This is a genomic window from Erwinia aphidicola, from assembly GCF_024169515.1.
In the GTDB taxonomy this organism is placed as follows: Bacteria; Pseudomonadota; Gammaproteobacteria; order Enterobacterales; family Enterobacteriaceae; genus Erwinia; species Erwinia aphidicola.
On sequence record NZ_JAMKCQ010000001.1, the window covers coordinates 4640950 to 4737076 of the forward strand.

Consider the following 96127-nt stretch of genomic DNA (forward strand, 5'->3'; position numbering starts at 1 on the left):
GATAAAGAGATCGGCGCCAGCGCCCAATAACTGTCGAGGTGAAGATGAATGCTCAAAACCGCCGCCTCGACGGGGCTTTACTGCTGGGCGCACTGGCAATTCTGCTGCTGCCCTGGTACAGCCTCGAAGCCGGATTCTTCGACTTCGGCTGGCTGACCACGCTGTGGCAGGAGGGCGAAAGCGCTCCGGCGCTGTGGCAAATCGCGCTATTCGGCCGCCCGTGGCTGGCCGTGGCTGTGTTGATGCTGGTGCTGTGCGCGCTGGGCCGCCTGCTGCACATCGGCACGCTGCGCTCGGGCGTGCTGCTGGGGGCCAGCGCGGCCGGCGTGCTGTTCCTGCTGTTTGAGGGTCACGCCATCGGCTACAGCGGCTGGAACTGGCAGTGGAGCGAGCAGCTCTTCGGCGCGCTGAGCGACGGCCAGCCGGCGTTTGGCGCCGGGGCGATCCTGCTGCTGACCACTTTCCTGCTGCTGTTCTCCTTTGCGCTGGCCGAGCGCGGCGTGCTAAAGGGCGATGCCTTTGTTGTTGCGGCCATTGTGCTGCTGGTGGCGCTGGTCACTACCTTCGTGCTCTACCCGGTGCTGAGCATGTTTGTCGCCTCGGTACAGGATATAGACGGCTCGTTTAAACCCGACGGCATGATCGCTAATATTCAGGATCCGGCGATCTGGAGCCTGGGCTGCCTGAGCGGCGGCAGCTGCGGCACCGCATGGCGCACGCTGTGGCTGGCGCTGATGACCGCCAGCGGATCCACGCTGCTGGGGCTGGCGTTTGCGCTGGCCGCGACGCGCACGCCGCTGCCGTTCAAAAAGGGGCTGCGCCTGCTGACCGTGCTGCCGATCATCACGCCGCCGTTTGTGATTGGCCTGGCGCTGATGCTGCTGTTTGGCCGCGCCGGGGTGGTTACCGAGCTGCTCTCCTCGCTGTTCGGCATTGAACCCGGCCGCTGGCTGTATGGCCTGACCGGGATCTGGATTGCGCAGGTGCTTTCGTTTACGCCTATCGCCTTCCTGGTGCTGATCGGCGTGGTCGAGGGCGTCAGCCCGTCGCTGGAGGAAGCGTCGCAGACCCTGCGCGCTAACCGCTGGCGCACCTTCCGCTCGGTATCGCTACCGCTGATGGCGCCGGGGCTGGCAAACGCATTTCTCATCAGCTTTATCGAGAGCATGGCGGACTTCGGCAACCCAATGGTGCTGGGCGGCAGTCACGGCGTACTGTCGACGGAGATCTTCTTCTCGGTGGTCGGCGCGCAGAATGACCCGAGCCGCGCGGCGGTGCTGGCGATTATCCTGCTGTGCTTCACCCTCAGCGCCTTTATTCTGCAGCGCCTGTGGCTGGCGGGGAAAAACTTCGCCACCGTCACCGGCAAAGGCGATTCCGGCCAGCACTGCGGGCTGCCGCGCGCGCTGCGCTACGGGGTTTATGCGCTGGTGATCCCGTGGGGCCTGTTCACGCTGGTGGTCTACGGCATGATTTTGATTGGCGGCTTTGTGCAGTCGTGGGGGCTGGACAGCAGCCTGACGCTGGCGCACTACGCCCGTGCCTTCGGCTTCCACTGGAATGAAGGGCAGATTGTCTGGACCGGCGTGGCGTGGAACTCGTTCTGGACTACGATGGAAATTTCGCTGATTGCCGCCCCGCTTACGGCAATAGTTGGCCTGCTGACCGCGTGGCTGATCGTGCGGCAGAAGTTTGCCGGGCGCCAGACCTTCGAGTTTATGCTGATGCTGAGCTTTGCCATTCCCGGCACGGTGATCGGGGTCAGCTACATCATGGCCTACAACCTGCCGCCGCTGGAGATCACCGGCACGGCACTGATCCTCGTCGCCTGCTTTGTGTTCCGCAATATGCCGGTTGGCGTGCGCGGCGGGATTGCCGCCATGAGCCAGCTGGACCGCAGCCTGGATGAAGCCTCCCTCACGCTCGGTGCCAGCAGCTTCCGCACCCTGCGTAAGGTGATCCTGCCGCTGCTGAAGCCGGCGATCAGCGCCGCGCTGGTGTATGCCTTTGTGCGTGCTATCACCTCGATCAGCGCGGTGATCTTCCTCGTCAGCGCCCAGTACAACATGGCCACCTCCTATATTGTCGGGCTGGTGGAAAATGGGGAATACGGCGTGGCTATCGCTTACTCCTCGGTGCTTATCGTGGTGATGCTGGCGGTGATCCTCACCTTCCAGCTGCTGGTCGGTGAACGCCGCCTGCGCCGCACTAATCGCGTGGCCACGGCGCCTGTCGCCGCGGTTCCAACCACTTTATCTCAGGAGAGTGCCGTATGACCGCCATCAAAACCGGTTCCGTGGTGTTTGAAAACGTCAGTAAACAGTTCGCCGGCTTTACCGCCCTGCCCGACCTGTCGCTCACCGTCGAGCCGGGTACGCTGGTGACGCTGCTCGGCCCCAGCGGCTGCGGCAAAACCACTACCCTGCGTCTGCTGGCCGGGCTGGAGCACCCGACGTCCGGGCGCATCCTGATCGGCGGCAAGGACGTCACCCATCTGCCCGCCAACGAGCGCGATGTGGCGATGGTGTTTCAGTCCTACGCGCTGTTCCCGCATATGAATGCGCTGGATAACGTGATGTACGGCCTCAGCGCCAGCGGCTTGAGTCGTAAGGAGGCGCAGGACCGGGCGCGTGAAGGGCTGAAGCTGGTCGGGCTGGAGACCATGGGCCAGCGCCTGCCTGCCGAACTCTCGGGCGGGCAGCAGCAGCGTATTGCCGTGGCGCGCGCGCTGGTGCTGGAGCCGCAGGTGCTGCTGCTTGACGAGCCGTTATCTAACCTGGATGAACGCCTGCGCCGCCGCGTGCGCACTGAGATCCGCGATCTGCAGCAGCGCCTCGGCTTTACCGCCGTGTACGTCACGCACGATCAGGAGGAAGCGCTGGCGGTCTCCGATAAGATAATTGTCATGAAAGAGGGGCATATTGCCCAGCAGGGCGCACCGCAGGCGCTGTACCACTCCCCTGCCTCGGTGTTTATCGCCGATTTTATGGGCGAGGCAAATATCCTGCCCTGCGCCGTAGAGCGGGTGGAAGGCGGCGAAGCGCTGATCGTTCTCGGCAGTCGCACTTACCGCGTGCCCGGCATGCAGGCGCGACCAGGGGCAGCACAGCTGTCGGTGCGGCCAAAGTTTATTACGCTGCACGCCGACCAGCCCGGTGCGCTGAACGGGGAAGTGACCCACAGCACCTGGCTGGGCGATCACATCGAATATGAAGTGCAGACCGAGCTTGGCGCGCTGTTTGTTATCGATGTGCAGATGGAGCGCCAGCTGGCGCCCGCCACAGCGGTATCCGTAGATTTTAAACCTCAGGGGCTGGCGCTGATTGCGCAGTGATCCCGCTTTAATAAGGAATGACCATGAGTGACGAGATTTTGCAGCGCCTGGCGCTGGCCGAGCAGGTCGCGCGCCAGGCCGGCGTAAAAGCGCTGGACTATTTTAACCGCCGCGACAGCCTGGTGATTGAAACCAAGCGCGATGCGCAGGACGTGGTGTCGATTGCCGACCGCGAGGTGGAGCTGCTGATCCGCGAGCAGACCGCAGAGCGCTTCCCGCAGGACGGATTCCTCGGCGAGGAGTATGGCCTGCTGCCGGGCAGCTCCGGCTACAGCTGGGTGGTGGACCCGATTGACGGCACCAGCCCGTTCGTTAATGGCATGCCGAACTGGTGCGTATCGGTGGCGGTGATCTATCAGGGCGAGCCGGTAATCGGCGTAATTATGGCACCGTGCCAGCAGGAGTGCTTTGTCTCGGCACGCGGCCAGGGCGCGACCCTGAACGGCAAGCCGCTGAAGGTCGACCCGGCGCGCACCATGCAGAATCACGTCACCGGCTTTGGCGCTAACAGCTACGTTACGCCGCAGCGCGTCGGCGAGATTGTCGCTGCCATTACCGCCGTCGGCGGCAACTTCTTCCGCAACGGTTCCGGCGCGATGATGCTGGCCTATGTCGCAGCCGGGCGCCTGGTCGGCTATTACGAACCCCATATGCACGCCTGGGACTGCCTGGCGGGCTACTGCCTGGTGAGCGAGGCGGGCGGCTGGGTACATCCGTTTAACACCGACGGCGAAAACCTGCTGCGCGGCGGCCCTGTGCTGGCAGTAGCACCCGGCGCCAGAGAGGATTTACTGCGCATCGCCCAGCTTTGATCCTCACTGCGGGCGGACCAGAAACAGCGGTCCGCCCCTACATCACGTTCTCGCCACCTCAATGCATTTACCGTAAATCCATTTACGGTAAAAGAAAGGCCACCGTTCTCCACTATATTGATCTGCGTCCGTACACTATGCAGCATTAAATAAAACAATTGTCTCACTCTGCTTCTTTTTCAACGTGAATGTTAATAAGGACGTGATCATGTCTGACGTATTAAGACGCACTAAAATTGTTGCCACCCTGGGGCCGGCAACCGACCGCGATAACAACTTAGAAAAAATCATCAGGGCCGGGGCGAATGTGGTCCGGCTTAACTTCTCCCACGGCAGCGCCGCCGACCATATTGCCCGGGCGCAGCGCGTGCGCGACGTGGCGCAGCGTCTTGGCCGCCAGGTGGCGATCCTCGGCGATTTGCAGGGGCCGAAAATCCGCGTATCGACCTTTAAGGAGGGCAAAGCGCTGCTGACGGTCGGCGAGCCGTTTATTCTGGATGCCTGGCTGGAAAAGGGGCTGGGTGACAATCAGCGCGTTGGCATTGATTATAAAGCGCTGCCGGAGGATGTGGTGCCGGGCGATATTCTGCTGCTCGACGATGGCCGCATCCAGCTGCGCGTGATGAGCATTGCCGGGGCCGCCATCCACACCGTTGTCACGGTGGGCGGCGTGCTGTCGAATAATAAAGGCGTCAACAAGCTCGGCGGCGGGCTGTCTGCGGAGGCGCTAACCGAAAAAGATAAGGCGGATATTGTGACCGCCGCCGCGATGAACGTCGACTATCTTGCCGTCTCCTTCCCGCGCAGCGGTGAAGACCTGCGCTACGCGCGCAGGCTGGCGCAGGAAGCGGGCTGCCGCGCGCTGATTGTGGCAAAGGTTGAGCGCGCAGAAGTGGTAGCCACGCCGGAGAGCATGGACGACATGATCCTCGCCTCCGACGTGATTATGGTGGCGCGTGGCGATCTCGGCGTTGAGATTGGCGATGCTGCGCTGGTGGCGGTGCAAAAGCGCCTGATTGCCCGCTCGCGCCAGCTCAACCGCGTGGTGATCACCGCCACGCAGATGATGGAGTCGATGATCACCAATCCGCTGCCGACCCGCGCCGAAGTGATGGACGTGGCAAATGCGGTACTTGACGGCACCGATGCGGTGATGCTCTCTGCCGAAACCGCCGCCGGCAGCTTCCCGGCAGAAGCGGTCGCCGCCATGCACGGCGTCTGCCTGGGGGCGGAACGCGTGCCGAGCGTCACGGTGTCGAAGCATCGCCTTGAGGTGCAGTTCGATAACATTGAAGAGATGACGGCGATGTCGGCAATGTATGCCGCCAACCATCTGACCGGGGTAAAAGCGGTGATCGCCATGACCGAATCCGGGCGCACCGCGCGCATGATGTCGCGCATTACCTCACGCCTGCCGATTTTCGCCCTCTCCCGCCATCAGTCCACGCTTAACCTCACCACGCTGTACCGCGGGGTGACGCCGGTGCTGTTTAACGGCCATGCGGAGGGCGTGGAGTCGGCGCAGGATGCGATCGCGCTGCTGCGGGAAGCGGGTTATCTCAGTTCGGGGGATCTGGTGGTGCTGTCGCAGGGGGACAGCGTGGGGCTGATTGGCAGCGCGAATACCTGCCGGATTTGTATCGTCGATTAGCGCAAAATAAGGGGCGACCGGAAAAGAGCGTCTTCAATACGAATGGCGCAAATCCGCGGCACGGGTCGACCGGAAAAGAGGGTCTTCAATACGAATGGCGCAAATCCGCGGCACGGGTCGACCGGAAAAGAGGGTCGACCCCTACGGTTTTTAGTAGTGGCTGACCCTCTTTTTCGGTCAGCCAGCCACATCCCGCTTACTTCAGACGGTACGCCACCACGGCATCACCCTCTTTGGTGCCCAGCGAACCGTGACCACCGGCCGCAATCACCACGTACTGCTTGTTGTCGCTGCCCATATAGGTAGAAGGCGTCGCCTGCCCACCCGCTGGCAGCTCGGTCTGCCACAGCAGCTCGCCGCTGTTAATGTCATAGGCGCGGAAGAAGTTATCCGCCGTTGCGCCATGGAACACCACATCACCCGCCGTGGTTAACGGACCACCGTGCGCCACCATCCCCATCGGGAAACCGATTGGGAAACGGCCCGGCAGGAACGAGGTTTTCAGATTTTTAGTGGTACCTACGCGGCGCATCCACTCGGTTTTACCGGTAGACAGGTCAACGCCCACCATACGGCCCCACGGTGGCGCGATGCACGGGATCCCCAGGCTGGAGGAGAGCTGCTGAATATGAATGGCATAATCGCCGTCAAAGTTCTCATTCCAGTACGGCGTGCCGTCCTTGGTGAACAGGCGCTGTTTAGCATTTTCCGCGTTACGTTTGATCAGGTTGTACTTATAGGCCAGGCGTACCGGCGAAGCGATCAGGATCTGGCGCTCAGGGTCAACCGCCACCGAGCCCCAGTTAAACACCCCGATATTGCCTGGGAAGACAATCGAACCGCCTTCGGTCGCTGGCGTCCACGGGTTGCCGTCGTAGCGCAGGGATTTAAAGTCGATGCGGCAGGCCATCTGGTCGAACGGCGTGATGCCCCACATTGATTTTTCGCTCAGCGGCTGCGGAATAAAGTTCAGCGCGGAGACCGGCTGCGTTGGCGAATACTTCTCGCCAGCAATACCTTTAGTAGAAACGTCTTTCTGATTGATCGGATACACCGCCTCACCGGTCAGACGATTAAGCACAAACAGGTTGCCGGTTTTGGTCGGCAGGATCACCACCGGCTGTTTCTTGCCCTGGTAATCAATATCCAGCAGCGACGGCTGTGATGGATTATCGCGGTCCCAAAGGTCATGCTTCGATGACTGGAAACGCCATTTAAAGGCACCGGTTTTCAGATCCAGCGCCACCAGCGTGTCGCGGAACTTCTCGGTGTTGCTGTCGGCATTACGCTCAATCCCCACTTCATCCGGGGAGGCATTACCAAATGGAACGTACACCAGGCCATTTTTCAGGTCAGCGCTCAGCGTGGCCCATGCTACCGGCGTATCCTGCGGATAGGTGGCGTCAGCCGCAATCGGCTGAGTGTTTTCCGGGTTAGCCGGATCAAAGTTCCACACCAGGCGACCGGAAGTGGCATCGTAAGCGCGGATCACGCCAGACGGATTACCGCTGTTGAAGCCGTTATCCATCACCGACCCCCCGACAATCACCAGATTGCCGGCTACCAGCGGTGCCGCAGTCTGCATCAGCGCATGCGGGCGCACGGTACCCATATTGGCATGCAGATCGACCACGCCGTTGTTGCCGAAGTCGGCACACAGTTTACCGGTATCGGCATCCAGCGCGATCAGTTTGGCATCGTTGCTGGCGTTAAAGATACGCTTGCGGCAGATAGCTGGGCTGGCCGCGCCGGTGTCTGCCTGGGCCTGCTGGCCGCCGTCGTAATAGCTCACGCCGCGACAGGTCTGGTGCTGTTGCAGGTAAGAAGCCTCTTTCTTCGGCTGATATTTCCATTTCAGCGCCCCGGTTTCCGGGTTCAGCGCGTGAATTTCATTGTGCGGCGTACAGAAATAGACGCTGTTGTTAACCTTCAGCGGGGTCGCTTCAAAGGTGTATTCGGAAGCATCATCGCTGGCGCGCAGATCGCCGGTATGATAAGTCCAGGCCACCTGCAGGTTGCTGACGTTATCGCGGGTGATCTGCTTGAGGTCGGAGAAGCGCAGGCCATTGCTGGTCCCGCCGTAGGCTGACCAGTCACTGCCTGCCACCTCGGTACTGCTGCCCTGACGCTGGGTGGTGATGGTGCCCGCTTTCGGATACGGGTCATAGAACATCATCCCCACTACCAGCGCGATAATCAGCACCAGGGTGGTACCGAGGAACGGATGGAAGCGGCGTTTTTCAGCTTTATACAGCGGGCGAACCACCCACGGCATCACCAGCCAAAGGCCGATCACACCAATGATATCCCCCCGTGGGATCCACTGCCATTTGTCGAAGCCGACTTCATAAATTGACCACGCGACCACCAGCCACATCAGCACGGCATAGATGGAAAGCGCAATTTTTTTGTTCATAAACAGTGTGATAGCGGTAGCCAACAGGCCAACCCCGATAATCACATAGAATGGCGACCCTCCCAGCATCAGGAGTTGGGCGCCCATGTACAGCATAGCGATTGCAATGACCGCGATGACAATACCGGTGAGTTTGTTAAGCATTGGTATCCCTTAGTGTTAATCAACGTAATTATTTTCTGACAAATAATTACATGCACTATACATTAAATTAACTAAAAAAATCTGATAAAAACCCAAACGGATTTTAGATCGCAGGAATAACCACCGCCGTCAGAACAAAAAAAAGCCCCGCACTAAGCGGGGCGTGTTCAGCAGTGAAGCCAGCGGTTAACGCACGATCAAGCCGAGCAGGATCCCGACCGCGCCGAAGTCGGAGTCGCTGAAGGTGGTGTTCGCCAGGCCAATGCTGCCCAGTACCGGCAGCAGGAACACCGGAATAAAGGTGATCAGCAGGCCGTTGGTGAACGCACCGAGGATGGCGCCGCGACGCCCGCCCGTTGCATTACCGAATACTCCGGCGGCCGCGCCGACGAAGAAGTGCGGCACCACGCCTGGAATAATTACCGTCATGTTCAGCGCATACAGCAGAAACATGCCCAGCACCCCGGCCACAAAGCTGCTGAGAAAGCCAACCAGTACTGCGTTCGGCGCATACGGGAACACCACCGGGCAGTCGAGCGCCGGTTTGGCGTTCGGCACCAGCTTGTCGGAAATCCCTTTAAACGCCGGAACGATCTCTGCAATCACCATACGTACGCCCTGCAGCACGATATAAACCCCGGCGGCAAAGGTGATCGACTGCATTAGCGAGAACATAAACCAGTTTTTGCCACCCGCGTTCATCTCTTTCACCGTTGACGGACCGGCCACCAGGCAGGTGAAGATAAAGATGAAGAACATGGTAAAGGCAATCGCCACCGGCGTGTCGCGCAGGAACAGCAGGCTTTTCGGCACTTCCATATCTTCGGTCGACTTCTCTTTATTGCCGAACTTGCTGCCGATCCATGCAGAGAGCAGCTGAGAGATCGCCGAGAAGTGACCGAACGCCACATCATCCGAACCGGTTACCTTTTTCATGTACGGGTGAATGATGGCCGGGAAGAACACCATCGACACGCCGACCACCAGCGAACCGACGGCGATCAGGGTGGCCCCCTTCATGCCCGCCGTAGCCAGAATCACCGCCACCATCATCGACATAAACAGCGTGTGGTGGCCGGTCAGGAAGATGTATTTCCACGGCGTAAAGCGCGCAATCGCAATGTTAATCACCATGGCGAAGAACATGATCATCGCCATTTCCGTGCCGAAGCTCTTCTGCGCTACCGCCACGATCGCTTCGTTATTCGGCACCACGCCCGGGATCCCGAAGGCATGATGGAAGATAGCGGCGAAGTCGCCGAGCGAGGAGACAATCAGCCCGGCGCCCGCACCGAGGATCAGGAAGCCCATCACGGTTTTCACCGTGCCTTTGATCACTTCGGTCGCCGGCTTTTTCTGCGCCACCAGACCGATCAGTGCAATCAGCCCCACCAGGATGGAGGGCTCAGACAGCACGTCGCTCATTAAAAAACGGAAAAATTCCATTTCTGGCTCCCTGTTATAATGCGCCGAGTTCGGTCAGCGCCGCTGCGATACGCTCTTTCATCGCCACTTTGTCCACCATGTTTTTCAGGGAGACAATTTTGCCGCCAACCTGCTGAGCGACTAATTGCTCGGCAATATCGGAGGTGCCGACGAAGATATCGCTCTGGGTGCCTTTGGCTGAGCCAAGATCGACATGGTCAACGTCAGCGTTGACACCCAGATCTTTCACAATGCTTTTGATGCTCATTTCCATCATCAGGCTGGTGCCCAGGCCGTTGCCACATACCACGGTGATTTTCATTTTGTGTCCTCTGGTGTTTATCAATAACGCGAAATAATGGATAAAATCTCTTCAACCGTCGTCGCAGCCATCAGTGACGCGGTATCTTCAGGGGTATCAAACAGCTGTGCCAGCGCGGTAATAATACCGATATGGCTGTTGCTGTCGGTCGCGGCCAGCACAATCAGCAGGTGCACCGGGTCGTTACCGTCTGAGTCAAAGTTCACCCCCTGCTGCACCACGGTCAGGCTGACTCCCATTTTGTGGGCGCCGTCTTCCGGGCGTGCATGAGGCATAGCGATACCGGGGCCAACCACGTAATATGGGCCGATGGCTTCGTGCGAGCGGAAAATGGCGTCTACGTAGCGCGCTTCCACCGTGCCGTTATCAAGCAGCGGCTGGCAGGAAAGCGTGACGGCGTGACGCCAGTCGGTGCAGGCGGGAACAATCTGGACAACATCAGCGGTCAGTAATTCTTTCAGCATTTCAGGTCACCTCTCTCTCATCGCCCGAGCAGAGTAGTGCCAGTAACGCTGGAATAATGTGACGAATATCTAAAAAGATAACGCTAACTGTTATAACTATCACTAAATGTGATCGGCTTATCATCCGCCGAAGAATAAGTTGTTGCCTGAAGGTTGGCGCGGCACACTGCGCGCATGTTTAAAGTTACGAAAGGGTCAGGCACGCCTGACCCTACATGTTCTGCGTAGGGGCGAGGCACGCCTGACCCTACATGTTCTGCGTAGGGGCGAGGCATGCCTCGCCCGGATTAAGAAGGGAGAAACCAGGATGCGAAAGCGGCGAAGTAGCGGTCGCGTGACACTGCAGGATGTGGCCGACTATGTCGGCGTCGGCGCGATGACGGTGTCGCGCGTCATGCGCACGCCGGAGCTGGTTTCTGAAAAGGTGCGCAGCAAAGTTGAGCAAGCCGCACGCGCACTGGGTTATGAAGCCAACCCCGACGCCAGCGACATCGCCAGCAGCAGCGCCAGCCGCGTCACCTTGCAGGACGTGGCGCGCCACGCCGGTATCGGCCCGATGACGGTCTCCCGCGCGCTGCGTGACCCTTCTCTGGTCTCTGACGCCTCGCTCAAAAAGGTGCAGCAGGCGGTCACAGAGCTGGGCTACGTACCGAACCTTGCCGCCGCCTCGCTGGCCTCCAGCACCCTGCATACCGTCGCCGTGCTCTACCCCTTTCAGCACGATCGCGCCAGTACGCGCTTTATTCAGGCGCTGCAACAGACGCTGAGCAAACAGCCTTTCCAGTTAATCATGGCCTGCCACGAGTATCATCAGTACGGCGAAACGCCGCTGGTGGAGAAGCTGCTGCAGCACCGCCCTTCCGCGCTGGTGCTGTTCGGCGCGCAGCTGGCGAGGAAAACCGCCGATCTGATTGAGTCCAGCGAACTGGTGACCGCCAACGTCTGCGGCGCCGAGCGCTTTAACGCCGATATCACGCTGGATATTGCGATAAGCGATGCCGCCGAACGCTTGACCCTCCACCTGCTGGATAAAGGCTATCGCCGCATCGCTTTTATCGGCGCGCAGACCGACAACCGCCTGCACAAGCAGCAGCTTAACGGCTGGCACAAGGCGATGCTGGCGCACTATCAGAACGCGGACCTGATGATCACCGTGCCGGACGCACCGAGCCTGCAGTTTGGCCGCTACGCCCTCGGCCAGCTGCTACAGAATCAGCCGGACCTCGATGCGATTATCTGCAGCCATGAAGAGATTGCTTTTGGCGTGCTGGCCGAGTGCCAGCGCCGGTTGCTGAAGGTGCCGTACGACCTGGCGGTCGCCTGCCTGGACGGCTCCAGCAACTGTGACCACACATTTCCGGCGCTGACGTCGATGCGCCTCAATTATGAAAAACTTGGCCAGCAGGTCGGCGAGCGGCTAATGGCGATGCTGGATGACGCCCCGCAGCCGCTGGCCGAGCAGGCGAAGTTTACCCTCGAGCCTGGCGCCAGCAGCTGAAGGATTACTCCAGCTTTTCGTGGCTGATGACAAAAAGCCGGTGTGGATGATAATCGCGGTCTTCCCCCCAGCCATATTGCGCCCAGTGGTCGTAAAAATCGTCCCAGTTGGGGATAACACGCAGGGGGCGATCGTCGAAACTGCCGTCAGACAGGTAGACATGGTATTCAGGCTGCGCCAGAGCCCAGGCAATCATCCCCTCCCAGAAGCGGCGGCCATCGCCGGTATGCTCGCTGTCGGAAACCACGATGGAATAGCGCTGAAGAAAATAGCGGAAAAAGCGCCGGGCGAGACCATGAACCGCCTCTTCGTGCTGAGGCAACACGCTGCGCCACACCATAATCTGCGTACAGCTGCGCCGCGAAGGGACGATAGTGTCCAGCAGCAGTAGCTTGACGGCATAGACGGTTTCCGGCTCCGCGCCTTCTTTAATCAGGCGATACTGATCTTCACGCGATGATTGCAGCAGGCGATACCCCGGCGGCACCGCGTAGTCAGGCAGGTCAAAATCATGCGACCCGCCATCGATAAATGCCTGGGTATGCTGGGTATTCTTCCCTGTTGATGTCCGGCTGAGTTTGTCATCGAACTCCGCCGACGGAATAAGTAGTGGCATCCCTGTCTCCCTCACTGATTTCTGCATCCTTTCCCCTCCTGTGGCATAAAAAACGTTGCGCAGGCGGGCCTCTATTTCCAACCTAAGCCCTGCTGCTACTTTTAGCAATTATGCTTTTTTTTTATACAGCGCGCCTCACAAATTTCCGGCCAGAAGAGAAAAAAGTTCACTGGTAATAGCCGTTTATCACCATCTTCAGTTAGTCTGTTTGCCATGGTGCAAACGATCCAAGGAGATATTATGACTCAACCCGTAGCGCGATCCCTGACGGTTAACGAGGCGCTGGACGCCCTGGATAGCCAGTACAACGCGGCGGTCGATGCCCTGCGTGATGCCATTACCGCATTTATCGCTAACGGCGCCCTGCCGGATGCGGCACGCCGTGCCGCCGGTCTGTTTGTCTACCCGCAGCTGCGCGTCAGCTGGAACGGCGTTGCCCCCTCGCAGCGCCTGACCCGCGCCTTTGGCCGCTTTACCCGAGCCGGCTGCTACAGCACCACCATTACCCGCCCGGCCCTGCTGCGCCACTATCTCAGTGAACAGCTGTCGATGCTGACCAGCGAATATCAGGTCACCATTGAAGTGCTGCCATCGCAGCAGGAGATCCCCTTCCCGTATGTCATTGACGGTTCCGGGCTGGCGCTGGATCGCAGCATGAGCGCCGGGATCGCCCAGCACTTCCCGACCACCGAGCTGTCACAGATTGGCGATGAGAATGCCGACGGCCTGCTGCCACCGGGGGAAACTTTCCCGCTGTCGCACTTCGATGCGCTGCGCACCGACTTTTCGCTGGCCCGCCTGCGCCACTACACCGGCACCCCAGTGGAAGACTTTCAGCCCTACGTGCTGTTTACCAACTACACGCGCTACGTTGATGAGTTCGTGACGTGGGCCTGCGCGCAGATAGCCGACCCGGCCTCGCCGTACGTGGCCCTCTCCTGCGCGGGCGGCACCACGCTGACCCACGACACGCCGCACCCGGAGCAGACCATCTCCGATCTGGCATGGAAAAAACATCAGATGCCCGCCTGGCACCTGATTGCTGAAGACGGCCAGGGCATTACGCTGGTCAATATCGGCGTTGGCCCGTCAAATGCTAAAACCATTTGCGACCATCTGGCGGTGATGCGCCCGCACGCCTGGCTGATGATTGGCCACTGCGGCGGCCTGCGTGAGAGCCAGACCATTGGCGATTACGTGCTGGCGCACGCCTATCTGCGCGATGACCACGTGCTGGACGCGGTGCTGCCGCCGGATATCCCGATCCCGAGCATTGCCGAAGTGCAGCGCGCGCTGTACGACGCGACCAAGCAGGTCAGCAACATGCCGGGCGAAGAGGTGAAACAGCGCCTGCGTACCGGAACGGTAGTCACTACCGACGACCGTAACTGGGAGCTGCGCTACTCCGCTTCCGCGCTGCGCTTTAACCTCAGCCGCGCGGTGGCGGTAGATATGGAGAGCGCCACCATTGCCGCACAGGGTTACCGCTTCCGCGTTCCTTACGGCACGCTGCTGTGCGTCTCCGACAAACCTCTGCACGGCGAGATCAAGCTGCCGGGCCAGGCGAATCGCTTCTACGAAGGGGCGATTTCCGAGCATTTGCAGATTGGCATCCGCGCGATTGATCTGCTGCGCGCCGAGGGCGACCGCCTGCACTCGCGCAAGCTGCGCACCTTTAACGAGCCGCCGTTCCGTTAAGCCTGCTGTGACACCTGTCGCTGTTACAGGTGTCACATTTCCTTCTTGTGTCACTCCCTCTCCCCTCTGCAGAAACAGAAATAAACAAATAGAATCAGTAAATTACCAAAAAAGCACTTTATGGCACGCTTTTCGCACTATGTCGCCCTGAGTTCCTGCACCGGCCGCTGACTGCGGCGATGGACAGGTTTTCTTGTTCCACTCTCAAGGGAAATATGATGAAAGCAGCACGTTGGTATAAAGCGCACGATATCCGCATTGACGACATCGAGGAGCCGCAGGTATCCGCAGGCAAAGTCAAAATCAAAGTGGCGTGGACTGGGATCTGCGGTAGCGATCTGCATGAGTACCTCGCCGGCCCCATTTTCGTCCCGGTCGATAAGCCGCACAAAATCAGCCATGACATCGCCCCGATTGTGATGGGCCACGAGTTCTCCGGCGAAGTGGTCGAGGTGGGCGCAGGCGTCAGCAAATTTAAAGCAGGTGACCGCGTGGTGGTGGAACCGATCCTCGCCTGCCGCGAGTGCGAGGCCTGCCGCGAAGGCAAATATAACCTGTGCGGCGACCTTGGCTTCCACGGTTTATCCGGCGGCGGCGGTGGTTTCTCCTCTTTTACGATGGTTGACGAGCATATGGTGCACCGCATGCCGGATGGCCTCTCTTACGAGCAGGGTGCGCTGGTCGAGCCTGCCGCCGTGGCGCTACATGCGGTGCGCATGAGCAAGCTGAAAGCCGGGGATAAAGCGGCGGTATTCGGCGCGGGCCCGATTGGCCTGCTGGTGATTGAAGCGCTGCGCGCGGCGGGTGCTTCTGAGATTTACGTGGTGGAGCTGTCGCCGCAGCGCGCTGAGAAGGCGCTTGAGCTGGGCGCCAACGTAGTGATTGACCCGAGCAAGCAGGACGCAGTTGCCACCATCCGCGACCTGAGTAAAGGCGGCGTAGACGTGTCGTTCGAAGTGACCGGGGTGCCGGTAGTGCTGAAACAGTGTATCGACGCCACCCGCTACGAGGGCGAAACCATTATTGTCTCTATCTGGGAGGGCGAAGCCTCATTCCATCCCAACAGGGTGGTGCTGGCCGAACGCAACGTGAAGGGTATTATTGCCTACCGCCATATTTTCCCGGCGGTGATGGAGCTGATGACCCAGGGCTACTTCCAGGCCGATAAGCTGGTAACTAAGCGCATTGAGCTGAACGATCTGGTGACCGAAGGTTTTGAGGCACTGGTGAAAGAGAAGAATCAGGTAAAAATCCTGGTGCGCCCGCCGCAGTAACCGCTGCTATAGGGTCGACCTCTGCGGTCCCCCCCAGACATTGATCTGAATATTATCGCGGGATGACAGGTGCACGGTTTCAGGAGGGGGGCTGAGCTCAGACCGGTTTGCGGACGTTTAGCGATGGAAGTTATTTCTGGAGATAACTCAGGCTCTACCTTTGTCGCCACTTCCATCGATAACAGCCTGAACTTTTAAGTAACCAATTGATAATCCGCCGGGGCCTGCTGCATTTCTTTGCTACTTTCATTTAATCAGATTTTAAAAAGATGAAGAGGCCGCAGGATCATTATGAGTAAGAAAAATCATCGTACAGTGCCTGGGGTACATCCATATGACGGGCCCGCAGGCGGCTGGGGAGCACTCAAGGCCACCGCCATTGCCGTTAAAAACCAGATGGATACCTTCAAAGCGCCGCCCACTTTGATGCGCACAAACCAGCCAGAAGGCTTTGACTGCCCCGGCTGTGCCTGGCCGGATAAGGACCATGGTTCAACCTTCCAGTTTTGTGAGAACGGCGCCAAGGCCGTCACCTGGGAAGCCACCACCAAACGCGTGACGCCGGCATTTCTTGCAGAAAATACCGTGACCTCCCTGCTGAAGCGAACAGACTTCGAGCTTGAGGGATATGGCCGGTTAACCACGCCACTGCGATACGATGCAGCAAGCGATACCTTTAAAGAAGTGAGCTGGGACGAAGCATTCAGCCACATCGCCAAAGGTCTGGCAGCGCTGCAGCCCGACGAAGTCGAGTTTTATACCTCCGGCCGGGCATCAAACGAAGCTGCCTACCTGTTTCAGCTGTTCGCTCGCGAGTATGGAACCAACAATTTTCCTGACTGTTCAAACATGTGTCACGAAGCGACAAGCGTAGGCTTGCCGCAGTCGATAGGTATCGGTAAAGGCACTGTCTCACTGGACGACTTTGATAGCGCAGAGCTCATTCTCTCTATGGGCCACAATCCGGGGACCAACCACCCGCGTATGATGGGGACGTTGCACGAGCTGGCGCGCCGCAAAGTCCCCATTATCGTCTTTAACCCAATGCGTGAACGCGCGCTTGAGCGTTTCGCCGATCCGCAGAATGTCATGGAGATGGCCACTTACGGCTCGACTGACATCGCCTCAACTTACTATCTGGTGCGCGCCGGAGGCGACTCGGCTGCGCTAAAGGGCATCGCTAAAGCGGTACTTGAAATTGAGGCCGAAACAGGCGCGGCGCTGGATCATGATTTTATCAACGAGCACACCGAAGGTTTCGAGCGCTTTGCAACGGACATTCATGCCACTTCGTGGCATTCAATTGAGCATGACTCCGGTCTGAAGCAAGCGGAACTTCGCAGCGTGGCAGAAGCCTATGTCAAATCGAAAGCCACCATCCTGACCTACGGCATGGGCATCACCCAGCACAACCGCGGAACGGACAACGTACGCCTGCTGGTTAATCTGTTGCTGATGCGCGGCAATATCGGTAAACCCGGTGCTGGCGTTTGTCCGCTGCGAGGTCACTCTAACGTCCAGGGCAACCGCACCGTAGGGATCACTGAAAAGCCCGGCGCTGATTTCCTCAGCAAGCTGCAGAACGTATTCGGATTTACTCCGCCCGCTCAGCACGGTCACGATGCGGTGCAGGCGATGCAAGCCATGGTAGAGAAAAGAGCTAAGGCACTGATTTGCCTTGGCGGTAACTTTGCGGTGGCGTTACCCGATCCTGATGTCTCCTTTGCGGCGATGCGTGAACTTGAGCTCAGCGTCCACATCGCCACCAAACTTAACCGGACACATCTTCTGACCGGGAAAGAGACGTTGCTGCTGCCTTGCCTCGGACGCACTGAACTTGACGAGCAATCCGGTATCCGGCAGTCGGTCACCGTTGAAGACTCGATGTCGATGGTGCACGCCTCCTCCGGTAAGCTCAAGCCTGCATCGCCACTGCTGCGCTCTGAACCTGCGATAGTCGCCGGGATGGCGAAAGCTTCCTTGCCGGATACACGGGTTAACTGGAGTGAACTGGTTGCCGATTATGACCTCATCCGGGAGCTGATCGAAAAAACCATATCCGGTTTTGACAACTATAACGCGCGTATTCGTCATCCCGGCGGTTTCCAGATGCCGCTTCCACCGAGAGAGCGCATCTGGCCCACTCAATCAGGAAAAGCGGTGTTTTCAGTCTACCAGGGCACTCATGAGGATTTATCCGTTGAGGGTGAGGACGTGCTGCGGCTCATTACATTGCGCAGTCACGATCAGTACAACACCACAATCTACGCTTTAGACGACCGCTATCGTGGCGTATTTGGCCGCCGCGATGTGCTATTTATGTGCGATTATGACCTTGAGCGTCTGGGCCTGGAACATGGTGATGTCGTCGATCTTGAGTCAGCGGTACCGGGCTACCACATGCGCCTCGAATCCATGACGGTAGTGCGTTACGCTATTTCACCGGGGTCGATTGGCGCCTACTACCCTGAAGCTAACGTACTTATTCCGCTCAACTATATCGACAAGGAAAGCGGCACACCATCCTATAAATCTGCGCCTGTTCGCATCACTCTCAGGTCGCACGAAATAGCTAAAACGCCAGTGGGTTGAATCGTCGGGATAATAGATGCGGCAGGCGAATTGTCTGCCGCATATTCAACTTATGGCGTTGACCGCATTTCAATTTTAAAACGGGGCGTAAAATCGAATAAAAAAGACGGCTGAAGCGTTTACACGATACTCACTCTGAGGATTATCAATATGACTCGTTTCATGCATGCCATCGCCCTGGGCTTTTTGTTCCATCCGCTTTGCTTATACGCCAGCCCGGTCAGCTACCGTATCGACACTCAAAACACGACAATTTCCCTCTCATGGCATGCATTTGGCAGTGTCTCTGAAGCCAGCATGGGAAAGGTGACGGGAGGAATTACCCTGGATGCAGGAGATGAAAGGGCGGACCGTATCGACGTGACCATTCCGGCCGCGACCCTTGAGGCTTCCAATAGCCTGTTAACTTATCAGATGAAAAGCCGTCCCTTTTTTGATGCAGAGCGCTATCCGAACATCTCTTTCACCAGCAGTCGCCTTGTGGCACTGGGAAACGGACATTTTCGCTTGTTTGGCAAGCTGAAAATCAAGAACGTCACGCGCCCGGTGATCCTTGATGCCTCACTGGATGGGAAAAAGGCGGTATCCTCCAGTACTGAGATCCTTGTTATGCATGCTTCAACAGCGATTTCGCGTTCAGCATTCAATATGGACAGCTTTGCCGCACTGGTGGATGACACGGTAACAATTAATATTGAAATTCAGGCCCGTCCGTATCAAAGCGCATAGTGACAAAACTGCCCATACAAGATATTTGAACGGGCGGCGATGAGCGAGAAGCGCAGTTGCTTTTGTAGCCGACCGAACCCTAAGCTAAACAGACCGACTGACGTGGCGGCCGCCGTCACAGGGGTCATCGCCCCCCCTTATTCGGTGATCGGATGCCGTAACGCTGCATGCGGCGATAGAGCGTCATGCGGCTGATGCCCAGCTGGCGGGCCACCGCACTGTGGTTCCAGCGGGCGGCGTGCAGCTGCTGCATCAGCAACTGCGCCTGCGGCGGCAGGTCCGTGGCTTCCTGCGGGTCAGGCTGCGTGCGGGGATCGTCAGCGTGGGCCTTCAGGGTTTCCGGCAGATCGTCAACCTCAATCCGCCCGCCGTCACACACTGCGGCGCCGTAGTCGAGGGCGTTACGCAGCTCGCGCAGGTTGCCGGGCCAGGCGTGCTGATGCAGCCGTGTGCGCGCCTGCGGCGTCAGTTCAGCCCTGCCCGCCAGCAGTCGGGCGACCAGCCAGTCGAGATCGCTGCGCGCGCGCAGCGGCGGCAGCGAGATGCGTGCGCCCTGCAGGCGATAAAACAGGTCGGCGCGGAAACGCCCCTGCTCCACCAGCTTATCGAGCGCGTGATGCGAGGCGGAGATCACGCGGATATCGACGGGCAGCGGGCGGGTGGCGCCAACCGGCAGCACCTCCTGCTCGGCCAGCACGCGCAGCAGCCGCGTCTGCATCTCCAGCGGCATATCACCGATCTCGTCGAGGAACAGCGTCCCCCCGTCAGCCTCCTGCACCAGCCCGCGCTTTGCCTTGCTGCCCGCGCCGGAAAAGCTGCCCGGCAGGTGGCCGAACAGCTCGCTCTCAATCAGCGTCGGCGCGATGGCGGCGCAGTTAACCGCAATAAATGGCCGTGTCCGGCGCGCGCTGGCCTGATGAAACGCACGGGCAAAAACCTCTTTGCCGCAGCCGGTTTCGCCCTGTACCACCAGGTGCAGCGGCGCATTCAGCAGCCGTGCCGCCCGCTGCAGCTGCTGCTGTAGCGCCGCATCACCACCGCTCAGCGCTGCCAGGGGTTGCGGCAGTGCCAGCGGTGCGGTCATCACTCGCCGCGGCGGGCGCCGCGCCGGTTGCACGGCGGTCACATAGAGCCGCTCGCCGCTGTTGATCCGCTCCAGCGTACCCTGCCGCCCGTTAGCGCTGGCCAGCCAGTCCGGCAGGCTGTCGATGGCGGTATTAAACAGCTGTTCAATCGGCATCCCGATTAGCGTGCTGCGGCTGTGCGGCGACGGCGCCGGAATCCCCAGCTCGTGCTCCAGCATGCGCTGCGCACGATGGTTATGCCCGACCAGGCGCCCGCTGGCGTCAAAGGCGATCAGGAAATCCGGGCTAACCTCAACAAACGACGACGACGGGCTGAGCTTCAGCACCCAGTCGCTGCGGTGGCGGTGCTCAAACCAGGCGTTTTCAATCTGATGGGCGGAGAGTCTGGCGATCTGTAGCGCCAGCTGCTGGCTGGATTTCGACTGCGGCGAGGTCAGCGCGGAGATATCGAGAATGGCATTCAGCTGCCCCTGCGGGTCAAACAGCGGCACCGCGCTGCAGGTCAGCGGAATGTGGGTGGCGTCGAAGTGGTCCGCCTGATGTACGGTCAACGCTTTGCCAGTCGCCAGCGCGGTGCCCACCGCGCAGGTGCCCGCCCAGGCTTCTGACCACTGCGCCCCGAGGAACAACCCGGCGCGTCGCAGGCTGATTTCAGACCCGGCATCGCCCAGATAGTCAACCGTCACGCCGCTGGCATCGTTCAGCAGCACCACGTATCCGGCCGGAGCGATCTGCTGATACAGCACGCCCAGCCCGTGATGGGCAATGCGGCGGAACTCTTCAAGATTTTCGCGATGCTCACGCAGTTCGTTATACGGCAGAATGCGCGCTTCCTGCATGCGGCTCGGATCCAGGCCGTGACACTCGACGCAGCGCTGCCAGGAGTCGCGAATGGTCTGGTCATGCAGGCGGAGACGTTGTCCCTGCGCGCCCGGACGGAGGCTCTCCATAACGGTGGCAATATGTTCGCGCTGGTTCTGATTCACAACTCACCCTCCTGTGGAAATGACGACGCTCTGACGGCGACAACAGGATACGCCTGTCGGCGATAAGTTGCAGAAAATCACTCAGATTAATCAGCGCCTGAACGCTTTATCAGCAGCGCAAAGCCGGTAACGATCTGCCAGCTGGTAATGGGGTAAACCGAGGCGCGCTCAATAATGCCGATGGGGAACAGCGCGGAGGGGATAGCCAGCATGCTGAGCAGGCCAAAACCACCGAGCAGCAAGCTGAAATAGCCGAATGGCTGAAACCGCTTGTTCACCAGGCACCACGCCCCCACCGCGATCAAACAGAGATTGCCGCCGCCAATCGCCATCACCGCGCCCGTTTGATGCAGGGTAATGCCGCTGGCGATGCCGCCGCTGTGAAACAGGGCAATCAGCACGCCGCCCGCGCCGTGGATGCCTGCCAGCAGCAGCGCCCAGCGGTTTTTAATGAGCGGAAAAAGCAGGACACAACCGCAGAAAAACAGCACTCCTTCGGCGGCGAATCCGCTGTTCATGACGTTATGCAGCGGGGAGCAGATCAGCGATCCGCACTGGGGAATACCGAGGTCGCTGATATAGTTAAATTGATAGCGGTAGGGGGGATGCTGCCACGCCAGCGCGCTGATGCGCTCCGCCAGCAGATAGAGCAGCCCGCCCAGCGCCAGGCAGGCGGCGCCGATCCGGTTCCATCGCGTGAGTTTTTGCATAGTGCTCCTTATCGATCGCCCTGGGGGGGCAAGAGATAAAACGGGCCAGGCATGCCTGGCCCCTGCGGAATGATGCAAGCTAACCCGTGCGCTTACCAGCGGTAATCGACGGAAGCAACAAAGGTGCGGCCACAGCCATACAAACAAGCATAGGCGTTAGCGCAGGATGCGACATAGTGCTCGGTGGTGAGGTTCTGCGCGTTGAACTGCAGGCTGGTGCCTATCAGCGCCGGCGTCACCGACGTAGCGTACGCGGTCAGCCGTGGTTTACAGTGGTGGAGCCTGCACGCTGACTGACCGCAGGCAGGTTTTCTTTATGCTGCGTAGAGCAGCTGCGCACCGCCACGACCATCACCAGGGCAGCAATAATCAACGCTGCGCACAGCAGCGGGAAGGAGAAGGATTTTTTCATCTTGGCCATTTCATCGTAAATGAATCTTATTATCATACAATTAATGGCGGGCGAATTAAACGCTTAAGGCCGCAGGGATATTGACGCGGGATAAATCGGGCCGGGCGCACCCGGCCATTCTCTTACACTTTCATCCAGCGCCCTTCGGCAGCGGAGATGGCGATAGCTTCCAGCACTTTTGATACCTGCAACCCTTCGGCAAAGTCCGGCCACATGCGATCGTTAGCGGCGATGCCGTTGATCAGATCGCGTACTTCAACGGTTTTCTGGTCGTTAAAGCCGATGCCGTGCCCGGCAGAGATGCAGAATGCCGCATAGTCCGGATGTGCCGGGCCGGTGAGGATGGTCTTAAAGCCCTGCCGCCCTGCCGGTTCATCATGAATATACAGCTCCAGCTCTGCCATGCGCTCCTGAGTGTAACGAATGCTGCCTTTGGTGCCGGTAACCACATAGGTCAGGCCCATTTTGCTGCCGCAGGCGATGCGTGAGGTTTCAATCACGCCGTGCGCGCCGTTGGCAAAACGCAGCAGCGCGCTGGCCTGATCTTCATTTTCCACATTACGCAGCTGCGTCAGATTTTTCGGGTCCGGGCGCTGTTTGATTACCGTCATCATATCACCGCTCACTTCATCGATATTGCCGACGAGGAAGTGCGCCATATTGACGATATGCGCCGCCAGGTCGCCGAGCGCGCCCAGCCCCGCCAGCGCTTTCTGGCAGTGCCAGTCGAGCGGCGTGTTCGGGTTTGCCAGATAATCTTCATTATGGGTGCCGTAGAAGTGCACCACTTCGCCGATCTCACCGCGCTCAATAATTTCACGCGCCAGCTGGCTGGTCGGATTTTTCATGTAGTTGAAGCCGACCAGCGTTTTCACCCCGGCTTTTTGCGCGGCGCGCACCATCTCTTCGGCGTCCGCCACATCCAGCGCCAGCGGCTTTTCAGAATAGACATGCTTGCCGTGACGGATCGCTTCCAGCGCCATCTCTTTATGCAGGAAGTTCGGGGCGCAGATATCCACCACGTCGATATTTTCATCCGCCACCAGCTCGCGCCAGTCCCCGGTGGAGCGGCTGAAACCCAGCGTTGCGGCCTGGGCGGCGGCCAGCTCTGGATTGACCTCTGCCAGCATCTCGCGCACCAGTTCACCCTTGAGGTTAAATACCGTCGGCGCCTGCGAATAGGCAATGGCATGGCAGCGCCCGATATAGCCGGTACCGATCAATCCAATTCTGACTTTTTGCATGGTGGGTCCTTGTGCAGGGTAAAAATGGAACAAACGTACAATTCAAGTGGAATTTATATTCCATTAACGGGCTTCACAATATGAAAATGAAACAAACGTGATCGCGCTGACGAAAAAGAGTGCAACGCCGCTGCAACGCCAGCCAGAAGTTGCAGCGAGCAGCGCAAATGCGGGATATTTGCCGAAAAAAGCGACAACCCCCACATAAAATGCTGATTTATTCAGCAGTCGACCCAAAAGCGTGAAATCAGCCTTTGACTTCACCCGCCCTGCTGGATATGATGCGCCCCGTTCCAACAATTCCTCTGTAGTTCAGTCGGTAGAACGGCGGACTGTTAATCCGTATGTCACTGGTTCGAGTCCAGTCAGAGGAGCCATATTTGAGAAGCCCGCTCAGGGAAACCTGAGCGGGCTTTTTGCTTTTACAGTTTTGTTTTTGTCGCAATGGAGTCCATCATTCCTCTTCCTCCACACTGCGTACGGCGCCACGAGAGGCACTGGTGGTCAGTGCCGCATACGCGCGCAATGCTGCCGATACGCGACGTTTGCGCAGAACGGGTTTCCAGGCTGCTTTGCCACGAGCCAGCATTTTCTGCCGACGCTGGTCAAGCTCGTGCTCAGCCAACTTAAGTTGGATAACGCGACGCGGGATATCAATTTCAATCAGGTCGCCATCTTCAATCAGGGCGATATTGCCGCCCTCAGCAGCTTCAGGCGAAACATGCCCGATTGATAAACCCGAAGAGCCACCGGAAAAACGGCCGTCTGTGAGCAGCGCACAGCTTTTGTTAAGCCCTTTTGACTTCAGATAGCTGGTTGGGTAGAGCATCTCCTGCATGCCTGGCCCGCCGCGCGGGCCTTCATAGCGAACCACCACAACGTCCCCCGCCTGCACTGTGCCCGAGAGAATCCCGTCCACTGCCTCATCCTGCCCCTCAAATACCCTGGCGGTGCCGGTAAAACATAACATCCCGGCATATACGCTGGCGGTTTTAACGATGCATCCCTCCGCAGCAATGTTGCCGGACAAAACGGCAAGACCGCCATCGCGGGTGAAGGCATGGTCAGCATGACGGATACATCCATCCTGGCGGTTGGTATCAAGAGCGGGATAGTAGTTATTCTGGCTAAAAGCGACGGTAGTGCGCACACCGCCTGGTGCAGCACGATAGAATTGCCTGACGCTTTCAGAGAGGGTGGTTTTGATATCCCATTCCATCAGAGTCTGCTTAAGGGTAGGCGTGTGAACGGTAGGAATATCAGTATGTATCAGCCCCGCCCGGTTTAGTTCCGCCATAATCGCCATCACGCCACCTGCACGATGCACATCTTCCATATGCACATTCTCAACTGCAGGCGCGACCTTACACAGCACCGGTACTTTGCGTGATAGCCTGTCTATATCTGCCATAGTAAAATTCACACCGCCTTCCCAGGCGGCAGCCAGCAGATGCAGTACGGTGTTCGTGGATCCCCCCATTGCGATATCCAGCGTCATAGCATTTTCAAACGCTTTAATACTGGCAATTGAACGCGGTAGTATGCTGGCATCATGCTGTTCATAGTACCGATGGCACATTTCAACAATTTTCTTACCTGAATCAATAAACAACGATTTACGCAGGGCATGCGTCGCCAGCAGGGATCCGTTGCCTGGCAAGGCCAGTCCCATAGCTTCAGTCAGACAATTCATCGAGTTGGCGGTAAACATTCCCGAACAGGATCCGCAGGTTGGGCAAGCAACATTTTCAACTGCGTTAACTTCCTCATCCGACATACTATCGTCACCAGCCACCACCATCGCATCGATCAGGTCAAAAGCCCGGTTTTCACCGCGCAGGGTCAACTTTCCGGACTCCATCGGCCCCCCTGAAACGAAAATCACTGGGATATTAATTCTGAGCGCCGCCATTAACATACCGGGGGTAATTTTGTCGCAATTTGAAATGCATACCATGGCATCAGCGCAGTGAGCATTCACCATGTACTCCACGCTATCCGCTATCAGGTCGCGTGAGGGCAGGCTGTAAAGCATGCCGCCATGACCCATTGCAATACCGTCATCAACCGCAATGGTGTTGAACTCTTTGGCCACACCACCTGCGGCTTCGATCTCCCTCGCCACAAGTTGACCAAGATCTTTAAGATGAACATGTCCGGGAACAAACTGAGTAAAAGAGTTGACCACCGCAATGATGGGCTTGTTGAAGTCATTATCGGTCATACCTGTTGCACGCCAGAGGCTTCTGGCACCTGCCATATTACGACCGTGAGTAGATGTACGTGAACGATACATTTCAAGATACTCTGAAGAATTAAGTTGCTTTATATTAAGTTCGACAAGCAGTAAGGTGAAATATATTATGCGCTAGCCATTAAGTCGCCAGGGATATTAGACATGGACATCAGAAGGTTGAAACATTTTGTTACCCTCGCCGAAACACTTCACTTTGGCAAGGCGGCAGAAAAACTGAATATGACGCAACCCCCCTTAAGTCAGTCGATAATGGTGCTGGAAAAAGAGTTAGGGGGTGCCCTTTTCATCAGAACCAAAAGAAACGTCAGCCTGACATCCTTTGGTGAACAGTGGCTGATTCATGTGAAGGATGCACTGTCCGGTGTAAATTCATTATCTGAAATTGCCGACAGGTTAAAAAATGGCGAGTCAGGCCGGTTAGACCTCTCTTTTATCAGCGTCGTTGACTATAGTATTTTACCTGATCTGGTAAGAAATTTCCGGCAGAGTTATCCGGAAGTTGAACTCAGATTGACGGAAGCCACCAGCGACATTCAATTAATGGCGATTTTAGATGAAAAAATGGATGCCGGAATTATCATTGCCCCTCTGAATGGCACACTCCCTGCCGTATTAAATTATCAAAAAATCCTCTCAGAACCCTTAATTGCGGCCATCCCTTCTTTATGGTTAAACGACAAAAACCTGCGTATCATAGATAATAAAATTTGCCCAAGCTCTATAATTAATTCACCATTAATTCTCTTTCCGCAGCAGCTGGCACCAGGCTTTCACGCTTTAGTAACCAGATTTTATGCTTTCTATGGTGCCAAACCAGATATTATTCAGCATGCCATCCAGATGCAGACAATTATTAGTCTGGTTGCCTCTGGAATGGGAATGGCGTTAGTCCCGTTATCGTTACGTCATTTAGCCCGTACTGGGGTAGTTTATCTTGAGCTTCTCTCATCGCCACCGGAGCTGGAAGTCGGCATTGTATGGCACAAAAAAAACAGCTCTCCAATGATTATCAATCTGATTGAAATGGCTTTGGCGACTCATGAAAAAAGATCACAATAGCCGGTTTCAGTAACCCCCTGACCAGCAGGGTAAACCCTAAGGCACACAGCGCTTAGTAACCCACGCCTTTCGTCGCTTAATGTTGCCAGCAGAAATCTCACTCTACATTTCCGAGGATCTCCATGTCTGCACTGTTTACCCCGTTCAAACTAAAAGACGTCACGCTGCGTAACCGCATTGCCGTGCCGCCGATGTGCCAGTATAGCGCCGAAGAGGGCCTGACGAATGAGTGGCACCAGGTTCACTACCCGACGCTGGCGCGCGGCGGTGCCGGGCTGGTCATTGTTGAAGCCACGGCGGTGTCGCCGGAAGGCCGTATCACCCCGGGCTGTACCGGGCTGTGGAACGACCAGCAGGCGCAAGGCATGGCTAAAATCGCCGCGTCGATCAAAGCCGCAGGCGCGGTGCCAGGCATTCAGATCGGCCACGCCGGGCGCAAGGCCAGCGCTAACCGCCCGTGGGAAGGTGACGACCATATCGCCGCCGGGGACAGCCGCAGCTGGGAAACCATCGCGCCGTCAGCCGTGGCGTTTGGCCATCATCTGCCGCAGGTACCAAAAGCGATGACCCTCGACGATATCACCCGGGTTAAAAGTGACTTTGTCGCCGCCGCCCGCCGCGCGCGCGATGCCGGTTTTGAGTGGCTGGAACTGCACTTCGCCCACGGCTATCTGGCACAGAGCTTCTTCTCGGTGCATGCCAACCAGCGCAGTGACCAGTACGGTGGCGATTTCGCCGGGCGCAGCCGCTTCCTGCTGGAGACGCTGGCGGCGGTGCGTGAAGTGTGGCCGGAGAACCTGCCGCTGACCGCGCGCTTTGGCGTGATTGAATTTGACGGGCGCGACGAGCAGACGCTGAGCGAGTCGATTGAGCTGACCCGACTGATGAAACAGGGTGGGCTGGATATGCTGAACGTCAGCGTCGGCTTCTCGATTGCTGAAACCGAGATCCCATGGGGACCGGGCTTCCTGGCCCCATTCGCCGAACGTGTGCGCCGCGAAGCCGGGCTGCCGGTCGCCTCTTCGTGGGGTGTGGAAGCGGCAGAAGTGGCGGAGCGCGTGATTGCCGAACAGCAGATGGACCTGGTGATGATTGGCCGTGCGCATCTGGCTAACCCGCACTATCCGTATGCGCTGGCGAAGAAACTCAACGTTGAGCGCCCTTCCTGGGTGCTGCCGGCGCCGTATGCGCACTGGCTGGAACGTTATCGTTTAGCGGATTAACTAGCCGGCAAACGGGCTGACCGAAAAAGAGGGTCAGCCCCTACCCCAAAATGGTGCCGTAGGGGGCGACCCTTTTCTCCGGTCGCCCCGTGCCAATGGTTTGCACCGGCCGGACTGAAGACCTTTTTTTCGGTCTTAACTACGCTCAATCTTCTTTGCAGCGTCATCCAGCGCATCAATAATCGCGTACAGCGCATCCTGAGAAATCCCCTCCTGCGACAGGCGCACGTTAAGCGCGCTCTTCATATTGTGGATTGCACGCTCCACGTCCGGCAGGCTGCGGTTATTCACCAGCACCGCCATCGAAGAGAGCCGCCGCACGATGACCTCCAGTGCCGCCTGCTCCTGCTGTAACAGTTCAGACCCTTTGTCGATCAGCCGGTACGCTTTACGCGTGGCCTGCGCATCCAGCACCGCGATGCACTCCATCTCCTCCAGCAGGGTGAGATTGGGGTAGATAATGCCGGGGCTGGGCGTGTATTCGCCCTTTGACAGCGCCTCTATCGCCTTGATCAGCTCGTAGCCGTGCGCCGGATTGAGGCTGAGAAAATGCAGCACCAGCAGGCGAATATCGGCGGCATCGAGCATCTTCTCACGGCGTTTGCGGCGGCCCTGCCCGGGCTCCGCAGCGGGAAACGGCACGCGCATGCTATTTCTGATGCCAGTAGGCCACGGCGCGCACAAAGGTGGCATCGCAGCCGCGCTGGTTAATGAAATAGTCACTGAGCGACTTCACGAAATCGGCTTCCCCGGTCAGCCAGATAAAGTACTCCTCCGGCGGCAGCACCAGTTGGTCAAGCTGCGCCACCAGCGCGTCAAGATGCGCTTTATCCATGCAGCCGTGCCCGAACCAGCTGGCATCGATACCGTTCAGGGGATCGAGATATACCCTGCCCTGTGCTTCATCCGCATAGGCAAACAGCTTCAGGCGCTTCGCCCTGACGCTGGCCTGGCGGCGCTTAAAGGCGGGCAGGCCGCTTTCGTCACAGACATAGAGCTGGAAGGCATAATCATCCGGCACCACCAGCGACCCGCGCGGGCCGCCGATCGCCAGCGGATCGCCGATTTTAGCCTGTTCAGCCCAGTCGCTGGCCACGCCGCCGTCGTGGATGAAGAAGTCGATGGTCAGGGTATTTTTCTCCCCGTCGAAGAACAGCGGCGTGTAGTCGCGCGACACCGGGCGCGCCCCCTCTTTCCACACCACGCCATCCTCCGTCACCTCGGGGAGGCTCAGCACGCCGCTGGCATCAGGGAAAAACACTTTGATATGGTCGTCGAAGCCCGGCGAGGTAAAGCCGCTCAGGTCGGCGCCGCCAAAGTCGATACGCCAGAAGCTGTCGGCCACTTTGGTTTTGCCGGTGACGGTCAGCTGGCGGAAACGCAGTTCGTTACGCACGCGCTGTGGCGCACGCGAGTTTTTGCTCTGTTCGGTCACGAAGATTCTCCTGGCTTAATTTTAGTAATGATTCTCATTTGCGAGATAAAATATATCTATGATATATCTTGAATGCAAGCCAGCAAGCTATCCCTGGCCGGGTAAAATGTGGCAGTCTGTGCTTATTCCTTCGGCGCCTTTACCAGCGGGCGGTATTTCCACAGCCATTTACCGCTGTCCAGCCGGCGATAGAAGCAGGAGCCGCGGATCATCCAGTCCAGCACCATACCTAACCAGATCCCCACCACGCCAAAACCGAGCACAATCCCCAGCAGGTAACCGGCCACGATGCGTCCACCCCACATGCTGAGCAGCGACACCCACATGGTGTAACGCGCATCGCGCGCGCCTTTTAATCCGGCGGGCAATACCCATGAAGCCGCCCAGAACGGCATAAACGCGGCGTTGAGCCACACCAGCATTTTCACCACGTGGATCACCTCTTCATCACGCGTGTAGAACTGTGCCAGCAGCCCGGCAAACGGCACCGTCAGCAGCGCCAGCGCGCACAGCCCAATGGTCGACAGCCAGAATATATAGCGCAGCAGGCGCTCCGGCTGGCCCAGCTGGCCCCGGCCAAGGCGGGTGCCGACGATAATAGTGGAAGCGGAACCCAGCGCGTTACCCGGCAGGTTAATCAGGGAGACGATAGAAAATGCGATAAAGTTACCGGCGATAACATCGGTGCCCATCCCGGCGACGAACACCTGGGTCAGCAGCTTGCCGCCGTTAAACAGCACGGACTCGATACTGGCCGGGACGCCAATACCGAGCACTTCGCGCAGGATGTTGAGATTGAGCCGGGTGAAGTAGCTTTTCAGGGAGATTTTCAACGCCGGGACGAAGCCAATCACCAGCACGTAAATCACGGCAGCGGCCCCGATATAGCGTGAAATGGTCAGCCCGAGTCCCGCCCCGACAAACCCCAGACCGTGCCAGGAGAAGCAGCCGTAGATCAGCACGCTGCTGATAACAATGTTGAGGATGTTCATGCCGCCGTTGATCAGCATCGGGATTTTGGTATTCCCGGCGCCGCGCAGCGCGCCGCAGCCGATCAGCGCGATAGCCGCCGCCGGGTAACTCCATGCGGTCGTTTGCAGATAGGAGAGCGCCAGCGCTTTCACCTGCGGCTCCGCTTTGCCTGCAATCAGGTCGATGATCTGCGGGCCGATAAACTCAATCGCCAGCGCCAGCAGCACGGCGAACCCCGTCATAATAATCAGCGACTGGCGCGCCGCGGCAACTGCCCTCTCCCGGTTCAGCTTGCCGAGGCTAAAAGCCACCACCACGGTGGTCCCGAGATCGATGGCGGCAAAAAATGAGATCACCACGATATTGAAGCTGTCCGCCAGCCCGACTCCGGCCATCGCTTCCGACCCGAGCCAGCTGACCAGGAAAGTACTCAGCACCCCCATCAGCAGAACGCAGAGGTTTTCAAAGAAGATCGGCACGGCCAGCGGGGTGATTTCTCGCCAGAAGAGTATCCGCAGGGAACGGCGTTTCGGATACCACGCACTGTGCTGGATAGCCTGCAGCAGTGAAGTTCTGAAGTTTAGCAAGAGTATTCCAGTTTATTACCAGAGGAGGGGGTCACAGTTATCATGGTAAAGGGACAGGGTTTCTGCAAAGTCTTTTTATGTATCAAAGTGCAGCAAAAAAAAAGGGCCTCCATTACAGATGCCCTTTACCACTCAGACCAGCGGTCGCTGCAGCAGCTTTTCAAGGATCGTGAGCGGCGCATTCTGTGGATTTCTCATTCCGGCCACCGGCAGGAAAAAGGTCTGCTCCATCATAAACTGCCCGCTCATCGCCGCATGTGGCGTTTGATCGGCGAAGCAGATCCAGCTACTGCCCGCCGGCAGTTCCAGTGCCACCTGCGGGCCATGCTCCTGATAGCGCAGGTCAGCTTTCATTGCATCGTGCAGCTGCAGCATCAGATGATCGTAATGGGTACGGTAGGATTTGGTGATGCCAAAACGCTGCTGCAGCCAGCTGCCGAGCGGCGAGTACCCTTTCAGGCGTGAGATAAAACGCTGCGCTAATACCGGGAAAGGTTCCCCCACCCGCCAGCGGCGGCTTTCACCGTGGGGATGGATATTGGAGAAGATGCGCAAAATACGCTCGCCGTGATTAGGCCGCGACGGGAATGCATCGACGTGCAGTCGGCTGTCGTCCTTGCGCCACGAAGTGGCATCGCGCCACGCGGCAATCGGGTGCAGGCGCAGGGTGTTGGCCGGGGAGTGTAACCACGCGCGATAATCAGGCAGTATGCCGTCGATCAACCGCAGAGAGTGCTGGTAGTGACGCACCATCAGCGCTTTAACCTGCGGTAGTTTGCTGTCGTCGGCCACACCGTTAACCCGATCTGTCTGCGGATTAAAGCTGATGTTTTTGCGCTTCGCATCGACCAGCTGCGGCGTTAACAGCATCTGTTCTTCGGCTGTCAGAGTGAAAGCCAGCTGGGGCAGAAACAGCACTTTACCCTGCTCCAGCGCATCAATAGCGCTGGTATCCACCACTGACTCATCCCAACGCGTGTTGGGCAGTGTTCGAATCACCAGCTCCTGAGATAAAGATTGTTCAGACATTTGATATCCTTATTGCATGCCACAAGGGGAACTTCTATCCGGCCATTATAGGGAGACGATGGATTTTTGATTAAACCCCGACTAAACGATCCAGCCCCGGAACCGCCTGCGGTAAAGCGAAAGATGCGCGCGCGATTTGTTGCTACACTGCGCCATCAAAAACAGGAGTGACCTATGAAACCCCGTTCCGTGACGCTGGAAGATGTCGCCCGTGCCGCTGGCGTCTCGTATCAAACCGTCTCCAGAGTGCTGAACCATTCGCAGCAGGTCTCCGGAAAGACCCGCCAGCGGGTTGAGGCAGCGATGCAGGCGCTTAACTATGTGCCAAACCGGGTGGCACAGCAGCTGGCGGGCAAGAATACGCGCACGCTCGGCCTCGCCACCAGCGACCTCGCGCTGCTGGCTCCGGCGCAGATTGCCTCCGCCATTCAGCAGCGCGCCAGCCAGCTGGACTACCACCTGGTGATAGCGATGGCGGGCAGCGGCGGCGCACGCCAGGCGGTCAGCGACCTGCTGGCACAGCGCGTCGACGCGCTGATAATCAATATTCCGCTTGATGCCTCTGCCGCCAGCCAGATTGAGCAGATGGCGGGATCCCTGCCCTGCATCTTTCTGGATGTGGCGGAGGATGCCGCGGTGGCGATATGCAGCTTCAGCGCACAGACTGGCGCACGCCAGGGGGCCGAGCATCTTTTGCAGCTGGGGCATCGGCGAATCGCGTTATTGAACGGGCCGGCGGACTCGGTGGCGGCGCAGGCGCGCAGCAAGGCGTGGCTGGCGGTGCTGAGGGAACGGGATCTGGCGCCCACACAGCAGCTAAGCGGCGACTGGAGCGCAGAGTCCGGCTACCGGGCGGTGATGCAGCTGGAGGGTCAGGCACGCCCTACGGCGCTGTTAGTGGCTAACGATCAGATGGCACTCGGTGCGATGCAGGCGCTGCACCAGCTTGGCGTGGCGGTACCTGCGCAGATGTCGGTGGTGGGCTATGATGATACCGCCGACAGCGCCTGGTATCAGCCGCCGCTGACCACGGTGCGCCAGGATATGCGCCAGCTAGGTGAATGCAGCGTGAACTCGCTGGTGGCTAAGCTGGAAAACCCCGCTGCCGGTGAGGCGCTGACGCCTTTTGCCACCACGCTGGTGGTGCGCGCCAGCACCCGTCAGGCTCCGGAACAGCAGGCATAAAAAAGCCGGACAGATTGCCCGGCCTTTATCATGCTGGCGTTCGCCGTTACGCTTTCGGCTCGCCCATCGCTTTCAGCTTCTTCGACAGATCGCGACGCTCTTTAGAGAGGTCGGCATTTTTGATGATGTAATCATCCACGCGATCTTCGTAATCGCTGCGCATGCTGGAGATAATCTCCTGGATAGCTTCCACGCTCATGCCGGGTTTAATGTACTCACCCAGGTTGTCGAGCAGCAGAACACGCTTCTGGTTATCACGGATTTTCTTTTCGTTGTCGTGAATTTCACGTTGCAGCTTGTTCTTACGACGAAACATACGCACGAACTCCAGTACGTCCTGAAATGATTGCTTTGCATTTTCCATGAAGACACCTTTCATTTGGGCCTGCTTACACAGGCATCATTGTCGTAGCCATCAGATTAGCGGCGCGCCGCTGGCGATGGCAATTTTAAACTTGCAGAATCGGATTGGGCCTATCTTACCCTGAAGCGACCCGCCTCGCAGTAAGTTGTTGCTGGATCATTCTATTTTCGCAGCGCCAGGCGAATAAGTTCCGATAACCGCTCCAGCTGCCGGACCATCTCCAGACTGAGCCAGACGTAGCCGTGAATGGGGGTTTCCACCAGTTCGTCACTGTCAGACTCGGCGATCAGCTGGCGCAGTTCCCGCGTAATCTCCACCAGTTCTTCACTGTTGGCTCCAATCTTGTCGGTATTCCCCTCCACGATAGCCTGCGACAGCGCCCGCAGCGTATTTTCGGTCATCTGCTGGGTGCGGCGCAGCGCCGGGGCGTTCAGCATAATCAGGTGGCTCTGGCGCGACGCCCACCAGGCATTGAGCTGCAGCTCCAGCGTGCAGACCAGATTGCGGTTCAGCGTCTGTATCCCTTCAAATACCGAGCGCGGCGTGCGCGTCTCTTTACTGGAAGGCTCGATCAGCGCGCGCATCTTAATCACATTACTGAGCAGGCGCTGTAACGGGCGCGTCAGGCGCGGTTTTTCAACCAGGTTGGGAGAGAAACCGGCGTGATAAACCCGCGCGGTTTCCAGCAGCAGATCGGACAGCTGAATGCGCCAGTGGGTGTAGGCTTTTTGCGGCCAGATGCTGGTGAACAGCAGCGCCAGCAGCGAGCCGAGGATCACATCACCGCCGCGCCACAGGGCGGTGGTCATATCCCCCGGGATCCCGCCGCAGATCACCGCCAGGGTGATGCCAATCAGCAGCGCCATATAGGGCTGTTTGCCCAGCGTCAGAAAGCCGCTGATAAACATGATCGCCGCGCACCACAGCAGCATGCCCGGCAGCGAGATCAGCTCCAGCCTGAGCGCGATCAGCCCGGAGATAGAGCCATACAGGGTGCCGCCAATGCGCTGCAGCGCGCGCGGGAAGACATTGCCCCAGAAGGATATCGGCCCCATCACCACCACCAGCGTGATCAGCGGCCAGCTGCCCTCGGGGATCTCCATCAGCCTGACCAGCAGGAAGGTAAGCACGAAAGCCAGCGCGATACGCACGCCGTGCACTGTGCGGTAATTACGATATACGTTGAACTGCAGGGCCGAAATCGGCTTGTCCGGTCGCAAAACAGGCTCCGAAAGATGGGGGTCTCTGCGCGCCATGATACCTGAAGTCGGGGTCGGGAAAAGGCGTAGAGCGACGCTTTTCAGATGTTTTTTCACTCATTTATGGCGAGTTAACGGCAGAAAACATTGAATTTACCGGGGAGATACAGCCCGTTAATAATCCATTACCTTGCCGATGAATTTATTAACTTTTAAATAACATGGCCGCAGGAAGGCGGCCATGGAAAAATCAGCCTTACAGCTTGCGCTTGATATAGTCTGAAATGCGCGTGATAACGCCTGCCTCTTCTATCGGCTGCAGCGCCACCAGCGGGTAGCTGGCCAGCTGCTTATCGCCCTCAACCAGTTGAATAGTGCCGACCTGCTCGTGCAGCTTAATCGGTGCTTCCAGATCCTTGCGGTCGATGACGTACTTGGCTTTGACCTTCTGCACTGCATCGCGTGGCAGGGTAAGATAGACGTCATTTTCACTGCCCAGAGAAATGCGGTGCGGGTTGCCGTACCAGACATTTTCATGGCCAATCTCTTTGCCCGCGTGGAACAGCTGGACGGTATCGAAATTGCTCTGGCCCCAGATCAGCAGTTTGCGCGCCTGCTCTTCACGCCCTTTCGGGCTTTTACCCCCCATCACCACGGCAATAAGGCGGCGCTGACCGTCCACGCTGGAGGCAATGATATTAAAGCCGGCGCTTTCGGTGTGGCCGGTCTTCAGCCCGTCGACGTGCAGGGTTTTGTCCCACAGCAGGCCGTTGCGGTTCTGCTGGGTAATGCCGTTCCAGGTGAGCGACTTCTCGCTGTACATTTGGTAGAAGTCCGGCTCGCCGCTGATGATCGCCCGTGACAGCTTCGCCAGGTCGCGCGCGGTGGTGAACTGGCCCGGTGCATCAAGCCCGTGAACGGTTTCAAAGTGGGTATTAGCCAGGCCAAGCTTTTCAACATACTGATTCATCATGGTGACAAAGTTTGCCTCGCTGCCCGCCACATAATCGGCGAGCGCCACGCAGGCATCATTACCTGAATCGATAATCACACCGCGGCTTAAATCGCGCACCGAGACCTTCTCCCCCGGCTTAAGGAACATCAGCGAAGAACCTTTAAATACCGGGTTGCCTGCTCCCCAGGCATCCTGCCCGACGGTGACCATGTCATCACGGCTAATCCGCTTTTTATCAATAGCGCGGTCAACCACATAGCCGGTCATCAGCTTGGTCAGGCTGGCCGGATTGCGGCGCTCATCCGGGTTGCCGGAGGTGAGGATCTGCCCGGTAGTGGCATCCATCAGTACCCAGGAAGCGGCATCAATCGCCGGGGCAGTCATTGGGAACGCCAGTGCGTCAACGCCCGGGTTGTTTTCGGCATGGGCTACGGTACTCAGGGCCATAACCACGGTTAAACTTGCAAGCTGACGCTTTTTCAACACTCAATCCTCAATACGGTAACAGATAAAAAATTGCGCATGTTGTACGGGATCCTTTGGCATTTTGTGCGAATAAATTGCAAGAAAATATGAATAAATCAGCCGATTAGCTGATGGAGCTGCACCTGGTGTGGCGCTGAAATTTTTCCACAGGGAAATGCCCTCTTCTGGATATCGCCACTGCCGCGGCCTGATGTAGTTTTACGTCGACACTTTAATGACAGGAGCGTGATTAAAAATGAAGTTAATACCCTTTGCCTTACTTGCACTTTGCCTGAACGGCTGTGCCGATAGCGCAGACCCCCTTGATAGCCGCCAGGGCGCGGTCATTTGTCAGGGTTTCGGCTGTAACACCCCGCCCGGTAAACACTCATCCTCATCAGCTACCCACAAGCCAACCCGGGATGAAAAAATTCGCGCGCGCCAGGGGCTGCCGCCGGACTTTGGCAGCGATGAAAGTCGGGTCTCATTTCCGATAAAATTTTAACCGGGTCGGGCATCTGCTGCGCAAAAAGTGCCGGGGCGTCTAAACTTAAGCTGCTCTACTCACCTACTAACAGGAGTTATAGACATGGGACTGCTTGATTTCGTTAAAGAGGCCGGGAGCAAAGTTATTGAGGCCTTCTCCGGCAATGCACACGCGCAGGCGACTGCAATTGAAGATGACCTGAAAAAATCGGGGATCCCCGGTGCTGATAAGGTCAAGGTTGAGGTCAATGGTGACAAGGTCGTGGTTACCGGTGATGGCCTGACGCAGGAGGAGAAAGAGAAGATCATTGTCGCCGCCGGCAACGTGAAGGGTATCGGCAGCGTAGATGACAAGATTACCGTCACCTCGGTAGCCGTTGAGGCCAGATTCTATACCGTTGTTTCCGGTGATACCCTGAGTGCCATCGCTAAAAAAGAGTATGGCAACGCCAACGACTACAACAAAATTTTCGAAGCCAACAAGCCGATGCTGAGCCATCCGGACAAGATCTACCCGGGCCAGAAACTGCGCATACCGCAGTAATCCTGCGCCTGACCTTACCTGACCGGCGAAATGCCGGTTTTTTTTCGTCTGACACCGCTGCTGCGACGCTTCAGCCTGTAGGGGATATGGTTTACCATAAGGCATATCACTAAAACGCATCGCTCAGGAGAGAGCTCAGGATGAAGGTAGAGGGATTTTCCCGCCCGACTCAATGCTGCGTTTTCAGGAAGTTAATTATTAAGTGGACCGCCATAACATCATGAAAAACGCCACCAGCCAGCCCACCTTCCTTTTTCACGATTACGAAACCTTTGGTAAAAGTCCGTCGCTGGACCGCCACTTAAAATCCCTAACATGGAGTAAATCACCCCCCCTAAAATTACAAAATATTTTTTAGTCATCACCAACACTTATCAACCAGAGGATAATAAAATAACAACTACAGCCCTCTATCAATAATATAAAAGAAAAAATAAGTAGATATTTAAAACCAGTATAGAACAAAAGAAATTTATTAATTAAATGAATGGTATTGAGTAATGAAATTCAAACCATTCAGTCACAACGGATAACATCTTATTTCCAAAACCATTTTTTTGTGGGAAAGGTATGGTAAAACAGTTATAATAGGATATCTCCGAAAACACAATAAGTCAGATAAAACCACCTGGATTTAAGTAATGAATATAGATAAAAATAAAATAAATTACCTTGAAGGATTACGTGGACTCAGTTGCATGGTGGTTTTATTTGACCACTGTGTAAATCAGTTTTATCCTTCACTTAGACTTACAAACCAAAGTGGATTTACCGGAACTGTAAAAGACATTATTGCATGGTCCCCTCTTAACATAATTTACAGTGGCCTTATTTCCGTATTTATTTTCTTTATACTAAGCGGATTCGTTCTGTCCCACAAATATCATCTTACCAGAAACTTCAAAGACATAATAAATGCATCTAGGAAAAGATACTTCCGTTTACTAATACCAGTTTTTTTCTCACTTATATTTTTTTGGATTTGCAAGGAAATAATTGAAATTCTTTTCAAAAAGGAAAACAACATTTCTTTCTTTCAAATAATAAAATCCTCATTTTTCGATATATTCTTTACTGGCGAAAATATCATAAACGGTCCATTATGGACTATGCATGCAGAACTAGTAGGTTCCTTCATCGTATTTGGAATATTAGCCGTAAGCCATGAGATGAGATTTAGATGGTTAGTATACCTCACTGCATTGATTTACACATTCAATACTTTTTACTTTCTCTTTATATTAGGTGCTTTACTATCTGATCTTTATACATCTCAATATCACTCATGGATAAAATTTTTAAATAAAAAAACAATAAACACCCCCCTACTAATACTCTCACTTTTATTTGTCTCCTACCCAACAATAAGACCAGGCGTAGAGATAGGTGGTATCTACACCTACTTAACATTCCCAGCAGACTTTAGCATTCATACCTTCTGGCATATTATCGGCGTAAGCATTATTTTTTTAGTTATTTTAAACACTCCTTCACTGCAAAAAATATTCAATCATAATCTGTCACTTTTTTTAGGTAAATTATCCTTTTCTGCTTATGTCTTACACTTCCCGATTTTATTAGTAGTGAGAGAGTTCAATATAAAATTCAATTCTGCATCATTAACTCTACTTGTTAACTCAATAATTGTATTTTCGTTGACACTGATAATTTCAATTGCATTTGAAAAATACATTGACAAGAATGCCGTGATAATATCAAACAAAATAGCCAAGAATGCATAAATATGGTTTAAAGCAATAATTTTATCTAGGCCAGGGTAATATTACTGTTTAACTCTGGCAATGTTCTCAACCAACCAGACAGAACTTAATTCTCAGTCTAAACTTAAGTTGCTGTACTCACCTACTAACAGGAGTTTTAGACATGGGACTGCTTGATTTCGTTAAAGAGGAGAGCAAAATTTTGAGGCCTTCTCCGGCAATGAACACGCGCAGGCGACTGCGATTAAAGATAACCTGAAAAAATCGGGCATCCCGGGCGCAGACAAAGTTAAAGTCGAGGTCAATGGCGACAAAGTGGTCGTCGCTGGCGACGGGCTGACGCAGGAGGAGAAAGAGAAGATCATGGTCGCCGCAGGCATTGTGAAGGGTATCAGTAGCGTGGATGACAAGATTATCGTCACCTCGGTAGCCGTTGAGGCTAAGTTCTTTACCGCTGTCTCCGGTGATACCCCGGGTGCTATCGCGAGGAAAAAGTATGGCAACGCCAACGACTACAACAAAATTTTCGAAGCCAACAATCCGATGCAGAGCCATCCGGACAAGATCTATCCGGGCCAGAAGTTGCGTATACCTCAGTAATCCTTGGCCTGAGCGTACCTGATCGGCTAAATGCCGGATTTTTTCGTCTGTAATCATGCCGCGAAGTTTCAGAATCAGAGGGATACGCTTTATCAACAAGGATATGATTACAACGCAATGCTCAAGGTAGTTCATCACAGAAACTTTGAATGATTCTTCGCCTTCAGATAGTTAGTCATTCAATAGACCGTAATAACAACACTAAAGTGCCTTAAACAAATCAATCTTCCTCTTACTTGATAAATTCACTTCGATCGGACAGGCAATAATAGAGTGAAAAATTATTTTTACGCAGTTTTTTGTACTGTTTAGGTATACAGCCTAACGCATTAGGTAAGTAGCGTGATAAGCATATTTATCCAGAATAAAGGCTATGAAAGAAACTTTAATGACTTCGCGCAATATAGCACTGTTAAACTATTTATTGTGGTGATATTATATTGAAATAATTTATGAATGGCGTATGACGCATGATGGCACAATACTTGATAATTCTTTCACTCTCATTTATTTTTCTGAGCACACTATATTTCATAGCTGAAAAAAGTGGACTTAAAAACGATTTAAAAAAAACCTCAAAATTTAAAACCATTGACGGATTAAGAGGTCTGGCAGCAATTTTAGTTGTCTTCCATCATTCAATCCTGGCAAATATAAATGCAATTAGTGGAAACTGGAATTTTTCTAATGAAAAATTTATAAGCGAAAATGAACACCTCCAAAGTTTTTATCATAACGCTGGACCAGTTGGAGTTATTTTATTCTTTATGATAACTGGATTTTTATTCTCTAATAAACTAATCACCAGTAAAGGCAACATTAGTTACACCGACTTCTACAAAAAGAGAATACTTAGGATTGCTCCTCTTTACTATTTCAGCGTGCTTGTTATATTTATCATATCTATGTCTATGCCCATCAATACACCTTCAGATTTTTTGGATGGGGTCAAGAAATTTTTCGGATGGTTAAGTTTTTACTTCATTGGATATGAAGGGTTTACAACTAATTATCCATATAGTAGGTTAAATGCAGGAGTTTTTTGGACGTTGGCGGTAGAATGGAAATTCTATTTTTTAATCCCTTTTTTAGGTCTCTTTGCAGGCTCACTGAGAAATGTAATAATATTTTCCACCTCAGCCGCCTTAACTATTATCACCTTAAACAATGCCGGCTTGATAATAAATACGGATAGCGCAATTATACTATCTTTTTTATTTGGTTCACTTTCCTCTATAATACAAAACAGCCAACTAAACCTTAAACTTCTAACTCTCAAACCTTTATCTATTTTAACTATAGCTTGTATAACCTACGCTTTATTATCCCCACCGGAGGTCTATAATAATTTAACCGTAAGCGTTATAGGCGTTGCATTTATTATCATTAGTGGTGGGAACAGCATTTTAGGGTTATTAACATCAAAGCCACTCAAGGCTGCTGGGGTTATAAGTTATAGCATTTACCTGCTTCACGGAATAACACTTAACGTCTGCAACTTTTTCCTTGCAAAAAACATTAGTTACCTTTCAATTACTGCCATTTCATTAATAATCATACCTTTAATATGTACAGCCACCTATTTATACATTGAGAAGCCTTTTATATCAAAAAATTAGCCTTTATTAGCCAGTTCAGAAATAAGTTCTGGCAATTTAAAAATTAAGTCAGCACACATAATAGAAAACAACTTCTCTTTCAATAAAAATTAATTATTCTACTTTTTCGTTAAAACTTCGCAATTACCGTTTCACTAATAATTAAATTTTCTATAAAAATTGGTTTTGCAAAGAAGTAAAATTTTAGTCCATACAACGCATGCAACCCCCATGTCGATTCCTTCGAATCCTCAACTCTAGCTGTCTAACATCGGCCAGTGCTTTCTCCATCCCGAAAATGAAAGATAATTGCGCCCTGAATGATATGTGAATGCCAAACCCATTGCGATATGCCCCTTCAGGACTTGCCGATTATGGTTTACCATGAGTGGAGATAAGTTTAGCGTAGCTAAGCGTCATGATAATTTTCTGTGCGCATGGCTATAGAGGTTTTGTATCATTTTGGTAAGAAATGCTCCTCTTACTAAGCAAAACGTACTGATTCAGAAGTGAAAAGAGAAAATAGTGAAAGACAAAGCTAATCAACCCACCTTCCTCTTCCACGACTACGAGACCTTCGGTAAAAGTCCGTCGCTGGACCGCCCTGCGCAGTTTGCCGGCATCCGTACCGATATGGACTTCAACATCATCGGCGAGCCGGAGGTGTTTTACTGCCAGCCTGCGGATGACTATCTGCCGCAGCCGGAAGCGGTGATGATCACCGGGATTACCCCGCAGATTGCCCGTGCCCGCGGGGTGCCGGAAGTGGAGTTCACCCGCCGCATTCATCAGCTGTTCAGCGAGCCGAACACCTGCATAGTGGGCTACAACAACGTGCGTTTTGACGACGAAGTCAGCCGTAACCTGTTTTATCGCAACTTTTACGACCCCTACGCCTGGAGCTGGCAGCACGGTAACAGCCGCTGGGATCTGCTGGACGTGATGCGCGCCTGCTATGCCCTGCGCCCGGACGGGATTGCGTGGCCGGAAAATGATGATGGCTTCCCCAGCTTCCGCCTTGAGCACCTGACCAAAGCCAACGGCGTGGCGCATGAAAACGCTCACGATGCGATGTCGGACGTGTATGCCACCATTGCCATGGCGAAGCTGGTCAAAGAGAAGCAGCCGCGGCTGTATGACTTCCTGTTCAGCCATCGCAATAAGCAGAAGATAACCGCGCTGGTCGATATTCCGCAGATGAAACCGCTGGTGCATATCTCCGGCATGTTTGGCGCGGCGCGCGGCAATACCAGCTGGATCGCCCCGCTCGCCTGGCACCCGGATAACCGTAACGCGCTGATTACCTGCGATCTCGGCGGTGATATGTCGCCGCTGCTGGAGCTGGACGCCGACGCGCTGCGCGAACGCCTGTATACCCGCCGCGACGAGCTGGGGGATGCCTCCCCGGTACCGCTCAAGCTGGTACATATTAATAAATGCCCGGTGGTCGCCCCGGCGAATACCCTGCGCCCTGAAGATGCCGAGCGCATCGGCATTGACCGCCAGCGCTGCCTGGATAATCTCGCCCTGCTGCGTCAGCATCCGGAGGTGCGCGAAAAAGTGGTGGCGCTGTTTGCGGAAGCCGAACCCTTTACCCCGTCGGAGGATGTCGATGCGCAGATCTATAACGGCTTCTTCAGCGATGCCGATCGCAACGCGATGAATATACTTCGCCAGACTGCCGCGGAAAATCTGCCGGCGCTGGATCTGAGCTTTAACGATGCGCGTATTGATAAGCTGCTGTTCCGCTACCGCGCGCGCAACTTCTTCGGCACGCTGGATGACGCCGAGCAGAAGCGCTGGCTGCAGCACCGCCGTGAGATGCTGAACCCTGAGCGGGTGCAAAGCTATGTGCAGGAGCTGGAGATGCTGTTTAATCAGTACGAAGGGGAGCAGGAGAAGCTGGATCAGCTGAAGGCGTTGTTTGAGTATGCGCGGGAGTTGGTGTCCTGATATCACAAGGGCTGACCGAAAAAGAGGGTCAGCCCCTACAAAATAGTTCGAGTATGCGCGGGAATTAGCGTTCTGATATCACAAGGGCTGACCGAAAAGAGGGTCAGCCCCTACAAAAATGGCTGTGAATCACCCGCAGGGGGCGACCATGTGTACCGGTCGCCCCCTGCGGGAATTACAGCCCTTCTTCGCTCCACTGCGGCACCGGGTTACGGAAGCTGCGGGTGACGAACGCCAGGTAGATCAGGCCGATTGCGGCCCACACCAGCCCCAGCACCATCGAGCTCTCTTCCAGGTTCGCCCACAGAGCGCCTACGGTCAGTGCGCCCAGCAGCGGCAGGATCAGGAACTTGAAGTTGTCCTTCAGGGTCTTGTTGCGCTTCTCGCGGATCCAGAACTGCGAGATCACCGACAGGTTAACGAAGGTAAACGCCACCAGCGCACCGAAGTTAATCAGCGCCGTAGCGGTCACCAGGTCGAAGGTGATCGACGACAGGGCAATCGCACCAACCAGCAGCACGTTCAGCGCCGGGGTGCGCCACTTCGGATGGATATAGCCGAAGAAACGCTCCGGGAACACGCCGTCACGACCCATCACGTACATCAGACGCGACACGCCCGCATGGGCAGCCATACCGGATGCCAGCACGGTAACGCAGGAGAAGATCAGGATACCGAACTGGAAGGCTTTGCCCGCCACGTATAGCATTATTTCCGGCTGCGACGCGTCCGGATCTTTAAAGCGCGAGATATCCGGGAAGTACAGCTGCAGGAAATAGGAGACCACGACAAAGATCACCCCACCAATAAGGGCGGTGAGGAAAATCGCTTTCGGGATCACGCGCTCTGCGTCTTTGGTCTCTTCCGACAGTGAGCTGATACCGTCAAAGCCGAGGAACGAGAAGCAGAGTATTGTCGCCCCGGTGATCATCGGCACTACGTGAGCATTCTCCGACCAGAAGGGTTTGCTGCTGACCAGCGTTCCGGCACCTTCGCCGTGCGCCACGCCATACACTACCATCCCCATGATCACCACCATCACCGCCACCTGCAGCACCACGATCACGCTGTTAAAGTTGGCTACGGTTTTGATGCCTTTGAGGTTGGAGAGCGTCATAAAGCCCACCAGCAGTACCACAAAGATCCACGAAGGAATGCCGGGAACCAAAGCTTCCCAGTAAATTTTCGCCAGCAGAATGTTGATCATCGGCATAAACAGATAATCAAGCAGCGAAGACCAGCCGACCATAAAGCCGACGTGCGGGCTGATGGCTTTCTGCGCATAGGTATAGGCCGAACCCGCAGACGGGAAACGGCGCACCAGCTGGCCGTAGCTCAGCGCGGTAAACAGAATAGCAATCAGCGCGAATGCGTATGCGGTCGCGACGTGGCCGTCAGTCAGGCCGGAAACAATGCCGAAAGTATCGAACAGTGTCATCGGCTGCATATAAGCCAGACCCATCATAACAACAGGCAGTAACGTCAGCGTTTTTTTCAGATGTGCACGCGGCTGTGCGGCTGGAGTAGCGGTACTATGCGACATGGTTCAGCCTCCCCATAGCGTCAACCTTTCTGGGTTGAACCACAGGGAAACTTCGCATTATGCGAGAGCTTTTCGAAAGAGGATTCATGGAACGACAGGCAGGCGTGAAGGTGTAACCTGCTGTGGCGCCGTAGTCATCGCGCTGGCGGATCCCAGGCGATACCGGAGTAAGAAGATGTTGCCCCATGTTTATTTCCTCAATGTACACGTCACCGTGTTTTTAAAAGCGTATATCCATCCGGTTCTGGACCGGCCTCATTAGAATGCGAAAGTCCTGCGCTTTGCATACAGATAAAAAAATACCGCCGCCGGGGTAAATCCAGCGTCGGTTTTATGTTGCAAATTGCAAGGCGCATATTTTGCACCATAACAAAGCAGTATGACAAGTGTTGGAGACCTTCTCTTACATATTTTTGCCTGAAAAGAGCGGGCGAGGCGTGCCTCGCCGCTGCGCGCTTAGGCGTTTTTCAGCATCCAGTCGATTTCGGTGGCGGTAACCAGGCGCTCAAAGTGCATCAGTTCGTGATGCTTGCAGCTGTGCCAGACAAAACCGAAGCGCTTGCCGAGCAGTTTCTGCAGGGCATGATTCTGCTCAAACTCGTACAGCGCATCACTCTGGCGGATCGGCAGCGGGTTGCCCTCGGCCTCGTGGCCGTTGCCTTTTACCGCGGGCGGCAGCGGCAGCTGATTATCGATGCCGTGCAGGATCCCGGCGAGAATGGCCGCCATCACCAGATAAGGATTGGCGTCGGCCCCCGCTACGCGATACTCCACGCGGTGATTATCACTATCGCCACAGGGAATGCGCAGCGCGACGGTGCGGTTATTGTGCCCCCAGGAAGCCTGAAGCGGGACGAAAGCATCCGGCAGAAAGCGGCGGTAGGCGTTGACGTTAGGGGCCAGCAGCGCCATCGAAGCGGGCATCAGGTCGATCATCCCGGCCAGCGCTCGCTTCAGCAGCGGCGAGTCGCTGCCGTCATCGCAGGCAAAAGCATTGTGGTCGGCGGCATCCAGCATGCTGATATGCACGTGCATGCCGCTGCCCGCGTACTCCTCATACGGCTTCGCCATAAAGGTGGCGTTCATGCCGTGCTGCTCGGCCACCTGGCGCACCAGGCGTTTCAGCTGCACGGCATGGTCGCAGGCGCTTAATACGTTGCGGGTGTGGTGCAGGTTAATCTCAAACTGGCCTGGCGAAGCCTCCGCCAGCGCCCCGTCGGCGGGGATGCCCTGCTGACGGGCAATCGAGTCAATATCCCCCAATACCTCAGAGAAGTGGTCAAGATTGTCGACGGAGTAAACCTGGCTTTGCATATTACGTTCGTCGCTACCCGGCGCGCACGGCGGCTGGATATAGCCCTCTGCATCGCGCTGCTTATCGACCAGATAGAACTCCAGCTCTACCGCTACCACCGGGAACAGTCCTCGGTTGCGCAGCTGTTGCCACAGCTGATTGAGGACATTACGGGGTTCAACGTCAAAGGGAGTGCCATCTTGATTGCACATGGTCAGCAGAAGCTGTGCCAGATGTTGCGGGTCAGCCGCAGAGGGGATGAGAGTGCCGTCAACCGGCATGCAGATATTATCAGGTTCGCCCAGCGCCTGACCGAGCCCCGCCTCTTCCACCGTATTGCCCAGAATGTCCATGGCGAACACCGAAGCCGGGAAGTAGCAGCCTTTGTCGAGCTTAAGCAGGCTGGCGATGGGAATGCGCTTACCGCGAAAAACACCGTTTAAATCATTAAGCAGAATATCGACGTACTGAGTTTCAGGATGGCGTTCCAGATAAGCTTTCACTTCATTCCGGAACGCGCTGGTTCGTTTCTCTTCACTGTGCCGCGTGAAGTCTTCTACTTCGACGATATTAGTCATGATGCACCTGCCCGCATGAGGTTTATGTAGTCGGCGCCCGCTCAAAATAACGGCCACTCCCTTAACATAGCGTCAACATAAAAAGTGTGCAAATGTTACTGACAGCTTTATTTTTGCCCGCATTGCGTTTGAATATTCACCAACTGATTGCTAGATTGAAAATATATTGCACACTTTTGCGCCATTTTGCGCGATACCGGCTGATATTTTTAACAGTATGACGGGGGGTGAATGGGCATTATTTTTGACAAGCCTTTGATTGGCGTAGTGATGTGTCAGACAGAAATGGGCGGGCACCCCACGCAGATGGTGCATAACAAATATCTGGAAGCGGTGCTCGGCGCTGGCGGTGTGCCATTCGCCCTGCCCCACGGCCTGATGTCGGCCCCTCATCTATTAGAAAATGCTATGGCTGTCCTCGACGGCATTCTGCTTACCGGCAGCCCGAGTAATATCGAACCGCACCACTACGGTGAGCCGGGGCACGAGCCGCTGGCCGATCCGGGGCGCGATCGTCTCTCTTTTGCGCTGATTGCTTATGCGGTAGAGAAACAGCTGCCGCTGCTGGCGATCTGCCGTGGCCTGCAGGAGCTGGTGGTCGCTACCAGCGGTAAGCTGCACCGCCAGCTGCATCAGATCCCCGGCCTGCAGGAACACCGGGAGGATGAAGCGCTAACGCTGGATGAGCAGTACGCTCCGGCTCACGAGGTGTGGCTGGAACCCGGCGGGCTGCTGGCCCCACTGGTCAATTACGCTGAGAAATTTTGGGTCAACTCGCTGCATGGTCAGGGCATTCGCGAAACGGGCAGCGCGCTGCGGGTTGAAGCGCGTGCCGCAGATGGTTTAATCGAAGCCGTCAGCCATCGCCAGCATCCCTTCGCACTGGCGGTGCAGTGGCACCCGGAATGGCACAGTGACAGCTCCGCGCTCTCGCGCCAGCTGTTTGATGGGTTTATTCACGCCTGTCAGCAGTTTCAGAAAGGATCGCGGCTGTGAGCGAAACCCTGCTGGCACCGGGAAGGCGCCTGGCGGAAATCCGCCAGCAGATGGGCCTGTCTCAGCGGCGCGTCGCCGAGCTTTCCGGCCTGACGCACAGCGCCATCAGCACCATTGAGCAGGACAAGGTCAGCCCGGCCGTCAGCACCCTGCAAAAACTGCTGAAGGTTTACGGCCTGTCGCTGTCCGAATTTTTTGCCGAGAAGGTGCAGGATGAGCCGCCGAAAGTGGTGATCGATGCGCACGAGCTGATCGATATTGGCAGCCAGGGCGTTTCACTGCGGCTAATCCACAACGGTAATCCGCAGCGCACGCTGGCGATGCTGCTGGAGACCTATGAACCCGGCGCGACCACCGGTGAAAAAATTCGTCATCAGGGCGAAGAGACCGGCACGCTGCTGGAGGGGGAGATCATCCTGACCATCAGCGGCCAGAGTTATCCGCTGCACGCCGGGCAGAGCTACGTGATTAATACCAGCCACCCGCACAGCTTTACCAATACGTCGACCCGGCCCTGCCGCATTATCAGCGCACATACGCCGGCCACGTTTTAACAGGGAGACTGCATGGAACATATCAACAGCTACTATTCGGCAACCACCAATGCACACGATCCCTGGCCACGGCTCGAAGGGGCAATAGAGTGCGATGTTTGCGTGATTGGCGGCGGCTTTACCGGGCTGTCGTCCGCGCTGTTTCTCACCGAGGCGGGATACGACGTGGTGCTGCTGGAAGCCGCGCGCGTCGGGTTTGGCGCCAGCGGGCGCAACGGCGGCCAGGTGGTGAACTCCTACAGTCGCGACGTTGATGTGATTGAGCAGCGCTACGGCAAAGAGACCGCGCGCCTGCTCGGCAGCATGATGTTCGAGGGGGCAGCGATTATCCGTGACCGCATCGACCGCTACGCCATCCGTTGTGATTACCGCCCCGGCGGTATTTTTGCCGCGTTAAACAACCGACAAATGCAGCACCTTAGCAGCCAGCACAAGCTGTGGCAGCGCTACGGCAATCATGACCTTGAACTGCTCGACCAGACCGGTATTCGCCGGGAAGTGGGCAGCGATCGTTATGTCGGTGGCCTGTTGGACAAGCGCGGCGGCCATATTCACCCGCTCAATCTGGCGCTGGGTGAAGCCGAAGCCATTCGTCGCCACGGCGGGCGCATCTATGAGAACTCGGCGGTCACCGCGGTGAACTACGGCAACCCGCATCTGATCCGCACGGAGCAGGGCGAAGTGAAAGCCCGCTTTGTGATTTTTGCCGGCAATGCCTATCTGGCCCCGCATCTGGAACCCCGGCTGGCGAACAAAAGCCTGCCCTGCGGCTCGCAGATTGTCGCCACCGAGCCGCTGTCTGCGGACCAGGCGCTATCGCTGCTGCCGAACAACTGCTGCGTCGAGGACTGTAACTACCTGCTGGACTACTTCCGCCTGACCGCCGATAACCGCCTGCTGTACGGCGGCGGGGTAATCTACGGCGCGCGCGATCCGGGCGATATTGATGCCCTGATCCGCCCGAAGCTGCTGAAAACCTTCCCGCAGCTGGCAGGGGTAAAATTTGACTTTGCGTGGAGCGGCAATTTTCTGTTGACCCTGTCGCGCATGCCGCAGTTCGGACGGCTGGAGAGCGGCGTTTACTATATGCAGGGTGACAGCGGGCACGGCGTGACCTGCACCCACCTGGCCGGGAAATTGGTTGCAGAGGCGATGCGCGGCGATGCGGAGCGCTTTGATGCCTTTGCCAAACTGCCGCATCTGCCCTTCCCGGGCGGACGGCGGCTGCGCGTGCCGCTAACCGCAATAGGTGCCGCATGGTATGCGTTGCGCGACAGGCTGGGGGTTTAAGGGGCAACGTGGAAGTTTATGGGTCGATCGGAAAAGAAGATCGACCCCTACGGTTTGGAACCCGATCGCCTGTAGGGGCTGACCCTCTTTTCCGGTCAGCCCGTTGTTTTCAGTCAGCCCGTAATTTTACGCTAACGGCATCTTGTTCGGGTCGGGGTAGCGGTACTCGAAGCCCAGCTCGCGGCAGATTTTACTGCCGTCGATCAGCTTGCCCTTATTGCTGCTGTCATCGGCGAGGAAGGTCGGTGCTTCCAGCCCCAGCTGACGCGCCACCTGCGGGTAAAACTGCGCGCGCGCCGGATGCTGCGGTGCGCTGAGGTTGTAAATATGCCCGCCCTTCGGCGTTTGCAGCAGCAGTGTAATCGCCTCGATCACATCTTCCAGATGCACCAGGTTAACGCCCTGTGACCCGTTCGCCAGCCCGGTTTTTCCCGCGAGGAAACGTCCCGGATGGCGGTTAGGCCCCACCAGCCCGGCAAGGCGCAAAATATCCACCGAGGTATTAGGCAGATGGTGCAGCCAGCTCTCCAGGTCCTGTAAGGTGCGCCCGGCAACGCTCACCGGCTCAAGCGGCGTGCTCTCTTTGGTGTTACCCACGCTGTCGCCGTAGACAGAGGTAGAGCTGGTGAAAATAATGCGCGGCACGCTGAAGGCCAGCGCGCTGTCCACCAGCTGCTGTACTGCCAACTGATAGCTCTCACCACCTGACGCGGTTCTGCTGGCCGGTAACGTAATCACCAGGGCATCAACGTGGCTGAGCAGTGACTCCAGATCCTCAGACTCGCAGATAAGCTCCGGCGTCAGCTCCAGCAGATAGCTGTCGATACCGCTCATCCGTGCCGCCGCTACCCCGTCCTGGGTGGTTTTCGTGCCGGTCACCTGCCAGCCAGCCGCCGTCAGCGACATGGCCAGCGGCATGCCCAGCCACCCCAGCCCGACTATCGCAACTTTTTTCATCCCTTTACTCCTTTGAACTCACACCGTCAGAGCTTCAGGCTACGCCAGCCTGAAGTCAGTGACAACTGCCGGTTGATAAGAGAATCTTTCAACATTGACAAAAAAGGGTTGCGCCACGCGCCCATTCTGGTTAGGTTATTTGTCACGATATGAATATCCATTCATCCAAGAGAATTTTATGACACGCGTTCAGTTCAATCACCATCATCACCATCACCCTGACTAGTCTTTCAGGCGATGTGTGCTGGAAGACGATCAGGATCTTCCAGTGGTGCAGAACGCGAAATCAGCCCCCGGAAGATCGCCTTCCGGGGGCTTTTTTTTGGCCCGATGAAATTGAAACGCTGGCATAGTGAACTTAAGCAGACAGGAAAAGAGGATTATCCCCGATGTTAGATAACACCCGTTTACGCATAGCTATGCAGAAATCAGGCCGTTTAAGCGATGAATCACGCGAATTGCTCGCGCGCTGCGGCATCAAAATCAATCTGCAGCAGCAGCGCCTGATCGCGTTTGCCGAGAACATGCCGATTGATATTCTGCGCGTGCGCGATGACGATATCCCGGGCCTGGTGATGGATGGTGTGGTTGACCTCGGCATCATTGGTGAAAACGTGCTGGAAGAAGAGCTGCTGACCCGTCGTGCTCAGGGCGAAGACCCGCGCTATTTCACCCTGCGCCGTCTGGACTTCGGCGGCTGCCGCCTGTCGCTGGCGATGTCGGTTGATGACGAATATACCGGCCCGCAGTGTTTACAAAACTCCCGCATTGCCACCTCTTACCCGCACCTGCTGAAAAAGTACCTCGACAAGCAGGGCGTCAGCTTCAAATCCTGCCTGTTGAACGGTTCTGTTGAAGTGGCTCCGCGCGCCGGTCTGGCCGATGCCATCTGTGACCTGGTATCAACCGGCGCCACGCTGGAAGCCAACGGTCTGCGCGAAGTGGAAGTCATTTACCGCTCGAAGGCCTGCCTGATCCAGCGCGATGGCGAAATGCCGGCTGCCAAGCAGGAGCTGATCGACAAACTAATGACGCGTATTCAGGGTGTGATCCAGGCGCGTGAATCGAAGTACATCATGCTGCACGCGCCGGGCGAACGTCTGGAAGACATCATTGCCCTGCTGCCGGGGGCCGAGCGCCCTACCGTACTGCCGCTGGCGGGTGATAAGAGCCGCGTGGCGATGCACATGGTCAGCAGCGAAACGCTGTTCTGGGAAACCATGGAAAAACTCAAAGCCCTGGGTGCCAGCTCGATTCTGGTGCTGCCGATTGAGAAGATGATGGAGTAATTCGATGGCGACCCTGATGACCCCCATTAGCTGGCAGCAGTGCAGCGCGGAAGAGCAGCAGGCGCTGCTGATGCGCCCGGCGATCTCTGCCTCTGAAAGCATTACTGCCACCGTGCGTGGCATTCTTGAAAAGGTAAAAGCCGAGGGCGACGACGCGCTGCGCTACTACAGTGCCACCTTCGATAAAACTCAGGTGGATGCCCTGCGCGTCAGCGAGCAGCAGATTGCCGATGCCTGCGCGCGACTGGGTGATGAGATCAAACAGGCGATGGCCGTCGCGGTCGCCAACATCGATAAATTCCACGTGGCGCAGATGCTGCCAGCGGTTGATATTGAAACGCAGCCGGGCGTGCGCTGCCAGCAGATTACGCGCCCGGTCGCTTCTGTCGGGCTCTATATTCCCGGCGGTTCTGCCCCGCTCTTCTCCACCGTGCTGATGCTGGCAACCCCGGCACGCATTGCCGGATGTGGCCGCGTGGTGCTGTGCTCGCCTCCGCCGATTGCCGATGAAATTCTCTATGCCGCTAAGCTGTGCGGCGTGCAGGAAGTGTTTCAGGTTGGCGGGGCGCAGGCGATTGCCGCCCTCGCCCTCGGCACTGAATCAGTGCCGAAGGTCGACAAAATCTTTGGCCCGGGCAATGCGTATGTGACCGAGGCCAAACGCCAGGTCAGCCAGCGCCTGGACGGTGCAGCAATTGATATGCCGGCAGGGCCTTCCGAAGTGCTGGTGATAGCCGATGAGGGCGCCACGCCGGACTTCGTCGCTTCCGACCTGCTGTCACAGGCCGAGCACGGCCCTGATTCACAGGTGATCCTGCTGACCCCTTCGCTGCCGATGGCAGAAGCAGTAGCGCAGGCCGTCGAACGCCAGCTGGCCGAACTGCCACGCGCCGCCACCGCGGCGAAAGCGCTGGAGAGCAGCCGCCTGATTGTGGCACGCGATCTGCAGCAGTGCGTCGAGATCAGCAACCGCTACGGCCCGGAGCATCTGATTATTCAGACGCGCCGCGCGCGGGACCTGGTCGACAGCATTACCAGCGCCGGTTCGGTATTTCTTGGTGACTGGTCACCGGAATCCGCTGGCGACTATGCCTCCGGCACCAACCACGTGCTGCCGACCTATGGCTATACCGCCACCTGCTCAAGCCTGGGGCTGGCTGATTTCCAGAAGCGCATGACGGTGCAGGAGCTGACGCCTGCCGGCTTTATGGGGCTGGCCGCCACCATTGAGACGCTGGCCGCGGCCGAACAGTTAACCGCCCACAAAAATGCCGTCACCCTGCGCGTGGCCGCACTGAAGGAGAAGCCATGAGCAGCACAATTCAGGACCTGGCCCGCGCTAACGTGCGCGCCCTGACCCCTTACCAGTCTGCGCGCCGCCTTGGTGGTAACGGCGACGTGTGGCTGAATGCCAATGAATATCCGCTGGCCGTGCCGTTTGAGCTCAGCCAGCAGACGCTGAACCGCTACCCGGAGTGCCAGCCAAAGTTGGTGATTGAACGCTACGCCGCCTATGCCGGACTGACGCCTGAACAGGTGCTGGTGAGCCGCGGCGCGGATGAAGGCATCGAGCTGCTGATGCGCGCCTTCTGCGAGCCGGGCCAGGACGCAGTACTGTTCTGCCCGCCGACCTACGGTATGTACAGCGTCAGCGCGGAAACCATCGGCATTGAATATCGCACGGTGGAAGCAGGTGAAGACTGGCAGTTGAACCTGCCGGCGATTGCCGACCAGCTGGACGGGGTGAAGCTGGTGTACGTGTGCAGCCCAAACAACCCAACCGGTAACCTCATCAACCCGGAAGACCTGCGTCAGCTGCTGGAGATGACCCAGGGCACAGCGCTGGTGGTGGCGGATGAAGCCTATATCGAGTTCTGCCCGCAGGCGTCACTCGCCGGCTGGCTGAAGGATTATCCGCACCTGGTGATCTTACGCACGCTGTCGAAAGCCTTTGCGCTCGCCGGGCTGCGCTGCGGTTTCACCCTTGCCAGCGCCGAGGTGATCGCGCTGCTGATGAAGGTGATCGCGCCTTATCCGCTCTCTACTCCTGTCGCCGATATCGCTGGTCAGGCCTTGAGCGACCAGGGCATCGCCCTGATGCGCCAGCACGTCGCCGGGCTGATCGCCACCCGCGAGCAGCTGATTGCCGACCTGCGCAGCCTCGACTGCGTTGAGCAGGTGTATGAGAGCGACACTAACTATATTCTGGCGCGCTTTACCGCTTCCAGTCAGGTGTTTAAAACGCTGTGGGACCAGGGCATTATTCTGCGTGACCAGAATAAGCAGCCCGGCCTGGCTGGCTGCCTGCGCATTTCCATCGGCACCCGTGAAGAGTGCCAGCGCGCCGTTGCCGCATTGAAATCATTACCCGGTACCCCCGTTTCTCAGGAGCAAGCATGAGTCAGAAAGTCCTCTTTATCGATCGCGATGGCACCCTTATTTCTGAGCCGCCGCAAGATTATCAGGTCGACCGCATGGACAAACTGGCCTTCGAGCCGGACGTGATCCCGGCCCTGCTGTCGTTACAAAAAGCGGGCTATCAGCTGGTGATGATCACCAATCAGGATGGTCTGGGCACCCGCAGCTTCCCGCAGGCGGATTTTGACGGCCCGCATAATCTGATGATGCAGATCCTCAGCTCGCAGGGCGTAAAGTTCGACGACATTCTGATCTGCCCGCACCTGCCGGAAGATAACTGCGACTGCCGCAAGCCGAAAACCAAAATGGTGGAGGCCTGGCTGGCCGAAGGCGCGATTGATACCGCCAACAGCTATGTGATTGGTGACCGTGCCACCGACGTAGAGCTGGCGCAGAATATGGGCATTACCGGTCTGCTGTACGGTAAAGATCTTAACTGGAACGCTATCGAGCAGCAGCTGACTAAACGCGATCGCTATGCGCTGGTGCAGCGCAACACCAAAGAGACGCAGATTAAAGTTGAAGTGTGGCTGGACCGCGAAGGCGAGAGCAAAATCAACACCGGCGTTGGCTTCTTCGATCATATGCTCGACCAGATCTCCACCCACGGCGGCTTCCGTATGAACATTGATGTAAAGGGCGACCTGTACATTGATGACCATCACACCGTGGAAGACACCGGTCTGGCACTGGGCGAAGCCTTGCTGAAAGCGCTGGGCGACAAACGCGGCATTGGCCGTTTCGGCTTTGTCCTGCCAATGGACGAGTGCCTGGCGCGCTGCGCGCTGGATATCTCCGGCCGCCCGCACCTCGAATATAAAGCCGAGTTCAGCTATCAGCGCGTGGGTGATCTGAGCACCGAGATGGTCGAGCACTTCTTCAGCTCGCTCTCTTACACCATGGCCAGCACCCTGCACCTGCGCACCAAAGGCAAAAACGACCATCACCGCGTCGAAAGCCTGTTTAAGGCCTTTGGCCGCACGCTGCGCCAGGCGATCCGCGTGGAAGGCAACACCCTGCCAAGCTCGAAAGGAGTGCTGTGATGGATGTGGTGATCCTCGATACCGGCTGCGCCAACCTCTCTTCAGTGAAGTGGGCGGTGCAGCGCCTCGGCTATCAGCCGCAGGTCAGTAAGGAAGCCGATATTGTCCTGAATGCCGACAAGCTGTTTTTACCGGGCGTCGGCACCGCACAGGCGGCGATGGACCAGCTGCGCGAGCGCGAGCTGATTGAGCTGATCAAAGCCTGTACTCAGCCCGTGCTGGGTATCTGCCTCGGCATGCAGCTGCTCGGCTCACAGAGCGACGAGAGCGGCGGCATCTCTACGCTGAATATCATCGAACACCCGGTTGAGCGTATGCAGGATCTCGGCCTGCCGCTGCCGCATATGGGCTGGAACCAGATCGCCTCGCAGGCGGGCAATCACCTGTTTCGCGGCATCGACGACGGCGCCTACTTCTACTTTGTGCACGGCTACGCCATGCCGGTGAATGAATTCACCATCGCGCAGTGCCACTACGGCGCAGCGTTTACCGCAGCGGTACAGAAAGATAACTTCTTCGGCGTGCAGTTCCACCCCGAGCGTTCCGGTGCCGCTGGCGCGCAGCTGTTGAAAAATTTCCTGGAGATGTAACGGATGATTATCCCGGCGTTAGATTTAATTGATGGCAAGGTGGTCCGCCTGCATCAGGGCGATTACGGCCAGCAGCGCGACTACGGGAGCGATCCGCTGCCGCGCCTGCAGGATTATCAGGCCCAGGGCGCAGAAGTGCTGCACCTGGTTGACCTGACCGGTGCGAAAGATCCGGCTGCGCGCCAGATCCCCCTGCTCACCAGGCTGCTGGCGGGCGTGTCCGTGCCGGTGCAGGTGGGCGGCGGTATTCGCACTCAAGAGGATGTGGAAGCCCTGCTCAAAGCTGGCGCCACGCGCGTGGTAGTAGGTTCTACCGCGGTGAAACAGCCGCAAGAGGTGCAGCAGTGGTTTAATCAGTACGGCGCGGAAGCGATTGTACTGGCGCTGGACGTGCGCATTGATGCGGATAACCGCAAAGAAGTGGCGATCAGCGGCTGGCAGGAAGCCAGCGGCATCACGCTGGAAGAGGTGATCGAGCAGTTTCTGCCGTTCGGCCTGAAGCACGTGCTGTGCACCGATATTTCCCGCGACGGCACGCTGAGCGGCTCTAACGTTGCGCTGTATCGTGAAGTTTCCGCGCGCTATCCGCAGATTGCCTTCCAGTCCTCCGGCGGCATCGGCTCGCTGGATGATATTGCGGCCCTGCGCGGCTGCGGTGCACAGGGGGTGATTGTCGGTCGCGCCCTGCTGGAAGATAAATTTACCGTATCGGAGGCGATTACATGCTGGCAAAACGGATAATCCCCTGCCTTGACGTGCGTGACGGCCAGGTGGTCAAAGGCGTACAGTTCCGCAACCACGAGATTATCGGTGACATCGTGCCGCTGGCGCAGCGCTATGCGCAGGAAGGCGCCGACGAGCTGGTGTTTTATGATATCACCGCCTCCAGCGATGGCCGCGTGGTGGACAAAAGCTGGATCTCGCGCGTGGCAGAAGTGATTGATATCCCCTTCTGCGTGGCGGGCGGTATCAGGTCGGTGGAAGACGCCGCCCTGCTGCTCTCCTACGGCGCGGACAAGATCTCCATCAACTCCCCGGCGCTTGCCGACCCGGAGCTGATCACCCGCCTGGCGGATCGCTTTGGCGTGCAGTGCATCGTGGTGGGCATCGATACCTGGTACGACAGCGAAAGCGGCAAATACCACGTTAATCAGTACACCGGCGATGAGAGCCGCACCAAAGTGACCAGCTGGGAAACCCTCGACTGGGTGGACGAAGTGCAGAAGCGCGGCGCAGGCGAGATCGTCCTCAACATGATGAACCAGGACGGCGTGCGTAACGGCTACGATCTGGTGCAGCTGCAAAAGGTGCGCGCGCGCTGTAAGGTGCCGCTGATTGCCTCCGGCGGCGCGGGCACCATGGAACATTTCCATCAAGCCTTCCGGGATGCGGACGTTGATGGCGCGCTGGCCGCCTCGGTGTTCCATAAACAGATTATTAATATCGGCGAACTGAAAACGTTCCTGATTGAAAAAGGTGTGGAGATTCGCGTGTGTTAACAGAACAACAGCTCGCCCAGCTGGACTGGGTAAAAACCGACGGTATGATGCCGGCCATAGTTCAGCACGCCGTTTCTGGCGAAGTGCTGATGCACGGCTATATGAACCAGCAAGCGCTGGATAAGACGCTGGCAACGGGTAAGGTGACCTTCTGGTCGCGCACCAAACAGCGCCTGTGGACCAAGGGGGAAAGCTCTGAGCACTTCCTTAACGTGGTCAGCATCACCCCTGACTGTGATAACGACACGCTGCTGGTGCTGGCCAACCCGGTTGGCCCGACCTGCCACCTTGGCACCTCCAGCTGCTTCTCACCTGCCGCATCTGACTGGACATTCCTCTATCAGCTGGAGCAGGTGCTGGCAGAGCGCAAGCACGCCGACCCGAAAAGCTCCTATACCGCCAGCCTGTATGCCAGCGGCACTAAGCGCATTGCGCAGAAAGTCGGTGAGGAAGGCGTTGAGGTTGCGCTGGCCGCCACCGTCAACGATCGCCACGAGCTGACCAACGAAGCGTCGGACCTGGTCTATCATCTTCTGGTGCTGCTGCAGGACCAGGATCTTAACCTGTCGACGGTAATTGAGAACCTGCGCCAGCGCCATAAGTAGGCTGCCGCAGTTGTGACATCAATAAAAAAGGCCGGGAATTCCCGGCCTTCTGCTAGATGCTTAAGAGTTAGCTGCCTTTCCGCAGGCGGTAGCTGGCGCTGACATTGCGGCCAATCACCACGGCGGCACCCACTACCCCACCGAGAATAATCGCCAGCACCATCACCAGCGTCTTTTTCGGGCTATCGCGGCGGATAGGCAAATCGGCGGTAGAGATGTATCGGTACGACTGCAGATGCGACAGGTCTATTTTCATATGCGTCACGGCCAGCAAAGCGCTCTGCGTGTCGTAATAAGACTGATCGTACACTAATGGTTTAGTCGCCTCGTTCTGAATCATTGACTGCAGTGCGCTGCTGCCCAGCAGGTAGAGGGTATCGTCAGAGAGACGTTCAGCCTGATTCAGCTGTGCACTCTTCACCCCGGAGGCTTCTGCAATCGTCAGCGCCTGTTTGATGGCGTCCATACGCTGCTGTTTTTTATCGATCGCCACCTGCTTCAGCGTATCCAGCGCGCTGGAAAGCTCATTGGTTTTCACACTCAGCGTACGGCGAAGATCGGCGGTGTAGCCGTCGACGATTTTATCGTTGATCTGCTCGATATACTTGGTCAGCTGCGCCTGTGCATCTTTGGCAGTGGGCGCGGTGTAAGCAATGCTGAGCTGGTCATTACTGCCCTTCACCACCTGATCCACTTTCAGCATCTGGGGTTCTTCCAGATTACGCAACGCTGATGACAGCGCCGCCATAGATGCAGCAAAGCGACCGAAGAACTGGTTTTGCAGATCGGGAAGTGACGGTTTATCACCTGGCGTTTGCGTATACAGCACGCTGAGAGAGGCGTTGTAGTTAGCAATCATACCTGACGTTGGAGTAGCAACAATGGCGGTGGAGGTCCATTTTTCTTTCGCGACAAACAGGTAGATGCCTGCCAGCACCATGGCCACGATCACACTGATGATAATGGTTTTTTTGCCGTTCCATAGCTGAGCAATAACTTCCAGTAAATCGATTTCATCGGCTGTGTTGGAAAAGTTCTGGTGACGCGAGGACAGCTCAACATTTTTATTATCGGGGTTCATATAATCAGTAAACTCTGCGCAAAAGAAAATAAGATAAAACTCAGGCGATAGCTGACTAAATGTAGAGGAGTTTGGCGGGAAACGCTATGGATAGATTCTTAAAACGAGGTAAGAAACCTCCCGCATTGCGGGAGGTTAGAGCAAAACTTAATCGAGCCACTCAGTGTGGAACACACCGTCTTTATCAGTACGCTTATAAGTATGCGCACCGAAGTAGTCACGCTGCGCCTGGATCAGGTTTGCCGGCAGTACCGCTGAACGGTAGCTGTCATAGTAAGCGATAGCCGCAGAGAAGGTCGGAGTCGGGATACCGTTCTGCACAGCATAAGCTACCACGTCACGCAGTGCCTGCTGGTACTCATCCGCGATGTTCTTGAAGTACGGCGCCAGCAGCAGGTTCGCGATGTCCGCATCTTCAGCATAAGCATCGGTGATTTTCTGCAGGAACTGGGCACGGATGATGCAGCCCGCACGGAAGATCTTAGCAATCTCACCGTAGTGCAGGTTCCAGTTGTTCTCGGTAGACGCCGCTTTCAGCTGGGAGAAGCCCTGAGCGTAAGAGACGATTTTACCCAGATACAGGGCGCGACGTACCTTCTCAACGAACTCCGCTTTATCACCGCTTACCGCCTGAACTTTCGGACCGCTCAGTACTTTGGAAGCCGCAACGCGCTGGGTTTTCAGGGAAGAGAGGTAACGAGCGAATACGGACTCGGTGATCAGCGACAGCGGCTCGCCAAGGTCCAGAGAGCTCTGGCTGGTCCACTTACCGGTCCCTTTATTCGCGGCTTCATCCAGAATCACATCAACCAGGTAGTTACCTTCTTCATCTTTCTTGGTGAAGATATCTTTGGTGATGTCGATCAGGTAGCTGCTCAGCTCGCCTTCGTTCCACTCGCTGAAGGTCTTAGCCAACTCTTCGTTGCTCAGGTTCAGCGCACCTTTCAGCAGTGAGTAGGCTTCAGCAATCAGCTGCATGTCGCCGTACTCAATACCGTTGTGCACCATTTTCACATAGTGACCAGCACCGTCCGGCCCCATGTAAGCGACGCAGGCTTCACCTTCTGCAACCGCCGCGATCTCGGTCAGGATTGGCGCAACCAGCTCGTAAGCTTCTTTCTGACCACCAGGCATGATGGAAGGACCTTTCAGAGCGCCCTCCTCGCCACCGGACACGCCGGTGCCGATGAAGTTGAAGCCCTGCTCAGACAGTTCGCGGTTACGGCGAATGGTGTCTTTATAGAAGGTGTTACCACCATCAATCAGGATGTCACCTTTATCGAGGTGCGGAGTCAGGGAGGCGATGGTTTTGTCGGTGGCTTCACCGGCCTGCACCATCAGAAGGATACGACGAGGTTTTTCCAGAGAGTCAACAAACTCTTCGATGCTGTAGTGCGGAACCAGTTTCTTACCTGGGTTCTCTGCCACGACTTCATCGGTTTTTTCACGCGAGCGGTTGAAGATAGAAACTGTGTAGCCACGGCTCTCAATGTTGAGTGCCAGATTACGGCCCATCACAGCCATACCTACAACGCCGATCTGTTGCTTGGACATACCTACTCCTGTCTAGGTGAGAAAACCAGCAGTTCTGTGACTGCGGTCAATGTTCTGAACATGTTAACTCAGGTTTAGGGGGGGATGGTAGTGATTGGTGCGATAGCTTACTGAGGGTTGTCCTAAGAAGTTTAGGGCCACTAAAGCTGTTTAAGATTGTTTGTGACGGAAAATACTTTCCAAAATCACTTACCGAAAAGTTGCTTTAGCGTTTTGCCAGATTGGTCTTTTGCCGAGAGAACAGGAGCCTGACAAGGCCACTCGATCCCTACATCTAAATCATTCCATATCAAAGAAGCTTCGAATTCAGGATGATAATAATCCGTACATTTATATTCAAAATCTGCAACGTCGCTTAAAACAACAAAACCATGGGCCAAGCCAGGTGGAATCCAGAACTGTTTTTTATTATTTTCATTGAGTATGACACCGTACCACTCGCCAAAAGTTTTTGAGTCTGGACGTATATCAACTGCAACATCAAAAACTTCCCCCCGAACGACTCTGACCAACTTCCCTTGGGGGTGTGAGGTTTGAAAGTGCATACCTCGCAAGACATTTTGGCAAGATCTTGAGGAATTGTCCTGAACAAAATCGAAATCAATTTCCAACATATCACTATAACGTTTTTTTTCAAAAGTTTCGAAAAAAAAACCTCGTTCATCGCCATAAACTTTAGGCTCGATAATTTTTACACCACTAATTGAAGTGTTATGCACCTTCATAGATCTTTTCTCCGTCTTTAAGATCCAATCGACTCCATAGCAATTGAAACTTACAGATAATACAAATTGTGATTAGAAACTCTGTGAATATCACTGACCAAATAAGCCCATCATAGCTATAAAAGTAAACCAATGGAATAGCATAGCAAAGATGTAGAAGTGAAAAGCATACATAAAGTTTTGTTAAATAACTCGCATAGCCTAATGTAATTAGACCCCAGTTCCCAAAACAAACAGCGACACAAACAATAAATACCAACAAGGACATTTCTTTGAAGATGTGACCTGAAACGGTGAATTCCTTGCCGAGATACATTATCGCCAATTGTTGGCCAAAGAGAAAGATGAATAGCGATACGAAAAATGCGAGAGACAAGTATAAAACCGAGTATATTTTAAAACGATGTTTAAAATTTCTTATCTCTTTATTTATTCTCGGAAAAATAACCTGCTGAATAGGTACAAAGCAAGATTGAACGGCAGATCTCATCCTTTCAGCTGCTGAGAAATAACCGACTATTGCAGGCGAATAGAAAAACCCAAGAAGAATAACATTAAATGTAGTATAGAAACTAATCGAGATTTGGGATATAAAAATTGCACTCCCTCTTTTCAAGGAAATCTTAACTTGTGAAAAAGGGGCTAGTTCAAAAGATACTAACTTCCTAAAATAGATATAGAAAATTGAAAAGATTGATGGGAGAAATGCATTTAAACCATAGAAAAAGGCCGCATTAAATACGTCCCCACTGTTTTTAACCATCGTAAAAAGCCAGATAGTGCATAAACATTTTGAAAGTATAGTTAATGTTGCTATCACTTTCATTTTTTCTATAGCCTGAAAGAAAAAAAGTGGAAAATAACAGTTACCGATGATAACTAAAGCAAAAGAAAAAGTTACCCAAGCATTACCTTCTTTAACGAAAAAAACACAATATAGTGAATATAACGCCAAGCTTATAAATAACAAAAATGTTTTTGCGAGAATTGTCCTTGAAAAAAGAGAGTTGATTTCCTTTTGATTCTCGGCGACAGCTATATCTCTTGTTGCTGAATAGTTAAACCCGTAGTCAACCACGAGAGAAAAATACTGTACTATAGCAAGGCTAAGCATGATACTTCCGAAATCCGACACACCTAGCGTACGAACAAGATATGGAAGTGTAACCACAGGAAAGACAAAATTACTTACCTGAACAAGACCAAGATATGCTATATTTTTAAACATTGTGCTTTTTGATAGCTTCGAGAAGTTTTCTTCCATATATAGTGTCCGGTTCAACAGTGTTACCTTCCGCCCACTCGTTCCATGATTTTAAAAAAACATATTGGTTATTTTCATTAAAATCAATTGCTTCTTTAACACTGGTTGTAAAAAGGTTCTCATTAAAACCTTCATATATAACGCCGAGTCGCTTATGCCTTGGCGTAGTGTCCCAACCAGAGATAATCACCGGAATTTCTTTATCGTGCGGCTTTCTTTTCTTATTCCACAGGCCGAGTATATAATTTTTATAGCTATATTTTACAGGGCCTAACCATTTCCAACGATGACGTCGTACAAGTCGTTCACGTACTTTGTCCCAAAAGCCCCTTCTCGAATACATTAAAGAAGAATCTAAAAAAGCATCAACTTTTTCTACATATTCGTATTCAGGTATCGTGTACTCGGTAATCAGGTAAATTCCGGGAAAGCCATTCTCTTGAGCTTTGCGGTTGAAAGTGTTTATAAAGACATTAAAATCTGGAATTGCGCGTGCTTCAAACACAACAACTATAGGTCGGCCGTTGTCCTTGATGTACTGCTCACGTTTAAAGTGTGGAAGCATATAATCAAAGAAATCTTCGTAATCTTTCTCACCGAGATATTTCTGTTCCTGAAGTAAAATACCTTTGGTTTTGTTTAACCAGCTATGGTTTGCCCATGCAACACAATAATCAACAGCTAAATCCTTTTCAAGCATCCAACGCAGGGGGGCATCCAGGAGTTTTTTTCCTTCACCAAACCAGTACGTCCATAAGCAAAACCCACTAATGTTGTGCTCTTTTGCCAACTTAAACTGCTTTTCAATAATATCACATGAACTCAAATCATAATAACCCAACTCGGTTGGTTTTCTTATGGTTTGCTTTCTTGAGTATTGAACGGCATTCTTTATATTTGTCCATTCGGTGAAACCTTGTCCCCACCATTTGTTATTTTCCGGCGTTTCATGATACTGAGGTAAATAGTAAGCTATAATTTTCTTCATAATCAGGGTTTATACTTTTCATTTAAATTAAAATTCTTTGAAACACCATCTTTAAAAGATGAAAGCAGAATCTTTAAGTTTTTTATATCTAAGGTGCATATCTGATAAAGAGCGGCTCCAATAAGAACACCATACATACGTAGCCATATCAATGAGTTTTCTTTATACATTTTTTGGACACGGAAGTAATTTCTAAACATAAAATAAGACTTCCAAGTTTTTAAGGCCAGACTTTGTTCAAACTTAATTTTTCTGATAATTTTAGCATCTGCCAGACACTCTATTCCAAAGCCAGCTCTCAGTGCTCTAATTGAAAAATCGAGATCGTCGTTAAAAATAAAGAACCTTTCATCTGGGTAACCAATTTTCTTGAAAATTTCAGCAGGTATGACTGGCCCCTCAAAGGGAACAGAAACAATATCATATTTTTTCTTCGATTCAATGTAAATGTCTGCGACAGTTTGTCGCTTGGGGCGAAGAAATAAAGGATTTGATAGATTATATACCGTGGCAGAAATTTCAGCACATGAACCGTCCGTATTAAAACGCATTGGTTGTGTGATTTTTCTCTGAGAAAGTTGTGGTGCTAAGCGTTCAAGGCAGTATTTGTCGAAGGCGATATCATCGTCCGCCATCCAGATATATTCATAGCCGGCAGCAACAGCCATTTTTGATCCAATCGCAAATCCACCTGCCCCACCTGAATTATAGCCGGTATTGTAGTATTCAAAAAGATTTTCGCTCTTGATAACAAAACTCTCAACAATTTTCTTTGTGTCATCTTGGCTATTATTATCAATAATAAATATCTTATCAGGCGTTAGGGTCATTTTGAGTACTGAATCAATCATCTCAGAAAGTAAATGACATCGATTGAAAGTAACTATCACCAAAGCTATTTTTTTCACATTAGACCTTAACGAATTTTATCTTAAATAAATTAGAAAGGGTTTTTTTAGGGATTAATCTATATATTTTTATTAGAATAAAAGTATACAAACCAAATCTATTAAATGGATATTCTATTTTTGAGTTTAAAATCAGATCATGTCTAAACAATTCATCAACAACAGCACTACTTTTAGCTTTGTTTTTGATTAATGAAAAAAACATGAGAATATAAATAGTCGCAAAGAAAAAATTAAATTTATTCACAAGAGAATTCCTGACTATAAATTCATTTCCCGCTAATTTTTTGAGCCCGTGGATTTTAGTCAAATGCTTTAAATCTAAAGAAGAATTGACTGCCGAACCAGCCCTTTTCCTGTAATTAAAACCCATAACGGAATCATAGCTTACTGCTTGAGATGCACAAAGAGTATCAATAATGAATGCAATATCTTCACAATGATGAAGGCTTTCATTAAATAACACATTTTTCTTTATTAATGTCTCTAACCTATAAAAGCCCGCACAAATATTAAGGTTTATTTTCTTTTCAAACATCAACCTTAACATATTACAACCATCTATTATGGTTATATCCTTCTTCTTACTGTTATAGTTTTTTATAACGCTATTATTGTAAGTAATAGTCCTGAGATTAAAAAAATAAACATCATTTAACTTATTTACCTTAGTAAAAAAAAGCCATATGTTATCATTATAATCATCATCGCTATCGTGGAATAGGACATATTCTCCAGAAGCATTATTTATGCCTATGTTTCTTGCTGCCGATACCCCTGAGTTTTCCTGCCTCAACACTTTAATTGATTGATAATGGATATTTGAAGGTAGTGAGTACGGTATTTCAGAGCCATCATCAACTATAATAATTTCAACACTAATTTTCTTATGAACGCTCTGCTTATTCAAAAGTATGTCGAGAGCTCTATCAACGTACTCTGATGAATTAAAGCATGGAATTATAATTGATAAGTCATAATTCATTATAAAATACTCGTATAAGGAGATATTCCCAGACCGCTATTTAATGACTTGTCTGAGACTTCTATATTTTTCTCAAAAGTTGCAGCGCTCACTAATATCATCAATGAGATGATTATAATTCTATTCGACTTTTTATTGATTGCCGCAGCGAGATACATAGCTAATAAAGCGGGAACAAAAGAAAATAAATCGACTAATCTGTTGAATATTTGTATCTGAGAAGAAAATATTAATGAAATAACATAACTTAAACATAAAGCGTTAAGAATACGTCTTGTACTAAAATTAACAATCTTTTCTTGTAAGAAAATATAAAGTGTAGGTATACACATCCTTAAAATTATGCCTATACCAGATCCCTCTGTTACTTCGACATTAAATTTATTTGTGGCATAAGCTGCATATTTCGTTTCTAAGAAAAAAGAGTTATTGAAAATAATATTAATTAGACCAAGTTGTGTTATCAAAATGTAAAATATAATTATCAGCAACAACGATATATATCTATTTAGTTTTATTCTATCTGAATAATAGAATGGCAAAAGGAGTAAACTCGATACGTGAAATCCTGCAGCTAATAACGTTATAAATAAGAAAGATTTTTTTTTGCTATTGAGTAGCTGGTATACTGCTATGATAAGCAGTGATACTGCTGTATATTGCCTAATAGATGAATATCCATTTAGATAACAAGAGAAGATAAATATACTAATAAAAACCCAATATAATCTTTCTCTGGAGAGCTTTATTAGACATAAAAACATTATCAAACTTGTCGCTACAAATATCCATTGATATGATACATCTAATCCAATTACTAGGTAATTCAACCCTAAATAGATCGGCTCTAGCCTTTCACTACCGCCGTTTTTGAGTATATTATATATTTCGACATAGTTTTTATAATCAGTACCAATGTCGTATCGTAATGCCGCAGGCAAAAACATTGTTAAAAACATTGCTGATAGGGCTACTACCCTAATTCCAGTATGATTATGTTTACCATGAGTACTGCTTATACTTGCAAATAAAGCACATAAAAAAGCGATCAGGTTATATATTATAAATGGATTAAACGTCACAATTAAACCTCGAATATGCTTTTTTCAGGAAAGCGAGTGTCTAAAGCGTCTATTATTTCTTTCTTACACTTAGCAAAATTACTGATATTTCCGCTATCATTTAAACAAAGCAATTTAAATTTATCATTGTTCTTTATTATTGATATTGCTGAGTTTATATGATCGTCTTGCAAGGAAATAAAACATGTGAATTTCTTATTGTTCTTGTTGTAGAACTCACCTGAGCACAATCTCCAGTACCGGAATAGATATTGATTCACATCAGTTAATTCACGATGTTTTGTAATGCAACTACCATCAAGAATGGAATACTCAAAGTCCCAAACGTCTTTAAATGTCGTTTTTTTATAAGGAAGTGGAGAGTGAGGGTCATAAAAACCCGTATATTTCTTCCATGGCATTAATGCCAAGTTGCGCATTAAATCCGCACCGTAATCTAACCTAAAAAGATTTTTCAATGTATTTAAATGATATTTGTTATTAAATTTCCTGTTGATAACACAAATATTCCTTAATAAATGATGTTCAATCCCACCACCATAAATAGGATTCATTATCATATAGTCTACTGGAAGATTATTCTTAAAGAAATATTCGCTTTCGATGCTGTTTAATGCAAAAGTGTCGTCATTGAAATAAATAAAATTCTCGGATAAATCAGATATTCTATGAAAATTTAGTTCTATAGTGTGTGAATTAAACGTTGGCAGATATTCCTCTGGGATATAATCCGCATGTTTAACATGCACTAGCTTATTGCAGTTCAGATTCAAAAAATCAGGGATATGGCCAGCAGTGATAAAGTAAACCTTCCGAATCCACGGCATGTTCTTTTCTATAGATCTAAAGACATATTTTAAATTATCCCAGTCTCTAAATCTTTCAGCATCAAATTCTTTACTATTAGAGTGCTTCTGATATTCGATCTGCCATAATCTATCAGAACCGTCAACCCAAGGTAGTACCACATCAATTGGATTTTCGCCGCTACTAATTTCCATTTTTTTCTTGCTCTACAGTATACAGCGCAGATTTTATAACCTGATGCATATCATAATATTTGTACTCAGCCAAGCGGCCGCCAAAAACAATAGAGTCTAATTTTTTTGATAGATCTCTATATTTTTTGAAGAGTTCCATGTTTTTATCGTCATTGATAGGATAATAGGGTTCGTTCTCTTCGTCAGCGGAAGCTGGATATTCTTTAGTAATAATAGTAAAGGCAGTTTTATTATCATCAAAATGTTTATGTTCAATAATTCTGGTGTAAGGCACTGATGATTCGGTATAATTAACAACCGCATTTCCCTGATAATCTTTAATTTCTATTCTTTCACTCTCAAATTTTAACGAACGATAATCAAGCTTTCCTAGACAAAACCCGAAATACTCATCAATTGCACCGGTGTAGATTACTCTATTAGCACTTTCTGACCATTTTTCTTTGTCACTTAGGTAATCGACGTTCAATATTATATCTATGCCATCAAGCATTTTTTCAATTATTTGAGTGTAACCACCAATGGGAATCCCTTGGTAATTGTCATCAAAGTAATTATTATCGAAAGTAAATCGTACTGGTATGCGTTTTATAATATCAGCTGGCAACTCTTTTGCAGAACGCCCCCACTGTTTTTCTGTATAGCCTTTGATAAAAATCTCATAAACATCTCTACCAACCAAAGAAATTGCTTGCTCCTCTAAGTTAGCAGGTAGTTTGTTCTCTACTTCTTTGCGCTGAGCTTCAATTCTCAACTTTGCTTCGTCAGGTCGGGCTGTTCCCCATAACTGATAAAAAGTGTTCATATTGAACGGAAGATTATAAAGTTTCCCTTTGTAGTTAGCCAAAGGTGAATTTGTAAAGCGGTTGAAATCGGCGAACTGATTTATATATTCCCATATTTTTTTATCATTCGTATGAAATATATGAGCACCATATTTGTGTACATGAACCCCATCTTCATTCTTCGTATATACGTTTCCTGCTATGTGATCTCTTTTTTCCAGAACCAATACTGAAAATCCTTTTTTCCTAAGCTCATACGCACACACTGAACCAAACAACCCTGCGCCTACGATTAAATAGTCATATTTTTTTTTAATGTTCATTATTATTTCGGCACCTTATTACAAACTCAAAATCTGGAGTATATTTAACTATCCATCACTAATAGATAGAAATATCTTTCTTAAAGAAAAAAAGCTCAAATTTTCATATCAGTGTTCAGTATCCTTTCACCATCTTGAGCAGATACTGCCCATACTCATTCTTCGATAAAGGTGCAGCCAGTTTCTTAACCTGCTCTGCATCAATAAAACCTTTGCGATAGGCAATCTCTTCCGGGCAGGAGACTTTCAGGCCCTGTCGCTGTTCAATTGTTTGGATAAAATTACTCGCTTCAATCAGGCTGTGATGCGTACCGGTATCCAGCCACGCATAGCCGCGCCCCATCATCGCCACAGAGAGACTGCCCTGCTCCATATACAGGCGGTTGATATCGGTGATTTCCAACTCGCCGCGCGGTGAGGGTTTAAGGCTTTTAGCCATATTCACCACGCTGTTATCGTAGAAATATAGCCCGGTCACAGCATAGTTACTCTTCGGCTCCAGCGGTTTTTCTTCGAGGGAGACGGCGATGCCCTCTTTATCAAACTCAACTACGCCGTAGCGTTCTGGATCGTTGACGTGGTAAGCAAAGACCGTAGCACCAGATTTCTGGTTTACTGCAGCTTCCAGCTCTTTCGGCAGGTCGTGGCCGTAGAAAATGTTATCGCCCAGTACCAGCGCCACATTATCATCACCGATAAACTCTTCGCCGATAATAAAGGCCTGCGCCAGTCCGTCCGGGCTTTCCTGCACTTTATACTGCAGGTTCAGGCCCCACTGGCTGCCATCGCCCAGCAGTTGCTCAAAGCGCGGTGTATCCTGCGGGGTACTGATAATCAATATATCGCGAATTCCCGCCAGCATCAGAGTACTGATCGGGTAATAGATCATCGGCTTGTCGTAGATAGGTAGCAGCTGTTTACTGACGGCCATCGTGACCGGGTACAGGCGGGTACCGGAACCGCCCGCCAGAATAATTCCTTTACGCATTGGGTATCTCTAATTTGTTATTCTGAGCAAATCTCAGAATTAGAATGTAGGGTTAAATTGCCTGTAACGCTGTGAGCTCTTCAAGCATGCGCCGAACGCCTGCCTGCCACTCTGGCAGGTTAAGTGCAAAAGTTTGCTGAAACTTTGCGTTATCAAGGCGAGAATTTAATGGCCGCTGAGCCGGAGTGGGATAGCTGCTGGTCGGCAGAGGTTTCGCCTCAGTGAGCGCCAGCGCAACACCCGCCTTTCTTGCCTGAGTAAACACCAGGCTGGCGTAGTCGAACCATGTGGTGGTTCCTGAAGCAACCAGATGATAAAGACCAGCAACCGAAGAGTCACGCTGGGCAGAAGTAATGGCATGAGCAGTACAGTCAGCGAGCAAATCCGCACCGGTTGGTGCTCCGTACTGATCGTTTATAATCCCCAGTTCAGCCCGCTCTTTCGCCAGTCGTAACATTGTCTTAGCGAAATTATTACCTTTAGTGGCGTAAACCCAGCTGGTGCGGAAGATAAGATGCTTCTGGCAGTGCTGCTTAATTGCCTGCTCACCCGCCAGCTTGCTTGCGCCATAAACGTTGAGCGGCCCGGTGGCATCATCTTCTGCCCACGCCTGCTCTCCGTTACCGGGAAAAACGTAGTCAGTGGAGTAATGCACCAGCCATGCACCCAGCGCCTGAGCTTCTTTAGCGATGGCCTCGACGGTGACGGCATTAATTAAGCGTGCCTGTTCCGGCTCACTTTCCGCTTTATCAACGGCAGTGTAAGCGGCTGCATTTACGATGACGTCAGGTCGAAGGGCGCGGATGGTGGCAATGATGCCTGCAGTGTGAGTGAAGTCACCACAGTAGTCAGTAGAGGATGTTGCCAGCGCGGTGACGTTACCCAGCGGCGCCAGGGAACGTTGTAACTCCCAGCCCACCTGTCCATTTTTCCCGAACAGCAGAATATTCATGGCTGACGTTCACTATAGTTCTGCTCAATCCACGACTGGTAGGCGCCGCTCTTCACATTGCTAACCCACTCATTATGAGTTAGATACCACTGCACCGTTTTGCGGATCCCGCTTTCAAAGGTTTCCTGCGGTTGCCAGTTAAGTTCTGCTGCAATCTTAGCGGCATCGATGGCGTAGCGCCGATCGTGGCCCGGGCGGTCGGCAACATAGGTAATCTGCTGGCGGTAGCTGCACTCTTTAGGCACCAGTTCGTCCAGCAGGTCACAGATAGTTTCTACCACCTGCAGATTCTGCTTCTCATTGTGGCCGCCGATGTTATAGGTCTCACCTATCTGCCCCTGCGTCACCACGGTATAGAGCGCGCGCGCATGGTCTTCTACATACAGCCAGTCGCGGATTTGATCGCCTTTGCCGTATACCGGCAGCGCTTTGCCATCCAGCGCGTTAAGGATCACCAGCGGGATCAGTTTTTCCGGGAAGTGGTACGGGCCATAATTATTGGAACAGTTGGTGACGATTGTCGGGAATCCGTAAGTACGCAGCCAGGCGCGAACCAGATGGTCGCTGGATGCTTTTGACGCGGAGTAAGGGCTGCTGGGTGCATACGGCGTGGTTTCAGTGAACAGTGGCAGTGCAGCACCCGCAGGCTCTTCATCAGGATGCGGCAGGTCACCATACACTTCATCCGTCGAGATATGGTGGAAGCAAAACGCCGCTTTACGGTCTGAATCTAATCCATTCCAGTAGCTACGCGCGGCTTCAAGCAGTACATAGGTACCGACAATATTGGTTTCAATAAATGCTGCCGGGCCGCTGATTGAGCGGTCGACATGGCTCTCCGCCGCCAGGTGCATTACCGCATCAGGCTGATGCTGGCTGAAAATGGCACTCATTGCCGCGCTGTCGCAGATATCGGCCTGCACAAAGGCATAACGTTCACTGCTGCTGACATCCGCCAGAGATTCCAGATTGCCGGCGTAGGTTAATTTATCGACATTGATGACGCTGTCAGAGGTGCTGTTAATAATATGGCGAACCACGGCCGAGCCGATAAATCCGGCTCCGCCCGTCACTAGAATTTTCACGCTTATATTCTCTCTGTATTCAATTTTATTTCTGCATCAGATGAATTTCTATTTCACCGTCATAATAGTGTCAGCAGTGAGCTTTATTCTCGCCACCATGCGTACGCCATAAATAAACGAGATAAAACTCAGGCAGAAGATAGCAAACTGCCAGTTATCCGGCACGTGGCAACCTTCGAGGATAATGCCGAGCATGCCGCTAAACAGCTGGCCTGAAGTCATGATCGCTAAGGTCATACGACCGCTGAATCCGGCGCGCATCAGAATATGGTGCAGGTGCTCGCGATCGGGGCGGAACGGGCTGCTGCCGCGGCGTACGCGGGAGATCATCACGCGGATCATATCCATCAACGGCAGAGCAATAATCCACAGTGCGGTCACCGGTGCCATCACCGCGTCTTCGCCCTGAGAGGCAAGGATAAGTAACCAGATTACGGTGAAGCCGATCAGCATGCTGCCGGCATCACCCATAAATATTTTGAATTTCCGCCCCCACGGCACCCCGAGGTTGAGCAGAATGTACGGCATGCAGGCCACCACCAGCGCCAGGCACCACATCCCCAGCTCCGTCTGTCCGCCGAAGAAGAACAGCATGCTCAGGGTGGCAAAGGCCACGCTGGCCAGGGCACCAAGTAAGCCGTCGATACCGTCAACCATATTAAAGGCATTGATCGAACCGATCACGGCAAACAGCGTTACCAGATATCCGAGCGCCCCCAACATCAGCGGGTAGCCAAACAGGAAGGTGCCCAGCGAGTCAATCGCCAGCCCCTGCCACATCATAATCCCCGCTACCCCGGCCTGTACCAGCATGCGCGGCATCACCGGCAGGTCAAAGCGGTCGTCAATCACGCCGACCAGTAGCAGCAGCGTGATGCACAGCATATAGACCGGAAAACCCGGCAGCCAGCCAGGCTGCAGACTATACAGTAGCCATAACGAAAAATAGATAGAGACCCCACCCACCAGCGGGATGTGTCCGGAGTGATGCTTGCGCGCGTTCGGCTTGTCGACCAGGCCAACCCGACGGGCAATTTTTCGCGCGGCGAACAGCAGCGCCAGTGCGCCTATAAAGACAACAATGATATCTAGCATATGTTTACCCGTGCCCACAAAATTTAAGCATCCTGACTAAATTTGACCACGCTACCGCCCCTGGCTATAGCTACCAGTTGGCTGTCACTGATTCACCTACAAGCATAGCCAGTGAATTCCGGCCAGCTTTGTTTTTTTTTATTGGATTTATCCTGGAAACAAATCCACATGTCGCGTTACAAAATTGTGCGACAATTCTTATACTATTGGCGCGGTCACACAAGCTTAATCTACTGTCTTTTTTATGTAATTTACCATTCTCAACCACGTTGAACAATTAAGTATCACTGACCGGTTATTTTTTGACACGCCACTACTGTCATGACGCCAGCGCTTATCGGTTGCAGTCTCGTGCAAAATTTCGCTGCCCGCAGAAATGAAAAAACTCCCAAATCAGGGAGTTTTTTTAATCAATGCCAGTCATGTCTGAACTATCGGTAACCGTTAGGATTGTTCGACTGCCAGTTCCAGGTATCGCGCATCATCTCATCGATACCGCGAGAGACGCGCCAGTTCAGCTCTTTGTCCGCCAGCGAGGCATCCGCCCAGAATGCCGGCAGGTCGCCAGCGCGGCGCGGTGAAATCTGATACGGCACCGGTTTACCCGCCGCTTTCTCAAAGGCTTTCACCATCTCCAGCACCGAGTAGCCAACGCCGGCACCGAGGTTATAGGCTTTATAGCCGTCAACCGCCGCGATATGGTCCAGCGCCTTCAGATGCCCTTCTGCCAGATCCATGACGTGGATATAGTCACGTTCACCCGTGCCGTCTTTTGTTGGGTAATCGCCACCAAAGATGCCGAGCTTTTCCAGGCGGCCGATGGCGACCTGCGCAATGTACGGCAGCAGGTTGTTCGGGATACCGTTCGGGTCTTCGCCAATCTGGCCAGACTCATGCGCGCCAACCGGGTTAAAGTAGCGCAGCGCGATGGTTTTGAACTCCGGGTTGGCTTTAGCGTAATCGCGCAGGATCAGCTCAACCATCAGCTTGGAGGTGCCGTAAGGGCTGGTGGTGCCGCCGATTGGCGTGGTTTCCACGTAGGGAACCGGGGCATCAGCGCCGTACACAGTGGCGGAGGAGCTGAAGATAAACTGGTTCACACCGGCACTGCGCATCTCTTCCAACAGCACCAGCGTACCGGTGACGTTGTTCTGGTAATACTCCAGCGGCATGCGGGTTGACTCCCCTACCGCCTTCAGGCCGGCAAAGTGGATCACCGCGCTGATGCTATTGCTGGCGAAGATATCACGCAGGCAGGCGCGATCGAGGATATCACCTTCGCAGAACACCGCTTTCCTGCCGGTCAGCTTCTCAACCCGGCTGATTGATTCACGTGATGCGTTGCTCAGGTTATCCAGTACTACAACGTCGTCGCCGCGCTCAAGCAGCGCCAGCACCGTGTGGGAACCGATGTAGCCAGCTCCGCCCGTTACTAAAATAGCCATGTTGACTCCTTGCAACCACGCCGGGCGTGGCCACGTTCGGGTTAAGGTTGTTTCGCTAAAATCTTCTGAATTTCTTCGCGGAAATCGCGGCCCTGGTCATGGTTACGCAGGCCCCAGGTCACGAAGGCTTTCATGTAACCCAGCTTACGACCACAGTCAAAGCTGTCGCCGCTCAGCAGGTGCGCGTCAACCGGCTGTTTTTTATTCAGGTTGGCAATGGCGTCGGTCAGCTGATAACGGCCCCAGGCACCCGGCTCAAGGTTTTCCAGCTCGGTCCAGATATCCGCAGACAGCACGTAGCGACCGACCGCAGCCAGATCGGAGTTCAGCGTCTGTGGGTTTTCAGGTTTCTCGACGAACTCAACAATAGAGGCCACTTTACCGGCAAAATCCAGCGGCTCGTCGGTGGTGATCACCGAGTATTCGGAGAGATCGGCTTCCGGCATGTGGTGTGCCAGTACCTGGCTGCGGCCGGTCTCTTCGAAACGTGCCACCATGGCAGCCAGGTTATAGCGCAGTGGGTCGGCGCTGGCGTTGTCCAGCAGCACGTCCGGCAGTACCACAACAAACGCTTCGTCATGCAGCATCGGGCGCGCACACAGTAGCGCATTCGCCAGGCCCAGCGGCTGAGGCTGGCGCACGTTCATAATGGTCACGCCCGGTGGGCAGATAGATTTCACTTCGCTCAGCAGGGAACGCTTAACGCGCGCTTCGAGCAGGGCTTCCAGTTCGTAGGAAGTATCAAAATGGTTTTCGACCGCATTCTTGGACGCGTGGGTGACCAGAACAATTTCCTTGATACCTGCTGCCACGCACTCGTCGATGATGTACTGAATCATCGGCTTATCGACTACCGGCAACATCTCTTTAGGAATGGCTTTTGTAGCAGGGAGCATATGCATACCGAGACCCGCAACCGGGATAACTGCTTTAAGCTTGGTCATATTTTTTCCATATAAATGAAGTAAAAAACGTTCACTCATTATGCATTAAAGGGATGATTCACAAGTATAATCTTAATCTGAAAAAATAGCGCCAGGGCCAGCTATAAAAAAAAGGCCACCGCCAGGGTGACCTTATATTTATTACCGGGTTACAGGATGCCGCTGAACCATTCGGGCATCACAAATAAATTATAATAACTGACCAGCGCCATGATCCCGACGAACACCACCGACACCGACACCCACTGGCGGGCGTACGGAATGAAGCGGATCCCAATCACTGGCTTAATAAAGAACGGATGCGCGAAGCCAGAAATCAGCACCTGGGAAATCGACAGCGTCAGCGCCACGTAAGCGACATTTGGCCAGATCCAGGTTGTCGCCAGCACCGCAACCACGATCAGACTGGCAACAATATTCCAGTAGAACTCGACGTTGGTGCGGCCATTGGCCTGGGAGATCGCGCCGGTCAGCCCGCCCATCGGGCGCAGCATGCCGAACAGCAGCATCAGTGGGATCAGGTGCCCTACCGCCTCATGAGCCGTACCGTAAAGCACGCGAACAATCACCGGGGAGAGAATACCAATCGCCAGATACATCAGGCTGCTGAACAGCATAATCGCCAGCGTGCCCTTGAGGAACAGCTTCTGCAGCTGCGCAGGCTCATGCTGTTTTTCAGCAAAGCGTGGCAGTGCCAGGCGGTTAATGACCGGCGTCACCAGCTTCAGCGGTTGCAGCACCAGCTCTTTTGCCAGCGAGTAAACCCCGAGCATCTCGGCGCCCATCACCTTGCCGACAATCAGGGAGTCGGCCTGGGTGCGCAGCTGGTTAATGGTCTGCGAGCCGAGCTGATACACGCCGTACTTCATCGAACTGAAGAAGGTGCCTTTATCAAACTCAAAGGTTGGACGCCACGACTTCTCACCAAACCAGATCATGCAGAGAATACGCATGGCGGCATTGGCAAACAGGCCGAGGATCACCGCAGAAACGTTAAGCGGCGTGAGGTACAGCAGCGCGACCGTCAGAGCGAAAGCGAGGAACTTAGTCACCATCTCTATCTTCGCCAGCAGCACCATGCGCTTGGCTTTGATAAAGTGCGCCTGATACTGCGACAGCGAGCCGAGCACCAGGAAGTTCAGGCTGGTCAGCATAATCAACCCGGTGAGCTGCGGCAGATGATAAAAGTACGCAATCGGCCAGGCAATGGCGATCAGCAGCAGCCCGGTTAGCAGGCTGAGCAGCACGTTCACCCAATAGATGGTGCTCTGCTCTTTGCGGGTAATGTTCTGGCGATGCACGATATAGCTGCTCATCCCCATATCCTGCAACACCATGGCCACCGCGAGGATGGCATTGATAATTGCCAGAATACCCAGTTCATGCGCTTCCAGTTTGCGCGCCAGTACGCCCAGCTGAACCACTTGCAGTACCGCAGCAAAACAGGTACCACCAAACAGCCATACGGCCTGGTTTTTTAAACTACTCACGCTAATTGCTCCAGAATTTCGGCCAGCCTGCGGTAGGCAATATGCTGGTTAAACTCGGTTTCAACCTTAAGACGGGCTGCGGCCACCACCGGGGCTACATCGGCCTCGCCCTTCGACAATTTCAGCAGGATGTCGGCCAGCGCTTCGGCGTCGCCCTCTGGCGCCAGCCAGCCGGAGACATTGTGCTCGATCAGCTCAGGAATACCGCTGTGCTCGCTCGACACCACCGGCAGCCCGACGGCCATCGCCTCCATCAGCGCGACGGGGATCCCTTCCATATCGCCATCGGCAGCGGTCAGCGACGGCAGCAGGAAGATATCGGCTTCATCCAGATAGCGTTTAATCTCCTCCTGCGGTTTGAAGCCAACCATCTTCACGCACTCTTCCAACTTGGCGTTGGTGATGGTGGCACGCAGCTCATCTTCAAGGTCGCCGTTACCGACGATGCTGTACTCGAAGTGACCGCCCTGCGCTTTGAGGATTTTGCAGGCATCAATCGCCACGCCCAGCCCTTTTTTCTCGGTCAGGCGAGCCACGGAGAGAATGCGCAGCGGCTGGTGAAGCGAATCACGGGCCTGCAGATTAAATTTCTCCGGCTCGATCCCCATGCGCGTCACGTGGATCTTCTCCGGCGGGCAGCCCATCTCGATCAGCTTGCGCTCCCACAGATGACTGATCGGCAACAGCAGTTCGCTCTGGGTAAACAGGCGCGCGTAATCCTCTTTGTGCTCTTCAAGGATATGGCGGCGGGAGATATCCGCCCCGTGGAATACGGTGGCCTGCTTGCCCTGCAGTACGCCAAGCTCGCGCAGCTTGTTCGCCAGCGCCCCGGCGTAGCCGAAGTGCACCAGGAACACGTCCGCGACAAACGGCGTCTTGTTGGCGGCAACAATCGCCGGCAACAGCAGCTTGCTCGACTGCGCGCCGTAGCGCCCGATATTGAATGATTTCAGGGTGGCGGAGCTAAGAATTTTAGGCAACACGATCTGCAGACGCTGCTTCAGCTTGTCCGCATTGGTCACCTTCTCTTCCGGCAGCAGATAGTGGGTTTTTTCCGCCAGATTATAGCGGTCAAAGGCCCCGTGCCGGTTTACCAGATCGCCCGGGAACACCGAGATAATCTCAACGTCATAGCCGATATCAATAAAATGCGTCACCTGGTTCAGCACGAAAGTTTCAGAGCTGACCGGAAAACGCATCGTGAAAAATGTTAATTTCATTGGTTCACCCTAAGAGTTTAACCACGTCGTCAGTGATCCGGTTACCCAGCATCCGTTCCTGTTCCACAGCGCTGTCTACCTGCTGTTTCACCGCATCGTAGTTATCCAGTACGGTATTCACTTTCGTGATAATGCTGCCGTCCATCAGGCTCTTCACATCGCTGGCCATCTCTGGCAGGCCCAGCTGGTTCATCACCCCAAGGGATTTGTGCTCATAGTTGATCGCCACGGCTGGCGTACCAAAGTTCATTGAGATAATCGCCGAGTGCAGGCGTGTACCAATCGTCAGGTGGCACTGACCCAGCAGGATACCCAGCTCAAGGTCGTTAAACTCATCCATGATGACGTGGTACTTATCTTTCTGTTCGATATGGTCGCTCAGGGTCATCGCCACCATACGGTCATCTTTGTTGTAGCTGTCGATGCCGGTACAGGTCGAGAACGCCACCACCTGGTAGCCGCGGGCGATCATGGCGTTGATCACTTTGCCAAAGGCTTCTTCATACTGCTGCTGCGTTACGCCCAGTCGCTTGTCGAACGGGGCCAGTTCACGCACGGTAATGGCAATGGTCTTTTGCTGGCCGATAACCTGCTGCCAGTGCAGCAGGTTATGGCCCGGCTCCGCCACTTCACGTGCGCGCACCAGAAAGGCGGTATCAGCACCTTTTACCACTTTCCCGGTGGTGATACCGCCCTGCTTCATCATCTCCAGGCTGACGCTTTCACGCAGCACCAGGCTGTTTACGCGGTCAAAGACAAAATTGGCGATTTCATTAAAACGCGGCTTCTGGAAAGGACCCACGCTGTGCCCAATCATATGAATCGGCTTGCCGGCCAGCAGCGCACAGAGCGAGTGTTCAAACTGCAGCGGGCCGTAAAGGTCAACGAAGAACGAGCCACCGACCTGAATAATCGCGTCATACTGCTTCAGATTGTCGCTGAACTCCTGCAGATACTGCGGCACAGGAAACAGCTTAAACACGCCGCGTTTGGCGATATGCGCCATCATGATTTTCGGCATCAGACGGCGCTTAATTTTATCTACCAGCTTGTTTTTGCCCTTTTTAGTCTGCAAAAAGAGCGCATCTGGCAGAATATCTTGCTGGAGCAGGTAACCAGAACTGGTTGGATAACGGCTAATAACGTCAATATCGAGGTCGTTCCTTGCCAGGTTTAACGAATCAATAATCCCGCGTAAAATAGCGCCATCACCACGATTTCCACATGTATGATTGCCAACTAACAAAATCTTCATAACTACTCCAGAAAAAATTTTATAATTCTTACAGGCCTAAATGACCTTAAGTGGTTAATTAATAAGTCTTATTGTTTAAAAACTGCCAAACACCCATCAATACGTCTTAACCGCTTAAAACAGGCTGCCTTTCCAGGCATCAGAAAAACAGCCTGATAACTCTGAAAAACCGTGGTCTTAACGAAAAACTGACACTATTTCAGTGCGAAGTAGGGAATAGCTACCTGCTTGCCGTTCAGAACAATCGAGACAAACCCCTCGGGATGGTCGGTATTAACCTGATCGGCGCTCAGCGGGCGGGAAGCCATCAGCAAATCGCCATTTTCATTAGCGCCAATGCCCGCTTTACCGTTGTGCAGGCTGAAGCGCTGCACCGCACGGCTGGCGTCTTTGCCCGTTGGCGCCGCGCCAAATTTCATGCTGCTGTCGAAGCGCGCGCAGCGTCCGGTCTTGAAGCGGTCTTTAGCCGTGGTTTTGATCAGCACCCCGGCAGAAGCAACCCAGCCGTCAATTTTGACGAAGATCCGCACATCGGTGTCGTGCGGCGTCACGATCATCACGTCGAGCACCGGACTGGCACCTTCCGCATGCCATGAGGCTTCAAACTTGTGGGTTTTGCGCTGCAGGCTGACGATCGCCCGCCCGCCGGTAGTCTTATCGCCGACCACCTTATTGAGCGGCGCGCTGCTGCTGCCGTTACTGAATGAGGACTGGCCGAAGATTTCAATCTCCCACGCATCGCCGACATCCGGGGTATAGATGTTGCCCAGCTCAACCCATTTCTGCTGATTGCTGTTATTTTCGATGCGGAAACGCGAAGTCAGGTAGTTGTACTTCATGCTGCCGTCGACCGCGATACCGTAGGATTCCACGCGGGTTGAACCGCGCTCCCAGGCGCCCAGCCACTCACCTTCCGCCAGCGAGTTATCGATCCAGCTGCCGGCCTGCAGATTCGTCTGGCGCGTATTCAGGCGCGAGTTATGGGCGATCAGCGGGTTCTTACAGGTTTCCAGGCTCAGGGCATCGATAATCCACTGGCCGTTGGAGATGTCGCCGGGGAATTCGGTATGCTCGATCCAGCCGTTGTGGATCAGCGACTGACCGCAGCGCTGCAGGTTAAGGACTTTCCCTTCGGTGCAGTACTGCGCGTTAAAGTTAGACAGCTCGATGGCGGTGCTGTGGTCCCACTTGCCCTGCGGCGCGTTCGACCAGACAGATTTGATCACGTCGCCGCTGCAGCGCAGCGCATACCACTGGTCAATTTTACAGTCGAGGGTGTCCATCAGGCTGAGCGAGGTGCCGCCAACGCGCACGAAGCGCAGGCAGGCGCCGCGGAAATACTGGCCGCCGGCGCATTTGTTGTCGAAAAAACCCTGCCTGTTCGGGCGCTCGTCGGTGCGGCCGTTGAACTGCAGGTTGCTGACTTCCACCCAGCGGGTGTTAACCTTAAAGACAAAGTCTGAATCGCCGTCGGAAACAATGGTGGTGGCCGGGAAGTAGCCAAAGTTGACCATCGCACCAGAGATGCGGAAGAAGCGCGTTTGCTGTGCAGAGAAGTCACAGGCGCTGACGAAGAACGTCCCCGCCGGGAACTGCAGGCAGATCTGCTGATTGGCATCCTGCGCCCACTGGTACATGGCCTTGATTGCCGGTGCACTGTCGGTTTTGCCATCGTCAATCGCCCCGAAGTCAAACAGGGTCAGGCGGTTGAAGTCCTCAACCACGCGGCGCCAGTGGAAGTCGCCGTTGCCTGCGATAATCACCCCGCCATCATCTTTGGCGGCGCTGAGGTTACCGACAAACTCACCGCCGCCGACCTCCAGCCCGTCATGCCAGCTTTTCAGCTTAATCTTGGCGCCGCTGAACAGCGGGCGGGTTTTACGCAAGTCATCTACCGAGGCAATTTCACCGATCAGCTGGTAACCGGCGGGCTGTGCCAGGCGCTGGCTGAAGTTGTTACTGCCGCGCGTCACGTCAGGGATGTTAAACAGCGTTTGTCCGCCGTCATCCACCACCGCCATTGAGTGCGACGGGTCAGCAATCAGCGCGGCATTATCGGCAATAAACTGCTCGAAGCTGCCTTTATTCAGCGCCACCGGCTGCTGCACTTCAGACACGTTGCCTTTGGCATCGCGCAGGTAGAGGCTAATCAGATTGCCCGCTTGGGTCGGGTCGCTGCCGGCTTTACCGATATAGAGTTTGCCGCTGAAATTTTTCCAGAACTGATCCGGCATGGTATAGACATTTTCCGGCGTCAGAATAGGCACATCACCCTTCGGCAGATCGCCAGGATTGACACTTTTCAGGGCCAGTGTGGGGTTACTTTTGGCCGCATTAGCGGTGAATGAGCTTACAGTGAACCCTGCAAGAATCGATGAGAACGCAGTGAGTAATTCTCTTCTTTTCATGATGTTGTCCCGTGGTCAATTTTTGGTCCTGCAGCACAGCAGGTATGAAACAGACTTCCAGAGGTCAGGCGCGAGCCCGTGCCGTCGTTAAATCAGCGACAGCCAGGCTTCTTTGATGACCTTGCCGTCAAACTTGAGGGCGGTCGTTTGAGTACTGGCGCTCATGGCGTAAAACAGCTCATCGTCATGGGCCAGCTGATTCATGCTTTCGATAAAGCGCGCTTTATCGTTCATCGCCACCAGGAATCCATCCTGCTGATGATTAACGATCTCCTGCGGCCCGGTCGGGCAGTCATACGCCACCACCGGCAGGGACCAGGATTTCGCTTCCAGCAGCACCAGCGGCAAGCCTTCATAGCGCGAGGTCATCAGCGCCATATCGCTGTCGCGATAGTAGTCGTTGATGTTGCTGACGCGGCCGACAAAATTGACGCTGTTGCTGATATTCAGGCGCGCCGCCTGGGCTATCAGCTGCTCTTTCAACTCACCGTCACCGGCAATCACCAGCTTCCAGTCCGGATTGGTCGCCACAAAGCCCTGCCAGACATCCAGCAGCAGATCGAAACCTTTCTGATGATCCAGGCGGCCGACGGCCAGCGCCTGGTAGTGGCGCTGAGTGCGGTGATGATTTTTGTACACCACAGGATTGGGGATGGTTTTGCTGGCGATATTCCAGCCGTTGAACACCTGATGGTCTTTATCCGTCAGCACAATTACGCGGTCGTAATAGCGCAGCATCAGGTACTTGAGGAGTTTGATCGGTTTACTGAAGGAGTTAATCGCCACGTGCTCGCAGGCGTACACTTTGGCCGTTTTCTTTTTCAGCGTCATCATGCTGTACAGGGCAAACATCACGCTGAGGCGCCCCATGCTGATCAGAAACACTGCGTCAAACTGCTCCTGATGAATACGTTTCACCACGCTTTTCAGCGGCTGCTTTTCACCGGCAAAACTGACAATTTGCTGCACATGCTCAAAGGGATAGAACGGCTGACCCGAGCCTTCCAGCGAATAGACGGTAACCTCATGCTGCGGGCCTAAACACTCCGACATAAAGTTACAGATATTCTCGGTTCCGGCATAGGAATAGGCATCTTTGATAACCAGCACGATTTTTTTCATGATTAAAACCACCTCAAAAACATCAAATATTAACGGTGCTTCAAAGTAAACAACACGCCATTAACCATGTACCAGACATAGTAGTAATAGACTTTCAGCGGGTTATTTTTAAAAATGAACTTCAACAGGTCGAGATGCCATTTGGCCGCTTTATTTTTATTGCGCGACAGCGAGTCACCCATCTCGTAATAGGTCACCAGATTTTTATCGATCACCCGCGCCTGCTTATATTGTTCAAACAGCTCGTACAGGAACAGGAAGTCTTCGTGGCCCTTTTTCTTAAACAGCACCGTTTTCGCCGGGCGGCGATAGCAGACGGAAGAGAAGCAGATACGGAACTGCTTTTTCACGAAGCTATCCTGCATCAGATAGGGTTTACCGTAGCGCACGTCATAGGATTTGGTGCGCGAACGGTAGCTGTAATCGCTGATCACCAGATCGTCGCCGGAGGCCAGCGCGCGCGTTTGCAGCATCAGCTTGTCACTGAACCACTCATCATCACTGTCGAGGAAAGCAATAAACGGTTCGCGCGCCGCTTTCAGGCCGACATTGCGGGTTTCCGCCGCGCCGAGGTTGACCTCATTACTGAGGATCGTGATGCGCTCGTCGGTGCAGTGCTGGCGCACGAACTCCAGTGAATCATCGGTAGATTTATCGTTAATCAGGTAGATCCGCCAGTCAGTATAGGTCTGATCAATCACCGACTGCACCGCCCGCAAAATGGTCGCGCGCGCGTTGTACATGGGGATAATAATCCCGACCGTGCCGATTTGATTATTCATCTGATACCCTGAATCTGAGGTTTATAAATTATTAAATTTTCAGGGCCGGGTATGCCCGGCCGCGACGTTAATTAAAACAATCTGAATATTGGCGCGATGCTGTAACCGTTAATCGACTGCACCGACAGGATGGTGTTGTAAGCCAGGTAATAAGACGTCATGGCAAACAGCAGCCCAAAGTTCAGCAGCACGTTACGGATGCGCATCATCAGGAAGGCCAGCAGCAACGGCTCGCAGTGCAGGAACAGGTTACCCACGCGCCCACCCAGGATTGAGAAGTCTGAGAAGACAATACGCACCGCCGCACCCGCCGAATAGGCGATAAACAGAATATAGGCGATGCGATCTTCTTCTTTAATCGGCTGGCGGAAGTAGACCACGGTGAAGAAGGCAATAAAGGCGATGTTTTTCAGGTTCGCCAGGCCAAACACCGGCGAGGCAGCATCAAACACCGTACCGCTATAGCCCATGGCGCGGTCGCCGATCACCGGCACAATACCCAGCGAGTCAAGGAACAGCTTTTTACCGCCGACCAGGCCTAATGGGATAGCGGCAAACACCATCGCCAGACCGAAGTACTTACGCTCTTTCAGGAACAGGAACGGCAGCACCATCAGCACCGCATAGCCAGTGGAGTGCGACTGAGTACTAAATGCCAGGAAGACAAACGCCATGAAGTACTTGCGCCCGGCCGCCGAACAGATACAGGCCACGGCGAAAGCACTCGACAGGCCGAAACGGATCTGGTTCATATCCTTGTTGATAAACAGGTGCGCTGAGTACAGGCACAGCGAACAGAGGATCAACGGCGAATACTTCTTATAAATCCAGGCGTTGGTCGATACGGCAATAAATGCGACAAACAGCAGGAAGTAGTAGCTTTCATGCGTGAACCAGCCCAGCACCCATGCCAGCAGCATAAACAGGTTTTCATAGCGGTAAATATCCGCCACGGTGGCGTAGCCACTGATAGTGGTCTGCCGCGAGAAATCGTGGAAGAAGCCAAGATACTGCCAGTCATCAATACCCGAATTTGGCCCCCTGAAACCGGCAAACATGATCAGCGCCACCGTACCAATAAAGAAGAAGTAGGTCAGCACGCGCTTCATTTTTGGTTCATTGGCCTGGTTAATCGATGCCAGTTCAAAAAAACAGAAAACGAGAATGGTGTAGCTAATTATCCAATATATTGCCATGTTCTAATCCGCCCGTTCTTTATAATTCTTATAGTGCTACTTCCCCCCTAAACGCGCCCTGAATTTATCTTTCAGACGATTAAGGAAGTAAGTGCGGTTATCTTTATTGGTTAAGAAAAAGTAGCGGGCAAAGCTGAGGCTGGCCTGGAATGACTTGCCATCCATCTTATAACGTAACGGCAGCTTGTACGCTTTATAGGTGTGGATATCACGGCGCGTCAGGTACGGCTTCATATTATCGAGCCAGAAGTAAGAGTACTTCACCGACTCACCCTTATGCTTGGAGCCAAACTTGGTCACCAGATGATAGTTCGCCAGCGGCTGCGCAATCATCACGAACTCATAGCCAAGACGATCGGCGCGGATGCAGAAATCGTAATCCTGATGGCGGATGTACTTCTGATCAAAGCGGATCTCCTGCGCATATTCGCGCTTCAGCACAATGGTGCTGGTCTGGATAAAGCCGTAGCAGCCAAACAGATATTCGGCCACGGTTTCAGTGCGCGACACCTGCTGTAGCGGCAGCACTTTCAGGAAGTGACCGTCCTGAATAATGTTAACCTGGCTATAGATAATAAACTTCTGCTTACCCTGCCCTTCCAGCTGCTGGATGAGCTTCAGGCTCTCCTGCAGCTTGTCCTTGTGCCATTCGTCATCGGCATCGAGGAAGCTGATATAGTCGCCGGTCGCCAGTTCGATGCCTTTATTGCGCGCGCCGGAGCCGTTGAGCTTCTCCTGCGACAGCACCAGGTTGATCTTCAGCTGCGCGTAACGCTCTGACTGCACCACCGCAGCCAGCTGTTCGGCATCGGCGGATTTATCATCAATGATGATCACTTCAAAATTCTGGTAACTCTGCGCTGCCACACAATCCAGGGTGGTCACGATAGATTCGGATGCATTATATGCAGGAATGACGATGGAAAATAAAATATCCTTCATTGTCAGGCACCTTTTAATCGTCCAAAACAACATTCTAAAAAATAAAGGAACCTTCAAAGAAGGTTCCTCAGGGTTTACTTAGCTTTTCGCATCCTGCTTGTAGCTGTAGTCGTAATAGTCATAGCCGTAACCATGAGAATTAGCGGCCTTACGCACTACGGCATTGAGGATCACCCCTTTAATATCGATACCATTCTGGGCGAAGCGCTTGTAGCTGAACTCGACCTCTTTCACGGTGTTGGTTTCGAAACGCGCCACCATCAGTGACGTCCCTGCCATCTTGCCGATGATGGAGGCATCGGTTACAGCCAGAATCGGTGGCGTATCGATCAGCACCAGATCGTAGTTCTTGCTGGCCCAGTCGAGCAGCTCGCTCATGCGGTTATGCATTAACAGTTCGGACGGATTCGGTGGCACCTGGCCGCGGGCGATAAAGTCAAAGCCGTACGGACCGTGCTGCACCAGTTCACTGCTGAGCGGTGTTTTGCCGGACAGGATGTTCGACAAACCGCTTTTGGTTTCCGCACCCAGCAGGTCGTGGGTGTAACCCCGGCGCATATCACCATCGATGAACAGCACTTTCTGACCGGCCTGAGCCACCAGTGTCGCCAGGTTGGTACTGATAAAGGTTTTACCAATCCCCGGGCTGGCACCGGTAATCATCAGAATGTTGTTTTTCGCTTCCATCATCGCAAAGTGCAGGCTGGTACGCAGGCTGCGGATCGCTTCGATAGAGAGGTCGGTCGGGTTACCCAGCGCCAGCAGCGTGTTGTGCGGGTCAGCTTTGGCTTTCAGGCCGCGTTTGGCCAGCGCTTCAGCATCTTTCTTACGCTGCCAGTCGGAGAGCGGCACGCTGGCGTAAACGCTCAGGCCCAGCTCTTCCAGCTGCTCAGGGTTGTCGATACCGTGGTGGAACAGTGCCTTCAGCAGAATCACGCCTACAGAGACCACCAGGCCAACAATCAGGCTGGCGGCAATCAGCAGCAGTTTCTTCGGTGCCACAGGCGTACCGGCAGTTTCCGCATGGTCGATAATACGCACATCACCGACGGTGCTGGCTTTGCTGATGTTCAGCTCCTGCTGACGGTTCAGCAGCTGCATGTAGATCTCCTGCCCGGCCTGCACATCACGCGTCAGACGCACGATTTCCTGCTGGGTTTGCGGCATCTGGCTGATTTTGCCGTTCAGCTTTTTCTGCTGATCTTCCAGCGTCTGGCGTTTTTCCAGCAGCGCACGGTAGGTTGGGTGATCTTTCTTGAACAGCTGGGACACTTCTGCTTCACGGAAGGTCAGCTCGTTCAGCTGGCTCTGGATGCTGACGGAAGAGTCGAGCGCCGACTTGGCTTCCAGCGACATATCCACCGAGTCATTCTGGCGACGGTAGCTGTTGAGCTTATCTTCAGCCTGGTCCAGCTTAGCGCGCACTTCCGGCAGCTGGTGCTTAAGGAACTCGAGGCTCTTCTCGGCTTCTTCAGATTTACGCTCAACGTTCTGATACAGATAGTTGTTAATAATCTGGTTCAGGACCAGGCTGATCTGCTGCGGATCCTCACCGTTATAGGTCAGGCCCAGCACGCCGGTGTCTTTACCCATATCGGCCACGGTCAGGTTGCTGCTGACCAGTTTGATCGCCTGCAGGTCGCTGAGTTTGGTCACGGTGAAGCTGGTACCCTCATCCGCTTTAATGTCGCTGACCAGCATGGTGACATCGCCGTGCTGCTCGAACTGACCCACTTTACCTTTAAACAGCTCATCACCATCTTTACTGACGGTGTAGCTGTCCGGGCCATCAACTTCAACGGTCAGCTGACGCTTTTCCCACACCGCCGGCACTTTCATGCGCGAAATGGCGATCTGCGCCGGTTTGTTGCCCATCATGCGCGACAAACCTTTACCGATCAGCGGGAAGAAATCTTCCTGCACCAGCACGTCGAGGCCAAGGTCCTGAACCGTTTTGCCCAGCACCATACGCGAGGTAACGATTTCCACTTCGGTCGCTGAGGCCGGCTGTGAATTCGGCATCATCTGCGTTAAGTCATTCAATACGGTGTTGGCGTTTTTCGACTCCACCTGCACCATCGCATCGGCGCTATAAATCGGTGTTGCGAACAGGCTGTACAGCGTGCCCATCAGCATAAACAGCGCTGTGACAGCCACAATGATCCAGCGATGGTCAATAAGTTGTCCCACAAGGTGCGCCAGATCGAATCCGCTAGAATCGTCTTTAGGCGCTGACGGTGCCTTACTTTTTATTTTCATGGAGGTCCCAACTATCGGCTTAATGCGTTGACCCATTTCTGGGCAGCGTTTTCAAGGATTCCGTACACGGCTTCAAAGGCATCGCGGCTTTTCTTATACGGGTCCGCTATTTCCTGCTGATTGATCCAGTGTCCAAACAGCATAGTTTTGCCACGTACGGAGGGGTTGATGCGGCACACCTGGTCGACATGTTTTTTTTCCATCACCAGGATCAGGTCATAATCCCGGCACATGTTCGAGGTGAGCTGCTGTGCCGCATGACCTTCCAGCGACACACCATGCTCACCGGCCACGCTGCTGGCGGTTTCGTCAGCAGCGTGATCAACCAGAGCGCCCAGCCCTGCGGAAGCGATATTCTTCTCAGGCAGTGCGGTTTTCAGCAGCCGTTCCCCGGTCGGGGAGCGGCAGATGTTGCCTACACAAACGACTAAGATTGAATTAATCATAATGATCCCCGAGGGTTACCAGTTATGAAGCGTCTGCACGGTTCGTGTCGCATCGTAAACACCACTGATGGTTGGGACCAGCTGTGAAATCACGCGGTTCCAACGTGCCAGAGGCGTCGAGGTGACATAAACGATGTCATAAGGTTCTAGCTGGAACTCAGTTCCCATTACCATCGCGGCGGCATCTTTAGTATTAAGCTGATAGATGTTGGCGATTTTACTGCGGTTTTGTCCACGAATTGGACGGATAACGAAGACGCCCGTTGCATCTGCCACGGTCTGATCCATACCCTGTGCATTACCCAGCGCTTCCGACAGCGTCATACCGCTGCGGTCCATTTTCAGCGTGGCCTGCTGCTTGACTTCACCCATCACAAACACTTTGAGATCGTCATTACGCGGCACATAGAGAATGTCGCCCGGGTAGAGCAGGTGGTTTTGCGACAGGTCGCCATTCTGCATCAGCGCCTGCAGCGAGATCGGCTGCTCCTGGCCGTTGTGCGTCAGCACCACGTTGCGCCAGTCGGCGTTGGCAGTCAGACCGCCCGCGGCATTGATCGCATCCAGAATCGTCAACGGCACGTTAGTGATTGGCTGCTGGCCAGAGGTGGTCACTTCCCCGGTCACGTAAGTTTTTTGCGATTTGAACGAGGCGATGCTGACATCCACCTGCGGGCTTTCGATGTACTGCGCCAGACGGCGGGCAATCTCATCGCGCACTTCCTGCACGGTACGGCCGGCAACGCGCACGCGGCCGATGTACGGATAGAAGATGGTGCCGTCGGAATGTACCCAGTTACCGGTGTCGCTGGCGCTACGGTACTGACCGGCTGGCGTGGTCAGTTCCGGGTGATCCCAGACGGTCACGGTCAGGACATCGCCCACACCAACGCGGTATTCATAGTTCTGCACCTCGCGCTGCAGACCGGCATTGGCCTGCGCCACAACGGGCTTCGGCTTCATGCGTTCTACCAGGCTTGGCGTCAGCGGGTAGACATTGACGTATTTATCAATATCGAAGTCGCTGTCCTGTTGCTTGACGACATCTTTCCCCATGGTGGAGAGATGACTGCCCGGCTCGATAGTACAGCCGGAAAGGAGTGCTGCCGATACCAGCAGGGGTATCAATTTAGTTTTGATTGTAATCATCTAGTTCATCGCTATCAGTAATTTGAATGATAGTGGCGAGACCGCCGCTGTGTAGCGTCTAAAAGTAGCTAATTGCTCAAATCAGGCACTGGTACTGTTGGTCATTATCTTTAGCCCCCTGGCTTCGTTTTAATAAGCCCCATCGCGTTTCAACACGACGCCGACGGTTTTAAATAAGATGGCGATATCGTTCCACAGTGACCAGTTCTTCACGTACCAGGAGTCGAAGTAAACACGGGTTTCATAGTCCACGTCGTTACGCCCACTCACCTGCCACAATCCAGTCATGCCTGGTTTAGCCATAAAGTAGTAATCAACATCCCCCGCATAACGCTCCAGTTCGGCTTCGATCACCGGACGTGGACCCACCAGGCTCATCTCACCGCGCACCACGTTCCACAGCTGCGGCAGTTCATCAAGGCTGGTTTTGCGGATGAAATGGCCAACGCGGGTAATGCGCGGGTCATTTTTCAGCTTAAAGTCTTTATCCCATTCTTCACGCGCTGCCGGATCGGTTCGCAGCACCTCCTCCAGAACCTCCTTGGAGTTCACTACCATTGAGCGGAACTTTAGACATTTGAATTTGCGGCCGTTAAGGCCCACGCGTTCGTGACCGTAGATAGGTGCCCCACCATCGCGGGAGACCATAAAGATCAGGACAGCCAATGCGGGCATCAGCATGGTGATAATGCTCAGCGCACCCACAATATCGAAGCTGCGTTTCAGGAAACGCGAAGTGCGCTTGGCGAGATTGTTATTTACGCGCAGGATCATCACTTCATGACTGAAGATATATGCCATATCCGTGCCATAAAGCGGAACGCCGCGTAAAGAAGGAATGACCGAAACAGAACGGCAGTTATGTTTAGCCAGATTTTTCAGCCACAGATCGCGTGACTGGCTCTGCTCATATTCCACGGCCACGATAAACTGCGTTTCGCTGTTTACCAGTGACCATAGCTGCTGCTCATCTTTGAGTACCGGAATACCAAACAGCTCCAGAGCGGGCTGGCTACCGTCAACATCAAAGAATGCCACCACGTCGAAGCCCATCACTTCTTCGCTTTGCAGCGCTTTATACGCCTCTTCCGCATTCTTACCGCTGCCAAGAATAATGGACTGTTTCTTCCATAACTTGTTGCGGTTAAGCACGCGTTTCACTATCGAGCGCCCAATTGGAATCATCACCATCGCCAGCAGCCAGGTTAATACCCAGATCCAGCGGGAGAGTTCCCATTTGGACAGTGCGCTAATTGACAGGTCAACAATGGAGAATACCAAAATTGTTCTGAAGACTTCTTTTAACTCAAACCAGAACGGTTTGCGGTATGTGTAATGGCGTAATCTCACCCAGAACCAGCCAACACAAACTACAGAAAGTAAAATATGTGTTGCTATTTTCAGGTTTAGATCGTGAGCCGGTATTTCTGACAGAATATCACCAGGCAAACTATTAATCAGCATAATGGCAATTGCCAGTGCCGCATTAAAACAGATGAGATCTGAAAGAGCCAATGACAGTTTTATTAACAACCCTTTAAAGGTAAATTCAATATCGCGCATAGTTAACTCGTAATTTTTATCTTAGGAAGCCTGTGTTTTATTGGTTTCAAACCTGGAGATGCGTGTCTTAGCAACACGGCGGTTATTTCACAGGAAACTTATTTAGGGAGTCTGGCAAAAAAGTCATTATAGCTGCATAGCGGCAAGAGATTTTGGCAATAAAATCAACATAAACGTTTACTGTCCGCGGCGCTTCCTGAACAGTCTCAAGACTCGTCAGGACACGCTACCGCCCCTGGCTTGTAGCTGCCAATGCGCTGTAAATGTTTCCGTATCATGTCGTCCACCCGTCATCTCTTACGGCAGGCCTTAGCGTTTACCAGCAAGTTGCGTGTCGAATCACGTAAATCAACATCCAACCGCTTAGCACTGCGCTAAATACAACATCCACGCAGACATTCAGTAACACGTTGCTATACTAGTTATAACTGGCCTGTTTACAAGAGGCTCCCTGCGCCCGTACCTTCTTTTCGGAATAAGACTACCTTACGACTGTGTCAGTACCACTCATAGCCCCACCCCTTACACAGTAAAATTCGGAATTAGCTTATATTGTAATTTAAGACTAATCCTGCTCGGTGCGTTATTACCCGTTAAGTATCACGCTTTAATCAGATAGGCCCTATACGATTATTCCTGAAAGCCATCAGATTAAGAATTTCGGAAGTAATGGGTTAATAACATAGCGTGATTGCTGTTTTTTTGTTCGCCAGCCTGCTAAGCAAAAGGCGCAGAAGTGCCGTTGCAGGTTGAAATGCCGGACAAAGCGTCCCATCATTGAAATATTGCAAATGCTGTTCAGGTGAAAACAATGTTCGAATGGATCGCCGACCCGTCAATATGGGCTGGCCTGGTCACGTTAGTGGTACTGGAACTGGTGCTGGGCATTGACAACCTGGTGTTCATTGCCATTCTGGCGGAAAAACTCCCCCCTGCCCTGCGCGATCGAGCGCGCGTAACCGGATTACTGTTGGCGCTGGTGATGCGCCTGCTGCTGCTGGCTTCAATTTCCTGGCTCTCTTCACTGACCGCACCATTATTCAGCGTGGGCGCGCACCCCTTTAGTGCACGCGATTTAATCATGCTGGTCGGCGGAATATTCCTGCTTTTTAAGGCCACCATGGAGTTGAATGAGCGGCTGGAAGGCAAGGATGAAGACGAGGGGCCGCAGAAGCGTGGCGCCCGTTTCTGGCCGGTGGTGGCGCAAATCGTGGTGCTGGATGCGGTATTCTCACTCGACTCGGTGATCACTGCCGTCGGAATGGTGGACCACCTGGCCGTGATGATGGCCGCGGTCATTATTGCTATCCTGCTGATGCTGCTGGCCAGTAAGCCGCTGACCCGCTTCGTTAACGGCCACCCCACGATTATTATTCTCTGCCTGAGCTTCCTGCTGATGATTGGCTTTAGCCTGGTGGCTGACGGCTTTGGCTACGCGATCCCAAAAGGCTATCTGTACGCGGCGATTGGCTTCTCGGTGATTATTGAAGCGCTTAACCAGCTGGCGCACTTTAACCGCCGACGTTTCCTGTCAGGCAATGCCCCGCTGCGCAAACGCACCGCAGAAGCCGTCCTGCGCCTGCTGCGCGGGCATCATGAAGAGTCAGAGCTGGATGCTGAGACCGCCTCGCTGGTGGCCGATAATCCGGGGCGTAAAGCGATCTTTAATAAGCAGGAGCGCATGATGATTGCACGCGTGCTGGCCATGGGCCAGCGTAGCGTCAGCAGCATCATGACCTCACGCCACGATATTGAGCATATTGATCTGGCCGAATCGCCGCAGCAGATTATGGCGTTGCTGGATAGTAACCAGCACACGCGATTAATTATTACCGAGGGCAATGATGACCCGCTCGGCGTGGTGCATGTCATTGACCTGCTGAAGCAGGCACTGCACGGCAACGATCTCGACCTGCGGGGGTTAATTCGCCAGCCGCTGGTGTTCCCGGAGCAGCTCTCCCTGCTGCCCGCGCTGGAGCAGTTTCGCCACGCGCGCACCCACTTTGCCTTTGTGGTCGACGAGTTTGGTTCGGTCGAGGGCGTGGTCACGCTGAGTGACGTCATGGAAACCATTGCCGGTAATCTGCCCAATGAGGGGGAGAAGACCGACCCGCGCTATGATATTGAGCAGCACAGTGACGGCAGCTGGATCGCCAACGGCCACATGCCGCTGGATGATTTAGCCATGCATCTGCCGCTGGAACTGGATGATAAGCGTGAGTACCACACCCTGGCGGGCCTGCTGATGGAACATTTGCAGCACGTGCCGCAGGAGGGAGAAGAGGTGGAGGTCGGCCAGTATCTGTTCCGTACCCTGCAGGTGGACAGCCACCGGGTGCAGAAAGTGCAGATTATCCCGTTAAATATCAATCCGTAATGCTAACTGTAGGGGCGGACCCTCTTTTTCGCTCCGCCCGGTGCAAATCATCAGCGCGGGTCGACCGGAAAAAAGGGTCGACCCCTACAGGTTTCACATATCCTGCAGAAAGTGCATGCTGACTGTAGGGGCGGACCCTCTTTTTCGCTCCGCCCGGTGCATATCATCAGCGCGGGTCGACCGGAAAAAAGGGTCGATCCCTACAGGTTCCACATATCCTGCAGAAAGTGCATGCTGACTGTAGGGGCGGACCCTCTTTTTCGGTCCGCCCGGTGCATATCATCAGCGCGGGTCGACCGGAAAAAAGGGTCGCCCCCTACATCACATATCCTTGAGTAACTTTTTCGCATCGCTGTTTTTGTCACTGTCCGGGTTGCGGCCAATCCACTCTTTCAGGCGTTGGCGCGCTTCGTCACGCAGCTGCTGGCGCAGCACATCATCCACCTTCAGGTTGTAGTTAATCGCTGACCACGGACCGTAAATGCGCAGCGGCACCGGCGTCTGCTGCAGGCGTTTAACCAGCGTGTCGTCGCCGCTCCAGCCCGCCGTCACCGTGACGCCAAAGCGCACATCCAGCGCCCGCTTAACCAAATCAACGCTGCCCGCACCGGTATAGTTCAGCAGGTTCGAGCGGGCATCCAGCGTGCCGAAATCAATCACCCCATTGTTCAAGCTGGCGCTGCCGGTAATTGACTGCAGGTCCGGAATATTCTCATCGCCCTGGCCGTGCACTTTGCTGCTGCTATTTTCCACCGCACGCTGAATCAGCTGCTGGAAGTTCAGCCCGGCGAACTGGGCATTCTCCACACTGAGCTGGGCTTTGCCCCGCCACTGGCGTTTAAAGTCATCCACGCTCAGGCCGCTGCCGGTAAAATTGCCGTTGAGCGACAGAACGCCGCTGACGGTGTCCGGCATGGCGAAACTTTTCAGCAGCGGTGGCAGATTGATTTGATGCAGTTCAGGAGCCAGCGTCACGCGCGTCGTGGCGGTACGCACATCAACGGTCCCGGGCAGCGAGAAACTGCCGTTTTCAGACTGCCCTTTAAAGTTGTCCACCGTCAGCAGCCCGTCTTTACTCACGCCATGCACCGCAACCTTGCTGAACGGCATACCGCGCCAGCGCAGCTGATCCACCGCCAGCGTCAGTTCACCGTCCATCGCGTTCAACACCGAATCGGCATTATCAGATTCAGGAGTGCTGGAGATCACCGGCCCGCGCCCGCTGCGCTGATCTGACCCGCTGGTGCTGTCCTCGGCATCGGCGACAAATCCGAACAGCGAGTCAAGATTCAGGCTGGGCGAGTGCAGATCGGCCAACAGCTGTGGCCGCTGGCCGAGGGTGCCCGAAAGGGTACCGGCCAGCGTGCTGTCGTTGGCGCTGAGGCTGAAATCGCTCAGTTCGAAACGCTGAGCGGTTGCCGCCCAGCGCGCTTTCATCTGCCCTTTACCCTTGATGCCCTCCTGCGGCAGATCGGCCCCTTTCAGCTGGTAATCAAGCTGGTTAACCAGCGCGCTGAGATGCTTCGGGTAATCGGTGATATCGAGATCGGCATCAAAGTGCAGCTGCAGTTCACGCTGATCGCGGTTGATGCGGCTGCTGAATTCAATGTGTGCCTGGCGCGGCTGAGTTTGATCGAGCGACAGATTAAAATCGCGCACGTTAAGCTGCTCGCCGTTATTTTGCTGCCAGACCAGCAGGCTGTCGTTGATACGCAGGCGGGAGATATCAAAGCGCCAGCCGCGCGTCACCTCATCCACCGACAGCTCGCTGTTGTCGCTGGCCGGGCCAATCGGTGCATCTGCCGGGCGCTGGCTTTCGCTGTCCGGCGTCAGGCGCACCACCGCCCCTTTCAGCATCACCTGCTTAACGGAAAGCTGATGGGAGAGCAGCGGCAGTAAGTTGACGTCGAGACGCATATTGTCTGCGTGGACAATCGGCTGGGCCGCACCGGGTGCGGTCAGGGTGATCGGGCCGGAAAGAATGCTGAGCTGCGGCCAGACGTGCCAGCGCAGCTCACCGTTTAGCGCCAGCTGATAGCCGCTGCGCTGCTCGACCTGACGGATCATATAGGCGCGAAAATCATTCGGATTGACCAGCACCACTAACGCAGTCATTCCTGCCACCATCACCACCAGGAGGATGGCCAGTGTGGTTATCAATCTTTTCATGCCTACTCCTTAAACCCTTCATCGTTCAAATTGCAGGTGTATTGGCTGCCTTCCTGCAACCTGAAATCTCTTGGGCCTGACATCTGTCCGCTAGTCTTTATCTATCCGGCTGGCGTCGGCACCCTGCTGACCCTTGTACTTGGCATCCTGGCGGCTGTTATAAGGACGAGCAGCCGGCCCGGAAAGTGGCTCAAAACTGAGTGCGCCAATCAGCATCCCGGGGCGCAGCGCCAGCGGTAGCTTACCTGAATTATAGAACTCCAGCACGATGCGACCCTGCCAGCCAGGGTCGATGCGGTGCGCCGTAACGTGCACCATCAGGCCAAGGCGCGCCAGCGAAGAGCGCCCGTCCAGCCAGCCGACTAGATCGTCAGGCAGCGTGACGGATTCAAACGTCACCGCCAGCGCCAGCTCGCCAGGATGAAGATAAAAAGCATCTCCTTCCGGCAGCACAATCTCGTCGCTCATCACGCGGTCAAGCGCTGCGCTGACTTCATCCTTAGGACCGCTTAAATCGATAAAGGGGGCCGTATGGCCGCGAAAGGTGCGGAACTGGTTGCCCAGACGCACATCCACGGTTGCGCCATTGATACGCTCAATCGGCGGGCGCGGCTCAATGCCCAGCTTGCCGTTGTCGAGCCAGGCTTCTATATCGCGGTCACATAATCTCATTGCGCTACTCCAGCTGACGCTTCGATCATTCGAAGAACTGATTAATTTTTGCTTTCAGGATATCGATAGCAATGCGGTTTTTACCGCCGCGCGGCACGATGATATCGGCGTACTGTTTGGACGGTTCGATAAACTGCAGGAACATCGGGCGCACTGTCTTCTGATACTGTGC

At 53.8% G+C, this 96127-nt stretch carries 81 protein-coding genes, 1 tRNA gene, 2 pseudogenes and 1 other annotated feature (1 of these 85 cut by a window edge); of the genes and pseudogenes, 32 read left to right on the forward strand and 52 right to left on the reverse strand.

Translation table 11 applies throughout. From position 1 onward, the window contains the following. From J2Y91_RS21620 to pyk, 5 genes are all read left to right on the forward strand, one after another. On the forward strand, window positions 1-30 hold the 3' end of the coding sequence (locus tag J2Y91_RS21620) for an ABC transporter substrate-binding protein (protein WP_048918276.1). It extends 999 nt beyond the left edge of the window; only the last 30 of its 1029 coding nucleotides appear in the window; its start codon lies beyond the left edge, outside the window; the stop codon is at window positions 28-30. Window positions 31-44: 14 nt separating this feature from the next. Continuing rightward, a complete protein-coding gene (locus J2Y91_RS21625; RefSeq protein ID WP_133623346.1) occupies window positions 45-2276 on the forward strand; it encodes an ABC transporter permease in 2232 nt (743 codons plus the stop codon). Continuing rightward, window positions 2273-3334 carry an ABC transporter ATP-binding protein gene (locus J2Y91_RS21630; RefSeq protein WP_048918274.1) on the forward strand — a complete coding sequence of 354 codons (1062 nt, stop codon included), beginning with the start codon at window positions 2273-2275 and terminating at the stop codon, window positions 3332-3334. Before J2Y91_RS21625 ends, J2Y91_RS21630 begins: the two co-directional genes overlap by 4 nt. Window positions 3335-3351: 17 nt before the next feature. Beyond that, entirely contained in the window at window positions 3352-4146 is a 795-nt protein-coding gene (locus tag J2Y91_RS21635) for an inositol monophosphatase family protein (RefSeq protein ID WP_413449766.1), read from the forward strand. A gap of 208 nt (window positions 4147-4354) precedes the next feature. Next, the gene (pyk, locus tag J2Y91_RS21640; protein WP_133623344.1) at window positions 4355-5797 is read left to right on the forward strand and encodes a pyruvate kinase; all 1443 of its coding nucleotides are present in this window, start codon (window positions 4355-4357) and stop codon (window positions 5795-5797) included. A 196-nt stretch (window positions 5798-5993) separates the two neighbouring features. Here pyk and J2Y91_RS21645 read toward each other — a convergent pair whose 3' ends face one another. The 4 genes from J2Y91_RS21645 to J2Y91_RS21660 form a co-directional block, all read right to left on the reverse strand. Further along, window positions 5994-8357 carry a membrane-bound PQQ-dependent dehydrogenase, glucose/quinate/shikimate family gene (locus tag J2Y91_RS21645; protein WP_133623343.1) on the reverse strand — a complete coding sequence of 788 codons (2364 nt, stop codon included), beginning with the start codon at window positions 8355-8357 and terminating at the stop codon, window positions 5994-5996. 186 nt (window positions 8358-8543) lie between these two features. Beyond that, window positions 8544-9803, reverse strand: a complete 1260-nt coding sequence (ulaA, locus tag J2Y91_RS21650) for a PTS ascorbate transporter subunit IIC (protein WP_048915635.1) — start codon at window positions 9801-9803, stop codon at window positions 8544-8546. 13 nt (window positions 9804-9816) lie between these two features. After that, complete coding sequence (locus J2Y91_RS21655) at window positions 9817-10104, reverse strand: PTS sugar transporter subunit IIB (protein ID WP_048915634.1); 288 nt, start codon at window positions 10102-10104, stop codon at window positions 9817-9819. Window positions 10105-10124: 20 nt separating this feature from the next. Beyond that, window positions 10125-10568, reverse strand: coding sequence for a PTS sugar transporter subunit IIA (locus J2Y91_RS21660; RefSeq protein WP_133623342.1), 444 nt, complete (start codon window positions 10566-10568; stop codon window positions 10125-10127). A gap of 307 nt (window positions 10569-10875) precedes the next feature. Between J2Y91_RS21660 and J2Y91_RS21665 the strand changes: the two genes are divergently transcribed. Then, complete coding sequence (locus J2Y91_RS21665; RefSeq protein WP_133623341.1) at window positions 10876-12066, forward strand: LacI family DNA-binding transcriptional regulator; 1191 nt, start codon at window positions 10876-10878, stop codon at window positions 12064-12066. 4 nt (window positions 12067-12070) lie between these two features. On the opposite strand, the gene J2Y91_RS21670 is transcribed toward J2Y91_RS21665, so the two are convergent. Beyond that, on the reverse strand, window positions 12071-12709 hold the full coding sequence (locus J2Y91_RS21670; RefSeq protein WP_413449767.1) for a hypothetical protein: 639 nt from the start codon (window positions 12707-12709) through the stop codon (window positions 12071-12073). A gap of 213 nt (window positions 12710-12922) precedes the next feature. Here J2Y91_RS21670 and J2Y91_RS21675 point away from each other — a divergent pair, with 213 nt between their 5' ends. The 4 genes from J2Y91_RS21675 (at window position 12923) to J2Y91_RS21690 (ending at window position 18975) form a co-directional block, all read left to right on the forward strand. Beyond that, the gene (locus tag J2Y91_RS21675) at window positions 12923-14380 is read left to right on the forward strand and encodes an AMP nucleosidase (protein WP_048915630.1); all 1458 of its coding nucleotides are present in this window, start codon (window positions 12923-12925) and stop codon (window positions 14378-14380) included. A 218-nt stretch (window positions 14381-14598) separates the two neighbouring features. After that, complete coding sequence (locus J2Y91_RS21680; protein WP_133625042.1) at window positions 14599-15654, forward strand: 2,3-butanediol dehydrogenase; 1056 nt, start codon at window positions 14599-14601, stop codon at window positions 15652-15654. Between the two features lie 291 nt (window positions 15655-15945). After that, complete coding sequence (locus J2Y91_RS21685; protein WP_133623338.1) at window positions 15946-18246, forward strand: FdhF/YdeP family oxidoreductase; 2301 nt, start codon at window positions 15946-15948, stop codon at window positions 18244-18246. A gap of 150 nt (window positions 18247-18396) precedes the next feature. After that, entirely contained in the window at window positions 18397-18975 is a 579-nt protein-coding gene (locus J2Y91_RS21690; RefSeq protein WP_253539320.1) for a YceI family protein, read from the forward strand. Between the two features lie 124 nt (window positions 18976-19099). Here J2Y91_RS21690 and J2Y91_RS21695 read toward each other — a convergent pair whose 3' ends face one another. The 5 genes from J2Y91_RS21695 to J2Y91_RS21715 form a co-directional block, all read right to left on the reverse strand. After that, on the reverse strand, window positions 19100-21046 hold the full coding sequence (locus J2Y91_RS21695; RefSeq protein WP_253539323.1) for a sigma-54-dependent Fis family transcriptional regulator: 1947 nt from the start codon (window positions 21044-21046) through the stop codon (window positions 19100-19102). 86 nt (window positions 21047-21132) lie between these two features. Continuing rightward, complete coding sequence (locus J2Y91_RS21700; RefSeq protein ID WP_253539327.1) at window positions 21133-21756, reverse strand: DUF998 domain-containing protein; 624 nt, start codon at window positions 21754-21756, stop codon at window positions 21133-21135. Between the two features lie 256 nt (window positions 21757-22012). Beyond that, window positions 22013-22168, reverse strand: a complete 156-nt coding sequence (locus tag J2Y91_RS21705; protein WP_166643130.1) for a hypothetical protein — start codon at window positions 22166-22168, stop codon at window positions 22013-22015. 122 nt (window positions 22169-22290) lie between these two features. Beyond that, entirely contained in the window at window positions 22291-23412 is a 1122-nt protein-coding gene (locus J2Y91_RS21710) for a Gfo/Idh/MocA family protein (protein WP_253539329.1), read from the reverse strand. Between the two features lie 63 nt (window positions 23413-23475). Then, on the reverse strand, window positions 23476-23676 hold the full coding sequence (locus tag J2Y91_RS21715) for a hypothetical protein (protein WP_133623333.1): 201 nt from the start codon (window positions 23674-23676) through the stop codon (window positions 23476-23478). A 37-nt stretch (window positions 23677-23713) separates the two neighbouring features. Between J2Y91_RS21715 and J2Y91_RS21720 the strand changes: the two genes are divergently transcribed. Continuing rightward, window positions 23714-23789, forward strand: a tRNA-Asn gene (locus J2Y91_RS21720). A 77-nt stretch (window positions 23790-23866) separates the two neighbouring features. Here J2Y91_RS21720 and ilvD read toward each other — a convergent pair. Further along, a complete protein-coding gene (ilvD, locus tag J2Y91_RS21725; RefSeq protein WP_253539331.1) occupies window positions 23867-25708 on the reverse strand; it encodes a dihydroxy-acid dehydratase in 1842 nt (613 codons plus the stop codon). 102 nt (window positions 25709-25810) lie between these two features. Between ilvD and J2Y91_RS21730 the strand changes: the two genes are divergently transcribed. Then, a complete protein-coding gene (locus J2Y91_RS21730) occupies window positions 25811-26728 on the forward strand; it encodes a LysR family transcriptional regulator (RefSeq protein WP_133623332.1) in 918 nt (305 codons plus the stop codon). A gap of 122 nt (window positions 26729-26850) precedes the next feature. Next, the gene (locus J2Y91_RS21735) at window positions 26851-27951 is read left to right on the forward strand and encodes an NADH:flavin oxidoreductase/NADH oxidase (RefSeq protein ID WP_133623331.1); all 1101 of its coding nucleotides are present in this window, start codon (window positions 26851-26853) and stop codon (window positions 27949-27951) included. 135 nt (window positions 27952-28086) lie between these two features. Here J2Y91_RS21735 and J2Y91_RS21740 read toward each other — a convergent pair whose 3' ends face one another. The 4 genes from J2Y91_RS21740 to kdoO form a co-directional block, all read right to left on the reverse strand. Next, window positions 28087-28599 (reverse strand): PadR family transcriptional regulator, encoded by a 513-nt coding sequence (locus J2Y91_RS21740; RefSeq protein ID WP_253539333.1) that lies wholly within the window; start codon window positions 28597-28599, stop codon window positions 28087-28089. A 1-nt stretch (window position 28600) separates the two neighbouring features. Then, window positions 28601-29386: a siderophore-interacting protein gene (locus J2Y91_RS21745; RefSeq protein WP_133623330.1), complete on the reverse strand. Its 786-nt coding sequence runs from the start codon at window positions 29384-29386 to the stop codon at window positions 28601-28603. Window positions 29387-29508: 122 nt separating this feature from the next. After that, on the reverse strand, window positions 29509-30945 hold the full coding sequence (locus J2Y91_RS21750; protein WP_253539335.1) for an EmmdR/YeeO family multidrug/toxin efflux MATE transporter: 1437 nt from the start codon (window positions 30943-30945) through the stop codon (window positions 29509-29511). A gap of 132 nt (window positions 30946-31077) precedes the next feature. Continuing rightward, window positions 31078-31974 carry a Kdo hydroxylase KdoO gene (kdoO, locus tag J2Y91_RS21755; protein ID WP_133623328.1) on the reverse strand — a complete coding sequence of 299 codons (897 nt, stop codon included), beginning with the start codon at window positions 31972-31974 and terminating at the stop codon, window positions 31078-31080. 174 nt (window positions 31975-32148) lie between these two features. On the opposite strand from kdoO, the gene J2Y91_RS21760 reads away from it, so the two are divergent. Next, the gene (locus J2Y91_RS21760; RefSeq protein WP_253539337.1) at window positions 32149-33159 is read left to right on the forward strand and encodes a LacI family DNA-binding transcriptional regulator; all 1011 of its coding nucleotides are present in this window, start codon (window positions 32149-32151) and stop codon (window positions 33157-33159) included. A 46-nt stretch (window positions 33160-33205) separates the two neighbouring features. On the opposite strand, the gene J2Y91_RS21765 is transcribed toward J2Y91_RS21760, so the two are convergent. The 3 genes from J2Y91_RS21765 to dacD all read right to left on the reverse strand — a co-directional run bounded on the left by J2Y91_RS21765 (window position 33206) and on the right by dacD (window position 36160). After that, entirely contained in the window at window positions 33206-33523 is a 318-nt protein-coding gene (locus tag J2Y91_RS21765) for a DUF496 family protein (RefSeq protein WP_048915616.1), read from the reverse strand. Window positions 33524-33684: 161 nt separating this feature from the next. Further along, window positions 33685-34743, reverse strand: a complete 1059-nt coding sequence (locus J2Y91_RS21770; protein ID WP_099753280.1) for an FUSC family protein — start codon at window positions 34741-34743, stop codon at window positions 33685-33687. Between the two features lie 235 nt (window positions 34744-34978). Further along, window positions 34979-36160, reverse strand: a complete 1182-nt coding sequence (dacD, locus tag J2Y91_RS21775; RefSeq protein WP_208864879.1) for a serine-type D-Ala-D-Ala carboxypeptidase DacD — start codon at window positions 36158-36160, stop codon at window positions 34979-34981. Between the two features lie 571 nt (window positions 36161-36731). Between dacD and lysM (J2Y91_RS21780) the strand changes: the two genes are divergently transcribed. From lysM (J2Y91_RS21780) to sbcB, 5 genes and pseudogenes are all read left to right on the forward strand, one after another. Then, window positions 36732-37172 carry a peptidoglycan-binding protein LysM gene (gene lysM / locus J2Y91_RS21780; RefSeq protein ID WP_253539339.1) on the forward strand — a complete coding sequence of 147 codons (441 nt, stop codon included), beginning with the start codon at window positions 36732-36734 and terminating at the stop codon, window positions 37170-37172. A gap of 641 nt (window positions 37173-37813) precedes the next feature. Further along, on the forward strand, window positions 37814-38914 hold the full coding sequence (locus tag J2Y91_RS21785; RefSeq protein ID WP_253539341.1) for an acyltransferase family protein: 1101 nt from the start codon (window positions 37814-37816) through the stop codon (window positions 38912-38914). A 142-nt stretch (window positions 38915-39056) separates the two neighbouring features. Then, window positions 39057-39493, forward strand: a pseudogene (lysM, locus tag J2Y91_RS21790) (peptidoglycan-binding protein LysM). 470 nt (window positions 39494-39963) lie between these two features. After that, the gene (locus J2Y91_RS21795; protein ID WP_253539344.1) at window positions 39964-41112 is read left to right on the forward strand and encodes an acyltransferase family protein; all 1149 of its coding nucleotides are present in this window, start codon (window positions 39964-39966) and stop codon (window positions 41110-41112) included. A 504-nt stretch (window positions 41113-41616) separates the two neighbouring features. After that, the gene (gene sbcB / locus J2Y91_RS21800) at window positions 41617-43044 is read left to right on the forward strand and encodes an exodeoxyribonuclease I (RefSeq protein ID WP_253539347.1); all 1428 of its coding nucleotides are present in this window, start codon (window positions 41617-41619) and stop codon (window positions 43042-43044) included. Window positions 43045-43219: 175 nt separating this feature from the next. Here the strand turns inward: sbcB and J2Y91_RS21805 are convergent, their stop codons facing one another. Together J2Y91_RS21805 and J2Y91_RS21810 are read right to left on the reverse strand one after the other, a co-directional pair. Then, window positions 43220-44587, reverse strand: a complete 1368-nt coding sequence (locus J2Y91_RS21805; protein WP_253539350.1) for an APC family permease — start codon at window positions 44585-44587, stop codon at window positions 43220-43222. Between the two features lie 456 nt (window positions 44588-45043). After that, window positions 45044-46462, reverse strand: a complete 1419-nt coding sequence (locus J2Y91_RS21810) for a glutamine synthetase family protein (RefSeq protein ID WP_208864910.1) — start codon at window positions 46460-46462, stop codon at window positions 45044-45046. 228 nt (window positions 46463-46690) lie between these two features. On the opposite strand from J2Y91_RS21810, the gene puuD reads away from it, so the two are divergent. From puuD to J2Y91_RS21825, 3 genes are read left to right on the forward strand one after another with little or no spacing between them, the layout of a single operon-like run. Next, window positions 46691-47455, forward strand: coding sequence for a gamma-glutamyl-gamma-aminobutyrate hydrolase (gene puuD / locus J2Y91_RS21815; RefSeq protein WP_253539353.1), 765 nt, complete (start codon window positions 46691-46693; stop codon window positions 47453-47455). Continuing rightward, window positions 47452-48009 carry an HTH-type transcriptional regulator PuuR gene (puuR, locus tag J2Y91_RS21820; protein WP_253539356.1) on the forward strand — a complete coding sequence of 186 codons (558 nt, stop codon included), beginning with the start codon at window positions 47452-47454 and terminating at the stop codon, window positions 48007-48009. Before puuD ends, puuR begins: the two co-directional genes overlap by 4 nt. A 12-nt stretch (window positions 48010-48021) precedes the next feature. Beyond that, a complete protein-coding gene (locus tag J2Y91_RS21825; RefSeq protein WP_253539359.1) occupies window positions 48022-49299 on the forward strand; it encodes an NAD(P)/FAD-dependent oxidoreductase in 1278 nt (425 codons plus the stop codon). 126 nt (window positions 49300-49425) lie between these two features. On the opposite strand, the gene J2Y91_RS21830 is transcribed toward J2Y91_RS21825, so the two are convergent. Then, window positions 49426-50256, reverse strand: a complete 831-nt coding sequence (locus J2Y91_RS21830) for an SDR family oxidoreductase (RefSeq protein ID WP_253539362.1) — start codon at window positions 50254-50256, stop codon at window positions 49426-49428. Between the two features lie 178 nt (window positions 50257-50434). On the opposite strand from J2Y91_RS21830, the gene hisL reads away from it, so the two are divergent. The 9 genes from hisL (at window position 50435) to hisIE (ending at window position 57700) form a co-directional block, all read left to right on the forward strand. Next, window positions 50435-50482 carry a his operon leader peptide gene (gene hisL / locus J2Y91_RS21835; RefSeq protein WP_100396937.1) on the forward strand — a complete coding sequence of 16 codons (48 nt, stop codon included), beginning with the start codon at window positions 50435-50437 and terminating at the stop codon, window positions 50480-50482. Continuing rightward, window positions 50458-50580: a sequence feature (His leader region), on the forward strand. Its footprint overlaps the gene before it by 25 nt. A 65-nt stretch (window positions 50581-50645) precedes the next feature. Beyond that, window positions 50646-51545, forward strand: coding sequence for an ATP phosphoribosyltransferase (hisG, locus tag J2Y91_RS21840; RefSeq protein ID WP_048915602.1), 900 nt, complete (start codon window positions 50646-50648; stop codon window positions 51543-51545). A gap of 4 nt (window positions 51546-51549) precedes the next feature. Then, window positions 51550-52857 (forward strand): histidinol dehydrogenase, encoded by a 1308-nt coding sequence (hisD, locus tag J2Y91_RS21845; RefSeq protein WP_099754651.1) that lies wholly within the window; start codon window positions 51550-51552, stop codon window positions 52855-52857. Beyond that, window positions 52854-53945 carry a histidinol-phosphate transaminase gene (gene hisC, locus J2Y91_RS21850; protein ID WP_253539365.1) on the forward strand — a complete coding sequence of 364 codons (1092 nt, stop codon included), beginning with the start codon at window positions 52854-52856 and terminating at the stop codon, window positions 53943-53945. The genes hisD and hisC overlap by 4 nt, the downstream gene beginning before the upstream one ends. Beyond that, window positions 53942-55006 (forward strand): bifunctional histidinol-phosphatase/imidazoleglycerol-phosphate dehydratase HisB, encoded by a 1065-nt coding sequence (gene hisB, locus J2Y91_RS21855; RefSeq protein WP_253539368.1) that lies wholly within the window; start codon window positions 53942-53944, stop codon window positions 55004-55006. The genes hisC and hisB overlap by 4 nt, the downstream gene beginning before the upstream one ends. Continuing rightward, a complete protein-coding gene (gene hisH / locus J2Y91_RS21860) occupies window positions 55006-55596 on the forward strand; it encodes an imidazole glycerol phosphate synthase subunit HisH (RefSeq protein WP_099754653.1) in 591 nt (196 codons plus the stop codon). Before hisB ends, hisH begins: the two co-directional genes overlap by 1 nt. A 3-nt stretch (window positions 55597-55599) precedes the next feature. Then, on the forward strand, window positions 55600-56337 hold the full coding sequence (hisA, locus tag J2Y91_RS21865) for a 1-(5-phosphoribosyl)-5-[(5-phosphoribosylamino)methylideneamino]imidazole-4-carboxamide isomerase (RefSeq protein WP_253539372.1): 738 nt from the start codon (window positions 55600-55602) through the stop codon (window positions 56335-56337). After that, window positions 56319-57095 carry an imidazole glycerol phosphate synthase subunit HisF gene (gene hisF, locus J2Y91_RS21870; RefSeq protein WP_253539374.1) on the forward strand — a complete coding sequence of 259 codons (777 nt, stop codon included), beginning with the start codon at window positions 56319-56321 and terminating at the stop codon, window positions 57093-57095. The genes hisA and hisF overlap by 19 nt, the downstream gene beginning before the upstream one ends. Continuing rightward, complete coding sequence (gene hisIE / locus J2Y91_RS21875; protein ID WP_048915595.1) at window positions 57089-57700, forward strand: bifunctional phosphoribosyl-AMP cyclohydrolase/phosphoribosyl-ATP diphosphatase HisIE; 612 nt, start codon at window positions 57089-57091, stop codon at window positions 57698-57700. Before hisF ends, hisIE begins: the two co-directional genes overlap by 7 nt. Before the next feature lie 67 nt (window positions 57701-57767). Here the strand turns inward: hisIE and wzzB are convergent, their stop codons facing one another. The 28 genes from wzzB to wbaP form a co-directional block, all read right to left on the reverse strand. Beyond that, the gene (wzzB, locus tag J2Y91_RS21880; RefSeq protein WP_253539378.1) at window positions 57768-58781 is read right to left on the reverse strand and encodes an LPS O-antigen chain length determinant protein WzzB; all 1014 of its coding nucleotides are present in this window, start codon (window positions 58779-58781) and stop codon (window positions 57768-57770) included. 147 nt (window positions 58782-58928) lie between these two features. Further along, on the reverse strand, window positions 58929-60335 hold the full coding sequence (gene gnd, locus J2Y91_RS21885; RefSeq protein ID WP_133623307.1) for an NADP-dependent phosphogluconate dehydrogenase: 1407 nt from the start codon (window positions 60333-60335) through the stop codon (window positions 58929-58931). Between the two features lie 185 nt (window positions 60336-60520). Further along, complete coding sequence (rfbC, locus tag J2Y91_RS21890) at window positions 60521-61060, reverse strand: dTDP-4-dehydrorhamnose 3,5-epimerase (protein WP_253539382.1); 540 nt, start codon at window positions 61058-61060, stop codon at window positions 60521-60523. Next, window positions 61047-62324 carry an oligosaccharide flippase family protein gene (locus J2Y91_RS21895; RefSeq protein WP_253539385.1) on the reverse strand — a complete coding sequence of 426 codons (1278 nt, stop codon included), beginning with the start codon at window positions 62322-62324 and terminating at the stop codon, window positions 61047-61049. Before J2Y91_RS21895 ends, rfbC begins: the two co-directional genes overlap by 14 nt. After that, the gene (locus J2Y91_RS21900; protein WP_253539388.1) at window positions 62281-63312 is read right to left on the reverse strand and encodes a glycosyltransferase WbsX family protein; all 1032 of its coding nucleotides are present in this window, start codon (window positions 63310-63312) and stop codon (window positions 62281-62283) included. Before J2Y91_RS21900 ends, J2Y91_RS21895 begins: the two co-directional genes overlap by 44 nt. A 2-nt stretch (window positions 63313-63314) precedes the next feature. Further along, the gene (locus tag J2Y91_RS21905) at window positions 63315-64220 is read right to left on the reverse strand and encodes a glycosyltransferase family 2 protein (protein ID WP_253539390.1); all 906 of its coding nucleotides are present in this window, start codon (window positions 64218-64220) and stop codon (window positions 63315-63317) included. Window position 64221: 1 nt separating this feature from the next. Next, window positions 64222-65205, reverse strand: coding sequence for a glycosyltransferase family 2 protein (locus tag J2Y91_RS21910; RefSeq protein ID WP_253539392.1), 984 nt, complete (start codon window positions 65203-65205; stop codon window positions 64222-64224). Further along, the gene (locus J2Y91_RS21915; protein ID WP_253539394.1) at window positions 65205-66287 is read right to left on the reverse strand and encodes an EpsG family protein; all 1083 of its coding nucleotides are present in this window, start codon (window positions 66285-66287) and stop codon (window positions 65205-65207) included. The genes J2Y91_RS21910 and J2Y91_RS21915 overlap by 1 nt, the downstream gene beginning before the upstream one ends. Before the next feature lie 2 nt (window positions 66288-66289). Next, window positions 66290-67288: a stealth family protein gene (locus J2Y91_RS21920; RefSeq protein ID WP_253539396.1), complete on the reverse strand. Its 999-nt coding sequence runs from the start codon at window positions 67286-67288 to the stop codon at window positions 66290-66292. After that, window positions 67278-68396, reverse strand: a complete 1119-nt coding sequence (glf, locus tag J2Y91_RS21925) for a UDP-galactopyranose mutase (protein WP_253539398.1) — start codon at window positions 68394-68396, stop codon at window positions 67278-67280. Before glf ends, J2Y91_RS21920 begins: the two co-directional genes overlap by 11 nt. A gap of 115 nt (window positions 68397-68511) precedes the next feature. Continuing rightward, window positions 68512-69384 (reverse strand): glucose-1-phosphate thymidylyltransferase RfbA, encoded by an 873-nt coding sequence (rfbA, locus tag J2Y91_RS21930; protein ID WP_048915589.1) that lies wholly within the window; start codon window positions 69382-69384, stop codon window positions 68512-68514. A 52-nt stretch (window positions 69385-69436) separates the two neighbouring features. Further along, entirely contained in the window at window positions 69437-70336 is a 900-nt protein-coding gene (gene rfbD, locus J2Y91_RS21935) for a dTDP-4-dehydrorhamnose reductase (RefSeq protein ID WP_253539401.1), read from the reverse strand. Beyond that, window positions 70333-71421 carry a dTDP-glucose 4,6-dehydratase gene (gene rfbB / locus J2Y91_RS21940; RefSeq protein WP_253539404.1) on the reverse strand — a complete coding sequence of 363 codons (1089 nt, stop codon included), beginning with the start codon at window positions 71419-71421 and terminating at the stop codon, window positions 70333-70335. Before rfbB ends, rfbD begins: the two co-directional genes overlap by 4 nt. Window positions 71422-71469: 48 nt before the next feature. After that, on the reverse strand, window positions 71470-72516 hold the full coding sequence (gene wecA / locus J2Y91_RS21945; protein ID WP_253539407.1) for a UDP-N-acetylglucosamine--undecaprenyl-phosphate N-acetylglucosaminephosphotransferase: 1047 nt from the start codon (window positions 72514-72516) through the stop codon (window positions 71470-71472). Window positions 72517-72947: 431 nt separating this feature from the next. Next, the gene (gene galE, locus J2Y91_RS21950) at window positions 72948-73961 is read right to left on the reverse strand and encodes a UDP-glucose 4-epimerase GalE (RefSeq protein ID WP_187496836.1); all 1014 of its coding nucleotides are present in this window, start codon (window positions 73959-73961) and stop codon (window positions 72948-72950) included. A gap of 41 nt (window positions 73962-74002) precedes the next feature. Next, on the reverse strand, window positions 74003-74905 hold the full coding sequence (gene galF / locus J2Y91_RS21955; protein ID WP_048915584.1) for a UTP--glucose-1-phosphate uridylyltransferase GalF: 903 nt from the start codon (window positions 74903-74905) through the stop codon (window positions 74003-74005). A gap of 149 nt (window positions 74906-75054) precedes the next feature. Then, on the reverse strand, window positions 75055-76395 hold the full coding sequence (locus tag J2Y91_RS21960) for a lipopolysaccharide biosynthesis protein (RefSeq protein WP_048915583.1): 1341 nt from the start codon (window positions 76393-76395) through the stop codon (window positions 75055-75057). Further along, on the reverse strand, window positions 76392-77615 hold the full coding sequence (locus J2Y91_RS21965) for a glycosyltransferase (RefSeq protein WP_133623294.1): 1224 nt from the start codon (window positions 77613-77615) through the stop codon (window positions 76392-76394). Before J2Y91_RS21965 ends, J2Y91_RS21960 begins: the two co-directional genes overlap by 4 nt. Window positions 77616-77619: 4 nt before the next feature. Further along, entirely contained in the window at window positions 77620-78870 is a 1251-nt protein-coding gene (gene wcaK / locus J2Y91_RS21970; protein ID WP_048915581.1) for a colanic acid biosynthesis pyruvyl transferase WcaK, read from the reverse strand. A 194-nt stretch (window positions 78871-79064) separates the two neighbouring features. Then, entirely contained in the window at window positions 79065-81278 is a 2214-nt protein-coding gene (locus J2Y91_RS21975) for a phage tailspike protein (RefSeq protein ID WP_133623293.1), read from the reverse strand. 87 nt (window positions 81279-81365) lie between these two features. Beyond that, window positions 81366-82400 carry a glycosyltransferase gene (locus tag J2Y91_RS21980; RefSeq protein ID WP_048915579.1) on the reverse strand — a complete coding sequence of 345 codons (1035 nt, stop codon included), beginning with the start codon at window positions 82398-82400 and terminating at the stop codon, window positions 81366-81368. A 29-nt stretch (window positions 82401-82429) separates the two neighbouring features. Continuing rightward, a complete protein-coding gene (locus J2Y91_RS21985) occupies window positions 82430-83182 on the reverse strand; it encodes a glycosyltransferase family 2 protein (protein ID WP_048915578.1) in 753 nt (250 codons plus the stop codon). Between the two features lie 71 nt (window positions 83183-83253). Continuing rightward, entirely contained in the window at window positions 83254-84378 is a 1125-nt protein-coding gene (locus tag J2Y91_RS21990; RefSeq protein ID WP_048915577.1) for an EpsG family protein, read from the reverse strand. Window positions 84379-84414: 36 nt separating this feature from the next. Continuing rightward, entirely contained in the window at window positions 84415-85320 is a 906-nt protein-coding gene (locus J2Y91_RS21995) for a glycosyltransferase family 2 protein (protein ID WP_133623292.1), read from the reverse strand. Between the two features lie 78 nt (window positions 85321-85398). Beyond that, window positions 85399-87579, reverse strand: a complete 2181-nt coding sequence (gene wzc, locus J2Y91_RS22000; RefSeq protein WP_099754596.1) for a tyrosine-protein kinase Wzc — start codon at window positions 87577-87579, stop codon at window positions 85399-85401. A gap of 11 nt (window positions 87580-87590) precedes the next feature. Beyond that, the gene (locus J2Y91_RS22005) at window positions 87591-88025 is read right to left on the reverse strand and encodes an arsenate reductase/protein-tyrosine-phosphatase family protein (protein WP_133623291.1); all 435 of its coding nucleotides are present in this window, start codon (window positions 88023-88025) and stop codon (window positions 87591-87593) included. A 15-nt stretch (window positions 88026-88040) separates the two neighbouring features. Beyond that, on the reverse strand, window positions 88041-89174 hold the full coding sequence (locus J2Y91_RS22010) for a polysaccharide export protein (RefSeq protein WP_048915573.1): 1134 nt from the start codon (window positions 89172-89174) through the stop codon (window positions 88041-88043). A 129-nt stretch (window positions 89175-89303) separates the two neighbouring features. Further along, window positions 89304-90737, reverse strand: a complete 1434-nt coding sequence (wbaP, locus tag J2Y91_RS22015; protein ID WP_133623290.1) for an undecaprenyl-phosphate galactose phosphotransferase WbaP — start codon at window positions 90735-90737, stop codon at window positions 89304-89306. A gap of 811 nt (window positions 90738-91548) precedes the next feature. Here wbaP and J2Y91_RS22020 point away from each other — a divergent pair. Then, a complete protein-coding gene (locus J2Y91_RS22020) occupies window positions 91549-93114 on the forward strand; it encodes a TerC family protein (RefSeq protein WP_133623289.1) in 1566 nt (521 codons plus the stop codon). 321 nt (window positions 93115-93435) lie between these two features. Here the strand turns inward: J2Y91_RS22020 and asmA are convergent, their stop codons facing one another. The 3 genes and pseudogenes from asmA to J2Y91_RS22035 all read right to left on the reverse strand — a co-directional run. Beyond that, window positions 93436-95283 (reverse strand): outer membrane assembly protein AsmA, encoded by a 1848-nt coding sequence (gene asmA, locus J2Y91_RS22025; protein ID WP_133623288.1) that lies wholly within the window; start codon window positions 95281-95283, stop codon window positions 93436-93438. A gap of 90 nt (window positions 95284-95373) precedes the next feature. Beyond that, window positions 95374-95955 carry a dCTP deaminase gene (gene dcd / locus J2Y91_RS22030; protein WP_253539410.1) on the reverse strand — a complete coding sequence of 194 codons (582 nt, stop codon included), beginning with the start codon at window positions 95953-95955 and terminating at the stop codon, window positions 95374-95376. A 25-nt stretch (window positions 95956-95980) separates the two neighbouring features. Beyond that, window positions 95981-96127, reverse strand: a pseudogene (locus tag J2Y91_RS22035) (uridine kinase); the annotation flags it as partial.

Excerpts from the sequence above, each read along its gene's own strand:
- J2Y91_RS21625 (WP_133623346.1), top strand. The coding sequence starts at position 45 with ATGAATGCTCAAAACCGCCGCCTCGACGGGGCTTTACTGCTGGGCGCA.
- J2Y91_RS21630 (WP_048918274.1), top strand. The coding sequence starts at position 2,273 with ATGACCGCCATCAAAACCGGTTCCGTGGTGTTTGAAAACGTCAGTAAA.
- J2Y91_RS21635 (WP_413449766.1), top strand. The coding sequence starts at position 3,352 with ATGACCATGAGTGACGAGATTTTGCAGCGCCTGGCGCTGGCCGAGCAG.
- pyk (WP_133623344.1), top strand. The coding sequence starts at position 4,355 with ATGTCTGACGTATTAAGACGCACTAAAATTGTTGCCACCCTGGGGCCG.
- J2Y91_RS21645 (WP_133623343.1), bottom strand. The coding sequence starts at position 8,357 with ATGCTTAACAAACTCACCGGTATTGTCATCGCGGTCATTGCAATCGCT.
- ulaA (WP_048915635.1), bottom strand. The coding sequence starts at position 9,803 with ATGGAATTTTTCCGTTTTTTAATGAGCGACGTGCTGTCTGAGCCCTCC.
- J2Y91_RS21655 (WP_048915634.1), bottom strand. The coding sequence starts at position 10,104 with ATGAAAATCACCGTGGTATGTGGCAACGGCCTGGGCACCAGCCTGATG.
- J2Y91_RS21660 (WP_133623342.1), bottom strand. The coding sequence starts at position 10,568 with ATGCTGAAAGAATTACTGACCGCTGATGTTGTCCAGATTGTTCCCGCC.
- J2Y91_RS21665 (WP_133623341.1), top strand. The coding sequence starts at position 10,876 with ATGCGAAAGCGGCGAAGTAGCGGTCGCGTGACACTGCAGGATGTGGCC.
- J2Y91_RS21670 (WP_413449767.1), bottom strand. The coding sequence starts at position 12,709 with ATGCAGAAATCAGTGAGGGAGACAGGGATGCCACTACTTATTCCGTCG.
- J2Y91_RS21675 (WP_048915630.1), top strand. The coding sequence starts at position 12,923 with ATGACTCAACCCGTAGCGCGATCCCTGACGGTTAACGAGGCGCTGGAC.
- J2Y91_RS21680 (WP_133625042.1), top strand. The coding sequence starts at position 14,599 with ATGAAAGCAGCACGTTGGTATAAAGCGCACGATATCCGCATTGACGAC.
- J2Y91_RS21685 (WP_133623338.1), top strand. The coding sequence starts at position 15,946 with ATGAGTAAGAAAAATCATCGTACAGTGCCTGGGGTACATCCATATGAC.
- J2Y91_RS21690 (WP_253539320.1), top strand. The coding sequence starts at position 18,397 with ATGACTCGTTTCATGCATGCCATCGCCCTGGGCTTTTTGTTCCATCCG.
- J2Y91_RS21700 (WP_253539327.1), bottom strand. The coding sequence starts at position 21,756 with ATGCAAAAACTCACGCGATGGAACCGGATCGGCGCCGCCTGCCTGGCG.
- J2Y91_RS21705 (WP_166643130.1), bottom strand. The coding sequence starts at position 22,168 with ATGAAAAAATCCTTCTCCTTCCCGCTGCTGTGCGCAGCGTTGATTATT.
- J2Y91_RS21710 (WP_253539329.1), bottom strand. The coding sequence starts at position 23,412 with ATGCAAAAAGTCAGAATTGGATTGATCGGTACCGGCTATATCGGGCGC.
- ilvD (WP_253539331.1), bottom strand. The coding sequence starts at position 25,708 with ATGTATCGTTCACGTACATCTACTCACGGTCGTAATATGGCAGGTGCC.
- J2Y91_RS21730 (WP_133623332.1), top strand. The coding sequence starts at position 25,811 with ATGGACATCAGAAGGTTGAAACATTTTGTTACCCTCGCCGAAACACTT.
- J2Y91_RS21735 (WP_133623331.1), top strand. The coding sequence starts at position 26,851 with ATGTCTGCACTGTTTACCCCGTTCAAACTAAAAGACGTCACGCTGCGT.
- J2Y91_RS21740 (WP_253539333.1), bottom strand. The coding sequence starts at position 28,599 with ATGCGCGTGCCGTTTCCCGCTGCGGAGCCCGGGCAGGGCCGCCGCAAA.
- kdoO (WP_133623328.1), bottom strand. The coding sequence starts at position 31,974 with ATGTCTGAACAATCTTTATCTCAGGAGCTGGTGATTCGAACACTGCCC.
- J2Y91_RS21760 (WP_253539337.1), top strand. The coding sequence starts at position 32,149 with ATGAAACCCCGTTCCGTGACGCTGGAAGATGTCGCCCGTGCCGCTGGC.
- J2Y91_RS21765 (WP_048915616.1), bottom strand. The coding sequence starts at position 33,523 with ATGGAAAATGCAAAGCAATCATTTCAGGACGTACTGGAGTTCGTGCGT.
- lysM (WP_253539339.1), top strand. The coding sequence starts at position 36,732 with ATGGGACTGCTTGATTTCGTTAAAGAGGCCGGGAGCAAAGTTATTGAG.
- J2Y91_RS21785 (WP_253539341.1), top strand. The coding sequence starts at position 37,814 with ATGAATATAGATAAAAATAAAATAAATTACCTTGAAGGATTACGTGGA.
- J2Y91_RS21795 (WP_253539344.1), top strand. The coding sequence starts at position 39,964 with ATGATGGCACAATACTTGATAATTCTTTCACTCTCATTTATTTTTCTG.
- J2Y91_RS21805 (WP_253539350.1), bottom strand. The coding sequence starts at position 44,587 with ATGTCGCATAGTACCGCTACTCCAGCCGCACAGCCGCGTGCACATCTG.
- puuD (WP_253539353.1), top strand. The coding sequence starts at position 46,691 with ATGGGCATTATTTTTGACAAGCCTTTGATTGGCGTAGTGATGTGTCAG.
- J2Y91_RS21825 (WP_253539359.1), top strand. The coding sequence starts at position 48,022 with ATGGAACATATCAACAGCTACTATTCGGCAACCACCAATGCACACGAT.
- J2Y91_RS21830 (WP_253539362.1), bottom strand. The coding sequence starts at position 50,256 with ATGAAAAAAGTTGCGATAGTCGGGCTGGGGTGGCTGGGCATGCCGCTG.
- hisG (WP_048915602.1), top strand. The coding sequence starts at position 50,646 with ATGTTAGATAACACCCGTTTACGCATAGCTATGCAGAAATCAGGCCGT.
- hisD (WP_099754651.1), top strand. The coding sequence starts at position 51,550 with ATGGCGACCCTGATGACCCCCATTAGCTGGCAGCAGTGCAGCGCGGAA.
- hisC (WP_253539365.1), top strand. The coding sequence starts at position 52,854 with ATGAGCAGCACAATTCAGGACCTGGCCCGCGCTAACGTGCGCGCCCTG.
- hisB (WP_253539368.1), top strand. The coding sequence starts at position 53,942 with ATGAGTCAGAAAGTCCTCTTTATCGATCGCGATGGCACCCTTATTTCT.
- hisH (WP_099754653.1), top strand. The coding sequence starts at position 55,006 with ATGGATGTGGTGATCCTCGATACCGGCTGCGCCAACCTCTCTTCAGTG.
- hisA (WP_253539372.1), top strand. The coding sequence starts at position 55,600 with ATGATTATCCCGGCGTTAGATTTAATTGATGGCAAGGTGGTCCGCCTG.
- hisF (WP_253539374.1), top strand. The coding sequence starts at position 56,319 with ATGCTGGCAAAACGGATAATCCCCTGCCTTGACGTGCGTGACGGCCAG.
- wzzB (WP_253539378.1), bottom strand. The coding sequence starts at position 58,781 with ATGAACCCCGATAATAAAAATGTTGAGCTGTCCTCGCGTCACCAGAAC.
- gnd (WP_133623307.1), bottom strand. The coding sequence starts at position 60,335 with ATGTCCAAGCAACAGATCGGCGTTGTAGGTATGGCTGTGATGGGCCGT.
- rfbC (WP_253539382.1), bottom strand. The coding sequence starts at position 61,060 with ATGAAGGTGCATAACACTTCAATTAGTGGTGTAAAAATTATCGAGCCT.
- J2Y91_RS21895 (WP_253539385.1), bottom strand. The coding sequence starts at position 62,324 with ATGGAAGAAAACTTCTCGAAGCTATCAAAAAGCACAATGTTTAAAAAT.
- J2Y91_RS21900 (WP_253539388.1), bottom strand. The coding sequence starts at position 63,312 with ATGAAGAAAATTATAGCTTACTATTTACCTCAGTATCATGAAACGCCG.
- J2Y91_RS21910 (WP_253539392.1), bottom strand. The coding sequence starts at position 65,205 with ATGAATTATGACTTATCAATTATAATTCCATGCTTTAATTCATCAGAG.
- J2Y91_RS21920 (WP_253539396.1), bottom strand. The coding sequence starts at position 67,288 with ATGGAAATTAGTAGCGGCGAAAATCCAATTGATGTGGTACTACCTTGG.
- glf (WP_253539398.1), bottom strand. The coding sequence starts at position 68,396 with ATGAACATTAAAAAAAAATATGACTATTTAATCGTAGGCGCAGGGTTG.
- rfbA (WP_048915589.1), bottom strand. The coding sequence starts at position 69,384 with ATGCGTAAAGGAATTATTCTGGCGGGCGGTTCCGGTACCCGCCTGTAC.
- rfbD (WP_253539401.1), bottom strand. The coding sequence starts at position 70,336 with ATGAATATTCTGCTGTTCGGGAAAAATGGACAGGTGGGCTGGGAGTTA.
- wecA (WP_253539407.1), bottom strand. The coding sequence starts at position 72,516 with ATGCTAGATATCATTGTTGTCTTTATAGGCGCACTGGCGCTGCTGTTC.
- galE (WP_187496836.1), bottom strand. The coding sequence starts at position 73,961 with ATGGCTATTTTAGTAACGGGCGGAGCTGGCTACATCGGTTCCCACACG.
- galF (WP_048915584.1), bottom strand. The coding sequence starts at position 74,905 with ATGACCAAGCTTAAAGCAGTTATCCCGGTTGCGGGTCTCGGTATGCAT.
- J2Y91_RS21965 (WP_133623294.1), bottom strand. The coding sequence starts at position 77,615 with ATGAAATTAACATTTTTCACGATGCGTTTTCCGGTCAGCTCTGAAACT.
- wcaK (WP_048915581.1), bottom strand. The coding sequence starts at position 78,870 with ATGAAGATTTTGTTAGTTGGCAATCATACATGTGGAAATCGTGGTGAT.
- J2Y91_RS21975 (WP_133623293.1), bottom strand. The coding sequence starts at position 81,278 with ATGAAAAGAAGAGAATTACTCACTGCGTTCTCATCGATTCTTGCAGGG.
- J2Y91_RS21980 (WP_048915579.1), bottom strand. The coding sequence starts at position 82,400 with ATGAAAAAAATCGTGCTGGTTATCAAAGATGCCTATTCCTATGCCGGA.
- J2Y91_RS21985 (WP_048915578.1), bottom strand. The coding sequence starts at position 83,182 with ATGAATAATCAAATCGGCACGGTCGGGATTATTATCCCCATGTACAAC.
- J2Y91_RS21990 (WP_048915577.1), bottom strand. The coding sequence starts at position 84,378 with ATGGCAATATATTGGATAATTAGCTACACCATTCTCGTTTTCTGTTTT.
- J2Y91_RS21995 (WP_133623292.1), bottom strand. The coding sequence starts at position 85,320 with ATGAAGGATATTTTATTTTCCATCGTCATTCCTGCATATAATGCATCC.
- wzc (WP_099754596.1), bottom strand. The coding sequence starts at position 87,579 with ATGAAAATAAAAAGTAAGGCACCGTCAGCGCCTAAAGACGATTCTAGC.
- J2Y91_RS22005 (WP_133623291.1), bottom strand. The coding sequence starts at position 88,025 with ATGATTAATTCAATCTTAGTCGTTTGTGTAGGCAACATCTGCCGCTCC.
- J2Y91_RS22010 (WP_048915573.1), bottom strand. The coding sequence starts at position 89,174 with ATGATTACAATCAAAACTAAATTGATACCCCTGCTGGTATCGGCAGCA.
- wbaP (WP_133623290.1), bottom strand. The coding sequence starts at position 90,737 with ATGCGCGATATTGAATTTACCTTTAAAGGGTTGTTAATAAAACTGTCA.
- J2Y91_RS22020 (WP_133623289.1), top strand. The coding sequence starts at position 91,549 with ATGTTCGAATGGATCGCCGACCCGTCAATATGGGCTGGCCTGGTCACG.
- asmA (WP_133623288.1), bottom strand. The coding sequence starts at position 95,283 with ATGAAAAGATTGATAACCACACTGGCCATCCTCCTGGTGGTGATGGTG.
- dcd (WP_253539410.1), bottom strand. The coding sequence starts at position 95,955 with ATGAGATTATGTGACCGCGATATAGAAGCCTGGCTCGACAACGGCAAG.